Origin of the sequence: Pseudomonas sp. NPDC087803 (genome assembly GCF_044742995.1) — a bacterium.
In the GTDB taxonomy this organism is placed as follows: domain Bacteria; phylum Pseudomonadota; class Gammaproteobacteria; order Pseudomonadales; family Pseudomonadaceae; genus Aquipseudomonas.
On sequence record NZ_JBIUVO010000001.1, the window covers coordinates 1 to 115,343 of the forward strand.

Here is a 115,343-nt window from a genome sequence, read left to right on the forward strand (position 1 = left end):
ATGTCGTAGTCGACAAAATCCCCGGTTACAGTTTGCAGCAGCTCACTTTCCGGCAGGCGCATGCCTCGTTCATGCAGGAACTTGTTGGTCGGTGCGATCTTGCCGCGGGCGATGCCGGTCAGGTCGCTGACCACACATTCAACTTCGGTAATCTTGTGATCTTTCAGCCACGTGAACAGCTGATCGAAAGGGGCATTCATAAAGACCTCGTTATTGGTTTTATAGACGCCGGGGAGGGCGGGTTTCATCTTCCGCCCCTTCCCCTGTGGCGCGTTGACGACTATCTTGGGCGTGCCTTGCAGTTCCATCTATCCACTTTAAGCAGCACCAAAGCGCACCAAAAGAGTGCGCAAGGTCTCCCATGACAACGTGTAATCCGCTACAGGTTCAGGCTTTCAATACCGCTGATGTCAGCGAACAAATTCGCGCCACGCCGGGTTGGGTCCAGCATTACCAGCAGATGTCTCCGGGGCATTTCGCCGGGCAGATCCGCTATCTGGACCTGGAGGGTGTGCAGGTCTACGAAGAGCAGATGAACACCCGCGTCGAGCAGACATTCAGCGCGCCATCGGGTGCCTTGGCGTTCTGTTTCGATCGCAGCGACAACGCGCTGTATCTGCTGAATGAAGACAGCCGCAACATCTGGATCACCCCGGAGAACTACCAGGAAATCGCTGTGGTGTTCGGCCCGCAATTCGTCCGTCAGCACGGTCTGGATGTGGCGAGACTCGAGGGATTGTTCATGGCGCCGCTGAACTGCGGACAGAACGCGTTGTTCAGTCGCTGGTTAAGCTCGACTCTCACGAAGTTGTCGCAAGCTGTTGATCCGTTTGATAAAGATTCACTGACTCAGCAGTTACTTGAAGATTGCCTGTTCATCCTCGACAACGCACACACCCGGCTTGATCGCGGCGGATTACAGCGGCGTAGCGAAGAACGGACGATCATGAAGCGAGTAGGGGAGTGGGCGGCCGATTCGCCGGAAGAGACCGTCAATCTGCTCGAACTCTCGAAGGTCGCAGGGGTGCCATTGCGGCAATTGCAGCAGGCATTCAAGGCCTACACCGGGATGACCCCGAGTCACTGGTTGCGCCTGCGCCGGCTGAACAGTGCACACCGCGAATTGCTCAAGCGCCGGCCCACGGAAACCACCGTGGCCGAGGTGGCGATGCACTGGTCGTTCTGGCATCTGGGGCGATTTTCCAGCAGTTATCGGGCGCTGTTCAAAGAGCTGCCGAGCGAGACGCTGAAACGCTAGAGATTGCCGTAACGGGCAAAAACATCTTTGTGTCCCAAGCGAAGTTAAATAGAATCAGTCTCATTTGAATCTGACTTCGCGCAGGGCCTCTTGAGATGACTGAAGCAGCGACGCCATCGCCGCAGCACCTGCACGAACTGTATCGCGATCACCGCGGCTGGCTGGAAACCTGGCTACGGCGACGTATGGGCAATGCGTGGGATGCGGCGGACCTGAGCCAGGACACGTTCTTGCGTGTGCTGTGCAGCGCTCAACCGATTGCCGACATGCGCGAGCCACGCGCGTATTTGTTGACGGTGGGCAAACGCCTTTTGAGCAACTTCTACACCCGCCGCAGTCTGGAAAAAGCCTATCTCGAAGCCCTCGCGCAACTGCCGCAAGAGTGTGTGCCGTCGCCCGAGCAGCGTTGGCTGCTGCTGGAAACCCTGCAAGCACTGGATGAGTTGCTCGATGGTTTGCCCCGAGCGGTGCGCCGAGCGTTTTTATGGAGTCAGCTTGAAGGCCTCGGGTACCGCGAAATCGCCGAGCGCTTGCAGGTGTCCGAGCGGACCGTCAAACGATACATGGCGCAAGCCTACGAGCATTGTCTGCTGGTGGATCTTTGATGCGCGTTGCCCCCAGTGAAGAAGCCCGCGAAGTCGCCCGCGCCGCCGCGCAATGGCTGGCGTTGATTGAGTCCGGTGAAGCCGGCGCTGACGATCATGCGCAATTGCAGACCTGGCGCAACAGCGATAGCCGGCACGAAAACGCGTGGCAGAAAATCCAGGGCTTGCGCGCACGGTTTTCCGCACTGCCTTCTGCGCTGGCCATGGCTACGCTGGATCGTCCGGACGCTGCGCGTCGGGCGGCGCTGAAACGTGCGCTTGGCATCGCGGCACTGGTGCCGGCGGCCTGGCTGATCAGTCGGCAACTGCCGCTGGATGTCTGGCGCGCCGATTTGCAGACGAGCACTGGTGAACACAAGACATTGCCGCTCGCGGATGGCAGTTCGTTGCAGCTCAATACCGACAGTGCCGTCAATGTGGATCTTGCTGCCGGTCAGCTGACGCTGGTGCGTGGCGAGATGGCACTGGACGTACCAGGCAACTCGGCCCTGATCATCAATGTGCCGTACGGACGAATCATCGTCAGTCACAGTGAGATTTGCGTGCGTCTGAATGAGCGTGACTGCAATGTGTCGGTGGTCAGTGGCTCGGTGCAGTTGCAACCGTCAAGCGGGCCGGCGCTGATGCTCGATCAGGGCCAGCAGATCAGCCTGCAGGCTTCTGGTATGGGTTCTGTCCGGGCGTTCGATGTCTTGATGCCGAGCTGGCGCGACGGTGTACTGATGGCGCAAAACCAGCCGCTGGGGGATTTTCTCCGCGAATTGAGCCGTTATCGCCCAGGCGTCTTGCGCTGGGATCCGCAGCTGGAGTCGTTGCGCATCACCGGCAGTTTTCGCCTGGAGAATACCGATCAAGTGCTCTCACTGTTGGCGGCCAGCCTGCCGATCGACGTGCAGAAACGCACGCGCTTCTGGGTCTCTGTCGTTCCGCGAAAACCCTCCCAGTCAAAAAAAACCGCCTGATACCTGTCCCTTTTTTTCGCCTCGCTGGTCATTCCAGGCAAGTGAACCCAATCGAGAGCTTCTTCCTATGCCTGCAGTATTTCCAGGTCGTGTCCGTCCGTTGTTGCAGTTGAGCCTTCTGCTGAGTCTGAGTGCCAGCCCGGTGTTGATTCCCTGCAGTTGGGCGGAAAGCGTCGAGCGGCGCGGTTATCAGGTCCCGGCCGGCAGTCTGGGTGCTGCACTGACCCGGTTTGCCGGGCTGGCCGGGGTCAATCTGTCGGTAGATCCCGCTTTGGTCAGCGGGCGCAACAGCAAGGGTTTGACTGGCGTGTTTGGCGTGGAGGAGGGCTTCACCCGGTTGTTGCTGGGGTCCGGTCTACAGCTGCAACCGGTGGGCGACCGCGCTTACACGCTCATTCCCGCGCCGGACGGCGGTAGTCTGGAACTGGCACCCACTTCGATTCTTGGATCGACGGGTACCACAGATTCCGAGGTTTTTGCCGGTGGCCAAGTGGCCCGCCGTGGCTCGCAAGGATTGCTGGGTTCCAGGGATTTCATGGAGACCCCGTTCAGCATGACCACTTACACCAGCGAAACGGTGAAAAACCAGCAGGCCCGCACTCTGGGCGATCTGATCGCCAGCGATCCCTCGGTGCGCGCGACCAACCCGGCAGGCGGCCGTTATGAGCAATTCACCATCCGCGGTTTCAGCCTGTTCAACAGTGATGTTTCCTACAACGGGCTCTACGGGGTTCTGCCCACTTATACGATCGACATGGAAATGGCCGAGCGCGTCGACATCCTCAAGGGCCCGAGCCAACTGATCAACGGGATTTCACCGCGGGGCAGTGTAGGAGGGGGGATCAACGTGGTGCCCAAGCGCGCCGGCGATCAGCCGAATACATCGCTGACGGCCAGTTACGCTTCCAACAATCAGCTCGGCGGCGCCGTCGATATCGGTCGTCGTTTTGGTGGGGACAACAAGTTCGGCCTGCGTTTCAACGGCGTCAAGCAATCGGGCGATACGGAATGGGATCACCAGAGCGTCGATCGCGACATGGCCGTGCTGGGCCTGGATTTTCGCGGTGAGCGCCTGCGGCTTTCCACCGATATCGGTAACACCGAGCGCGCTACCGATGCGCCGCAAGAACGGGTGCAGGTCGGTGCAAACGCTAAAGTTCCTGACGCCGATGATGTGCGCGACAACTACGCGCAACCGTGGAGCCAGGCGCGAACCAAAGATACGTTTGCCACACTCAATGGCGAGTTCGATGTCAGTGATTCGGTCATGTTGTATGGCGGCGTCGGCGCCCGTAAAAGTAACCACGATTTCCTTCGGCATGCGGTGTCGGTGACCAACGATGCCGGCGATTTCAGCGTTCAACCGCGGGATTTCACCCGTGACGAGAATGTCCGGACTGCCACGGCGGGTGTGCGCAACTGGTTCCATACCGGCTCGGTCAGTCACGAGCTCAACCTGGCGGCCAGCTACTTCTACATGGATTTCGAAAATGGTGGCGCACGGTATGCGGCAGGGCGCAGCAATCTGTATGACCCGGTGGAAACCGCACACCCGCAAACGCCAACACGCTACGACGCCAAGGTCTACACGGAAAACCGCTTCAGCGGCGTAGCACTGTCCGATACGTTGGGTTTCTTCGATGATCGCCTGTTACTGACTCTTGGCGCCCGTTGGCAAAGGGTTCAAGTCGACGACTGGAGCGATGATGTGAAGGGCGATACGGCCTATGACGAAGAAAAACTCTCACCCTCGGGCGGCATTCTGTTCAAGGCGACGGACAAGCTGTCGCTTTACGCCAACTACATGGAAGGCCTCAGCCAAGGGAAAATTGCGCCATCGACATCAGTCAATGAGGATGAAATCTTCCCGCCCTTTATCAGCCGACAAGTCGAAGTCGGGGCCAAATATGATGCGGGTTCGTACGCTCTGACGGCCTCCGTGTTCCGGATCAGGCAACCTGCGTACGAGACCAACGCCTCGACACGAGTCTTCGGCTCTAACGGCAAACGACAGAACGATGGTGTGGAATTGAGTGTGTTCGGCGAGCCGTTCAAAGGGCTTCGATTGCTCGGCGGCGTGATGTACATCGACAGCGAACTGACCCAGACCACCAATGGAACCTTTGACGGTAACCGCGCGCCGGCGACCCCCAAATACAACGTCAATCTCGGCGCAGAGTGGGATGTACCCAGTGTGCAGGGACTGACCCTGACAGGGCGCGGAATCTATTCGAGTTCGCAGTATCTGGATCAGTCCAACCAGAAGGAAATCGACGCCTGGGAGCGATTCGACGTGGGCACGCGTTATGCCTTTAAACTCGACGACAAGACCATCACCGTACGCGCCAATGTCGAAAACGTATTGGATAAACGCTACTGGAGTTCGGCAGGCGCATCAGATGACAGCGAGCCCGGATTGACGCTTTCGACGCCACGGACTTATCTGTTATCTGCAACGGTGGATTTCTGAATGGCCTGCTTGAATAAGCAGGGTAATATCGTTGATATTCGGCGATCTACTGTTAACTACACTAAATAGCCGTTTAGTAGAGCTATTGGGAAATACGCCGCCGTTCACCGGAGCAGACCATGTCTCAACGCACAGTAAACGCACAAACCTTGATTCGCGCGCTGGGTCTGCAATCTCACGTGGAAGGCGGTTATTTCCGCAGAACCTATCAGGCCGATCATCGAGATATGCTTGATACCGTTGGCGGCCCACGATACCTGATGACCTCGATTTACTACCTGTTGACCGAGCAATCACCGGTGGGCCAATTTCATTTCAATCACTCCGACATTGTGCATTTTTTCCATCTGGGCGATCCCATCGAGTACAGCATGATCCACGCGGACGGCTCGCTGCACACGCTGGTAATGGGTAAAGACGTTCTGGCGGGACAGCATCTGCAGATGCACGTACCAGGCGGAATCTGGAAAGCTTCGCGACTCCTTGAGGGTGAACATGGATTTGGCTTGATCAGTGAAGCCGTGTCGCCGGGATTTGATTTTGCCGACATGGAGATGGGGGATCGGCAAAAACTGACAGCGCAGTTTCCACAACATCGGATGTTGATTGAAAAGCTGACGCGGAATGATGATTGAGAACACGCGAACTCAGGTGAAGCCAAAGCTTGGAAAAACAAAGTCCAAGGACGATGTTCTGGTTTGAAATGCTGTGCGTAACCCGGTTAATCTCGAAACATCTTGTTACGTGTAATGTATATTATGTTAAACCGTGTATTACGCAATGCGCCTCCTGCACCAACGTCTGTCTCCACTCCTGCAATCACCCCAGCACCCTATAGATCTCAGAAACCACCTGCATCGTAGCGTCCTCGATTGTTCCCTCATTACGGCACAGAACCCAACCGTGCTCCTTGACCGCTTGCTCGAACATCTGTGTACACGCCATATGCTCTGCGTGCTTCTGGATCACAGTACCGCCCAATCCTCGCGCTCGCGTCGCAGCCCTTGTCCATGAAATATCCGGATCGGTGACGACGCCGACATGCAGATCCGGCACGCGCACGTCTCGATCCAGATTCAACTGAAGAATCTCGGCAAACGGGACGGTTCGGCGAAACGCTGCATCCGACGGATACCAGCGATCAATCAGAATAATGCTGTCCAGCGGCTGCTCTGTCAGCACGTTGCGGGAAATCCAGCGACGACTATCAGCCAGGCGCTGGCACACAGCCCATTCCAGATCCTGGGATGGATTTCTGGCGAGCGCGTTGATCAGGGCCATTGTTTCACCCCGGAAAGGATCACTTTTTCTCTCGCAAAGCCGGATGACTTTCTTGTCGCCGGCCCTCAGTACTTTCGTAACGGCCTCCAACAGCGTGGTTTTGCCGGTGCCTTTGGGGCCATCCAGAGAAACGAACAGCGGACGATTCATTGTTCACATAACGATGGATTTGCGGTTTTCTGCCTCTGTACATTCGCTGGAACCGCTTGGTGCAAGTGCGCGAAAACAGACATGGACACCCACTCTAACCGCATTTCTGGCATTCCAATGGCTGAATTCTCATTTCCAACGACATGACCCTGCCCTCGCCCGACCACCCCGCTATTTTCACAAGCGCCCCGCTGCCATGAACATCATGTTGCAGGCATCGAGTACAGCCAACACCTGCGCCGTCTGCAATAATGCCGACCACAGCGGCGCGCAGGCATATCGAGTGCTCGTGCCCACATCAGCTATTCGGGCTTGGAGGACTTCATGCAGGACATTATTGACGGCTTTCTGCGCTTTCAGCGCGAGGTTTATCCGCAACGCGTCGAGCTGTTCAAGCAGCTCGCGACGGCACAAAATCCGAAGGCGTTGTTCGTCACCTGCTCGGACAGTCGGGTTGTGCCGGAGCTCCTTACGCAGCGCGAGCCGGGCGAACTGTTCGTGATTCGCAACGCCGGCAACATCGTGCCGTCTTACGGCCCTGAACCGGGCGGCGTGTCGGCTACCGTCGAGTATGCAGTCGCCGTGCTGGGCGTACAGGACATCGTGATCTGCGGTCACTCGGACTGCGGGGCGATGGGCGCGATTTCGCGCTGCACGTGCCTGGATCATCTTCCAGCGGTCGCCAACTGGCTACGTCACTCGGACGCCGCAAAAGCAATTAACGCGGCGCATGAATTCGACACGCCTCGCGCGAAGCTCGATGGTCTTGTGCGTGAAAACGTGATCGCGCAACTGGCGAATCTGCGCACGCATCCATCGGTGGCCCTCGCGCTTGAGCAGGGCCGCTTGAATCTGCACGGCTGGGTCTACGACATCGAAGCGGGATGCATCGATGCACTTGATGGCGCAACGCGGCAATTCGTTTCACTTGCGGATTCGCCGACCACCGTTGCGATCGCTGCGCGTCACGGCAAACAGATGTGATGGCGACGTGACAGGAATACTGCTTTTCCCGCGCGATGAGCGGGCGAAAGTTGAATCCGTAACGTCCATGAACCTGGTTAAAACAAAGGGCCCCGAAGGGCCCTTTGTTTTAATTCAATTTTCCAGTCTTTCAACGTCTGGTGAAAAACTCGGCCATTCAGTCAGCGACGAAAAATCCGGTTTATCAGGATCAGTGCCGCAGCGCCTATCGCGATTGCAGCCATCGGCTTTTCTTTGACGAAAGTCGACACATTATCCAGCGCATCGCCGTAGGATTTAGTCAGCTGTCCAGCTGCTTGATGTCCGGCACCTTCAGCTTCCATCTTCGAATCACCCATCAGTCTCCCGACCGCGCTCTGCGCTTTACCGGCCAATTTTTCTGCTACGCCTTCTACTTGTTCACTCTTCATGATTCATAAACCTTCGTGTAAGTGGGAAGCTGAGTCTCGACAGAAAAATTGACTGGTGGCTGAGAGTGGGAGTTCCACTTTTATTCGCTACCGATCGTCACTGGTGCTCAAAAAGGCTAACCGCCGCGCCTGCATACGCATTTCATTCCATACACAATTTGGGGGTGACACGAATATCTTGTGCGGCTTGCCCCAAGGTGGTCGGTGTCACGTCCCTCTGCGCCTTCAACTCGATGGGGTATGGACCGGTCTGTGCCAGAGCGGCTCGTACCTTGGCGATAAAGGCTTCATCGCTTTGCGTATAGAAGATCCACTCCCGCTGTTGCCCACCGGTGGCCGTGCATATCCACTTCGCCAGCCCGTTTTCCTGCACCGCCGACATGATCAGCACCTGCATTTTCTCCATCTGCAGGGCGTCTCGACGCTCCGGAATGAGACGCGCTGAGGAATATTTCCAGACGATTCGTGCCTTGAACGGCAGCGCTTGCTTTTCAGCCAGCGAAATCGAATCCACTCCCCTGTAGGACAGAGGGATAGGTGTATCCGGGAAATCCGAAGGTTGGTACTTGCTGTCGGGCATTTCGATGACCTGCAAACGCTGCAGATGAGCCGGGTCATCGTCAAGCAGCGCTTCAAGCGCTTCCTTCCTCTGGCGATCTCGCTCAGCCACACAGTGATCGTACCCGACAGTGTTTACCGGGCCGGCGTCGAGGCAAGGGTCGCGCTCGACCGGTCGGGGCAACGTGTGGCTGGAGCAGCCGCTGAGAAGCACGCTGGCCAATGCCAAGATGCAAGCCCTTGGCGTTTGAAAAACAGGAGTGTGCAGGACGCCCATTGACGCCTCCTTGGCGGGTGGGGAGAAATGGTCGTGGGTGTCCTCAGCTTTGCAACAGCCGTTTGGTCATCACCATCGACGTCTGCAACGACTGCCCCGTGCGCTGCAGCTTGTTCAACAAACTGGCGCCCAACCACAGTTGGTAAAGGGTTTCTGCCAGTTGTCGAGCATCGGTGTCCGGCAAACTTTTATCCAACTGCCCTTCTTCCAGGCACGTCGTGATGCGCGCAACGATGCGCTCGGCGCCGTCACGCAAGGTCAGGCGCATCGACTCGGACAAGTCGGCAACTTCCGCGCTCAGCTTCACTACCAGACACTCATCGCCATGGCCTTCCAGGGTGCAGCGGTTCTGCCAGCCCTGCCAGTAATCCATCAGCCGCTCACAAGCACTGAGTCCGGGCAGAGTCAGACGGCGTTCCATGTCTGCGAGGTAGCCGACAAAGTAGTCCTCGAGCAGCGCCTGGCCGTAGAGTTCCTTGGATTTGAAGTAGTGATAGAACGAGCCCTTGGGCACACCGGCGGTCTGCAGGATCTCGCTCAGGCCAACGCTGGTGAAGCCCTTTTCGGCCATCATGCGGTGGCCGGTGTCGAGCAGGTGTTGGCGGGTATCGTCGTAGGTCGGTTTCATGGGGCGCAAAATACCAAACATTAGACCAGTCGTATATTTCTGATGAGCAGCAGTTTGCCACAGTGATCGCGCAGAAACACGGCGGCAAAAAATTACTAGACGACCGGTCTAATATGAATCTATTCTGCGCCCGTCACTCCTTCCGAGGTGTCGCAGACGAACCCGTCGAGGACACCAGACCAATACAGGGCGCTCTATGAAAATCTTGATGGTTCTGACTTCCCACGATCAGCTTGGCAACACCGGCAAGAAAACCGGCTTCTGGCTCGAAGAGTTCGCGGCCCCCTACTACGCCTTCAAGGATGCCGGCGCGCAGATCACCTTGGTGTCGCCGGCCGGCGGCCAGCCACCGCTCGATCCGAAAAGCGATGAGCCCGATGCGCAAACCGCTGAAACCGAGCGTTTCCGCCAGGACCCTGCTGCCCAACAGGCACTGGCCAATACCGGGCGCCTGGCGGACGTCAGCGCTGCGGACTTCGATGCTGTGTTCTATCCCGGTGGCCATGGCCCGCTGTGGGATCTGGCCGAGGACAAGCATTCGATCGCCTTGATCGAAGCCTTCGACCGCAGCAACAAACCTCACGGTTTCGTCTGCCATGCGCCGGGCGTTCTGCGTCACGTGGTGGCTGCCGACGGCAAACCGTTGATTCAAGGCCGCGATGTCACCGGTTTCACCAATGCTGAAGAGGCGGCTGTGGGCCTGACCGATGTCGTGCCGTTCCTGATCGAAGATGAATTCCAGCGTCTCGGCGGCCGCTATTCCAAGGTCGCTGACTGGCAGGTTCACGTGGTGACCGATGGTCAACTGATGACGGGTCAAAACCCTGCCAGCTCGGCAGCCGTCGCTGAAAAACTGCTGGAACTGTTGACCTGAGCCCTCCAGCCCCGCCAGACACCGTGCGCATCACGCACGGTGTTTTTTTTACCGCATTAATAGTCGACTGGTCTAATAAGACCAAAACAGGAATTACATGAAAAACAGCCCTTACTTCACCCCCGTCACCCTGGGCCTGCATACCCTGAAGAACCGCATCGTCCTGCCTCCGCTCACCCGCCAGCGCAGCACACAACCGGGCAATGTCGCCAATGCATTGATGGCCGAGTATTACCAGCAACGTGCCGGCGCCGGTCTGCTGGTCACCGAAGGCACGCAGATCGAACCTCGCGGTCAGGGCTACGCCTGGACTCCCGGCATTCACACCCCTGAACAAATTGCCGGATGGCGCAAAGTCACCGAAGCGGTTCATGCACAGGACGGCGTGATATTCGCCCAGCTTTGGCACGTCGGGCGTGTGTCCCACACCGCGCTGCAACCCGGTGGCGCGGCACCGGTTTCAGCGTCTGCCATCGCCACCGAGCGGGTCAGCGTGTTCATCGAAACCGCGCCGGGCGCCGGGGAGCTGGTGACGCCATCCGCGCCGCGAGCGCTGAGTACCGATGAAGTCCAGGAACTGGTTCAGCTCTATATACAAGCGGCGCGCAATGCGATGGACGCCGGCTTCGACGGGATCGAACTGCACTGTGCCAACGGCTATCTGGTGAACCAGTTCATTTCCGCCCACAGCAATGTGCGCACCGATCAGTACGGTGGCTCGCTGCACAATCGCCTGCGTTTTCTGCGCGAAGTGGTGTCGGGTGTCGCCGAGTGCATCGGCAAAGAGAAAGTCGGCGTGCGGTTCGCGCCGCTGTTCACCACCACCGATGAAGCGCGCACCTATCTGGGCATGGTCGAGGAAGACCCGCACACCACTTATATCGAAGCAATCAAGGTGCTTGAGGATGTGGGCATTGCCTACCTGTCCATTGCCGAAGCCGACTGGGACGATGCGCCGGTGATGCCGCAAACCTTCCGCCGTGCGGTGCGCGATACCTTCAGTGGCGCGATCATTTATGCCGGGCGCTACAACGCAGAATCCGGTGCGCAATTGCTTGAATCGGGACTGGCGGATCTGGTGGCGTTCGGTCGTCCGTTCATGGCCAACCCGGACCTGCCGGCGCGCCTCGCCAATGACTGGCCGCTCAATCCGCTGAATCCTGCGACGGTCTACGGCGGCAATGCCGAAGGCTATGTCGATTACCCGACCTACAGCGAATAATTTCGCGAATTCGCCCAGCGCTCCCACTCCCCGGGAGCGCTTCCTCTTCTGCCCCGCTACCCCCGCAACCTCCGGCGCTGCGCTGTGAGGTGTTCGCATCTGCACAAAAAAGATTGCCGGTTGATTGTCAGCTGGATTCTTTCAGCCTATCTTCAATAAAACCTATACAACATCCTTATCTGCGTACAACTACTCCGCGAGGCCCGGCACATGTGCATGACGATGCGCGGCGTCGAAAAGCAGCATTCGATCATGACCTCCTCGGTGATGCTCGACGCCTTCCGCGAAAGCTCAACGACGCGTCAGGAATTTCTGCAATTAGTCGGGCGGCGAAGTTGATTTCTGATCTCCGACAGGCGCGATAAACCTGTACACGGCAAATTCACTGTACAAGAACGATATTCCCAACTTCACCTCCATACCTGTGCACTCAGGGAGAAAGGCAATGGCCCGACTTGTGCTCTTACTGGCTCTGGTACTCAGCGTTGCGAGCTGCGGCAGCGTAGATGTCAGCCACTATGCCGATCAGCAACCGGCGCTGGATCTGCAGCGTTTTTTCAGCAAACCCGTAAAAGCCTGGGGGATGTTCCAGAAGCGCTCCGGGGAAGTGGTCAAGCGCTTCGAGGTCAACATCGTCAGCCATCGTGAGGGCGACAACCTGATTCTCGATGAGCGGTTCGTGTATAGCGACGGCACGCGCCAACGCCGCGTCTGGACCCTGACGCCGGAGGGCCAGGGGCGCTGGAGCGGTCGCGCGGGTGATGTGGTGGGTGTCGCCACAGGTCAGGTCGCCGGTAATGCGCTGCACTGGCGTTATCGCCTGAATCTGCCGGTCGATGGCTCGACCTATGAAATGAGCATGGACGACTGGATGTATCAAATGGACGAGGACACGCTGATCAACCGCACCAGCATGTCCAAACTCGGTGTTGAAGTCGGCCAGGTGACCTTGTTCTTCCGCCGCCAAGGCGCGGGAGAAAATCAATGAACAGTGCTGAATTGATAGGCAAGGAGTGAAGCATGAATCTGCAAACCCTGACCGAACGTGCGGCCAACAGCGAAATTCGTGAGTTGGAACTGCTGTCGCTCGAAGGTGGATTTTATCTGGCCCGCATCCGCCTCGATCACGGCCAGTTCACCTTGCTCGACGACGCGGCCAAACCGATGCACCTGCGGTCAATCACCCATCTGCGCGACTTGCTGCAGACCGTGCCGGCATTCCCGTGCGTGCTGGTGCAGCAATGCGTGCACGACGAAATGTGCGGGCGCGATACCGGGCCTGTCGAAGAGCTGCGCATTCCTTTTTCGCTGACCACACCGCTATGAACGGATGCTGTGAATGAACCAGAACCGTCGGTTGTGCCTGGTGCTGGGCGATCAGTTGTCCTTCGACCTGGCTTCCTTGCAGACGCTCGATAGCGAGCGCGACACTGTGTTGCTGGTCGAGGTCATGGAAGAAGCCAGCCATGTACCGCACCACCCGCAAAAGATTGCGCTGATCTTCAGTGCCATGCGCCATTTCGCCCAGGCACTGCAAGATCAGGGCGTTCGTGTTGAATACGTGACCCTGGATGATCCGCACAACAGCGGCTCGGTACCGGGAGAATTACAGCGCTGGCAACAGCGGCTGCAGGCCGAGGAAGTGCACGTCACCGAGTGCGGGGACTGGCGCCTGGAGCAATCGATCAAGGATTGTGGTCTGGCCGTTTATTGGCATGCCGATACACGCTTTCTGTGCAGTCGCGCCGAGTTTGCCGCTTGGGCTGCCGGCAAAAAGCAGTTGCGCATGGAGTTTTTCTACCGCGAGATGCGCCGCAAGAGCCGCTTGCTGCTCAATGGCGACGGCACGCCGGTGGGCGGCGCGTGGAATTTCGATGCGGAGAATCGCAAGGCCCTGCCCAAAGGCGTGAAGGCGCCCTACCCGGTTCGTTTCAGCAACGACGCCATGACCCGCGAAGTGCTGGCGCTGGTGACGGCGCGCTTCAGTCATCACTACGGTGCACTCGACGACTTCAACTACCCGGTCACCCATGCCGACGCGCAGGCGCTGTGGGAATATTTTCTGGATTATGGACTGGCAGGCTTCGGGGACTATCAGGACGCCATGGCCAGCGACGAACCGTTCCTGTTTCATGCGCGCATCAGCGCCGCGCTCAACATCGGCCTACTGGATTTGCGTCAGCTGTGCAGCGATGTCGAGTCGGCCTATTGGTCTGGAAGGATTGCGCTGAATGCCGCTGAAGGTTTCATCCGGCAACTGATCGGCTGGCGTGAATATGTGCGCGGCGTGTACTGGCTGCAAATGCCGGACTACGCACAGGGCAATGCATTCGGCAACAGTCGGCCGCTGCCCGAGTTCTACTGGACGGGCGCTACGCAGATGAACTGCATGCGCCAGGCCATCGGCCAGAGTCTGCAGCATGCCTACGCGCACCACATTCAGCGGCTGATGGTGACCGGCAATTTTGCCCTGCTCGCCGGGATCGCGCCGAGTCAGATCTGTGAGTGGTATCTGGCGATCTACATGGACGCCTTCGACTGGGTCGAGTTGCCCAATACCTTGGGCATGGTCATGCATGCCGATGGCGGTTACCTCGGTTCCAAACCCTATTGCGCCAGTGGCCAGTACATCAATCGCATGTCCGACTATTGCCGCGGCTGCGCCTACAAGGTCAGCGAAAGTACCGCGGACAATGCCTGCCCGTTCAATTCGTTGTACTGGCATTTTCTGATGCGCCACGGTGAACAACTGCGCGGCAATCAGCGTATGGCGATGATGTACAAGAACCTCGACCGCATGCCGCCAGCCAAACAAGCGGCGCTGTGGCAACGCGGGCAAGCACTGTTGGCCCGCCTGGATAATGGCGAGTCGATTTGAGGGACAGCCAGCGTCGGGAATGGTCTGGCCCGGGGTGAAACTTAACCACGACGCGTCCTGTCAACGGATGGACAGTGCCCGAGCGCTACCGCCGCTGTTGTGCACGTGTGTTCGATGCAACCCAAGCAGACCGGCTGCGGCCAAGGAGTATTAAATGGTGACTTTTCTGATTTTTCTGATCGCCTGCGGTGCCGCCGCGACCACCGGGGTCATGTTCAAACCGGGGCCTTGGTACGCAGCGCTCAACAAGCCCAGGTTCACCCCGCCCAACTGGGTATTTCCGCTGGCATGGACGACGATCTATCTGCTGCTGGCCTGGGCGGGTTACCGCTTGTCCTTGATTGCCGGCAGTGAACAGGTATTGGCCCTGTGGGCGGCGCAAATTGCGCTAAATACTTTATGGACGCCGGTGTTTTTCGGCGCGCAGCGGATATTCGCGGCGATGGTCATCCTCGTGCTGCTCTGGCTGGTGGTCGCCGCGATGGTGGTCCTCGCGTTGCGCCTGGATGTGATCACCGGGTTAATCCTGTTTCCTTATCTGGTCTGGCTATCTGTGGCCGCCGCGTTGAATTTCTCGATTCTGCGCAATAACCGAGGCTGAGGACGCTAGCTGTCACAAATCACATTTTTTCTGACACAAAAGGTTTTTTGCGTTCCTTTGATATGCCTGCCGGGCCGTTGAGCTGCTGTATTCCCCGTTGAAACCGGTCATTCAGCAGAGAACTACGCTTCATTCTGAATTAGTGATTTAACTAGGTAGTTACCTATCTATATAATGCACGCCTCATTTCAACGGGACATTCAACGTGAAGCAGAGTCAACGCCTCTCGGGCATATCAAAATTCATTCTGGTCGGGTTGGGGGTGATCATCGCCCTGCTCGGCCTGGCACTTGCGGCTGGCGGAGTGAAGCTGGTCAGCCTGGGAGGGTCGTGGTACTTCCTGGTCGGTGGTCTGGTGATGGCCGTTTCCGGTCTGCTGATCGCTCGCTTCAAGACTGCCGGCGCCTGGCTGTTCGCGGCATTTCTGCTCGGAACCGCGATCTGGGCCGTGAGCGATGCCGGGCTGGTGTTCTGGCCGGTGTTCTCGCGTCTGTTCATGTTCAGTGCCGTGGGTCTGGCGGTGACGCTGGTCTACCCGCTGCTCAAACGTGCCAACGGTGGCGTTCCAGGTCGTGGCGCCTACGGCCTCGCGGCGGTGTTGGCCATCGCCCTGGCGGTGGCTGCCGGCAACATGTTCGTTGCACACCCGACCGTCGCGGCAACCGGCACTGGCCCGGGCCTGACCCCGGTTGAGCCAGACAAGGCGCAAAAAGACTGGGCGCACTACGGCAATACCGAAGGCGGCAGCCGCTTTGCTGCGCTGGACCAGATCAACCGCAACAACGTCGACAAACTGAAAGTGGCGTGGACCTACCACACCGGTGACGTCGCCGAGAGCGATGGCAACGGTGCCGAAGACCAGCTCACCCCGCTGCAGATCGGCAACAAGGTGTTCATCTGCACCCCGCACAACAACTTGATCGCGCTGGATGCCGACACCGGCAAAGAGCTGTGGAAGAACGCGATCAACGCCCAGTCGAAAGTCTGGCAGCGTTGCCGTGGCATGGCCTATTTCGATGCGACCAAGAGCATCGCTCAGCCAAGCAATTCGAGCATCATCGAAGCCAAGCCTGCGCCGGCTGCCAATTGCCAGCGCCGTCTGCTGACCAACACCATCGATGCCCGCCTGATCGCGGTCGATGCCGACACTGGCGAGTTCTGCCAGGGTTTCGGCAACAACGGCCAGGTTGATCTGAAGGCCGGTCTCGGCGATGTGCCGGACAGCTACTACCAGCTCTCCTCCGCTCCGTTGATGGCCGGCACCACCGTGGTGGTGGGCGGTCGTGTCGCCGACAACGTACAGACCGACATGCCGGGCGGCGTGATCCGTGGTTTTGACGTGATCACCGGCGCCATGCGTTGGGCCTTCGACCCGGGCAACCCGCAGGACAAACAGGCCCCGGCCGACGGCAGCACCTATGTGCGCAGCACGCCGAACAGCTGGGCGCCGATGTCCTACGATCCGGCGACCAACACCGTGTTCCTGCCGATGGGCAGCTCGTCCACCGACATCTATGGTGTCGAGCGCAGCAAACTCGATCACACCTACGGCGCCTCGATCCTCGCGCTGGACGCCACCACCGGTGATGAACGCTGGGTGTTCCAGACCGTGCACAACGATCTCTGGGACTTCGACCTGCCGATGCAGCCGAGCCTGATCGACTTCACCAAGGACGGCAAAAGCGTTCCGGCGCTGGTCATCGGCACCAAGGCCGGGCAGATCTACGTGCTCGACCGTGCCACCGGCAAGCCGTTGACCGACGTTAAAGAAGTACCGGTCAAAGCCGCCAACATCCCTAACGAACCATATTCGTCAACCCAGCCAAAATCGGTGGGCATGCCGCAGATCGGTGCCCAGCACCTGACTGAATCGGACATGTGGGGCGCTACCCCGTACGACCAGTTGCTGTGCCGGATCGACTTCAAATCCATGCGTTATGACGGCCTGTACACCGCGCCGGGTACCGACAAATCGCTGAGTTTCCCGGGTTCGCTGGGCGGCATGAACTGGGGCAGCATCTCCACTGACCCGGTGCACGGTTTCATCTTCGTCAACGACATGCGCCTGGGTCTGTGGATTCAGATGATCCCGTCGCAGAACAAGGCTCAGGCCTCCTCCGGCGGCGAAGCGTTGAACACCGGCATGGGCGCGGTACCGCTCAAAGGTACGCCGTATGCGGTGAACAAGAACCGCTTCCTGTCGGTAGCCGGCATTCCTTGCCAGGCACCGCCGTTCGGTACGCTGACCGCGATCGACATGAAAACCCAGAAAGTCGCCTGGCAGGTTCCGGTCGGCACCGTTGAAGACACCGGTCCGCTGGGCATCCGCATGCACCTGCCGATCAAGATCGGTTTACCGACCCTCGGCGGCACCCTGTCGACGCAAGGTGGCCTGATCTTCATCGCCGGCACCCAGGACTTCTACCTGCGCGCCTTCAACAGCGCCAACGGCGAGGAAATCTGGAAGGCGCGTCTGCCGGTCGGCAGTCAGGGCGGCCCGATGACCTTCGTTTCGCCGAAGACCGGCAAGCAATACATCGTCATCACCGCCGGTGGTGCACGTCAGTCGACCGATCGCGGCGACTACGTGATGGCTTACGCCTTGCCGTAAGCCGCAGCGCCCGTGTTGAACACGGGCGCTTTCTTTTTGCGCGCGGCACCTGAGGGTGCCGCGCCGCTTTCCGATATTGCTATAGCTTTGAGCAGGAAGATCTCCATGTTTGGTTTTACTCGTAACGGCTGGGTCAACGGCGTGCTGTTGGGCCTGACCTGCACCACCCTGCCCGCCTTCGCCGATACCGATTCGAACCTGTTGACCCGCAATACCCTGACCGGTGATTGGGGCGGTCTGCGGCACCAGATGGACGAAGACGGCATCAAGTTCACCGGCGATTACACCGGGGAAATGGCTTACAACGCCGATGGCGGCCTGCACCGCTCCGGCCGTTACTCGCAGAACATCAAGCTCGGCGCGCAGTTCGACCTGAGCAAGTTGTATGGGGTTGAGAACGCCGGCAAGGTCCAACTGACGATCAACGACCGCCGTGGCAACAGCGCTTCGGAAGATCTGGTTGGCAACCGTCTGCCGATCCAGGAAAACTACGGCGGCCTCTACACCCGCCTGACCGAACTCAGTTACGTGCGCAGCCTGTTCACCCCGGCGCTCAACGTGAAACTGGGTTACATGGCCATGGGCAATGACCTCGGCGGCCTCGACAGCGGCATCCTGTGCAACTTCATGAACGCCGGTTTCTGCGGCCATCCGCTGAACATGTCCGGCGGCAGTGGCTGGACCAACTACCCCAACGCGCACTTGGGCGTGCGGGTGAAGTACGACTTGTCATCCTCGTGGCAATTGCGCGTGGCCGCGTTCAACGTCGATCCCGAAAGTAACGGCAACTCCAGTCGCGCCTGGCATCTGGGCCCGAAACACACCACCGGCACCGTGGTGCCGATCGAGCTGGTGTACAAGCACGCGGGTCAATTGCCCGGCGAATACAAGCTGGGTTACTACTACGACAGCTCCGACGTGAAACGCATCGGCAGCGACAAAGAAGTCTCCGGTCGTGGCGGTCACTATCTGCTGATCGATCAGGCCGTATGGAGTTCGCAATCGTCCGAGGGCCGCAGCCTGCACGCCTTCGGCCAATACTCGGCGGCCAGCGAAGCGGCATCGCCGTTCAGCAAGTGGTACGGCACCGGTCTGGTGCTGTACAAACCGTTCGAAGGTCGCCCGCGTGACACCGTTGCCCTGGGCTACGGCCGCGCTGTGCCTAACCCGCGCAGCCGCGACGTGCAGCAGGACGCCGCCATGGCCAACGGCACGCAGTTCCCGAACCTGAACAGCGGCGAGCAGTTGATCGAACTCGGCTACGGCTATCAGGCCACCCCTTGGCTGACGCTGCGCCCGAACATGCAATACATCATCGAACCGGGCGCGTTTTCCGGTCAGGACATCGACAATGCGTTGGTGTTTGGCTTGCAGGTGAAAGCTTCGCTCTGACTTCTGGCAGAACTGCAGGCAATAAAAAACCCGGCGTAATGACCGGGTTTTTTATTGCCTGACAATTGTCGTAACCAAGATGCGCGGTCGACAGCGAACCTTTCCCCCCGAACCAGCGTCCGAGCTAAGGCGTTCACGCTTACCGCTTGCCACGAGGTTCCCGTTTGAAAGCTGCCATCGTCAAAAAATACCGTCTGATCATCAAGACCATGGGCTATGTGGGCTGGTCGCTGTTCTGGCTGTTGCTCTGGGACATCGCCGTCACCGTCGACTTCATGTTGTTCCTCAACGCCAAGATAAACCTGCCGCTGATGCCACTGACATTGCTCGGTTCGGCGCTGGTGGTGCTGATCAGTTTCCGCAACAGCAGCGCCTACAACCGTTGGTGGGAAGCGCGAACGCTGTGGGGCATGATGATCAACAGCTCCCGCAGCTTCGCCCGCCAGGTGCTGACGCTGCTGGATGACCCCGATAACGAAGTGAATCCGCTGAAAGCGACGCTGTTGCGCCGCCATGTGGCGTATGTAAATTGCCTCGCGGCGCATCTGCGAGGCCAGCCTTGCCCCGAGGAAGTCCGCGCATTTATCCCGGAAGATGAGTTTGCCCGCAGCGCCACCACCAACAACTTTGCCAACGACATCCTCACCGGTTCCGCGTCGTTGCTCGCCCGGGAATACAAGGCCGGGCGGCTGGACAGCATTCGTCTGGCACGGCTGGAAGCGACAATGGTCGATCTGTCCAACAGCCAGGGCGGCATGGAGCGAATCGCCAATACCCCGCTGCCCTACCCTTACGTGTATTTCCCGCGCCTGTTTATCTCGCTGTTCTGCCTGATTGTGCCGGTAGGGCTGGTGGAGTCGCTGGGCTGGTTCACCCCGCTCGCCTCGACGGTAGTGGGCTTCATGCTGCTGGCCATCGAACGCATCGGCACTGATCTGCAAAGCCCGTTTCGCCACAGCGAGCACCAGATCCAGATGGAAGCCCTGTGTGAAACCATCGAGAAAAACCTGCAGTCGATGCAGCGTGATTCGTTGGGGGATTCGCGCAGGGTTGAAGAAACCGCTTGAAGTCGATCTGAAGGACGCCAGGGCGTGAAGCCCTGGCGAGTCGCAAGTATTACTTTTTCTTTTTCGCCGGCTTGTCAGCCTTCTTTGAATCCTTGGCCTTTTCCGGCTTGCTATCAGCTTTCTTTGCCGACTTTTTCGGTTCGGCGTCTTTCTTCTTGTCTTTCTTGTCGGAAGACTTCGAAAGCGCCGAGGCTGCAGCAGATTTCTTTTCCGGCGAGGACTTTTTGTCTTTCAAGTCCTTGCTGGCTTTCGAAGCATCGTCTTTTTTGCTTTTCTTCTCGTCTTTAGCCACGTTGACCACCTCTCGGAATGTGCCGGAATTGGCACTGGGCCTGTGCGATTGAACACAAGCTGATCGTTAGGCGCGCGCGTTCGGACGGGGTTCAGATTATTTGGATGCCTCGACTGGTTGAATCCACACCCGAAAAGCGGTCATTGGGTTTTGCTGGCAGACGGCACCAGGCCCGCAGCAAGTGCCTCTATTAATGCACTGACCAACTACAATGAAACGATGGACATGAGAGCTGCGGGCACGGTTTCAGCTCCAATCCAAGCAAAGACGCTAACTCGCAAGTCCTTGGAATGTGCTGTCCATCGTATGTCGGTCGTAACCCAACAGATATATATGATGCTGACGATACAACTGTGAAAGAAAATCTTTGTTGGGGCCGACTACATCCATGCCTCTGTCGTCGTACGGAAAAACCATGACGTGCTTCTTCAAATTGAAAAGGTATATAGCGCATTCGGGGTTAGGCTGAATTGCGCCGAAGTCACTAGCCAAAGCACACCAAAGAAATGCTTGAAGCAGAGTCGCTGGCGCTTCAAACGCAATGTTGATCCAATACTCCGGCTCACTTTCGCAAAACCATTCCTCGGGGTCTATTTTTTCACTCCAGACTGAGCGTTGCGTGGGTATGTTGATACCGGCAGAACGGAGAGCGAGAATCCGGGATCTATGAGCAAATCGATTGCTACCCGAATGAACGCGCAGACAAGCAACAAGCGTCGCATCATCAAGGAAGATATCGCTGCAGATCTTCGTTGATTTTAGAAGTGCCGTTTGAAATTGCTGAATCACTCCACCCGTTTCAGAGAGCTCAAAACGCAGACCTCCTGGATAGGAATAGAACAGTGGTCTGGCAAATGCGCACCCGCCAAACATCCTGTCAATTTCAAGTTGTAGATTCACTTTATCCCTCATGGCTAACTAAAAGCCCGATTCTCTAGCCATGGGCGCTGCCAAGGTCTCAGCCAAGCCGCAGCGCCCGCGTCGCTTTTAGCCGTTAACGGCCAATCAGCTGTTTAATACCATCGATTTATCGCCTCCCCGGCCGCACACCCTCTTACTCACGCCTGATCCATAGCCTCGATCACGCCCTTGTCCTCCCCCAGGAAGCCGCCGCTCTGATGCGCCCACAGCCGCGCATAAACACCATTCTTCTCCAGCAATTCACTGTGGGTGCCCTGTTCAATGATGCGCCCGTCATCCATCACTATAAGCCGGTCCATCGCCGCAATCGTCGACAGTCGATGAGCAATCGCAATCACGGTCTTGCCCTGCATCATTTCATCGAGGCTTTCCTGAATTGCCACTTCGACTTCCGAGTCCAGCGCACTGGTGGCTTCGTCGAGTAGCAGGATCGGCGCGTTCTTCAGCATCACTCGGGCAATCGCCACGCGTTGACGCTGTCCGCCGGACAGCTTGATTCCGCGTTCACCCACCAAGGTGTCGTAACCGGTGTGGCCTTGCCGATCGCTCAACTGGCTGATGAACTCATCCGCCTGGGCATTGGCGGCCGCGCGGCGGATTTGCGCGTCGGTTGCATCAGGCCGGCCGTAGGCGATGTTATCGCGAATCGAACGGTGCAGCAGCGAAGTGTCCTGGGTGACCATGCCGATCGCACTGCGCAGGCTGTCCTGGGTCACATGCGCAATGTTCTGGCCGTCGATACGGATCTCGCCGCTGTCGACATCATAGAACCGCAGCAACAGGTTGATCAGCGTCGATTTGCCCGCACCGGAGCGGCCCACCAGACCGATTTTTTCGCCGGGACGAATGCTCAGGCTCAGGCCATCGAGCACCTGACGTTCGCCGCCGTAGTTGAACTTCACTTTGTCGAATGTCACCGCGCCGCCAGAAGTGACCAGCACGCCGGCGTCCGGCGCGTCCTGCACCTTGGTGCCCTGGGTCAGCGTGGCCATGCCGTCCTGGACGGTGCCGATGCTTTCGAACAGCGAGGTCATTTGCCACATGATCCAGTTCGACATGCCATTGATCCGCAACGCCATTGCGGTGATCGCCGCCACCGCGCCGGCACCGACATCGCCCTGGTGCCACAGCCACAGGGCGTACCCGCCGGCGGACATGATCAACCCGACCACCAGCGCCTGATTGACGATTTCGAACAGGCTGACCAGACGCATCTGGCGAAAACCGGTCTGCTTGAAATCCTCCATCGCCGCCCGCGCGAAGTGCGCTTCGCGGTTGGAATGGGAGAACAGCTTGACCGTGGTGATGTTGGTGTACGCGTCGGCGATACGCCCGGTCATCATCGACCGCGCATTGGCCTGCTCCTGCCCGACCTTGCCCAAACGCGGCACGAAGTACCACATGGCCAGGCCGAACAGCACGACCCAAGCGAGGAACGGCAGCATCAGCTTCAGCGCAAAGCCGCCGGCCAGGGCGATGATCGCGATGAAATACACACCGATCCCGGGCAAGATTTCGATCATGGTGAACAGCACGTCGCGCACGGCGAGTGCCGTCTGCATCACCTTGGTGGTGACCCGGCCGGAGAACTCATCGGAGAAAAACGAAAGGCTTTGCCGCAGCATCAGCCGATGGAAATCCCAGCGCAGGCGCAGCGGCAGGTTAATCGCCAGAATCTGGTGCTGGACCATGGTGCGCAACGCCACCAGCCCGACACTGAGCACCATGATAATGCCCATGCCCCACAACACGCTGCGTTCCTGCACCGCTGCTTCGCCACCAGCCTGCCAGGTCGAAAGCAGGTCAACGACCTGACCGAGGAAGGAAAACAGCCACGCTTCATAGATCGAAACCGCGGCACTGAGCAGCGCCAGCGCGAGGATGTAGCCGCGAGCCCCCCGCGTGCACGCCCAGAGAAATTTAGCCAGACCGTTGGGTGGCGGTGGCACCTCGTCAGGCGGGAAAGGGTCGAGTCTTCGTTCGAACACACGAAGCATGGTGGTCTCCAAAACATTCAAGTCAGGGAGATTCTGCCACCGATTGGATCCCCAGAGGTCTTTGTGAAAAAGTGTGTGCTCATCGCGACTGGACAAGGACGTGCCGGGTTGATAACGATGCGTCCGCTGCCATCGACCGATGATCCCGCGAAGGGTGATGCCTGATATCCTTGGCTCAAAGGAATTCAGGCCCAGCGCTTTCAAGGACGCTTTAAATGAACTCGCAAAATATCGTGCGCTATTGGCACGCTGTCGAATTGTTGCAACCCCAGGCAGTCCCCAAGCTGAAAAAGCGTGATGGCGACTACCAACCGTTTTTTCAGGACATCCCCACCACGGCGCAAATCCTGCCGTGGATGCCGGCCAACCCACTGAGCCGGCAGCGCCTGCCGAGCAAACGCGTATGGAGCCACACGCTCTACGCACACCTCTACGACAACCTGACGGTCGCTCACCGATTAGCAGAGTTGTACGGGGCAGACCAAGGTTACAAAGAACCACAAAAACGTGTTTCCGCCCTGTACGCGCTGAAGTTCAACGATCAAGGCATGATGCTGGTCGACAGCCTGGTATTGTCCAGCGAGGCATGGTTCCTCGGTTGCGCGATCAATAACAGGGACTGGACACGCGGCTTCGAGGAAACCCAAGACCGTCTGCGTGAACATTCCAGAAGCCTGTTGGGTGGAGTGGTTCAGGCGGTCGATCTGGCTTACCTGACTGACTCCATCCGCAAAACCCTGGGACTTGAAGAGTTTTTCGGCGACGTGCAGCGTTCGCATCGCTTCCGCTCGGCGCCGATCAACCCGAACAAGTCAGAACAGGAAGACGACCCGCTCAACAGCTTCCTGCTCAGCGATCTTGCCGACATGGCCGACGCGCTGTCTCGGGGCGAAACGAGTGTGCCATTGGCCCAGTATCTGCGCCATCACGACTCGACTCAGCGACTGCACCTGGACAAGTGTGAAACTGATCTGGCATTGATCAATCGTCTGGCACCGTCCAACTACTGCGCCGGTTGCTGGCCCGCTGAGAGGCATCTGGGACTGGTGCACTCACAGCAACTGGCCGTCAATAGCCTGCTGCAAACCCTCGGCAATACCCCCGGCATCATGGGCGTCAACGGCCCACCGGGAACCGGCAAGACCACCCTGCTCCGCGACCTGATTGCTGCAGTGGTGACACAACGGGCCGACGTACTGGCTTCACTGAGCAGGGCCTCAGAAGCATTCGTCAAGGACGGCCGTGAATCCGCCAACGACAGCGGACGCGAACGCGTCGCCTATCAGCTCGACCCGCGCCTGTTCGGTTTCGAGATGGTGGTCGCCTCCTCCAACAATGGCGCCGTCGAGAATGTAACCCTTGAGTTACCCCAGAAAGACAAGGTCGACCCGTCCTGGTTGCCCGATGCGGAGTACTTCAGCGAACTGGCCGAGTTGACCAGTGGCAAGCCTGCATGGGCAATGATTTCTGCAGCGTTGGGCAGCAAAGCCAAACGCACTCAATTCGTCGACCGCTTTTTCTACGGCAAGACTCCGCCTAAAGCCGATAAGGCCAAAGATGACGCGGATACTACGGATTCAGAAACGCTCGACATCTGGGGCCTGGATGATGACCCTTGCGACGGCGAACCTTCGGCTGCGCCCCGTGGCATCGACGACACCGAACCGAAGACGCCGCCCAAGGGCATGTACGAATGGCTGGCCGAACAAGCTGCATTGATGAAGGCGTTCACATCCACCGAAAAAGCCAGTCTCTGGCGTGACGCAGTCAAGCGTTACCAAGACGCCAAGGATGCAGAACAAGTTGTGCGGGCCCACGTTAGCGATATTCTGACGCGGATTGAGGCCGTAATCAGCGCCAAGGCCCGGGTCAAACAGATGCAGGAGCATCTTCAGGTCCGCCACGCCCAGCGCAGCGAACTCGATAAGGAACAAATCACGCTGGAAGCCCTGCAGCTAGCGCCAGCGCGCGAGCAGTTGCAACGCGAACTCCAGGCGCTTGAATCACACCTGTTAAAAAAACCTGGCTTTCTCGCCAACCTGTTCAGCTTGTGGGGCGCACATCGTATGTGGGCTGCCCGACAGCGTTTGCTGGAAGGCACGTGCACCTTGGCCAAGGACGCGTTCGACAGCGTCCAGCGCCAGCTGCAGCGCATCATTGGCCGACTCAGCGAGCTCGATCAACAACTGGCCGCAGATGAACTGGAGATCGACGAAGCCCTGCGACATGCCGGCATACAGGTCGATAAGGCACGCGGCGTTGCTCAGGCCGGACAGGCCGAACACCTGTTGTTCTGGCTTGAACATGACCAAATCGGCAGAGGAAGCGAAATCGAACTGGCCGAGCCGTGGATCGTCGAAGGTTGGCGTCAGGCCCGGGCGAAGGTCTTCATCGAAGCACTCAAATTGCACCGCACGTTCTTCCAGATTGAAGCCTCGCGCATGAGCTACAACCTGACTTTCGTCACCAGCACGCTGACCGGCAGTCGTTATGGTGGTGTTTCTCAGTCCATAGTGCGCTCGGCATGGGCTTCGCTTTTCATGGTTGTACCGGTACTCAGCAGTACATTCGCCTCGTTCGCCCGCTCCTTCGGCAGCCTGGGGTGCGGCGAGATTGGCTGGTTATTGGTCGATGAAGCGGGTCAGGCTACGCCACAGGCAGCTGTGGGAGCACTATGGCGCTCGCGCCGCGCCGTATTGGTTGGTGACCCACTGCAACTGGAACCGATCGTCACGGTTTCCGACGCTGTACTCGAACACATGCGCACCCGTTATAAAGTCGATGCTCACTGGCTGCCGAACCGCCAGTCCGCTCAGACACTCGCCGATGAGGCCACTCCCTGGGGGCGCATGGCCGGGCCGAGGGGGAAAAAATGCTGGGTCGGCCTGCCCTTGGTGGTTCATCGTCGCTGCGATAGACCCATGTTCGACCTGGCCAACCGCATCGCGTACGACGGCGCAATGGTCTACGGGACGATCGCCCCCTCACCTGCCAAGGAAACACCGGCCTCATTACTCACCGGGTGGGTGCATGCCAGTGGAAGGTCCTCCGGCAACTGGGTCGATAGTGAAGGTCAGGCACTGGACCGTTTGTTGGTGCAGCTCAAGGCCGATGGCGTACCGCTGGACAGCATTGCCGTCATTACGCCGTTTCAGGATGTGCGCAACCATCTCAAGGATCGCCTTCACGCCAAGATGGTTCGCGGCACGATTCACACGATGCAGGGCAAAGAGGCGGCGGTGATCATTCTTGTACTAGGCGGAAGCAGTGAAAACGAAGGGGCTCGTGAATGGGCAGTGTCTAAACCCAATCTGCTCAATGTCGCTGCCACTCGGGCCAAACGCCGGCTGTATGTGATCGGTGATCGCAATGACTGGAAGCAGCGCAAACTCTTTTGCGATGTCATGGAGTTTTTACCCAACCATTGCGAAATGACCACCTGCAGCACGGTCTGACGAAAAACGTTTTTGCCCCTTTGACCGCTCTTCGCAGTAGCGGTCAGAGGGGCAATGCTCGTCAATCCCTGGCAATCAATCTACTTTACCAAACCGCAATATGCGAATCCGCCCTCGGCTCAGTCCCGCCACACAGCACTCCCGTCACCGGATCACGCAGAATGATCTGCCCTCGTCCGTAATCCGTCGAATCACTGGCGATCTGCACTTCGTGCCCACGGCGAGCCAACGCATTGGCCAGATCCCTCGAAGCGCCCTGCTCGATGCCGACTTTCATCCCACCCAGCCACTGCCAGCGCGGCGCATCCAGTGCCGACTGCGGGTTCAAGCCGAAATCCACCAGGTTCATCACCATCTGCACATGGCCCTGCGGCTGCATGTAGCCGCCCATCACGCCGAACGGCCCCAGCGCCTGGCCGTCCTTGGTGAGGAAGCCGGGAATGATCGTGTGAAATGTCTTTTTGCCGGGAGCCAACGCGTTGGCATGCTCGGGATCAAGGCTGAATTCCTGCCCACGATTTTGCAGGGCGATGCCGCTGTCGGGCAATACCACGCCTGAGCCGAAGCCGTGGTAATTGCTCTGGATGAACGACACCATGTTGCCCTGCCCGTCCGCCGTGGCCAGATACACCGTGCCACTGGCGTGCGGGTCGCCCGGTTTCGGCGGCTGCGCCTGCTCGCCGATCTGAGCGCGGCGGCGAGCGCTGTACGCGTCACTCAACAGATCGGCCACAGCCACACGCATGTGCAGCGGATCGGTGATGTAGTGCAGCCCATCGCTGTAGGCGAGTTTCATCGCCTCCAGTTGCCGATGCCAGGTCTGCTGGCTGTCACGGTGATCGAAGTCGAAACCCTCGAGCATCTTCAGCGCCATCAGCGCCACCAGACCTTGCCCGCTCGGCGGGATTTCCCAGACATCCACGCCACGGTAATTGACGTGAATCGGTTCCACCCATTGCGCGCGATAATGCTCCAGATCGGTGGCGCGCAGATAGCCGCCCGTTGCCCGCGAATGCGCATCCAGGCGTTGCGCCAGTGCGCCGCGATACAGGCTCTCGCAACGCGTGTCAGCCAACTCTTCAAGGGTTCGTGCCTGCGCCGGGTTACGGAACAGCTCCCCGGCCTTGGGCGCGCGGCCGTCAATCAGGAACGTATCGAACCAGGCCTGCAGCACTTCATCGCGATGGGGACTGAACTCATCCAGCGCGATCTGCCACTGGTGGGCAACCACCGGCGACAGCGGAAAACCGTCTCGGGCCAGGCTGATTGCCGGTTGCAGCAAATCGGCGAACGGCAACACGCCAAAGCGCTGCGACAACTCGGCCCAAGCCGATGGACAACCCGGCACCGTCACCGGCGTCCAGCCATACAACGGCATGTGCTCATGGCCGGCCGCTTTGACCGCTTCGATACTTAACGATGCCGGGGCGTGGCCGTTGGCATTGAGCCCATGCAACTGATCCTTGAACCAGACCAGGGCAAACGCGTCACCGCCCAGGCCACAGCCCGTAGGCTCGACCACGGTCAGGGCCGCCGCCGTGGCGATGGCGGCGTCAATCGCGTTACCGCCCTTGTGCAGCATCTCGATGCCGGCCTGCGCGGCCAGAGGTTGGGACGCCGCGACCATGCCGCGACGGGCAAACACGCTTTGGCGTTGCGACGGATAGGGATATTCGTGAGCAGAGAATTTCAACATGGCAAAGGTTCTTCCAATCAGCAATTCATTGGCCGGACTTGATCCGGTTCCATTCGCGGGTGATCAGGCGCTGGATGTTTTCCGGCAGATCGGCGGAGACGAAGGCATGGTTGATCACCTCGTCAGTCGGGTAGATCCCCGGGTTGCCGCTGACTTTGCTATCCATCAGCGCCGTGGCGTCCTTGTTCGGATTGGCGTAGCCGACGTAGTCGCTGACCGGCGCAATCACCTCAGGGCGCAACAGGTAATTGATGAACGCATGGGCGTTGGCGACATTACCGGCATCCTTGGGAATCGCCAGCATGTCGAACCACAGGTTCACGCCTTCCTTGGGAATCAGGTAGCGGATATCGATGTTTTTCCCCGCCTCGCGCGCCCGGGTCTGGGCCTGCATCACGTCACCGGAATAGCCGATCGCCACGCAGATATCACCGTTGGCCAGGTCGGCGGTGTACTTCGACGAGTTGAAGTAGGTCACCGAGGGACGCAACGTCATCAGCAGTTTGGAAGCCTGCTTGTAGTCGTCAGGCTTGACGCTGTTGGGGTCCAGCCCGAGGTAAAGCAGGGCCTGGGGGATGATCTTTACCGGTGCATCAAGGAAGGCCACGCCGCAGCTTTTCAGTTTGGCGAGGTTCTGCGGATCGAACACCATCGACCAGGAATCCAGCGGCGCATCCTTGCCCAGCACGGCGCGGACTTTCTCTTCGTTGTAGCCGATGCCCACGGTGCCCCACATGTACGGCACCGCGTATTGATTGCCGGGGTCGGCAGCCTGCAGACGCTGCATCAAACGCGGATCGAGGTGCTTCCAGTTATCGAGCAATCCGCGTTGCAGCGGCTGATAGGCGCCGGCGCGAATCTGTTTCGAAAGAAACTGGCTGGACGGCACTACCACGTCGTAGCCCGAATGCCCGGAAAGCAACTTGGCTTCAAGCATTTCATTGGTGTCGAAAATGTCGTACTGAACCTTGATCGCGTTGTCTTTCTCGAAATTCTTCAGCGTGTCGGGGCCGATGTAATCGGACCAGTTGTAAACCTTCACCACCGAATCGGCAGCCTGAAGCATGGGCACCACGGCGGCGCAGCACAGTGCGGCGAACAAGCTCGATAAACGCATCGTCGAAATCCTTGTGAAGTTCACAGCACGCGGCTGAGAAAGGCTTGGGTACGGGGATGGGTGGGACGACTGAAAATCTGTTCCGGCGGGCCTTGTTCGATCAGTTCGCCCTGATCGAGCACCACCACCCGGTCGGCCACCTCGCGGGCAAAACCCATTTCATGGGTGACCACGACCATGGTCATGCCCTCCTCGGCCAACTCCTTCATCACTTGCAGAACCTCGCCGACAGTTTCCGGGTCGAGGGCGCTGGTGGGTTCGTCGAACAACATCGCCTGCGGTTTCATCGCCAGTGCTCGGGCGATCGCCACCCGTTGCTGCTGACCGCCGGAAAGCATCGACGGGTAATGACTGGCCTTGTCTGCCAAACCGACTCGCTTGAGCAGCGCGTGGGCTTGTTCCAGCGCAGCCTGGCGTGACACGCCCAACACCTGAATCGGTGCTTCGATGATGTTTTCCAGGGCGGTCATGTGCGGGAACAGGTTGAAGCGCTGGAACACCATACCGATGTCCCGGCGCTGGCGAGCAATGTTGCGTTCCGAGTCGCGCACCAGACTGCCGTCTGCCCGGGTGCGATAACCCATGGGCCGGCCGCTGACGCGGATCTCTCCAGCCTGAATGTCTTCGAGCAGATTGATGCAGCGGATAAACGTGGTCTTGCCCGAGCCTGAGGCGCCGATCAGCACCACCACTTCGCCACGTCGCACTTGCAGCGAGATGCCCTTGAGAATCTGCAGATCACCGAAGGCCTTGTGAATGTTCAGCGCCTCGATGATCAGTTCGTCACTTTGATGCGCCATGATTAACGTCCCCTCAGCAGTTTCAGGGTGCTACGGCCGAACATCCGGCTGGAGGCCGGCGGCGGCGAAGAAGGTCGGTCCGACTGGCCGAAACGGTTCTCCAGCCAGCGCTGAAAGAAACCCCACAGCGTGGTGAGCAACAGGAAATAAATCGCCACCACCAGGTACAACTCGAACACCCGAAAAGTCGCCGAGGTGACCATCTGCGTGCTGAGCAACAGCTCCTGCACGCCGATCACGCTGACCAGCGTGGTGTTTTTCAGCATCACGTTGAATTCGTTGCCCAGCGGCGGCACGATCACCCGAAACGCCTGCGGCAGGACGATACGGCGCATCAATTTGGCGAAGGTCATGCCCAGCGAGCGCCCGGCCTCGTACTGACCCTTGTCCACGGCGCCGATCCCGGCGCGAATGATCTCGGCCATGTACGCGCCTTCGTTGAGGCCCAGAGCGATGATCGCCGCCTGAATGTTGCCGGGGATCACCAGCCCGAACAGCTCGATGTCTTCGAAGCGAAAAATCCCGCCCGCCGCCAGCGCCGTGTAGAGAAAGACGATTTGCACCAGCAACGGCGTGCCACGCATCAGCCACACATAAAAACGCACCGGCAGATGCAGCAAAGGGTTCTTCGACAAGCGCAACAATGCGGCGGCCAGCCCCAACACACAGCCCAGCAACATCGCCAGCACACTGATCAGGCACGTCAGCCAGAGCCCGGTGAGGTACACGCCGCTGGGTTGCAACAGGTACTGCCAGAACACATCCCAATTGAAATTCATCAACGCGTACCTCAATCGAGAGTGTCGCTGGAGACGTGCCACTTGCTCAGAAGCTGGTGGTAGCTGCCATCGCTGCGCATGTCGGTGATGATCTGCTGCACCGCAGCGCTCAGTTGTGGATCGTCCTTGCGAATACCCAGGCCGGTAAGGATCCGGCTGAATGCCGGGACGCCTTCTTCGAACAGGTCCGGGGCCATTGCGGCGTAATAACCGGCGGTTTCCACCGTGGTGCCGTAAGCGTCGACCTGACTGATGCGCAGGGCCTGGAAGGCGTCGGTGTCGGTGTTGTAGACCACCAGTTTCATCGGCGGCTTGCCGGCCTTGGTCAGGCTTTCATTCTCGGTGTCGAGCAGGGTCTTGATGGTCGAACCGTTGAGCACCGCGATCTTGTGACCGCTCAGATCCTGCAGGGTTTTCAGCGCCTTCGGATTGCCCTTGGGCACCACCACCGCCTGACTGGAATACATGTAGTTGACGATGTCGATCACCTCACGGCGCTCGGGCTTGTCGAACAACTGATCAACAATCATGTCGCACTGTTTGGCGAGCAACGCCGGGAGCAATCCGGAGAATGGAATCACTCGCCAGTCGACCTTTTTGTCACCCAGACGCTTGGCGATTTCCAGGCCCAGGTCGACGGTCAGGCCTTTGGGCTTTTGCGCTTCATCGAAGGACACCAGCGGCGGTGAATCCATGCCCGAGCAATAGGTGAGTTTGTCGACCTTGACCAGACGCTCCGGCACCGTGGGTGCGGCAAGCGCCCATTGCGAACAGAGCCCGAAGGAAATTGCAGCCAGTAACAGGCGAGACGTATGCATGACCAGACACTCCAGTTCGGTTAGTAACGGGGGCAGTACTCAAAGTCAAAACATCGGCGGATTCGGGTTCCGCTCTGTGGTTATTTTTCCGATTGCAGAAACTTGATCAGCTCGGGCACCGTGCCTTCGATATGCTCGCGCACCACGGCCTCGGCCTGGTTGGCGTCGCCGGCGCGAATCGCATCGAGGATCATCTGGTGTTCCTGGCGCGCACTCAGGGGCTTTTCGATGTGCTGCAGCCACAGGCGCATCGGTGCTTCGATCAGCGAGTAAAGGGCGCTGATCTGCTTCAACAACCGTGGTCGATCGCTGAGGCTGCACAGGTATTCATGGAACTTGCGATGGCGGCTGACCCACGCCGCACTCTCCTCGCGATAGTCATCCATTTCATCGAGCAGCCGCTCCAGCGCGGTCAACTGACGCTCGCTGATCTTTGGCACCGCGATGCGAATCGCCAGCCCTTCCAGGGCGCTGCGCATCTCGAAGACTTCATGCATCTGCTCAACATCCAGACCGCTGACCACCGCGCCGCGGTTGGGCCTGAGCGTCACCAGACCCTGCGCATCGAGGCGGCGAAAGGCTTCGCGCACCGGCATACGGCTCATGCCGATTTCGCTGGCGATGTCCTCGGCGATCAACCGGTCGCCCTTGCGATAACGACCGCCGCAGATGCCTTCCAACAGAAAGTTGTAGGCCTCCTCCTCGGCGGTCATCGGTTGACGCTGGTCGTAGGCGGGAGCGAATTGCATGGCGGCACCTTTTGTCTTTTTGTATCCAATTATCCACGGATACAAAAAAGGCACGATGCATGCCAGATTTCTCCGCACCGTGCCAAGCGCTTGATTTGAATGATTTAAGCGGAAAACAGCGATCAGCTCCTGGTGCGCGGAACTTGAGACGTGCTACCCAATAGCTCATTGCGAGCCCCGGAAAGGTGCAGATTGGTAGCTGAGTAACACTCAGGCAGCGGCACCCTTCCGGTCAGTCTTTCAGCTGAATCGCATTCACTGCGTCACCACCACCTTGCCGATCATTTGCGGATGCAACACGCAAAAATATTCAAACTCCCCCGGCGTATCGAACACCCAGGAAAAACTGTCATTGGTATCCAGCGCTCCCGAGCGAAACACCTTGTGGGTTTCCGCCACCGTGTGCGGAATCTGATCGTCATTGACCCACGTCACCTTGGTGCCGACGGCCACGGTCAGGTCCTTGGGGCCGAACATGAATTCCTTGATGTCGATCTTCACGTCCGTCGCCCAGACCGGCATCGCCAGCAACAGACCTATCAGCGCCAACAGTCGCGTTTTCATCGGTTCGTCCTCGGTCAAATCAGTGTCGAATCAATCAGTGCCAACGGGTGATCGCCCTGGGTCGCGCGCACGTCGGTGATCCCCAGGTAATTGCGCAATTGATCGGCCGCCACCGTCATCGGCCCCGGCGATGGTGCAGCACCCGGTGCCGGCTGCGGATACGCGGTGCCACGGGCGGTGTGGAAGATGATATTGCCTTCGACTTTCTGGATCACCTGATGGATGTGCCCGTTCAGTACCGTCACCGAACCGTACTTGCGCAGCAGCGCTATTGCTTGATCGCCATCCTCGGTGCCCCAGCCCCACGGCTGATAAATCGTCCACAGCGGGATGTGGGTGAACACGACGATGGGCGTGCTGCTGCTGACCGCGCGCAAGTCATCTGCCAGCCAGGCCAGTTGATCGGCGCCAAGGGTGGCTTCGTGGCCGGCCTGGAAGTTGAAGACGTTGATCAGCCCGATGAAGTGCACGCCGTGATCATCGAAGCTGTACCAGCCATTGCCTTTGGTGCCCTTGCCGTAGCGCTCCAGGTAAAGCTTGCCGCCGCCCTCGTCGAGGGTGTCGTGCTCACCGGGCACGTAATGCACGGTGGATGGCAGGCCCTTGAGCAACTGTGCGGCGGTGTCGAATTCCTCAGGCTTGGACAGGTGGGTGATGTCGCCGGTGTGCAGGATCAGCGCGGGGCGTTTGGGTAGCGCGATGACCTTGTCGATTGCCACTTGCAGGGTCTTGACCGGTTCCGGATTGGCCTCCTTGTTGAAGCCGATGTGCGAGTCGCTGATCTGCACGAAGTGAAAGCTGCTGGCCAGCGCTTTGGGATCGCTGACGTTACCCGCCTCGTCCAGCGCGAAGGCTTTGGGAATCCCGCCGCTCAAGGCCCAGATGACCCCCGCCCCGGCCCACGCCGAGCATTTGAGCAGGGTGCGCCGGTCCGGATTGAGCAAGCCGTCGGTGCGTAGCGGATGTTTTGCTTGAATGTCCATCGGTAGGTCCTCGCGGGCGAACTACAGTGAGGTAGCTGACACGAGGTAAACCTGGCGGCGCACGGATTTATTCCACGTCGCAAAATAAAGTGTTTAGCGGGAATAAAACCCGGTGTAGCACGGTTATAGGGGTGTGACGGTGCGGAACCCACCATGAAGCGATTTGAGGAACTGATTGCGCCGCATCTGGACGCGGCCTACAACCTTGCACGCTGGCTGACCGGCAACGACAGCGCTGCCCGCGACGTGGTGCAGGAAAGCGCCTTGCGCGCCTTCCGGTTTTTGCAGCGTTTTGCCGATGGCAACGCCAAGGCGTGGTTTCTGACCATCGTGCGCAACGAAAGCTACACCTGGCTTAAAGCTTCGGCCGGACGGCATTGGGTCGCATTCGATGACGAGATAGAAGAAACCGAGGGCGCATTGAGCCACAGCCAGACCCCGGAACTGCTGGCGATCCACAGCGAAAATGCCGAGCTGCTGCAACAAGCGCTGGGCGCCCTGCCGCCGGTGTTTCGCGAGGTGATTGTGCTCAAGGAACTCGAAGACCTGCCCTACAAGGACATCGCCCTGGTGGTCGATATACCCATCGGCACCGTGATGTCCAGGCTGGCCCGGGCGCGGGCCATGCTCAAGCTCGAACTACTGAAGTTGCACAATCATGAATGAACTCGACTGCACGGTTTGCCAGACCCGACTGCACGGCTATCTGGATCAGGAACTGGACCCGGCGACGGCTGCGCAGGTGGCAGCGCACCTGAGCACCTGCGCCGAGTGCGCGCGGCTGTACGATCAAGCGAAGTTGCTCAAGGTCAGCGTGAAGCGCCATGCCGCGTACTACCCCGCGCCCGCGTCATTGGCGGCGAGCGTGTTCGGCGCAGACAAACCTGCGTCGGGCTTCACGCAGCGCTGGCAAAAATGGCTGACCCCGGCCTTTTCCGCCGCTGCACTGGCTCTGGCGATGGTGCTGTATGTCGCCACGCCCGGCAGCGAGCAACCGCTGATTGATGAGGCCGTTTCCAGCCACGTGCGCTCGCTGATGGGCGAACACCTGAACGACGTGGTGTCCTCCGACCGCCATACGGTCAAACCGTGGTTCACCGGCAAACTCGACTTCTCGCCCCCGGTGTTCGACTACACGGCGCAAGGCTTTCCCTTGCTCGGCGGGCGTCTGGATTACCTGCAACACCAGACTACCGCCGCCCTGAGCTACGGGCATGCCAAGCACATCATCAACGTGTTCATCCTGCCCACGACCGAGCCCGACCAAGCCGTGCAGAGCCAAAGCCTTCGCGGGTTCAACGTGGTGTCGTGGCAATCCGCTCACATGCACTTCGTGCTGGTATCGGACGTGGAGAAAACTGAGCTGGAGGCACTGGGGCAGTTGCTCAGGAATGGCTCCTGATCCGGGCGGCGTGCCGAATCAACACCACGTTTCAGAGCGCTTCACAGGCCTGCCAATAGGAACAGGCAATCCTCGCAGACAAACCGGCATACCCCTTCCCCTGCGCGCTGCCTACCATGGCCTCTCCCTTATCCGTCGGAGATTGCCATGCACAGCAGCAAAACCCTGTTCATCACCGGTGTCAGCAGCGGCTTCGGCAGCGCCCTCGCGCAGGAAGCGCTCAACGCCGGTCATCGGGTGGTCGGTACCGTGCGCAATGACGCCGACCTGAAGTCGTTCGAGGCGCTGTCAGCGGATCGGGCCCACGGGGTGTTGCTCGACGTCACCGATTTCGATCGCATCGACAGGGTGATCGCCGACGTCGAAGCCTCGCTGGGCCCGGTCGATGTGCTGGTGAACAACGCCGGTTATGGGCATGAGGGCATTTTCGAGGAGTCACCGCTGGCGGAGATGCGGCGTCAGTTCGACGTCAACGTGTTCGGCGCGGCAGCGATGATCAAGGCGTTCGTGCCGTATTTCCGGCAGCGGCGCGCCGGGCACATTCTGAACATCACCTCGATGGGCGGCACCATCACCATGCCCGGCATTGCCTATTACTGTTCGAGCAAGTTTGCCCTCGAAGGGCTCTCCGATACGTTGAGCAAGGAGTTACAGCCGTTCAACATTTTTGTCACGGCGGTGGCGCCCGGTTCGTTTCGTACCGACTGGGCCGGGCGTTCGATGCAGCGCACAGCGCGCAGCATTGCCGACTATGACGCCAGCTTCGACCCCGTGCGCAAGGCCCGCGAAGAGAAAAGCGGCAAGCAATTGGGCGATCCGCGCAAGGCTGCGCAGGCCATGCTGCAACTGATCGCCAGCGCCGCACCACCCGCACACTTGCTATTGGGCAGCGATGCGCTGAATCTGGTGCGCGATAAACTGCAACGCAGCCTCAGCGACATCGAACAATGGGAAACCCTGACCCGCTCCACCGATGGCTGAGTCCCGGTAAGAGATCAATGCCCATGAGTCCATCCGATCCGTACACCGCACGCATGGTGCAGTTGCTCGAACAGCTCGCGCCGCTGGAGGGTTACAACCTCAGTGCGTTGGAAGATGTGCGCTTCCTGCGCTCGAATCGGCCGCTGAGCAACACCCCGGTGCTGTATGACCCGGGCATCGTGATTCTCTGTCAGGGGCGCAAGCGCGGTTATCTGGGTGATGACGTCTACGTCTATGACGCCCAGCATTATCTGGTGGTGTCGGTGCCGGTGCCGTTCACCATGGAAACCGAGGCCAGTGCGGCTGAACCGATGCTCGCGGTGTATATGCGCCTCGACCTGCAATTGGCCGGCGAGTTGATGTTGCAGGTCGACGAGGTGTTCGGCCCCAGCGAGGCTGTGCCCAAAGGCATGTACGCCTCGCCGATGGATGATCCATTGCGCGCCTCGACCCTGCGTTTTCTCGAAGCGATGAGCGATCCGGGCGACGCGCGGATCCTCGGGCCGGCGCTGGTTCGGGAGATCTACTACCGGATCCTGACCGGTGCCCAGGGCGGTTCGATGCGTGCGGCACTCCAGCAGCAAGGACATTTCGGCAAGGTCAGCCGGGCGATCCGGCGGATTCACAGCAGCTATGAGCAACGTCTGGACGTCGAATCCCTCGCTGAGGAAGCCGGCATGAGCGTACCGAGCTTCCATGTGCATTTTCGCAACGTCACCGATTCATCGCCGATGCAATACCTCAAGGCCACGCGCCTGCATCAGGCGCGCTTGCTGATGCTGCATGGTGCAATGCCGGCCGCGACCGCCGCGTTCAACGTCGGTTATGAAAGCCCCTCGCAGTTCAGTCGCGAATTCAAGCGCTTCTTCGGTCGCACACCGCTGGCCGAGGTCGCGTGGATGAAAGCCACGTATGCGCTGCCCCAGTCCACCACGCCCTCCCCGTACGTGTCTTCGCACTGAGCACCCATCGCTCCCGGCCATCGCCTGCCCGCCGCAGTCTCAAGGCAAAATCCCCGCGCATTCACTACGCTTGGGAAATCCGCCTCGGTGCAAACCCGACAAACACATTGAACATTGCACGTGGGCCGCTGTTCCAGATGATTCAGCTACAGATTCAAGGACGAGCATATGGATGTTTTCGCTCCTGCAACGCCGGTTCCACCTCAGCAAAGTGCAATCACTCGCCGTCTGGCCTTCGCGGTCGGCGCGCTGTTTGTCGTTGGGGTGATTGCCACTGTCGGCACCTTGCTCAGCATCGCTACTCGACTGGATCGCGAGGATGTCGAGGAGACGCGGTTCTATACCGCCCGTGCGTTGGAAAATCGCATCAGCGCGTCGAAAAGCTATATCACCAGCTACGCCGACTGGACCACGGCCTACGAACACCTGCACGCCCAAGTCGACACCGACTGGGCCTACACCCAGCAGAACATCGGCAAGACGCTGTTCACCACTGACGGTTATGACGGCGTGTTCGTGCTGGATCGGCAACGCACCAAATACGCTGTGGTGCAAGGCGAGCAAGAAAATGGCGACCTCTCGCGTTGGCTCAAGGTCACCGCCGCCGCGCTGGTGGATCAGGTGCAGAGCCAGGCTGATCTGACCGTGCCCATCAGCACCTATTCGCTGTTCGACGGCTGGCCGGCACTGGTCACGGCGGCGGCTATCCTGCCTAACGATGAGCGTCCGGTGGGCGATCCCAAACAAACGTCGGTACTGGTGTTCGTCGACAAGCTCACGCCCAGCAAACTGCAGGCACTCGGCACGGCCTATGGCCTGAACAACCTGATGCTGACCCAGGATGATCAACTCGCCAAGACGCCACCGCGCGTGCCGCTGGACAGTACCGGTTACAGCCTGACGGCGGATCTGGAACGCCCCGGCCAGCAATTGTTGTGGTCATTGCTACCGTCACTCGGCGCGGTGCTGGTGGTGCTGATGCTGTTGACTGCGTATTTCCTGCGCTACGCCTTGCGCTCGTCCACTTACGTCGACCATAGCTTCAGCACCTTGCAGGCCTCGAATCAGGCGCTGGAGGCGGCCAATCATGCGCTGGAGGCCAGTGAAGAACGTTTTCGCGCCGTGGCCGAAGCGGCGTCGGACTGGATCTGGGAAGTCGATAACGAACTGCGTCTGACCTATCTCTCGGCACGCTTCAGCGAGGTCACCGGTTATGCGCAAAACCAGTGGCTGGGGCAAGGCATCGGGCAACTGGTGTCGTGCGATACCACGCCGCTGGAGCTGTGGCTGAAGAAACTCAGCGAGGACAGCAATGCCAGCGACCTGCGCTGCACCTACCGCGATCACGCCGGACAGCTGCGGCACTGCCGACTGTCGGCGCGGCCGATTATCGAGAAGCACAGCGTGGTCGGTTATCGCGGTACCGCCAGCGACATCACCGACGAAGTCGCCGCCCATGCGCAGATTCAGCACCTGTCGATGCACGACGCCCTGACCGGCCTGCCCAATCGCAACCAGTTGGCGCGTTACCTGGAGGAAGCGCTGCTGCTCAAGGAGCACGCGCCGCCGCTGTCGCTGCTGGTGATTGATCTGGACAACTTCAAGCCGATCAACGACTCCCTCGGCCATCCGGCCGGCGATGCGGTGTTGCAGGAAGTCGCCAGCCGCCTGCGCGAATGCACCCGCGAGCTCGACATCGTCGCCCGCCTGGGGGGCGATGAATTTATCGTGGTACTCAATGGCATGGACACTCGGCATGAGGTCGACCGGTTCTGCACCCGACTGGTCGAGAGCCTGCATCAGCCGATGGTCTTCGAGCATCACCCGCTGCACGTCGGGGCCAGCATCGGCATCGCCGTGAGTCGCCGCCAGGGCTTCGTGCCCAGCGAGTTGATCCGTTGTGCCGACATCGCGCTGTATCAGGCCAAGTCCGAGGGCAAAAACACCTGGTGCTATTTCGAAGCGCACATGAACGACCAGATCCAGACCCGCCGGCAGATGGAAAGCGATCTGCGCGGTGCACTGAAAAACGACGAATTCGTCCTGCACTACCAGCCGCGCTACACGGTCGACGGCAAACACATCGTCTCGGTCGAAGCCCTGGTGCGCTGGCAGCATCCGACCAAGGGCCTGCTCGGGCCCGACGTGTTCATCGGGCTGGCGGAGCAGACCGACCTGATCGTGGCGCTGGGGCGCTGGGTATTGCGCGAAGCCTGTGAAACCGCCCTCACCTGGCCGGCGGATATCCTGCTCTCGGTCAACCTGTCGCCGGCGCAGTTCGCCCTCAGCGATGTCGTCGAAGATGTGCGCGAAGCGCTGGTGCAGACGCGTTTCCCGGCCAGTCGCCTGGAGCTGGAAATCACCGAAAACGTAATGCTGGTCGACACCGACGGTGCGCTGGCCACCATGAATGCGCTCAAGCAACTGGGCGTGCGTCTGAACATGGATGACTTCGGCACCGGTTATTCGTCCCTCGGCTACCTGCGCGCCTATCCGTTCGACGGAATCAAGATCGACAAGCGCTTCATCGCCTCGATCAGCAACGGTGCCAATGATCGCGCGGTGGTACAGGCAATCATCGGCCTGGGCAAAGCCATGGGCCTGACCGTGACCGCCGAAGGTGTCGAGACTGAGGAACAACTGGAGATTCTCGGCAAGGATCAATGCAACGAGGTGCAGGGCTACTTCATGAGCCGGCCGATCGACAAGACCGCGTTTGCACAGTTGCTGAAAAGCGTCAGGACCGAGCCGGCCGATCATCCGTCACCCAAGAAAGGGCGCGTCATTTAGCTGGCCTTACATCACTGTCAATATTCAATCATTGAAATGCACAAAGCCCGTTTCGACACGCTTCGTTAATGCGGTTTTCCTGTTGACATCAATCGGTTCTGTTCAGGGTGTGTTTAGGGCCGTCATGCTTGAATAGTCCTCGCCGCGGACCAGGCTCGACGTTAATTTCGCGCCACACACAAGTTCAATGCAGGCATCACCGGACTGTCAGGATTGCGGTCAAAAGTACAACTTCACTAAAGGGTTAACGATGGATCGATATGATGCCCCGCTTGTTGTAGAGCGCACTTCGCGGGCAGGCATGTTGAAAGGACTGATTACCAGAAATCCATGCCTGAGCATTTTTTCCATGACACTGGCCGTGTTCATGGCGTTGCAGTACAAACCCGCCGTCCTCAACTACACGACACGTTTTGTGGACTTTGCCGAGTACATGTTGCAGCACGGTGTAACGCTGTTCCCGATTGCCGACAATCTCAAGCCTTATCCCGACTACACGGTCCTCAATACGTTGTTGGTCTATCTGGTTTCCTTGCCGTTCGGTCGGGTGTCCATTCTTTCCATGGGGTTTGCGTCCTGCGTGGCCGCGTCGCTGATGCTGGTATTCATTTATCGGCTGGGGGCGCTGCACAGCAAAAAATGGGGTGCGTACGGCGTTCTTTTCAGCCTGCTGACCTGGGCCTTTCTTGACGGCGTCAACTCACTGGCACTGGATATCTATCCGGCGTTGTTAACGGTGATGTGCTTCTATTTTGCCTATTCGGCGGAAATGAAAAAGGACCCGCGGCGCCTGGTGTTTCTGTACCTCGGCCTGGCGCTGGGATTCGCGTTTCGTGGGCCTATTGGCTTGATCGGACCGGCGAGTGTCATTGGCGCTTATTACTTGCTGAGCCGGCAGTGGCGCATGTTGCTACTGTTTTCATTGCTCTCGGGCGTGATTCTGGCTGTGGGGGTTGTGCTGCTGGCATGGGCGGCCTACTTGCAAGGGGGGCAAGCGTTCCTCGAGGAAGTGCTGAACATGCAAGGCATCGGACGCTTTGGTTCCGACCACGCGCCACGCTATTACTTCTACTTCTCCGCTGGCCTGATGACCTACGGCATCACGGTGTTTTACGCCATCCACGTGATTCTCAGGAAGTACAAACTGTTCTTCCACTCGACTCGCGATAAAGATATCGACCTTCTGCTCTATCTAACCGGATGGCTGTTGGTGTTGCTGGTGCTGTTCACTGTTCCCAGTTCCAAGAAAGCGCGCTACATCCTGGCAATCACCCCAGCCATCTCGCTGCTGGCCGCCTACCTCTTCGTCAGCAAGGAAGCCGCCTTCGTCCGCGCCAAAAACGGCCTGCTGAACTTGTGCCTGAAGTTGCCCATGCTGGGGTTGGGGATGCTGGTGGCGGTGCTGGTCTACAACAACTTCGCCAATGTCCCGTTACAACCCAACTACCTCGCCGCAGGCTTGGGGCTGTGCGCGTTGTTGAGCTTCTATCATGTTAAACAGGAGTACTTCGTCGAACATCCCTATCGCGAGTTCTTGACGCTTTCGTTTGGGGTAGCGGCATTTTTGATACTGGATATGTTTTTCTTCAACCCAATCACCTACCACCTGGAACTCATGATCGAACCCACGCCGAAGTTTCTGCCGTATTGGTTTTGGTGAAGCCTCTTCCTGATTCATGAGTCAGCGACACGACTGTCCAGTATCCATATGTTGGTATCTGACAGGGCCATGACGCAATCTGGCTACGGAATCGTCGGAAATGTTCGTCGGTTCAGGGCACGCCATTGCCGCAGCAGGGCCGGCACAAAAAACAGTCGTTTGCAGCAGGAAAAATAAAGGTGTCGCCCGCTTTCGCGAGCGACACCTTCATCCGCTGCCCGCTAATCAGGCCTTGTTGTTCGCCTCTTCCAGCGCTTTTTCAGCGTTGAATCCGTCGAAGTTCTCGAATACGCCCAGAAAGCCCGGCACGGTCATTTCTCGCGCCCAGTCGCGCTGTAATTCGCAGTACATTTGCACCCGGCTGATGAGCTTCGCGCCCGCCTGTTCCATTCTGCGCAACGCTGCCTCGTGCGCGGCGAGCGATGTGCCACCGACCGCATCGATCGGCACATAAACGTCATAACCTTCCTGGATCGCGTCGAGCACCGGGAATGTCAGGCACGCTTCGGTCCAGAGTGCAGTCATGATGAGCTTCTTGCGCCCGAGCGCCTTGACCACCTGCTTGAATTGCGTGTCCTCCCAACTGTTGATCGATGTGCGGTCATAGGTCGGCAGATGGCCGAGCACTTTTTGCAGCTCCTGGATCGGCGGCTTGTTGCGGCCGGTCGCGACATTGACTGTCGAGTGAATGATCGGAAGGTTGTAGTTGACCGCCGCCTTCGCGACGCTGGTTATGTTGAAGACGAGTTCATCACGCGGCATCGAGCGAATCGAAGAAACCTGAACAGGTTGATAATCGATGATGATTAACGCCGAGTTTTCCGGGGTCAGTAGCTGATCGGTATGGGGGTTGCGGAGAGTTTCGCTTGCCATTGGCAAATCCTTTTCATGGGTGACGCACGTTTGTGAATCAGGCCGCAGCCTGTGCGGGTGATGGATTCCGAAACACGTGCGAATGACGCCATGCCCGGAAAATCCATTGTGCTGTTCCCATGTTCGACGCAGTAGTAGCATTGCGCGACGTGCTGTGTCGCGAAAAGAGGAACGCAAGAGTGGATATCGAAGAACTGCATACCTTCGTGGAAGTGGCTGATGCCGGGGGCATTTCGCAGGCAGCCCTACGGCTTGGCGTGTCGAAATCGATCGTCAGCCGCCGCCTGGCTCGGCTTGAAACCGAGTTGGCTGTGCAACTGCTGGCACGCTCCACTCGCGGGGCGGCGCTTACCGAGGCCGGTGCGACGTTCCGGGACTACGCCGCCAGGGTTTGCACCGAGATCGACATCGCCAAGGAAACGATCCTGCCCGCCGGCGCCCTCCGCGGCCGCTTGCGCGTGGCCGTGCCACTGTCGTTCGGCCCGAGTCACTTCGCCCCGATGCTGGCAGAAATGGCGCGCCGGCACCCGCAACTGCACATCCAGACCTGTTACAGCGATCGCTTCGTTGACCTCATTGCCGAGGGGTACGATTGCGCCATCCGGGTGGGCTATATGCAGGACTCCAATCTGATCGCCAGACGGATTGGCCCGGTCTACGGCAAGCTCGTCGCGAGCCCCGCCTACATCAACGTGCACGGCGAGCCCGAGACGCCGGATGAACTGATTGCCCATCAGGCGCTCATGCAGGGCACCGAAGCCTGGCAATTCATGGATGGCGACAAAGTCATCACGGTTCGTCCGCAAGGCCGCTTCAAGGCCGATAACGGCATCGCCCTGGTCGCCGCCGCGACCGCAGGCCTCGGTGTCGCCTACCTGCCCGACTGCCTGACCCATGAACACGTGGCATCCGGCGCACTGGTGCCGATCATGACAAACCATCCTCCCCCTCCGGCCGGCGCCTACATCATCCGCCCGCCGGGTCCGCACCCTGCGCGCAAAATTCGTGTGCTCACTGAACTGCTGATCGAGTTCTTCGGCGAAACACCACACCTGGCAGTGCAGCCGCTGTCACATCAGGATGATGCGCTGGCGTGAGGTTGGGCTAAACGAGAGCGACAGATATTCATCTTTATCCCCCATTCGCGTAGGGCAGCTTGCGGTCAACGCGACTCGATAATTCCCACCCGAGCGTGCATCATCGCGCTCGCCACGATCCCGTCGTGGTTCGGTCGGATTAAAGTCTGTGGACAACAGATGTGCAAAGTGGCGTGTCGGGTGCAAGCGGCCAGAAACAACCATGCAGAATCGTGCATTCGCAGCCATGTCATGGTCAAAATCGAAAATAAGCTACGGAAATAAACATGGACTTGGTTCAGATCGCACCTGCGGCATACCACATAACGGACGACTACTGGCATCTTCTCAAAGCAGAGGATGGCGCTGTTTATATTCTCGTCGAATGTGAAGCGTCTTTCGTGAGTTACGAATGCCTGATCAAGCTGAACGCCGAGGAGTTGCGTGACTACCACGGCCTGGGCTGGCTATCCATTCAGCATCTGGCTAATCGAATTAATTACTTCGTCGGTGATTACAACGACAGAAAAATCACAGGGCCATTGCTTAAAGCAGCCATTCAGGCATCGAAGCTTTAGTCATCTCAAGGCGCTTGGTTGATGCCAGTCCGCACGTATTTAGACGACCACCCAGTTGGAAACGGTCATCAATGAGTGACTGCTTCTAGCCGATAGCTGCCAGCCAAAGTCAACTATTTCCAACTCAGCGCAGACATTGCACGGGATGGCGTTGGATTTTCTCCAGACGTCATTCAAGCCGTTCTTTCGCCATCTTCATGCCCGGTGTTCAAAATACCTCGTGGCTCAATCATTAGTTTAATGATCGATGGAATTCACCGGCGCTGAATTCCATCCGGTCATCGCGGCCCCGGCACCCGGTTCAAGTGGGGGTGCTGAACCAGCAATCACAAATACCAGCGATACTCCCGTGCGCTGATCTCCTGCATGAATGCCAGGTGATCCTGACGTTTGTTCTCGCAATACACGTCGACAAACTCGGCGCCCAGTCCCGCACGCAGTTGCGGCTGATGCTGCAGAGCGCGCACCGCGTCGAGAATTTCCGTCGGGAAAGCGATGCCGCTGTTGCGGTCGTCGTTGAGTGGCGGAATCGGTTCCTTGCCTGATTCCAGACCATGTTCGAGGCCCACCAGAATTGCCGCCAGCACCAGATACGGGTTGGCGTCGGCGCCGGCGAGGCGGTATTCGATGCGCAGGTTTTTCGTGTCCGATTCAGGAATGCGCAAGCAGGCGTCACGATCCTCGTAACCCCAGCTCGCCTGGGTCGCGGTGTTCACCGTGCCGCTCAGGCGGCGCATGGCGTTCTGGTTCGGGGCGAAGATCGGCATGCTGTGCGGCAGCAGGTCCAGGCAGCCGGCCACCGCGTGGCGCAGTGCTTGCTGGTGATTGGCCGCCAGCAGGTTGTTGCCAGCGGCGTCATACAGGCTGACATGCACGTGCATGCCGCTGCCCGGATGTTGCACGTAGGGCTTGGCCATGAAACTGGCGCGGTAGCCGTGCTTGAGCGCAACCCCACGGGTGCTGCGACAGAACAGCGCCGCCCAGTCGGCGGCACGCAAACCGTCGTCCAGATGGCCGAAATTGATCTCGAACTGCCCCGGGCCCAACTCGGCGGTAATCACCGTGGCGTCGATACCCTGAGCCCTTGTCGCCTCAACCATTTCATCAAGCACCGGGGCAAAGCGTGACAGGCGCTCGATGTGCATGTTCGGCTGATCATCGGCGTCGTCGGTCAGCTCATCGCGAGGGAATTGCGGCAGGCCGTCGCGCAGTTTTTTGTCGAACAGATAGAACTCCAGTTCGAAGGCCACCACCGGGTGAATGCCCTTGGACGCCAGTCGATCCAGCACTTTCGCCAGCACTTCGCGGGGTTCGAACTCGATGGGTTTGGCGGTGCCGTCAGAGGTAATCAGCATCTGCCCCAGCGGCTGCGCTTCCCAAGTCACGGGCTTGAGTGTGCCGGGCACCAAACGGCGCACGGCGTCCGGGTCGCCGTCGTTGAAACAGTAATCGCCAATCTTGAACAGACCGCCCTGCACGCCCAGCAGCACACAGTTCTGCGGCAGTTTCAGTGCACTGCCCGCCGCGACTTTTTCGAGCATGTCCACCGGATAGCGCTTGCCGTAGAAGTGCCCCGGAATGTCCAGGGAAATCAGGTCGACATAACGCACCTCGGGGTAGCGTTGGCGAAACGCGCGCACTTCGGCGAGCAGGTCAGAGCAGACAGCGTCCATCGTGTTCATCCTTTGTTGTTATCAGGTGTAGACCCAGAGCACACGGGTGAGCTGCCCGCTGAGGTTGCCGTAGCGGCAATGGGTGTGACTGTCGAATTGAAAACTGTCGCCGGCGCTTAAGGTCACAGGCTCGTCGTCGTTGCCCAGCCACAGGGTCAGCTCGCCTTCGAGCACATAGCCGCCCTGCTCCGAGCTGTCGCTCATGTGCCGGTCGCCACTGCTTGCGCCCGGTTCCAGATGACTTTCGAGCATGGAGAACGATGCGCGCATCTGCGGCGACACCAGAATGTCGGTGATGCCGTTGGCGTAATACAGCGTGCGGCGTTCGTCCGGGCGGGTCACCCACGGCAACTCCTTGGGCTTGGGCAGACTGTAAAAATAAGTGGTCGGCACACCAAGGGTTTCGCTGATCGCGGTGAGGTCGGCCACGGTCGGGCGCGACAGGCCGCGTTCGACTTGCGAGAGAAAACCCACCGAACGGCCGATTTTGTCGGCCAGCTCTTTGAGGGTGTATTTCTTGTGCTTGCGCAGGTCGTGGATCAGGATCGCCAGCGCAGCGATTTCTTCTTGCTTGTTCATGGCCGGGTTTCCAGAAAATTTTTCATCAAATGCTGTCGCGCAGTCGATACCAGGCCTTGCCGACCGCTTCCAGCGGCGCGGCGAGGTATTTGCCGCCGGGGAAGCGGCCATTGCTCAGGCCCTGATACAACGCCAATTCATCCTCCTTGCCGAGAATCGCCTCGGACACGGCGCGGGCGGCGGCCAGCGTCGGTAGCACGCCGTGGCCCGAGTAACCCTGCAACCAATAGCGATCACCCTCACGGCCAACGTCCGGGGTGCGTTTGATTGTCAGGTCGATGTGCCCGCCCCAGGCGAACTCCAGAGCGACCCCTTTGAGTTGCGGAAACACCCGCTCGAGAAACGGCCGAGTCGCCGCCGCAATGTCCTTGGGCATACCGCCCAGGTAAGTGCAGCCGCCACCAAACAGCAAGCGGTTGTCGGGCGTGCGGCGGAAGTAATCGAGGACGAACTGGTTGTCGGTCACGCAGACGTTGCTCGGCAGCAGCGCGGTGGCTTGCTCCGGCGTCAGCGGCGCGGTGGCGACTTGGTAGGTGCCGACCGGCAGGATGCAGCTTGAGAGTTGTGGATCGAGTTGATCGAGATAGGCGTTGCAGGCCAGCACCAGCACATCAGCCTTCACCGAGCCGCGCTCGGTGTTGACCCGAAAACCGTTGCCCTCCTGCTGATAACTCAACGCTTTGCTTTGTTCATGAATGCGCCCGCCGGCACGCTCGATGGCGACAGCCAACCCAAGGGCGAGTTTCAGCGGATTGAGGTGCGCGCCTTCGGCGTCAAAGAGGCCGGCCTGATAGCGTTCACTGGCGACCCATTGCGGCAGGTCTGCGCGGGGAATGAACTGCAGGCCATCGTGGCCCCACTTGTGACTGGCCTCGTGTTGCCATTCAGTCAGCAGGCTGACCCGCCGCGGCATCACCGACGTCCACAAATGGCCCGGGCGGTAGTCGCAATCGAAACCATGACGATCGGGCAGTTCACGCAGTTCCTGCGCGGCCCAACGCATGCCGTTCCACAGACGCCGGGCGCGCTCATATCCAAGCGCTGCCTCCAGTGGCGGCATGTCGCACGACCAACCCAGAATCGCCTGCCCGCCATTACGCCCCGAGGCGGCCCACGCCACGCGACTGGCTTCCAGCACGGTGACGCGCTTGCCAGCCAAGGCCAGGCGCAACGCAGTGTGCAGGCCACTGAAACCGGCGCCGATGACCACCACGTCGGTATCGTGCTCACCTGCCAGCGCCGGCCGAGTGCTGAGGATATCGGCGCAACTGTGGGCGTAATAACTGGCGACATGCTGCGGGGATTGCTGAAACATTCGGCGCCTCATGAAATTATGTTTTTATAATTTCATGAAAATCTATACGAATAATTTCACGACAACAACCCTGACATGAATCTGCGCAGGTTCTATGCCTTCACTTGTAGGTAATGGTGAAGTTCGCCGTGGCCGTCGCGCTGCCCGGCTGTGGGCCTGTGGAATTGCCAGCGGTCTGGATGTAGCGTGCACCAAATTCCAACACGGTGTTGCCATCCTGCACCGGCATCACCGGCACTTCGACGCCCAGCGGCATCGGCGTGCCGTCCTTCTTCAACACTTGCACGGCAACGCCGCTGGCGGTGGCTTCGGAGTTGAGCCCGAGTACGCCTTGGGTGCCATCGACGATCATCGAACCTTTGGCGCCGTCGAGGCGGATGTTGGCGGTGTTGCCGCTGAAATAGTTCCAGGTCGGGTTACCGGTGTAGGTCCCGGCAATGCAGCTTTCCAGGGTGATGTTGAAGCCCTGAGTCTCGGTCACACTGCCGGGCCCGTTGAATACGCGGCGCTCCCAGTTTTTCATCGGCACGTCGATGATGCTGCCCACGCCTTCGGGCATGCTGCACCCGGCCACGGTCACACTGCCGGTCAGGCGGCCGTCGATCCAGTCGAACGGCGTGCCATTGTTGTCGATCGTGACGGTATACACCTGCAAGTTGCCGAAATCGTGGTTGCCCGCTGGAATGGGCCCTGTCTTGATCAGGATCAGACTGTTGTTGGTATTGGAGGCAAAACCACCGCTATTGCAGCCGACAAACGTCAACGGAAAGTACCAACTGCCGGAGGTCAGACAGAGGTAGCTGGGGCGACTCTCGTTGACCATCCCCACCCCGACGCCGGGAATGTTCGTGGCGTAGAGCTGGCTACCTTGTACAGCCCCGATGGCTGCGGTGACCGTGGGCAACTTCGCACCCAACATGTTGGCCTGGATCGAAAACGGCACGGTTGTCGTGCAGTTGATGATCGGGAACCGGGTGTACTTGACCAGACCGATGGTCGATCCCACACGCGCATCCTGGGGAATGTACACATCCCCGATGGGGTGCACGCTCTGGGTCGCGCTGGTTGACCTACAGTCGGCCAACGCCATCTCTGACAGCACAAACGGTACCGCCGCCAACGCGCTCAGCAGCAGGCGCTTTTTCCACGTTTTCATGTGTTTCATGGACGAACTCCTCGACACACGGCATCCATCACCCGGTAACCATCGGTGGCCGGGGTGTTGCCGATATCCAGTTGAATTTCACAGGTTTGTGCGGCTTTCTCGCCCCACTTCATGGTGTAGGTCTTGCCGCTGCCGGCGGACAGCAGCACCTGACCGGCCTGCCCTACCACACCGACGCTGGCGCCCTGCTCGTCATGCACCGTGGTGCCGAACGGCAGCAACTTGCCGTCCTGCAAACGCACGTTGAGCAGGATTTTTTCCGAACGGCTCGCAGCGAACGTCGCCTTGACCACCGCGCCACGGCGCGGCACCACGTTGGTCACGCCTTCGGCGATGTCGACGCTGGTATCCAGCTCGCTGGTGTCGACTGCCACGCGGTTTTTGCGGTACGGCGTGACGTACGGCACCAGCGCGTAGCCCTTGTCGTTGGTCAGGGTGCCCGGCGCGTTGAGCACGCCGACCTTCGGCGTGTCCTTGACCTCGACCAGCGCCACGGTTTCACCGAGGGTCTGGCCAAACTCCAGGCCATCGCTGTGCGCCAGCACCGAACCGGCGGCGCTGACCGACGTCTGCTTGTAGCCCTGGCCGACGCTGACCCCCGCGCCCAACTGGGCAAACGGTGCGCGATAGCCGACCATCGCCGAGCCATTGTTGCCGGTGTTCTCCACGCGGTTGGCGTTGACGCTGTAGTTGAGGTTGCCGTCGCGTCCGCTCAGACCGGCACGCTGATCGAGGCTGCCATCGTTATTGCGGGTCACGCTGAACGTACCGGTGTTGCGCGACTGGCCCAGCGGCATCGAGACGGTGAACACCAACTGGTTGTTGTCACCGAACGAGTCGGTCAGGGTCTTGCTGGCATATACGCCATAGGTCACGCCCTTGTACTGGGTGTTGAAGCCCAGTTGCATCTGCTTGTCTTCGCGCGAGGTGCCCCAGTAGTTCTGTTTGCTCATGTTCAGGTAGAACGAGCCGTAATTGTCCAGCGCCTGGTTGATGCTGGCCTCGACCTTGCTGCGTTTGGAGAACTGGCTGTATTCGTTGGGTTGCTGCAAATCCACGGCCTCGGCGAAATCCCGATAGCCTTCGGTGGAGTAGCGATAACCGGCGAAACGCACCGACGTGCCGGTCTCGAACGCTTTGCCATAGCGCAAGCCGACGCTTTGGCCTTTCTTGCTTTCACCCTTGGCCGAGACCGACGTCGGCACATCGGTCTGCGCTTGGGTCACGTCCACCGATACCGCACCGAGACTGCCCAGGCTTTTGCCGACACCAACGGTGCCGGCGCGATAGAAGTCGGCACCCAGCAAACCACCGTACAACGTCAGGTCGAACGGCAAACCGTACGCCGCCGTGGCCTGGCCGAACATCGGGCGCTCGCCGCCGTTGGCTGCGTTGTACTCACCGGCCGTGACGCTGTAGCGCCAGGTTTTCTCACGCAGCATGTTGGCCAGCGTCGCGTACGGCTGGGTAAAGCGCCGCTCGCGGCCGTCGGCTTCGGTGATGATCACTTCCAGATCACCGCTGCCCGAGGCGGCGTTGAGGTCGTCGATCTCGAAGGCACCCGGCGCCACGTAGGTGGTGTAGAGCGAGTAGCCGTTCTGGCGCACTTCGACCTTGGCCTGAGTTTCGGCAATACCGCGAATGATCGGCGCATAGCCCTGCATCGAATCCGGCAACATGCCCATGTCCGAGGCCAGTTGCACGCCACGAAACGGCACGCTGTCGAACACATCGCCCGGGGTAAAACTTTCGCCGAGGGTCAAGGTGCCCTTGAGCGAGGTGATATCGCGCTGCGCATAGGTGTTGCTGCGCTGCCAGTCACTGCCACCCTCCTTGTCCTGACGGAACGAAGAGCTGGAGCGAAAACGCCAGTCGCCGAGGTTGAAACCACCGTTGGCATAGAGGTTGTACTGGTTGCCGCTACCGCGCGCATCGCTGTGGGTCTGCGCGGCGGAAAACTGGTAATTGAGCATCGCCGCGTTGATCCCGCGATCCCACTCCGAAGGTGCAACATAGCCGGCCGCATCGCGGCGCAAGGCGATTTGCGGCACGCTGATGTCCAGCGCCAGGTGACCGGCATCGAAGCTCACCGACGCACCGTCGATCAGCGCCGCCAGATCCATGCAATCGGGGAGGATTTCACCGGGCACCTGGAAGGCTTCGATCTTCACCCCCAGCTCCTGCAAAAATGCGGGTGACAGGCACGCGCGCACTTCGCCGCTGGCCTCGTCTTTGGCAAACGTCATGTCGCGACGATCAAAGAAGCTCTGGTTCAGGCGAATCACCACCGGGTAGGTGCCCGGGCCGATGCTGCCGCTGTTGCCGATGGCGTCCAGGTCCAGGTTCGGACCGGCACTGGCCCCGCCAAACGACTGCATGAAACCTGCATCGAACTTCGCCGGTTCACCGGCGTGGGCGACGTTGCCCAGGCACGCGGCCACGACGGCCACCCACAACGGCAGCGGCGCAAACGGCACGGTAAAACGGGAGCTGGAGGAGGCTTCGATTCGCATGGCAATACTCACTACTCTGCCGCCGCGCCACAGGTGTGGCACGCCGATTCAATCGCAAGGAAAAAGGGATGAAGCGTCAGCGGGCGCTGCTCAGCGCAACGCTCTTGGGATCGGTGTAGCCGCCGTAATCGTTGATCGCGGAGTACACCACTTCGCCACTGGTGCCCTTGAAGCCCGGCAGCGGATAACGCTGGCTGCTCATCGGTGCGACCATTTTCGGTTCGGCGACTTCAACGCTCTGTGCACCCGACTTGGCTGTCACACCAATGAACGACACGTGGTACGGCGATGGATTGTTGACCACCAGCACGGCCTGGCCCTGCTCCTGCGTCAGGCTCCATTGCAACTGCGACGCGGCATCCAGCGCGGTGCCCTTGAGGCCCGTCGGGCGATAGAACAACTTGACCCGGGTGCGCATGGCGATCTTCAGCGTGTTGGCATTGCCCTCACTGGCCACCGGAATTTCCTGGGCGTTGAAATAAAAGACCGATTCGCGATCCGCCGGCAGATTGCCCGCGACTTTCTGGATACGCACCATCTGTTCTTTACGCGGATCGAGACGGAACAGCGGTGGCGTCGAGACAAACGGCGTCGCCGTGGTCATGTCATCCGCCTCGGTGTTGACCCAGGTCTGCACCATGTACGGTTGCGAGGTGGTGTTGCTGACGGTGATGGACGCATCACGCTTGCTGCCGTCGAACACGATCCGCGTGCCACCGAGCATCACACCGGCCTGACTGACGCTGCTCACCAATGTGCTACCCAACAGCAGCGCGATGGCCGATGCGATTTTGAGGGGGGAAGTCAGTTTTTTCATTTCGATCATCCTCTGGCCGCCCGGCCACTGGCACGAGCGAGGGGATGGCCGCTGCCATCCAGGACAGCAGCGGCGCATCAACAGGGCTTACTCGTAGTCGACGGTGAACGCCGCTTTGGCGTTGGCCGGACCGGAAGTCGCAACACCGGTAGCGATGTAGTTGGCGGTGAAACGCAGTGGCTGGGTCAGGTCCAGGTACGGTGCCGACTCAAGGCCCAACTGCACGTCTTTGCCAGTGGCGTCCTTGATCTGTACGGCGACGTTGGTCGCCGCGCCTGCATCCGGGGTGATGCCGATCCACTGACCGCTGGAACCGGCGTTGCCGCTCAGGGACAGGAACTTCACCGTGGCGCTTTTACCGGTGACGCTGCAGCCTGCGGCGTTGGTGTCGATGGTCAGGGTGAAGGCGCCGCCGCCAGCGACGTCGCCGACGTTGGCCAGTGCGGTTTTCGGTACGTTGCCCAGGCCTACATCGCCAGCGCCGGCCGAGCCGTTCAGGTCAGTCACGACCACCGGGCAGGTGTTATCGGTCACGGTGCCGACGAAATTGATTTCGCCGTCAGCCGCCATGGCAGCTTGAGAACCCGCAGCGAGAACGACAGCAGCAACCAGACTTTTGAGCGCAAACTTGTTCATAACATTTATCCAGATAATGAGGAGGCTTGTGAAACCCGCTCGGGCTTCATCCACTGGTGAATGGCTCACCGGGTTGCGGTTGGCCTTTCAACGAGGTTCATTATCGGGATGCGACAGGACAAACCCTGTAGGAACATGCCCGTCGCCTTGTAGGAAATTTCCTTGCGTGAGCGCGGGTATCACGCACAAAAAACCCGCTGACCGACAGGCGGAAAGCGGGCGTTTCAGCGGCTGAATCCAGCCTTAGTTGCGAGTGCCGACGACGGCGGCGCTGTTCGACACGATCACCTCGACCCGACGGTTCAACTGGCGGCCATGGCTGCTGTTGTTATCGGCAATCGGATACTGCTTGCCGTAACCGGCGGTGATGATGCGGTGGCTGTCGACGCCCAATTGCGCCAGGGCCGAAGCCACCGAGGCAGCACGGCGCTCGGACAGACGCAGGTTCAGTTCGTCGCTGCCGACGGTGTCAGTGAAGCCTTCGACGCGCACCTTGCGCTCCGGGTTGGCCGCGAGAAAATCTGCCAACTGCTGGAAGTTGCGCTGACTGCCGTATTTCAGATCGGCCTTGCCGGTATCGAACAGCACATCGCCGAAGGTGATGACCTGGCCACGTTCGGTGGGCTTCGCCTTCAGCGCCTGCAACGCCTTGAGTTGCTGGGTGCGCACATCCAGTTGCACCTGAGTGCGCTCGGCGGCGATGTTCTTCAGGCTCGCTTCGGCTTCGCGACCGAGAATGGTCTGCTCGGCCAGCGCGATTTTCTGACTGGCCAGGTACGCCAACTGATCGACGGCCGGGTCGCGGCGATCATTGTTCGACGCCGCGTCCGCCTTGTTCAGGGCGATGAACGCGTCTTTGGTTTCCAGTGCGGCCAACGTGTTCGATTGCGGCTTGGCTTGCAGCGCGCTGAACTGCGCGTGAGCCTGTTGCAGATGACTGTTGAGCGGCGGTGCGGCGCAACCGGCCATCAGGACTGCGAAAAGCGAAACGGCAGGAATACGTACTGAGTGTCGCATGAGTTTTTCCTTATTCGCCGGCGTTGGCCGATGGGGTGAAACCGGTGTCCGGGGCCTGCAGCATTTCCTGTTTGAGCACCTGAATACCGGCGCGGGACTGCTGCAACTGTTGCTGCCACTTCACCGCGCGCGCCTGGCGTTCAGCGAGGTTGGCGTCGACCTCGATCTGCTCGGCCAGAGTCCGCGCCTGTGCGAAATCGCGCTCGCCCATGGCCCGCTCCATGAGGAACAGCTTGTCCTGAGCGGCTTTCATTTGCAGCGGCGCGTACTGCGTGGCGTCTGCCGAAACGGCACGATTGACGGCGTTTTTCGCCAGAACAATCTGGTCGTCCGGTGCCGGCGCGCTGGCGCAGGCACTCAGCGCAGCGACCAGTGCCAACAGCGCTCCCCAGATACCTACCCGTTGTGTATTCGTCATCTACTGCTCCAGCCTGAAAAGTAATCCCGGGGAAACCACTCCCCCTGCGGATTGATGCTTGTGGTACTGCCTGTGCACAGTCAGTGCCGACAAACTATCCGAAGGCTGCAAGGCGCTCTGTAGGACGTTTCCCAAGCAACGCTTTGAAAAACAAAAAAAGCACGCAGGTTTGCGCCACTCCGGCCTCAGGCATGAGGCCGGTGTTTTTTGCGGGAAAGTGTCGGGAATACAGAGGGCGGGCGACGGGCAAACATCCGTCACCCTCAGGGTTTGGACGGATCAGGCGAGATAGTCGTCGAGGTGTTCGGCCAAGTGATCCATGTGTTGATGCAGGGCATCCACCGCCTCGGTCACCTGCGCCGAGTCCGCGCCGTTGCAGGCCGTTTCCAGCACCTCGCAACTGTGGATCAGCGCGTGGGCCTTGATGATCCGCGCCCCGCCCTTAACCCGGTGGGCGAGGTCCGCCAGGCCCGGCAAGTCATGCTTGCTGAACAACTGCATCAGTCGCGCCATGTCCTCGGTGTTGCTCGCAGCCAGGTCACCGAGCAGACTCTTGATCGACGCCACGTCACCACGGGTCAGTTGCTCCAGGCTTGCAAGATCCATCACCTCGGTGGATTCGGACACCGGCTCGTCACTGACGAGCACGCTCGGCTCGTCGCCCATCACCTGGCTCAGGCGTGCGGTCAGGCTCTTGAGGCTGATGGGCTTGAACAGACAATCATCCATCCCCGCCTCCCGACAACGATCCTTTTCTTCCGGCTGGGCGTTGGCGGTGAAACCGAGGATCAGTTTCGGCGTCAACCCGCGCGCGGCTTCATCGTCACGGATGGCCCGGGCCAGGTCGTAGCCATTCATGATCGGCATGTTGCAATCGGTGATCACCACGTCGAAATTGCCGTTGCGCCACGCCCGCAAACCATGAGCACCGTCTTCGGCGTCGACCACCCGGTGCCCCAGATAACTCAACTGCTGGGACAGCAACAGACGGTTGGCCGGGTAATCATCGATCACCAGAATATTCAGACGCTGGCCGCCGGCGCGGCTCTCTGGTTCTGCCGGCGGCAATTGCGCCAGCGGTTCGAGGGTGGTCAGGTCCAGCGTGACTTCGATTTGCGTGCCCTTGTGCAGCGCGCTGGTCAGGGTCAACTGGCCGCCCATCATTTCGCACAACGTGCGGCTGATCATCAGCCCCAGGCCCGAGCCGCTGCGCGCGGACTGGTTGTGGTTGGCGGCCTGGGTGAACGGGCTGAACAGGCGTTTCTGATCCTCTTCACTGATCCCGTGCCCAGTATCTTCGACCCGGATGACCACACTCAGGTGCTGATCATCGGCCTGTGGCTCGACCCGCACGCTCAGACGCACCTGCCCTTCGGCGGTGAACTTGATGGCGTTGCCCAACAGGTTGGAAATAACCTGCTTGAAGCGCAGCGGATCGACCAGCACCTCACGGTTGGCCCGCGCATCCAGATCCAGCTGCAACTGCAAATGTTTCTGTCGCGCCAGCCCTTCGAAAATACGCACCACCGATTCCAGCAACTCGCGCAAGTTGGCGCGCTCCGGCGCCAGCGACAATCGCCCCGACTCGATGCGGGCTATGTCGAGGATATCGCCGATCAGATCCAGCAAACCGCGAGCAGCGCCGGAAGCGACTTCGATGGCAAAGCGATCCATCACGCCTTGATCGGCTTTTTTCAGCGCCAGTTCCAGCATGCCGATCACCGCATTCATCGGCGTGCGGATCTCATGGCTCATGGTGGCCAGGAACGTAGTCTTGGCGCGGTTGGCGTCGTCGGCGCCCTCCTTGGCTTCGCGCAGCTCGGCGAGCAGGCGCTGGCGCTCGCTGACGTCGATCCAGCCGGCAATCATCCCGCTGACGTCGCCATTGCTGCTGCGATACGGCAGCATCCAGTGGTAAATCGTCAGCACCTGACCGTCAGCCATACTCAGGCTGCGATCCTGAATCTGTGGCAGGCCGTCCTGCATGACCTGCTGGTAATCACGGTGATAGGTCGCCGCTTCCTCCGGATTGCCCAGCACGCCTTCAAGTACCGTCTTGCCGATCACCTGCTCGCGCTCGACACCGAACACCTGCAGATAACCGGTGTTGCAGATCAACAAGCGTCCGTCACGGTCACGTACATAGATCGGATGCGGCGTGCCGTCGATCAGTACGCGCATGAATTCCACCTGATCGTTCAACGCCTGCTCAGCCTGTCTGCGCTTGCGCATCAGCATCCGCAGGTAGGCGATCCAGCCCAGTGCAATCAACAGCAATACGGCGGCTACGACGAAGCCCTGAATGATCGCTGTGCGATTTCGCAGCCAATAGCTGTCGCCCACCACCACTTCACTGCGCCAGCGGTTGGTCAATTCGTCCATTTCTTCCGGGGCGATACTCAGCAAGGCCTTATCCAGAATCGAATACAGCTCCAGCGAGCCACGGGCGGTGGCAAATGCGATCCGGGCATTCATCACCCCCACCGTGCTGGTAATGCGCAGGCGATCACGGTACTGACGGGAAATCATGTAACGCGCGGTAATCAGCGAATTGACGGCCGCGTCGGCCTCGCCGTTGACCACCATGGCCATGGCGTCCTGGGCATTATCGGCATCGACCAGGTGGATGTTCGGGTATTGCTCGGTAAGCATGTCGCGCGTGGCATTGCCGGTGATCACCGCCAGGCGTTTGCCTGCCATGTCGTCCAGCGTGCTCGGGCTGCCGGCGGTCGTGCGGCTGACCAGGACAAAGGGCGTGGCGAGGTACGGCCGGGTGAAGCGCAGGACATTTTCGCGCTCGGCGCTGGGCGTCAGGGTGATCAGCAGGTCAGCCTTGTTGCTGACGATCGATTCGATCATTTCGCCAACCGAGCCCACCCGCTGCACATCGAACTTCAACCCGGTGCGCAATGAAACCTTGGACAGCACGTCGGCGCTGATCCCGCGAAACTCGCCTTCCTCGCTATAAAACGACAACGGCAGGAAGCTGTCATCGACGACCACGCGCAACCGCGGATGCTTGTCCAGCCAGCGCTGCTCGCTGACGCTGAAATGCAACTGATGCTGGCCCGGCATGCTCGCGCCGCCGGCGCTCCAGCGGCGCAGGATGGTCATGCGCTCAGTGACCGGGATTTCCAGCAACGCGGCGTTGATGATACGCAACAGACGCGGGTTGTTGCGGCTCAGGGCGAAAGAGAAGTTGCTGACTTCCATGCGCGAAAAGTCGGCCAGTTGCACGTTGTTCAAGTAGTTTTTGTTGATCAGATAATTGGCACTGATCGCATCGCCGAGGTACACATCGGCCTGCCCGAATGCCACCGCGCCAAGTGCACTGAGGGTTGACGGGTACAGTTGCAGCTTCGCTTTTGGATAGAAGTGTTCGACGGCCTCCGGCGGCAAGTAGTGATAAAGCATGGCGACACGTTTGTCGGCCAGCTCCGGATCAAGGTTCTGGCTGTCGCCCACGCGACTGACCAGCGTTGGCTGATCTTCGGCATAGGCTTCGGACAACACCAGCTCGGGGTCGGCGGCTTCAAACTCGTTGGCGTTGCCCAACAGGTCGATGTCACCGGCCTTGAGCGCCGCCAGCACCTCGGCCCGCGAGGGGTAGCGCTGGACTCGGACCTTGACGTGCAACAGCTCGCCGAGCAGGTGGGCATAGTCGGCCGTCACACCTTCGTAATCCCGGCCATTGCTGGTGATACTGAACGGCAAGTAATCCGGCGCGGCAGACCCCAGCACCAACGTGCCTTTGCTGCGCAGCCAGCTCCAGTCGGCCTCATCCAGGCCGACGCTGTAATCGGCCACGCTGGAGCGCCCGAGCAGGTGCAGGGTTTGCGGCGCGGCGGCCCACGCCAGGCCGCTGGCCAGCGAGCAGAGCAAGGCAGCACCTGCCAGGCAATGTTTCAGAAGTCTGTTCATTCAGATGAGGTTGTTACGCTTGGCAAAGTCAGCCAGGTACACCACCGACTTGACGTTGAGCTTCTCGATCAGACGGGTTTTGTAGGTGCTCACAGTCTTGTTGCTGATCAGCATCGCGTCACCGATTTCCTTGTTGGTCAGCCCCATGGAAAGTTGCTGCAGGATCACCAGCTCGCGGTCGGACAGGCTTTGGATCAACTCCAGATCGGTGGCTTCGACATCGCTGCGCCGCACCGAACTGTTGGCCAGATTGGGGAAGAACGTGTAGCCGTCCATCACGGTCTTGATCGCCTTGACCAACTCATCCAGCTCATTGGTCTTGGAAATGAAGCCGGCAGCGCCAGCCTTCATGCAGCGCATCGAGTAGAACAGCGCCGATTGCGAGGTCAGCACCAGGATCTTGCTGGGCAGGCGCAACGCGGCGATACGCCCGAGCACTTCAAGCCCGTCAAGCCGCGGGATGGCGATGTCCAGAATGATCAGGTCCGGCAAATGCTCACGAGCCAGCTGCACGGCGTCGGCACCGTTGTCAGCCTCGGCGACCACTTCGAACTGCTCGTGCTCCAACAGCATCTTGACCGAAGAGCGAATGAACGGATGGTCATCCACAATCAAAGCTTTATACATGTAAACCCCTGTAAGACACGCCGGATGACTCCGGTGACAAGACGTCCATGGTGCAACGATGAACCAGCCGGCCAGTCGATAGCTCAACAAAAGTACACGAACACGACTGAATTGTAGGAAATTTCTGGAGAGTATCTGCCTAATCTGTCGGCACGTTCTGCGCCTCGAAGGCGGCTTGGTGCAACCATTGCAGCAGGTCGTGGCCGGACATCGGCCTGGCCAGGTAAAAACCCTGGCCGATCTGGCAGCCCATGGCGACCAGTGCATCGCGAATCTGCCGGCTGCTGACACCCTCGATCACCAGGGTCATGTCCAGCGAGCGGGCCAGTGCCAGCGTGCTGGCGACCATGGCGCGATTTCTCGGCTCGCTCAGGTTCTGCACGAACTGGCCATCGAGCTTGATCTGGTTGAAGGGCAATTGGCACAGCAGCTTGAGCGAGGAAAAACCTGAACCGAAATCGTCGATCGACAGACCACAGCCGAGCATGCGCATGTGCAACAGGTTTTCCTGTACTTGCGGATGCAGGTCCAGCAGACCGTTCTCCGCCAGCTCGAATATCAGCACCGAGCCGCAAATGCCATGGCGCTGCAACGCGCGCTGAATGTGCTCGATCAGACGCTGGCTGGACAGTTGCGAAGCGTGCAGATTGAACGCCAACTCCAGGGCGATTCCCTGCCGGCGCAGAATGCCGAGGATATTCAGACCCTGCTCGAAGACCTGCTTGAACATCTCGTCAATCAGATCGTACGCCAACACCGCGGCGAGAAAATCCTTGGGTAACAGCAAACCCTTGTGCGGATGTTCCCAGCGCACCAGAGCCTCGGCCCCGGCCAGGCGGCCATTGTTCATCGCGCGTTTGGGCTGGAACCAGCCACGGAATTCGCCCATCGCCAGACCCCGGCGCACCTCCTCCTCACTGGGCAACTCGGTGACCGCCAAGGCCTGCAACACAGGCGGCGGCGGGCAGCGGTAGCCTTTGAGCAGGCGATTCAGCGCACCCAGTTGCAACGGCACATCCAGTACACCGAGCAATTGCAGCCCGGAGAGGCTTGCCATCTGCCCCACGGCACGACGCAATTCCGGCTGGTGTTCGCTGAACAGGGCCACGGCCTTGACCAGTCCGATCGGACTTGCATAACGCAACAGTTCCAGGCAGTCGAGCCCCTTGCCCCCGAGATCACACAGGACAATATCGACGCCGCCGCTGCGTTGCATGGCGGTCATTGCCTGCTCGGCGTCTTCGGCTTGCAGCACCTCATGGATGCCGAGCTGGCGCAGCATCCTGGCCAGAATGTTGCGCTCGAACCCATGTTTTTCCATCACCAGAACACGTGGGGTGGTCATCGTCACCCTCCATTTTTGTTACAAAACCGAGGGCACAATGTTGGCGGCAACGGCAGCCTGTCGATGAAGGAATTATCCTTATGCGTTGTAGGAAATTTCCCAAGAAGACGACCGTCGACCTGCCAGACCAAGCCCCCATCAAACTCAGTGATAGACCACCTGCACCACCACGATGGCATTGAACGGCCCGACCTGTGGGTCACCCAGCGACACCATGGATGCGCTCAACGGCACGTCGATATGGCTCACGTCTGCGGCAAAACTGGCCAGATCGAACGGCTCGTTGATCGGCAGCAGGTTGTTTTTCGCATCGCGGATCTGAATGGCGAACTGGCTGTCGGCCGCCGGCAGAATGTTGTACTCGCCCTGCTGGTTGGCGGTGACTAACGTCGCGCCGATGTTGACCGGCGTACTGCAGTGCTTGTCCAGCGCCAGGCTGAACGGCCTCGTTGGGTTGGGCGGCGAAAAACCGGTAGCGGTTTTCTGCACCACGCCGAAATCGACGATGCCTGGCTCCGGCGTCACCGTGACATCCACGGTGCAGGCGGTGCCAACGATGTTTTGCAAACCGCTGAGCTGATAACGGAAGTTGCCGAACGGGTTGGACGGCCCGCCGTTCAGACCGTAGAGGCCGTCGAACTGGAATACGTCGTAGGTATCCTGCGTCGGACGCTGCAACGGTAGTAGTCCGCGTTTGCGGATTACCACCTGAAACGCGATGTTGGGGTAGACCATCGAACAGGCTTTAACTTCATCGGCGGTGCCTGCCGTCGGACATCCCGGAGAGACGAACCCGGTGTTGACGCCCATGGCCGGATTGGAACTCCAGTCGCCATCCCACGCCGTGACGCCTCGGTACACCAGACCGAACTCGATGCCCCATGGCGTGGCGTCCAGGCGTGCCGGGTTGCCGTAGAAATAGATCGGATCATTTTCGGCAAAGTGTATATCGTACGGCTTCCAGCACTGGGCCGGCACCACCTGGGTTCTTGAGCGCCAGATGATCGTACCGTCGGGCACACTGTCCGGCACCGATACCGGGCCGATGTACTCGCTCAGGTAGTCGCCATTGGTCATCGACTTGCAGAACAGCGCCATCGACGCCTGGGAAAACCCCAGCAGCAACGACGCGACGCACACTTGCAGCGCCTTGCGTCGATGCCGGCGCAACCAGCCCGTCATTTCTGCACGCCCTTGCACACGTTGGCGGCGCACTGGAACAGCGAATCAGTCTGACCACCGAAGTCGTTCATGTTCAGCACCCGCAAGGTGTTGAACCCGGTTTGGCTCAACGCAAAACGGGTATTGCTCATCGGTTTGAGCATCACCGTGTCGATCGGCATCGCGGTCTTCTCGGGTCCGGCCTGCAAACCGACGATGGTGATATGAAACGGCGTCGGGTTATCCACCAGCAACGCCTTGGCGGTCGGGTCGATCCTGATGTTCAGCCCCAACGCCAGATCAGCGCCCCGCTCTCTTTTCACTCCGCTCGGACGGTAGAACAGCTTGATTTTCGATTGCAGCGCAATCTGCATCGCGTTGACCGCCTGAGTCTTGGGCGGGATCTCGCGGATGTTCAGGTAGAACACCGATTCGCGATCCTTGGGCAACTCTGTATCGGGCAGTTTGACGATGCGCAGAATGGTGCTTTCCTTGGCTTCGATCCGCTGCAACGGCGGCAGCACCATGAACGGCGAGCTGATTTTCTTGCCGCTTTCGTCCTCGATCCACGACTGAATGACAAAAGGCAGTTCCGGGCTGCGATTGCCGACGGTGACACTCACCGACGGTGCGCCTTCTTCGAAAATCACTCGGGTACGATCCGGCACCACGGCGGCGTTGGCCAGCAGCGGCAGGCTCAGGGTCAGCGTCAGGAGCAGCGATTTGCAGCGCTGCAAGTTGGTTTTGCAATTCATAGGAAATCTCCGGAAAAGTCAGGGTGCCGCCCTACAGGCAGCGCAAGGGATGCGAGACATTGGTCACGACGTCTTCGACGGGCAGTTCGGCCAGGGAACAGCTTTTGCTGTCGTCCCAGCGCGCCACGAGGCGGGCATCGATTTTCACGCCCAAGAGGTACGTCACTCCGTCCTCGCCGACGATGCCCACTTCCTTGTTGGTATTGCTGTCCTGAATCGAGGCCCCGAACGGCACCGCACTGCCATCTGCCAACAGCAGCGTGACGAACGCGTTGTGCCCCTGCCCCGCGGGGAAATTCACGTAACCGATCGCGCCTTCGGTCAGCGCCAGACGTTGAATCGGGTTGCTGACTTCGGTGTTGAGCGGCAACTTTTCCATGTTGACCCGGGCCTCATAGGCCTGGAACGACGGCAAACCATCCATGACCGCGTAACCGTCCTGATTGGTTCGGGCGCGACCGGCAAACGCCACGTCCGGCACGCCGTCGGTGGACACCAGCAAGCGGGTGTCACCGTTCGAGCCGTTGCCGTGGGCCGCCACGCCATAGCGGGTCACCACCAGCGAGCTGTCGATCTCGCCGGTGGCCGAACTGTAGGTGCTGCCATCGGTGGTGACCGAGGCATTGGCGCGATAAGTCGAAGTCCGTTTGCCAACGTAGGCATTGACGTAGCGGTTGTCGCCGACGCCGCCGTACACCTGATAGTTCACGCCCTCACCGGTATCGTGGCTGTAACCGACGTTGCCGGCGTAACCACCCGAGCCGCTGTGCTGGATGTTGCTCGACATCGTCGAATTGCCGCCCAGCGGGATGGTCACTCCGAGGTAGATCTGCGAGTCGTTCTGCAAGGCATTGCGCGTCTGGTACGCCGACAGGTTGACGTTGATGTTCTTGACGTTGCCCAGGGAAAAACTGCGCGCCAGCGACACGCCGACCCGATCGGCATCCGGCGCATCCCAATAGGTGGAATGGTCGAAGGACAGGCTGGTGGACAGCCACGGAAAACTCTTGGCGAGGATCACCGAATAGCGCTGCTTGCCGGCGTTCATCGAGTAGGAATCAGGGTCGCCGATGAACTGCGAGAAGTTGGTGAAGGTCTTGTCGGAAAAGCGATAACCGAGGAAACGCAGGTCGGTGCCAATGCCATCGAAATGCTTGGAATAGTTGATGCGGTAAGAGTTACCGGTGACCTGCTCACCACTCCAGCGCAGCTTGGCGCGGGAGGTGGTGACGTCGGCCGACAAGGCGCCGAACGCGCCCAGATCCTTGCCCAGCCCGACGGCGTGAGCCAGATAACCCGAGGAAGCCAGCACGCCGCCATACGCCGTCCAGTCCTGGGACAAGCCGTACGCCAGTTCCGAAGCGACAAAACCCGGTTCGATCCCGCGCGCGCCGTCCAGCCGTGGCTGACCACCGGACAGTTTGTAGCGCAACTCGCCTTCGCGGGCGAGAAACGGCACCGCTGCGGTGGATACGGTGAATTTCTGCTCGGTACCGTCCTCTTCGCGCACGGTGACGTCCAGCGTGCCCTGGGCGCTGCTGTTCAGGTCCTGAATGCTGAATGCGCCCGGAGTCACGGTGGTGGAATACAGCACGCGCCCCTGCTGGGAAACCGTGACCGTCGCATTGGTACGTGCCAGGCCACTGATCAACGGCGCATAGCCGCGCAGATTGGGCGGCAACATACGGTCGTCACTGCTCAGGGTCGCGCCGCGCAGGGCGAAGGTATCGAACACGTCCGAGTTCAGGTAATCCTCGCCCACCGACAGTTTCGAGCGGATCGAGGGCAACGCGCGATAGGCGTACAAGCGGTTCAGTTGGAAAGCCTTGTCGCGGATGTCGTCGCCCTGACTGTCGTTGCGCAACTGAGCCTGATAGTCGGCGCGCACCCGCCACGTATCGAAGTTGAGGCCAGCCGTGCCGTAGCTCTGCACCGAGTTCGAACGAGTGGAATTGCCAGACGCCGAGGACTGGCGCGAGTTGGCGATCACCCGGTAATCGAGCAACGCGCCATTCAAGCCATTGCTCCACGCCGCCGGCGGAATGTAGTTGGGATCGTCGTACTCGAACGATGCCTGGGGAATGCTGATCGCCAGGCGTGCGAGATTCTTCAGGTATTTGATGCTAACGCCGGGCACGCTGGCCAGATCCACGCACTGCGCGTCCGCCGTACGCGGCAGGCTTGCCAGCAACTGCGGCTTGAGACCGAAGGTCTGCACCAGATCCAGACTCAGGCAGGCATAACTTTGCTGTGGGTCGGCGCCGGGTTTGAATTCAATCGAGCGCGTGCCGAAGTACCGTTGATTGACAGCGATATCCAGCAAGTAAGTGCCGGGCACGGTGTAGTCGGCATGCACAAACTGCCCGAGGCTGACATTCTTGTCGTTATCAATATTCAGAAAGTCCGAATTGAACTCGACAGCCTGAGCCTGGCTGATTGCCAACCAAAGAGAGGACAGAATGAAAGTGCGACGGTACAAGGGAGAAACCCTATCGAATAATTCAAGCGCAATAAAAAAAGGGGTTTGCACCCCTTTCTCTTACCTCACTGATACGGGCGTATCAGTTGTAAGCCACGGTGAAGTTGGCAACGCTGTCGGCTTCACCGGTAGTGACGGTGGCCGCAGTGGCTTCGTACATGGCGGCAAACGAAACGGTGTTGTTGCCGTTCTGCAGAACTACCGGAGCCACTTGCTCTTTACCGTTGTCGAGCATTTCGCCGGCGCTGGCCTGCAGACGGATACCGACGTTCTGCGCCAGACCGGTGGTGGCGAACAGCTCTGGAACGGTTGGATCCTGCACACCGGTGAAGGTGAAACGGGCGTTTTTCTGGGTCGAGGTGTCGCACTCGGTGAGGACGATGTCGAACTTCTCAGGGCTCGAACGATCACCGATGGCCTTGAAGGTGTTGGCAGGTACCTGACCCAGTGGAACGGTCTGGTCCAGGGAGTTGGCATCGATACCGCACGCGCCGGAAACGATCTCACCGGTGAAGCGAATAGTGCCCGGGTTGCCAGTAGGCGGAGTGGCGGCGTTCGCCAGGGAAGCCAGACCCATTACAACGGTAGCGGCAGTAACAACGACAATCTTTTTCATGACTGAATCTCGATGGGATAGTTATTTTTGAAACAACTACTCGCCCTTCTGAATTCACACCTGAAAATGCATTGAAAACACACCGTTGATTGTTTGACTTGTAACGGTCGGTGCTGACAGCGAATCTTTCAGGGCGACGAAATGACGAGTACTTCGTTCCGCTGAAAATGATCGCTGACAGCCACTGGCGAACATGTAGGACTCGTCACTGCGAGCTGTAGGAAATTTCCCGCTTAACCTGCCCGGGCCGGTGCACATCCGGGTATGCGTCTATAGTCAAACCCGTGGCAACGCCTCTTCAGGCGTTTCTGAATCCTGTTGAAAAAAACATCAATCAAAACAGGTGTGGCAGTTCTTCTCCCTGAGAAAAAAATGAACAATAAAACGCCCATCGAGAAGCCTGCGGTTGTCAGCCACGGTTCATGGGTAAAAAAACTCGGGCCCGGGCTTATCACGGGGGCCGCGGATGATGATCCCAGCGGGATTGCCACCTATTCGCAAGCCGGCGCACAGTTTGGCCTGAATACCCTCTGGACCCTGTTTTTGACGTTTCCGTTGATGGTCGGCATTCAGATCATCAGTGCCAGGATCGGTCGCGTCAGCGGGCATGGGCTGGCGACCAATATTCGAAGGCATTACCCTCGCCCGTTGTTATTCGGGATCGTCGCGCTGTTGATGTTTGCCAATACCATCAATATTGCAGCGGACATTGCCGCCATGGGCGCGGCATTGAAGCTGTTGATCGGTGGATCGCCGCACTTCTATGCCGTTGGCTTCGGCATCGTGTCCCTGCTGCTGCAGGTGTTCATTCCCTATAAGCGTTACGTGCGCGTACTCAAGTGGCTGACCCTGGTGCTGCTGGCCTATGTGGGGATCGTGTTTGCCGTGCACATTCCCTGGGGCCAGGTGGTTGAGCACACTGCCTGGCCTCAGCTGTCGTGGAAACCGGCGTACATCACCATCGTGGTAGCCATTTTTGGCACGACCATCAGCCCTTATCTGTTTTTCTGGCAGGCATCCCAGGAAGTCGAGGAATTGGAGGCCGATCCGCAGGCCCAATCACTGATCGATGCGCCAAACCAGGCAAAAGCCAACTTCACCCGCATCAACACCGACACGCTGATCGGCATGGGGATCTCGAATATCGTCGCGTTTTTCATCATGCTGACCACCGCTGTCACCCTGCACCTGCATGGCCTCACGGACATCCAGACGTCCGAGCAGGCCGCGAGTGCCTTGCGACCGATTGCCGGTGAGTTCGCCTTCTGGTTGTTCAGCGCCGGCATCATTGGCACAGGACTACTGGCGGTTCCCGTCCTGGCAGGTTCTGCGGCGTACGCCGTCGCCGGAACATTTCACTGGCGCAACAGCCTGTCGGCCAAACCCCTGGCCAACAAAGCGTTTTACAGCATCATCGCGGCGTCGACCTTATTGGGTGTGTTGATCTGCTTTGCGCCGATTGACCCGATCAAGGCGTTGCTGTGGAGCGCTGTCGTCAATGGTGTGATTGCAGTGCCGATCATGTTCATCATGATGTTGATGGCATCGCACCCGAAGATCATGGGCTCCTTCGTCATTGCGCCCGGGCTTAAAGTTCTGGGCTGGAGTTGCACGGCGGCGATGGCGGTCGTGGTCATCGGCATGTTCTGGGGCATGTTTGCAGCTTAGCGCCTGGGTATCCGCGTTATTCGCACTGGGGATGGCGAAGCTGATCGGCATTGATGCGCATCCATTGCGCCAGCGAATCCAGCGTCCCTTGCAGGGTTCTACCCAGTGCGGTGATCCGGTACTCCACGCGCGGCGGCACCTGCGCATAGACCGTGCGCGTCACCAGCCCGCGTTGTTCAAACAGGCGCAACTGGCGCGTCAGTTCCTTCTGGGTGATCGGTGCCACCGCGCGCTGCAGATCACTGAAACGCACCGGGCAGTCCAGCACGATCAGCCGGTACAGGATCGGAATGGCCCACTTGCCGGAAATCAGATTGACGAAATCAACCATGGGGCAGCCCGAGGGCGGTTTCAGCGGCAAATCGGTGGCGCCTGGCAGCGGTTGTTCAGTGTTCATGAGGATCAACTCCGTCCCTTGGTATGCAAAAGGTGCCTACTGGTCAAAGGATACTAATGCTCTGAGAATGGCTATCCAACCCGTTGCAGAGGCGCAAGACATGTCGAGGCTGAAGAACAAATTCGCATTGATCACTGGCGGCACCTCGGGCATCGGCCTGGAAACCGCCCGTCAGTTTGTCCTCGAAGGCGCGACAGTCGCGGTCACTGGACGCAGCGCAAGTGCCTTGCAGGCGGTCAGGCACGAACTGGGCGGTGCTGTGTTGGCGATCCAGAGCGATGCTGGCGACAGTGTTGGCCAACAGGCGTTGGCACGCCAACTGGCCGGAGTCTGGCCGCGGCTGGACGTGCTGTTCGTGAACGCCGGCGACGTCACTCACCACTCTATCGAGGATTGGGACGAAGCGGCTTGGGATCAGCTCATGCAGATCAACCTCAAGGGCCCGTTCTTCCTGATCCAGGCGCTGCTGCCGCTGCTGGCCAATCCATCCTCGGTGATCCTCTGTGGTTCCGTCAGCGCCAGGATCGGTCTTGCACAAAGCAGCGCGTACGCCGCGAGCAAGGCCGGGCTGCTGTCACTGGCGCGCACCCTGTCCGGCGAATTTGTCGGGCGAGGCATTCGCGTCAATGGACTCAGTCCCGGCCCCACTGAAACGGCAGCGCTGGACAAACTCGGCTTGCCTGCCGCCGAGCAGCAGGCGTTGCGCGAGCGGATTCGCCAACTGGTGCCGATCGGCCGTATGGGAACACCGTGGGAATTGGCCAAAGCCGCCGTTTACCTGGCCTCTGATGAATCGGCTTACGTGGTCGGGACCGAGTTGCTGGTGGACGGTGGCGTTGGCAATTTGTGATCGAAACCAACGCCCGCAATCGTCATTCAGAAATCATAACGCGCGGTCATTCCCAGGGTTCGCGGCGTGCCGAGCACGCCGGTATAGGCACCGTTGGGTGAGTTCCACAGCGTCGTGTAGTACGTCTTGTCGAAGGCGTTTTTCAGCCACAGCGAGACGTCCCACTGCCCCCTGCCCCAGTCGCCACGCACACCGGTGGCGACATTCACCAGGCCGTATCCCGGCAACTGACCTTGCGCAGAGTCATCCACCGTGCCGACTGCATGAGAACGCCACGCGTAGCTGCCGCTGACGTAGGGCTGCAAGCCGTCGTCCAGATTCCACTGGTAAGCGGCGTTGCTGTTGAAGATCCATTTCGACGCGCCCACCACGGCATGCCCGCTCAGATCGCAGGCCGCCGGCGCCCCCGGACGCAAGGCGATCTCGGCCGGGCATGGGGCATCCTCGTAAGACAGATAACGCACATCGTTCCACGATCCATTGAGATTGATCGTCAGGCCCCGCAGCGGGCGCCAACTGCTGTCGAGTTCCAGCCCGCGACTGCGTACCGAGCCGGCGTTGGTCAGATAGCTGGTCAGATTGACGTCGTCATAGGCATTGGTCTGATAGCCATGCACCACCGTCCAGAACAGGTTGGCGTTGAGCAACAGGCGTTGATCGAGCAACGTGGTTTTGATGCCCAGCTCGGCGTCGTTGGCCCTTTCGCTGCCGATCAACAATGAGTCGGCACCCGCGACCGGGGCACTGGCGACGCTGAGGTTCACACCGCCCGACTTCTCGCCGTGGGACAGCGACGCATAGCCCAGCACCTGATCGTTCACATGCCAGGCGAGGCTTGCCAGTGCCGATGGGCTGAAACTGTACAGGCTCAAGTCACCGGAATCGTAAGCGCCGACCCTCCCGGCCCGGGCGCCCGCTGCGGCGCCGCTGACCGGACTGCCGCCCAAGGGCGCGTTGCGGGTGACCTCTGCCAGCTTGCGCTCATAGGTGCCGCGCAGGCCCAAAGTGAAATCCAGCCGAGGGGTCAAATGCCAGGTGCCCTGAGCAAATGTGGCGAAGCTGTCGGTATCGACATCGCCATGCCCTACGCTGGTGACGTTGTTCAAGGCGCCTTGCGGGGTGCCGTTCCAGGTATCGGCCAACGGACCATAGTCGGTGAAAACGCTGTTGTTCATTTCCTGGCGGAAGTAGTAAGCACCGAGCACATAGTCGAAATGTTCACCCACCGGGGAGGCCAGTCGCAGCTCCTGCGAGTACTGTTTATCGCGCGCGGACTGCCCGACGTTGTGCATCACATCGACGTTGAGTTCGTCATCATTGCGCGGGGTGAAATCCCACCACCGATAAGCACTGATCGACGTCAGCGTGTAGCCATCAGGCAGATTCCAGTTCGCCTCCAGCGAAGTCCCGCCCTGAAACACCTTGACGCTCTGATCGGCGTCCAGGTTGACCCGGCGACCGCTGACCAGCGTGGCGCCGACCGCCGCCGCGCGCTGTTGGTAGCGGTTGACGCCATTGATGGTCGGCCCGGTGCTGAACAACGAGCGGGTGCCGGCGCTGGAGTCTTCTTCGTGATAATCAGCCAGCCAGCGCAGATTGAAATCCTCGTTGGGTTGGAACAGCAACTGCCCGCGCACGCCCTGACGAACACCGCCGCCGAGCGTGTGCCCGTCGTACTCGTTGTTCACGTAGCCGTTTTCATGCGTGCGATACACCGCAAGGCGCCCTGCCAGCGTGTCATTGAGCGGTCCGGAAAAACTCGCCTGATTTTGCGTGTAGCCATCCTCGCCTACCGAGGTGGAGAGGCTACCTTGCGGGGTAAACGACGGGCGGCGTGTGGTGATGTTCAGCACCCCGGCCGTAGTGTTCTTGCCGAACAAAGTGCCTTGCGGGCCACGCAGCAATTCGATCTGCTCGACATCAAGCAAATCGAACACCGCCATGCCGGGACGGCCGAGATAGACGTTGTCCAGGTAGATGCCGGCGCTGCCTTCCAGACCGTCACTGGCCGGGTTGTTGCCCAAGCCGCGAATCGACAGGCTCGATTGCCGCGCGTGCATGAACGCGACGTTGACGCTGGGCATAGCCTGCTGCAAATCCTGCAAGCGATACAGGCGCTGTTCCTCGAGGGTTTGTGCGCCGAGCACGCTCATCGCCGTTGGCACTTGCTGGGCGTCTTCGCTGCGGCGGCGGGCCTCAACCGTGACCGTCTGCAGCGTATCGGAATTGGCCGGCAGCTCATTGGCCGTTGCCGGCAAAAACGGCATCAGCGAACACAGGCTCAGTGCGCCAGCGTTAAAGGTGCGCGAATAAAGAAGATTCATCGGTGGTTCCTGGAGCGGCCTCAAGCCGCTCTTCGAGATGAGTCGATACTTCGCTGCGCGTGGCTTGCGTGAGCGTGATCGTTGCGGTGGGTTAAGTGAGTGGGTGTTCAGTCACGCAGCCATGGAAGGTCCTGACGCTGATACCGGTGCGCCCGGAAAATCGCGTTGTTCTCGCCCGGCAAATAGCGCCGCGACGGCGCGTCGGGGTAGCTGGCGAAATGCGGATTGACGTATTCCCACACCACTTCGCCAGCCTGAGTGACTTCGAACAAGCGACCGAAGTTGGCCTCGGTCACCAGCGTATTGCCGTTGTGCAGACGTTGCGCGCCGCCCATGAACGGGGTGAAGAACGCGTAGCCCGGCGTATCGGCGTATTGCCATTCGATGCGTTGGGTGGCCGGGTTGATTTCGACGATGCGCGAGTGCGGCATGCTGACGTGGGGGCGGAAGATGCCGTTGTCGAACACCAGCACATTGCCGTTTTCCAGTTCACTCGGGCAATGCTGCTGCGCGACCAGATCATGTCCCAGACGCCACAGCACTTCGCCGCTGCCACGTTGCACGGCAATCACTGAGGAAACGCTGCGCAGGCTGAGAATCACCTTGCCGTCGCGGCCCGGAGTCACGGCGTTGGTCATCGGCCAGTGATGGCGCTCGAAGCATTCGTGCAGCGGATAATCTTCAGGGCGCAGGTGCTCCCAACTGCGCCACTCCCAGACCACGTTGCCCTGACGATCGACCTCCTTGACCACATCGGCATAAATCACCCCGCCCGGCGCCTCGCTGCCGGGAATGCCGCCAACCACGCGCCGGGCCAGCTCCGCACTCAAGGGCTCGGCGGTGGTGTACAGCAAGTGGCCGTTGTCCAGCCATTGCGCGTCGTGGTGATGCAACAGGTCAGTGTGCGCCCAGACCACCTCGCCTTCGGGAGTGACTTCGCTGAACGCGCCGCCATGCCACACCGACCAGCCCGGAAACAGGTCTGGCGAATCGGGATGGTTGCCGTTGTAACCAAGGTTGCCGTTGCGCAGGATCACTGCGTCGCGCCCCGGGCGCTGAGGCAGTTTCCAGCGATGGACGATCTCGCCGTCAAGGTCGATCAAAAACACTTGGCCGTCCGCGGTTTGCGGGGCGAACAAGGTGTAGCCGCCGGCGCTGCGGGCGTGATCGACAGCGATCAGACCGGTTTTCTGGCGTTTCAGCGTAGTGGTTTGCACAGCAGGCATAGCTTTTCTCCAGACATGTAAACCCCGGCCGCCAGCGTCGCAGCACGGTGAACGGGGCGTGAAAAAGGCGGGTTAAGGCGTAGGCAGCACGCGGTTGAAACGGTCGTCGAACATCTGCTCGACTTGCAGCGGATGCGGGATCAGACGCTCGGCGGCAAACATGTCCGCCAGACGCTGCTGTGAAGCAATCACCGCAGGCTCAATCGGCACGTAACGCAGGCTCTGATGCGCGAGCATTTCGTGCACCAGTTCGACGGGAAGCCGCGTGGTTTGCGCGAACACCCGGGCCCAGTCTGCGGGATGCGCGGTGGCCCAGTTCTGAGCGCGGGCCAGTCTGGCCAGAAGATCACTCACCTGCCCCGCTCGCTCGGGATCATCCAGTGCCGGCTGACTGGCGACGGTGAAGTTCAGACCGGTTTCCGGCCAAGCGCTGCCATCGAGCAGAATTCGTGCTCCCCGCGAAGTCGCCTGACCGACGAAGGGATACCACACCGACCACGCATCGAGTTTGCCGCCGGCAAAAGCGTTCTGCGCGTCCACCGGGCTGACGTAGGCGATGTTCACTTCACGCGGCGACAGGCCGGCCTGATGCAGCGCGGCCAACAACAGATAATGGCCGCTGGTGCCTTTGGCGACTGCGATTCGTTTGCCTCGGAGATCAGCCACGCTGCCCACCTCGGAGCCTTCGGGCACCAGCAGCGCGTTGTTGTTTTGCGCACCGTTGGCCACGCCGATGATCCGCACCGCGTAGCCGCCGGCCTGGGCAAACACTGGCGGCGCGTTGCCCACCACACCGACGTCGATCGCCCCGGCGCTCAGTGCTTCGAGCAGCGTGGTCCCGGCCAGAAACGGATGCCACGACAACCCGTAGGGCAGATCCTGATCCTCGCCCGCCGCGTGCAGCAATGCCTGAATCAAACCGCTCTGGTCGCCCATCTTCAACGGCCCGGCGATGGCAGAAACTGCCGGGGTCAGCAACAACGCGGCGCAGCACAGCAGCGCTTTCAGGCGCGCGGTAAGCGGATGCTTGGCAGCAGCAGTTTTTATCGGCATTGTCGCGCTCTCACTTGTGCATTGATTTCAGTATGTCGAGGCCCGCCGTGCCGCTCCATGCCAAACACCCCTCCTTTGCTGCCATGTCGGACATTCCGCGCACCGTGGTGGTATTGGCGTTCGATGATTTGCTGTTGCTCAATGCGGCCGGGCCGCTTGAGGTGTTTGCCGCGATACCGCGAGTGCTGGCCGGAGACTTCACGGAAAATCCGCCCTATCGGTTGCTGGTCGCTTCACCGCAGGGTGGCCAGGTCATGTCGATCTCGGGCATTACCGTGACCACCTGCTCACTTGAGCAGATCGACCAGATGGCAGCGCTGATCGACACGTTGATCATCGCGGGCGGCCCGGGCATGGCCGCGCTGGAAGCCGATCAGCAAGCCTGCGACTGGCTGCGCCGCCGCGCGCCCGACATTCGCCGACTCTGCTCGATCGGTACCGGTAGCTTTGCCTTGGCCGCTGCGGGACTGCTGGATGGGCGCAAGGTGGTGACTCACTGGAAGTTCGCTGATGAGTTACAGGCGCGTTATCCGTCGGTGCAATGCCAGACCGATGCGCTTTACCTGCATGACGGCAATCTCTGGACCTGCGGCGGGGCCACGGCGGGTATCGACCTGGCGCTCGGTCTGGTCGAACAGGATCTGGGCGCCCACGCGGCACTGGCGCTGGCACGTTACTTCACGGTGTTTTTGTGGCGCAGCGCCGAGCAACCACAACTCAGTGCGTCACTCAACGCCCAAGCCAAAGCGCTGCGCACCGACCCGGATGTGCGACTGGCTCGTTTACATGGCTGGATTGCGGCGAATTTGAACGGTGATCTGCGCGTGGAACGCCTGGCCGAGCAGTTCGGCATGAGCCCACGGCACTTTGCTCGCGCCTATGTCGCCGCGACCGGCGAAACACCGGCGCAAGCCGTGGAAAACCTGCGCCTGGAAGCGGCGACATGGTTACTCAAGACCACCCGCGAGCCGATCAAGCGAATCGCCGAAACCGTTGGTTTTGGCCGGGAAGAACGCATGCGCCGGGCGTTTCAAAAGCATCTGGGCAGCAGCCCGCACGCTTATCGCAGTCAGACCAATGCCCCACTGGTCGGGCCGCGCCAGACCAGCTCCGTGACTATCGCCCTTGAGGGACTGGCCCGCTAAGCTCGATCAATGCTCCAGCGCATAACGCCGGCAATGTTCCAGATAACCTTTCTCATGTTTGCCCACCAACTGCACGACACTGGTCCACAGCCACGACGGCGCATCCAGTGTCTTCGAGCGACAGGCTTGCAGCTCGCGCATCCACGCCGCCCGGGTGCTCATGTCCATCTGCCGGGCATGCGCCAACCCCACGACGCGGGCCAGATAACCGGCGGCGAGCATCGCGTCGGTCTGGCTCAATTGATCCAGTTCCAGTTTCATGTCCTGAGGCAGCAGTTCGCGGATGAAGAAGCCGTGATCGAGCACGCGGGTGGCGATCATCCGGTTGCCCAGGCCCGGCGAGAGAAACCGCGCACCTTCGACCACGCGTTTGCCGTTGTCGCGCGGCATCGCGGCGCGGGTCACCCGGGGTGCGGCGGCGGCAATCGCTTCCTTGATATCCAGCAGGCAATATTCCTGATCGTCGCCCTCGCCCACACCGAGTAGCACCGCATAACGCTTGAGCCCCAGCGAGCTGCAGCCTTTGACCCAATAGGCCGAATCGAGCATTTTCACCCGGTCGTCCTTGTTGCGGCCCTTCAATGAGGTCACCAATGTGTGCAGGTCTGGCGTGGCGCAAAGGGTCTTCAACGCGCTGCGTTCTTCACGTGACAGCGACCAGAAATGCTTGCCCAGCGGAATGGTCGGTTTGGTGCTCTCAATGCGTTCCTGGGCCAGATGCTTCCAGGTGCGCTGCACCGCGCTGCGCATCCCGGCCTTCACTTGCGCCGGTCTTGGCGGTTCTTTGTCGACGTCGTCTTCGAAGGCCTGCTCGTAACCGCGCATCATCTCTTCGAGCATGCGTGCGGTGGCCACGCCGGGCAGATCCGAGCCACGGGCGGCCGTGGCCAGTGACAGCGCCAGACGGACCAGATCATGCGCTGGGTTGCCGATAACCGTTTGATCGAGGTCGCGGATGTGAATGTCGATGCGCCCTTTCAGGTCGCCGGTCGGCCCGAGATTGCCTGCATGACAATCGCCGCAGATCCATACCGCCGGCCCCTTCGGCAGGTTGCGGCCCGGCTGGCTGTGCAGCCACTCATAAAACTGCACCGTACTGCCGCGCACATAGGCATGCGCGGAACGGGCCATTTTCAGATTGCGCAGTTGTGACAGTGGTTCGAGACGTTCGGAGGGCCGTGGGGTTTTCATGGACGCTTCTTGCAGAGAATGTGTCCTGTTGACCGCCCGTGACAGGCAAATGTTTCAAAGTATTACAAAGGCAGCTCAACCCGCGCCAGCAAGCCACCGCTGCTGCGATTGCTCAACGTCAACTCGCCGCCTTGCTCGCGCACGATCGCCCGTGCCGCCGACAGCCCGAGCCCGACGCCACCGGTTTCCCGGTTGCGCGAGGTTTCCAGACGGAAAAACGGCTCGAACACCCGCTGCAACAATGCTTCGGGAATCCCCGGCCCGCTATCGCTGACGTCGATGCAGACACTGTAGCCATCACTGCTCAGCACAATCGCCGGGTTCTGCGCGTACTTTTCGGCGTTTTCCAGCAGGTTGACGATCACCCGTTTGATCCCCAGCGGGCGGCCCTCGTAGACCAGATGCGCCGGGCCGCTGAAGTCAATGTCGATGTTCTGGTCGCGGTAGTCGTCGATGATCGTCTGCAGCAACTCCGAGAGGTCGAACGCGGTGCTTTGCTCCGGCTGAGTGTCTTCACGAAAGAACGCCAGTGCCGCGTTGATCATCGACTGCATTTCTTCGATGTCGCGAATCAGTTTGCCCTGATGATCAAAGTCCTCCATGAACTCGCTGCGCAGGCGCATGCGGGTCAGCGGTGCGCGCAAGTCGTGGGAAATTGACGCGAGCATGTGCGTGCGTTCGCTGATGTAGTGCTGAATCTGCGCCTGCATGGTGTTGAAGGCGATGATCGCCTGGCGGATTTCGTCCGGGCCTTCGATCTTGATCGGCGGCGCGCGCAGATCACCGCCAAAGCGGCGGGCGGCGCTGGCAAAGCGTTGCAACGGCTTGGCCAGTTGCTGCGTGGCAAGCCAGGCCACCAGCACGGTGGCCACCAGGCCCAAAGCGATGATGATCGCGATGCGCGTGCCGATGTCCAGCCCCCATGAACGCTCAAGCGAGGAGAACAACAACCAACTGGCATCCGGCAACTGGATCAACGCCGCATAGCGGGCGCGCGGACTGCCGCTCGGCCAGTCAGCGGGATTGAACACCCGAATGTTTCGCTCTTCGCCCAACAACTGATGCAGCACCGACGTCTTGTCGGCCACGAGCGGCGTTCCCCCCGGTGGTAATCCGAGATCAGCGCGTTGCGCCTCCCACGTCACCTGCTGTTTCGGGCCGCTTGCCGCTTGCGCCAGTTGCGCGCGCAAAGGCGCCGGTGCGGCCTCGATCACTTTGACGGTCGCGGCAATCTGCTCCAGCAACCCGGTGCGTTCAATGGGCGGGCGCGCCCAGGTCCCGGCAACTTCGACGAACAGGAAATTGAGCGCCAGCGAAGCGAGCATGGCGGCGACGATGGTCAGGGCGATCCGCCGACTCAGCGGGTCGCGCCGCAACAGTCGACGGATCATGAACGGCTGACCTTGGCGGTGAACATATAGCCGCCGTTGCGCACGGTGCGAATCAGATCCGGGCGCTTGCTGTCCGGTTCGATCTTGCGCCGCAGGCGGCTGACCTGCACGTCGATGCTGCGATCAAAGGCGTCGTGACCCTGACCGCGCGACAGGTCGATCAGTTGTTCGCGAGTGAGGATGCGTTGCGGATGCTCAAGAAACACCACCAGCAGATCGAACTCGCCACCGGACAGCGGAATCATCACGTTTTCCGGGGAGCGCAGCTCGCGACAGGTGATATCAAGATGCCAACCGGCGAAGGCGATCACCGGCCGCGAAGGTTCACTCGCCGGGCTGACCTGCTCGCCGGCGCGACGCTGCACGGCGCGCAGGCGGGCCAGCAATTCACGCGGGGCGAACGGTTTGGTGACGTAGTCATCGGCACCCAGTTCGAGGCCGACAATCCGGTCACTCAACTCGCCCATGGCGGTCAGCATGATGATCGGAATGCCCATCTGCGCCCGCACTTTCTGGCACAGGCTCAAGCCCCCTTCACCGGGCAGCATCAAATCGAGAATGATCGTGTCCGGGCGCTGCTGCGCAATCGCCGCCCACATCGCTACGCCGTCGGCGGCGACATCGACCTCGTAGGCGTGCTGGACGAAGAACTTCTTCAGCAGGGCGAGAATTTCCACGTCGTCGTCGACGATCAGCAGTCTGCTCACGGGCACAGGATCCTCAGGCCAAAAAAGAACGCATCTAAAACTATTCTGGCCGGCGGGTCATATATTTCAATCGAGCAACATTCCGTCGCCACGGACATCAAGCGGACATTCTGCGGCAAAGCCACTCATGCATCCTGCACGCCATCGACTACCGGGGGCATTCAATGAGCGCATTGCACAACCGTTATACCGCCGAGGGCCACGACGCCCGCTATCCGTTGATTCTCAGCCAGCGCACCACCGCGCCTGATCAGAATGCGCCGCTGCTGTTTCAGGAATTCTGCCTGGGGCTGGCCAACGATCAGAGCCGGATCGTCCTGCGCCGCTATTTCGAACAGTACGGCCCCACCGATTCGCAATGGGTGGAGTACGTGCATTCGATTCCGACCGCCGAGCTGATCCAGTGGATCATGAGCCACGGCCAGTTGCACATCGAGTGCTCGGACAACACCCCGTCGGCCGGGCAAGGATTGGTCCGATGAAGTGATCTTGGTCAGTCCTGAACATCCAGGTGGCTTTTTGTGGCGAGGGAGCTTGCTCCCGCTGGACTGCACAGCAGTCCTCCTCAACAGCGGGGCCGCTTCGCGCCCCAGCGGGAGCAAGCTCCCTCGCCACAGTTCATGCGTTGGGTTGGGAGTATTTTTCAGTTGTTTGCAATCGTTGAATCCACTCATGCTCTGGGTGCAACTGAGCCAGATGTTGCATCAGCGCTCATGCGCCCTGCTCCTTGTTCTTCGCCAGTCGGCCTCGGCATTTTAATCAGCTAGCCTTCGTTTCTGTCACTGAAGGAATTCAGCAAGGAGCTGCCATGTTCAAGTTCATCAAAACCACCGTGCTTGGCGGATTGCTGTTCATTCTGCCCTTGGTGCTGATTTTCGTCCTGTTGGAAAAAGCCATTCACCTGTTGCGTAGTCCCGTGGAAAAGCTGCTGCCGATGTTTGCCGGGCATGACATTGCCGGCGTGACCCTGATCACGCTGGCCACGTTGCTCGGTTTGATTGTGCTGTGTTTTCTCGCCGGGCTGCTGGCCCGTTCTTCGACGGCGGCCCGAGCGATTGAAGCCACCGGCGACAAGGTGCTGAGTAACCTGCCGGGCTACCAGTTGCTCAAGGACACCACTGCGCGGTTCGCCGGGATGGAGACTCCCGACGGTGCGAAGGTCGGCATGATTGCCGAGGAACAAGGCTGGCGACTGTGCCTGGTGGTGGAAAGCGTCGGCGACTGGCTGACGGTGTACATGCCGGATGGCGGAACGGCCGGTGGCACGGCGGGCGAAGTGCGCTTGCTGCACGCCTCTGAGGTGATCATGACCGAACTGTCGTGGCTGACCCTGGCGGCCGGACTGCGTCGTGGCGGGCGTGGATTGCTGCAGCAGATGCAACCGTGGTTGCCGAAAGGCCCGTAGAACCCTCCGTCCATTGCGCAACGGAGGGTTCAGCTCAGACCGCTGTGCTTATTGCGGCAGCTTGTCTACCGGACCGCAGCCACCAATGATTTTCGAGACCGAAACCGATGGGTGGAACAGGTAATCGTAGGTGCAATTCTTCGGTTGGTTGTAGACCTGGCCGGTGCAGCCCGACAGCAGCGCGACGCCGGTGACAACAGTGATGGCGATCGTTGCCTTGAAAATGCTTTTCATACTGGATTCCTATAATTGTCGATGCGCCGCCTTCATGGCGGCTCAATTACTGACGCCCATCTGCAAGCCGCAAATGGGTGTCACTGCTGCCCCACTCGGTCTGGCCAAGTGAGTCGCAGCAGAGGAATGTTGAGGGGCGCGCGGGTTTAGCGTCTGTAGGCCTTTTCCCAAGATGCGATCACTGCGCGAGCATGCCGTGGCACAGCAAGCTCAGAACACCGCGCATGTGTTCGGCATGTGCAGCCCTGTCCGGCTCAGGCTCGGTCGCCAAGCGAATGAACGCCATATTCGCGTACTGGTTGAACAACGTCGCCGCCACGTCGAGATCAACTGAGGCACGCACCTTGCCCTGCGTCTGAAAATGCCCGAGCAGCGCCTTGGTTTCTTCAATCACCGCCGCATTCCACGGACTCAACGCCTGAGCCAGTTCGCCGGTGAGCAGAAACGGCGCCAACTCACGCCACAGCGAAGCCGGCATCGCTTGCAGTTGATAGTCGGTCATCAAGCCTTCGAACTCGCACAACGCCTCCAGCGGATCACTGTCGTCGTCGAGATTGGCCCGGGCGTCGCGCATGGCCTGCTCGTCCGGTTGCTTGAGCAACGCCAGCAGAATCTCCTGCTTGCCGCCGAAGTAATTGACCACGGTCGGCGCCGAGACCCCGGCCTGATTGGCGATCTGCTCCAGCGTGGTCGCGCCGAAGCCGTTGCTGATGAACAGCTCCAGCGCTGCCTGCGCGATGACTTCTCTGCGCTGTTCCTTTTGCCGTTCTCTGAGCCCGCTCATGGTGCTGATGTCCTGTGGTGCCAATGGGAAGCAGCCTACGGATTTCTTTTTTCACCGACAAATATTTTCTTTACAAAAATATTTTTAAGTGACAAATATTAACCGTGCACCGCTGGAATGAACGCGCACCCACTTGCCCCGTTTCTCTGGAGAACCGCCATGTCCGCCGAATTCGATCCGACCCGCAGCACCCGCGATTACCAGGCCGCCGACGCCGCCCACCACATTCACGCGTTCGTCGATCAGAAGGCCCTCAACGAGGAAGGCCCGCGGGTGATGGTCAGCGGTGATCGCCTGGCGCTGTGGGACAACGACGGCAATCGCTACCTGGACGGCATGTCCGGCCTGTGGTGCACCAACCTCGGTTATGGGCGCAAGGATCTGGCCGCCGCCGCCACCGCGCAGTTGCAACAACTGCCCTACTACAACATGTTCTTCCACACCACTCACCCGCAGGTGATCGAGCTCTCCGAATTGTTGTTCAGCCTGCTGCCCCAGCACTATAGCCACGCGATCTATACCAACTCCGGTTCCGAAGCCAACGAAGTGCTGATCCGCACCGTGCGCAAGTTCTGGCAGGTGATGGGCCAGCCCGAGAAGAAAATCATGATCGGCCGCTGGAACGGCTACCACGGCTCGACCCTTGCCGCGACGGCGCTGGGCGGCATGAAATTCATGCATGAAATGGGCGGCACCATTCCCGACGTCGCACACATCGACGAACCGTACTGGTTCGCTCACGAAGGCAACCTCAGCCCGGAAGAATTCGGCCTGCAAGCGGCGCGGCAACTGGAAGACAAGATCCTCGAACTGGGCGCCGACAAGGTTGCTGCATTCGTCGCCGAACCGTTCCAGGGCGCCGGCGGCATGATCATTCCGCCCGCCACTTACTGGCCGGAAATCCAGCGTATCTGTCGTAAATATGACGTGTTGCTGTGCGCCGACGAAGTCATCGGCGGCTTCGGCCGCACCGGCGAATGGTTCGCGCATCAGGCTTTTGGCTTTGAACCGGACACCCTGTCCATCGCCAAAGGCCTGACCTCCGGCTACATCCCCATGGGCGGGTTGATCCTGTCGCGACGCATGGCCGAGGCGCTGGTGGAAAAAGGCGGCGTGTTCGCCCACGGCCTGACCTACTCCGGACACCCGGTGGCGGCTGCGGTGGCCATCGCCAACCTCAAGGCCTTGCGCGATGAAGGCGTGGTCACTCAGGTGAAATCCGACACCGGCCCGTACCTGCAAAACTGCCTGCGCGAGGTGTTCGGCAACCATCCGCTAGTGGGTGAGCTTCAGGGTGTCGGGCTGGTGGCGGCGTTGCAGTTCGCCGAAGACAAAGCCACCCGCAAGCGTTTCGCCAACGAAAACGACATCGCCTGGCGCTGCCGCACGATTGGATTTGAGGAAGGCTTGATCATTCGTTCGACGCTGGGCCGGATGATCATGGCCCCGGCGCTGATCGCCACACGGGCCGAGCTGGATGAACTGGTCGACAAGACGCGCATCGCGGTGGATCGCACAGCGCGCGAGTATGGCGTGCTGTAACGCATCCCCCCTGTAGGAGTGAGCCTGCTCGCGATAGCGGTGTGTCATTCATTTCAATTTAGACTGATCGACCGCTATCGCGAGCAGGCTCACTCCTACAAGGAACCGAGGTAAATCTGGAATCAAGAGGCGCGGTTTGATCTGTCGTTTGGTGTTCCTGTCATTCAAATTTGAAACCCAATCCCAGTGGGAGCGGGCTTGCTCGCGAAAGCGATATGTCATTCAGCATTGATATCAACTGATAGATCGCTTTCGCGAGCAAGCTCGTTCCCACAGGGGGGATTGGGTGAGATTTGGAATATTGCGTGATTGGCGGAAGGCAGCCGGAGTCGAACCTGCCCGGGAACGGATGCCGTCCCCAACCGGGTTTGAAGCCCGGCCGCGCCACCGGGCGCGATTGCCTTCCTTTGAACTCAGGGTGCGTCGGCACTGGCCAGCGCGTTGTCGTGGCGGATCACGCGGGATTCGCCGATGCGTCGGGTCAGGCCGAGGCGGTCGAAGTATTCCAGGTATTGAATACAGCGTTTGCGTCCCAAGCCTAGCGCATCGCGGAAGCTTGTCACCTGGATCGACGGATTTTCCTGCTCCAGTTGCAACAGAATGTCGGCCATGCGCCGCAGTTGCACGTCAGTCAGAAACAGGTCGCGCACCACCTGATGCATCAAACCCAGTCGCGCCAGTTTGCGCAGCAGCAGGCGCACCACGGCATCTTCCGCTGCCAGCACATTGGCAACGTCGCGCACCCACGGTGGATCAAACCCGGCCTGCTCGAACAGCGGCTGCATGCGCTGCCACAGCGTTTCGTCCTCGGCATTCAAGCGCACTTGGTGATCAGGCAGATGCAACCACGGCCCGCTGGCGTTGATCGAGCCGGCTGCACGCAGTTCTTCCAGCAGGCTGATAAAGGTCGAGCGCTCCAGCGCCAGACCACTGAAGCGACGCAGGCGATCACGGTCCGGCCCCATCTGGTCCGGTTCCAGCTCGTGCAATTTGGCCAACTGCTGCAACAGGGTGAACTTCAACTGCGCCCAGCGCTGGACGTTGAACAGCACCGGGCCTTGGCGGGTGTCGATCAGCCGCACGTTGGCCGGAAGCGACCAGCCTTCACGCTGGCGATTGAACTGGCGCTCCAGCCGTTGCGGATCGAGGCCGCCAGCGCTGTGGTCGAGCAGCAGTGGCAGCGCCTGTTCAAAACTGTCGCTGCTGGCCAGCGCTTGCAGCTGCGCCAGCCGTTCCGGGCTGCGGCGTTGCCGGGCCGGAGCGAACGGGTCGAGCACCTGGCCGCCGCCGAGGGTGCGTTGCGCGCTCTGGTCACGCAGGATCACGCGATCACCCTGCACCGCGTGCACCGGGGCGTTGATCAGCAGTTGCGCGAACATCCGCTCGCCGGGGTTCAAACGCGGGCCTTCGAGCAACGCCACGCGGGCGATGACGTCTTGCGTACCGAGGTGTGCGTGCACCGGGTGAAAGTGTTCGAAGGTGCGCTCACCGGGCAGCAGTTGAAATTCGATATCGACCCGTTGCGTCGGCGCGTGCAGCCATTCGGCCAACAGCCATTGGCCGCGATGAATCTGTTCCAGCGCCAGTCGATCACCACTGATATTCAGCGCCACCCGTTGCCCGGCGAAGGCCTGCTCGGCGGGCTGATTTTGCGCGTGCAGGCCTCGCACCCGCACCGATTTGCCGGACGGCCCAAGGGCCAGTTTGTCCCCCACCGTAACCGTCCCCGACAACGCCGTGCCAGTCACCACGATCCCGGCGCCCGCCACGCTGAACGCGCGGTCGATGGCCAGGCGAAAACCACCTTCGCGACTGCGCTCATGTATTTCGCGTTGGAACTGCAGCAAGCTCTGGCGCAGTTCATCGACACCCTGCCCGCTCACGCTCGATACGGCGAGGATCGGCGCATCGGCATAGGGCCCGGCCTCGAGCAGGTCGACAATCTGCCGCTGAACCTGCGCCACCCTGCCCGCTTCAACCCGGTCGCACTTGGTAATCGCTACCAGTGCCCGGGGAATGCCCAGCAACTGGACAATCGCCAGATGCTCGCGGGTCTGCGGCATCACCCCGTCGTCCGCTGCCACCACCAGCAACACCAGATCGATGCCCTGCGCCCCGGCGAGCATGTTGTGGGTGAATTTCTCGTGGCCCGGCACATCGATGAACCCGGTCAGGCCGACACCGGGTTCCAGCTCGGCATACAAGTAACCAAGGTCGATGGTCATCCCGCGCTCGCGCTCCTGCGGGCGCCGGTCGCCGGTTTGCCCGGTCAGGGCTTGCAGCAACGAGGTCTTGCCGTGGTCGATGTGCCCGGCGGTGCCGACGATCACGACTCCACCTGCAACTGCGGCAACTGCGCCAGCCACGCCGCTTCGTCGTCGAGTTGGCGTAGATCAAGCCACAGCGCATCATCGTCAATGCGCCCGAGTACCGGGATCGGCAACTGGCGCAGCGTCGCTTCCAGATTCAGCAGACAACGCCCGCGCAAGCGTTTCGACACCTGCGGGCGCAGGCACAGCGCCGCACTCGGCAAGCGCGCCACCGGTTGGCTGCCGCTGCCGATCATGCCCAAGGCCTGCACGGCGCTGACCTGCCAGGTTGTGCCCAAGACCTCAGCCAGCGCCGGTTGCAAACGGCACGCCTGGGCGAGGATCTCGGCTTGCGGGCGAGTCAACAGCCGCAAACTCGGCAGACGTTCGGCGAGGCGATCCGGATCGCGATACAGGCCGAGCACCGCTTCCAGCGCGGCCAAGGTCAACTTGTCGACCCGCAAGGCGCGCTTCAACGGATTTTTCTTGATCTTCGCGATCAAGTCTTTGCGCCCGACGATCAACCCGGCCTGCGGCCCACCCAGCAATTTGTCGCCGCTGAAGGTGACGATGTCCGCGCCATCGAGCAACGCCTGACGCACCGTCGGTTCTGCCGGCAGGCCCCAGCGGGTCAGGTCCAGCAGACTGCCACTGCCCAGATCTTCCAGCAGCGGCAAGCCGTGCAGATGGGCCAGCTCGGCCAGTTCGGCGGTGGGCACCCGGGCGGTAAAGCCTTCGATGCTGTAGTTGCTTGCATGCACGCGCATGATCAAGCCGCTGCGCGGGCTGATTGCGGCTTCGTAGTCGCGGGCGTGGGTGCGGTTGGTGGTGCCGACTTCGTGCAGGCGCACGCCAGCGCGGGCCATGATGTCGGGGATGCGAAACGCGCCACCGATCTCGATCAGTTCGCCGCGCGAGATAATGCCTTCCTTGCGCGCCCCGAGGCTGTTCAGCGTCAGGAGCACCGCAGCGGCGTTGTTGTTGACCACGGTGACGGCTTCGGCACCGGTCAGCTCGCGGATCAGGCCTTCGATCAGGTCGTCGCGATCACCGCGCTTGCCGCTGGCCAGATCGAATTCGAGATTGAGCGGATAACGGGCGGCCATCTGCACCGCGTCGATGGCTTCCTCCGGCAACAGCGCCCGGCCAAGATTGGTGTGCAGCACCGTGCCGGTGAGGTTGAACACCCGGCGCACGTTGCTGCGCTGTTGCTGGGCCAGGCGCTCACCGACGCGGCCGGCGAGCACTTCGGGACTGATTTCAATGGCCGACAATTGCCCTTTCAACACGTCTGAGCGCAATTCATCCAGCAACTGCCGCAAACCGCTCAGCAACGCCTCACGACCATAACGCTCAAGCAGTGGCACACAGGCCGGGTGACGCAACAAACCATCAATGGAAGGCAACCGCAGGGCAACACTCGAAGACATCAGCCACTCCCGAAAACAAGACTCTCCGGCATGACCAGACGCAACGCGTCTAAATACAGCACACCGGCCCCCAATTGTGGGAGCGGGCTTGCTCGCGAATGCGGTGAGTCAGCCACAAATAATCTGACTGAAACGGCCCCTTCGGGAGCAAGCCCCCTCCCACAAGTTTTTCAGGAGTGTAGACGCTCTGCTCATTCGTCTCCCGGTGCCAGCATCAGATTCGGTGCCAGACGCTGAAAACCGTCCTGCGCCAGGCGCATGTCGAGCAGCAGGCTGCTGAGGTCCGCCGACAACGCTTCGCTTTCGGCATCGTTCTCCAGGTACACCAGTTTCAGGTAACTGTTGCAGCTTGGGCAGACCTCCGCCCGAATCGGCGCCTGATTGGCGGCGTGGCGATCGTCTTCGAGGCTCAGGTAATCCAGGCCTTTGCTCGACTCGCAATACACACACTTGACCCGCACCACGTGCCATTCGCAAGCGCACAGCGAACACACCAGATAGCGCAGACCGTTGTGTTTGCCGCGATGGCGGATCACCCCGGCCATCGCCGGCGAACCACAGCCCGGGCATTGGCTGAGGCTGTCGCCGGGTTTCAGTTGCAGGTTCGGTGCGCTGAGCAGCCAGTGGCTCCACGCCGCTTGCAACCCGGCGCCGAGAAACGGCACCAACTGCGCTGGCACCATCGAGTACTGGCCGCTGACCAGCGCCACCGCCCATGATCGCAACTGCCCGGCACTGGCGCCGCGCACGGTGGCGAGCGCGTCGACCACGGCGGGTTGATCGGGCGGCACATAGCGTTGCAGCAAGGCATCGAGATAAACCTGCCATCCCTCCTCGCGCACCAGCGTATCGGCAGCAAACGGCGGCAAACCATGTATCTGACAAGCTTCGATCCTTTGCTGATCGAACGGCGCCGTCAGCGGTGGATCGTCGAAAACCTGCTGCTGAGCCCGGCACAATCCGGCGATCAGGTGCAGGTAATCGGCCAGCGGATGCCCTTGAGCCAATTGCTCCAGACGCTGGGCGCGCAAAGTGAACAGATCGTGCGGTGGCAGGTGCAGAAACGGCGGCGAACTGGCCGCCGCTTCGATTTCTCCGGGTTCAAGAATGGTTGCCAAAGGTCAGCCCTTTTTGGTGATCGGTCGCTCCGGCACGTCCGGATTGCGTTCGTCGCGGGTGATGTCGCGATACCACAGTTCGTGGTGTTTCCTTGCCCAGGCGCGGCTGACCCAGCCATGCAGCATCGCGTCCACCGAGCCCTTGATCCACAGGCCGGCGTAGATGTGCACGATGATGCTGAGGATCAGCACAAACCCGGCCAGCGCATGCAGGAGCATGGCCCAGCGGATCACGGTGATGCCGAAGTACGCGCTGAAATACGCGCGCCAGATCACCAGCCCGGTAAACAGCAACCCGAGCATGCACAGCAGTAAAGTCCAGAACAGCAGCTTCTGCCCGGCGTTGTACTTGCCCACTGGCGGTACGCTTTCCTCATCGTTGACCAACACCCGATCAATGCGGCGCAACCACTTCCAATCGTTGTCGATGAAGAAATTCGCGCGCCAGAAGCGGAACACCAGGCCGAGGAACAACACGAACATCAGCACGCCCATGAACGGGTGCAGAATCCGTGTCCACGGCCCGCCACCGAACAGGTTGGTGAGCCAGAACATCGACGGATGAAACAACGCCAGCCCCGACAGCCCGGCCATGAAGAACAGAATCGCCACCAGCCAGTGATTGGTGCGCTGGTTGGCGGTGTAGCGCAGGATCGTCTTGTTGCTCATGGCCGGTCCTCCCCGCGTGGATCGAAGGTGTGCACCGCCGGATCAACGACATGCACCGAGGTATCGGGTGGCGCCGGATGTTCATCTTCCTCGACGCGATTCGGCCCGATACGCACGTAATGGAAGAACCCGGCCAGCACCGCCGCGCCCATTGCCAGCAGACCCAGCGGTTTGCTGATGCCTTTCCACAGGCCCACCAGCGGACTGATGGCTGGTGCATCCGGCAACCCGGCGTAGATCTTCGGCGTGTCGGCGTGGTGCAGCACGTACATCACATGAGTGCCGCCGACGCCTTCCGGGTCGTACAGCCCGGCGTTGTCGAAGCCACGGCTTTTCAGGTCGACGATGCGTTCGGCGGCGTGTTCCTTCATGTCTTCCTTGCTGCCGAACACAATGGCGCCGGTCGGGCAGGTTTTCACGCAGGCCGGTTCCAGCCCTACCGCGACGCGGTCGGAACACAAGGTGCACTTGTAGGCCTTGTGATCCTTCTGCGAAATCCGCGGAATGTTGAACGGGCAACCGGTGATGCAATAACCGCAACCGATGCAGTGGTCCTGATCGAAATCGACGATGCCGTTGGCGTGCTTGATGATCGCCCCGGGACTTGGGCATGCCGCAAGGCAACCCGGCTCGGCGCAATGCATGCAGCCATCCTTGCGGATCAGCCACTCGAGGTTACCGGCGTCGGTCTCGTGTTCGGTGAAGCGCATCAGGGTCCAGGTTTCTGCGCTCAGGTCCTGCGGGTTGTCGTAGGTGCCATGGTTGTGGCCGACCTCGTCGCGCAGCTCGTTCCATTCCGAGCAGGCGACCTGGCAGGCCTTGCAGCCGATGCATTTGGTGGTGTCGATCAGCTTGGCGACTTCCTGCTGATTCCTCACCGAGGGCGGCACCGTGGTGGTGGCCGAGCGGGCAATGATGTCTTGGCTGGCCATTTACAGTTTCTCCACGTTGACCAGGAATGACTTGGATTCCGGGGTCTGTGTGTTGCCATCGCCGAGGAACGGCACCAGGGTGTTGGTCAGGTAACCGTGGCGCGTCTGACCGGTGAACCCCCAGTGCAGCGGGATGCCGATCTGATGCACCACCTGGCCGTTGACCTGCAGCGGCCGGATGCGTTTGGTCACCACCGCCACCGCCTCGATGAACCCGCGCTTGCAGCTGACCCGCACCCGATCTCCAGCGGCGATGCCTTTCTCCTTCGCCAGCACTTCGCCGATTTCGACGAACTGCTCCGGCTGGGCAATCGCATTCAACTTGCAATGCTTGCTCCAGAAGTGGAAGTGCTCGGTCAGCCGGTAGCTGGTGCCGGCGTACGGGAAGTCCTTGGCTTCGCCGAGGCTTTCCCAGACCGAATCGAAGATCCGCGCCGCCGGGTTGCTGGTGGCTTTCTTGTTTTGCGGGTGCAGCGGGTTGATGCCGATCGGCGTTTCGAACGGCTCGTAATGCTCGGGGAATGGTCCCTCGTTCATTTTGTCGACGGCGAAGAACCGCGCCACGCCTTCGGGGTTCATGATGAACGGGTTCATCCCGGCTTCAGGCGGCACATCGGCCTTGTAGTCCGGCACATCGGTGCCGCCCCAAGCCTTGCCGTTCCACCAGACCAAGCGTTTTTTCGGATCCCACGGTTTGCCCGAGACATCCGCCGAAGCGCGGTTGTAGAGAATCCGCCGGTTGGCCGGCCACGCCCACGCCCAGCCCAGATGCTGGTGCATGCCATACGGGTCGGCGTTGTCGCGCCGGGCCATCTGGTTACCGGCCTCGGTCCAGCTGCCGGCGAAGATCCAGCAGCCGGATGCGGTGCTGCCGTCATCCTTGAGCAGGCCGAACCCGGCCAGTTGCGTACCGGCCTTGACCGCCACGCCGCTGGCGTCGGTGAAGTCGGCCATGGCGCTGCCGTTGATCTCTTTGGCCAGCTCCTCCGGCGAGGGTTCGAAGGGGATCTTGTACGGCCACGACAGGTTCAGCAGCGGATCGGCGAACTTGCCGCCCTCGGCCTGATAACGCTTGCGCAGGCGCAGGAACAGTTCGCTCATGATGCGAATGTCGGTCTGCGCTTCGCCGGGGCCGTCGGCGCCTTTCCAGTGCCATTGCAGCCAACGGCTGCTGTTGACCAGCGAACCGTCCTCCTCGGCAAAGCAGGTGGTCGGCAGGCGAATCACTTCGGTCTGGATCTCCGCACTTTTCACGTCGTTGTATGGCCCGACGTTGTGCCAGAATTCCGAGGTTTCGGTGGCCAGCGGATCCATCACTACCAGCCATTTGAGCTTGGCCAGCGCGCCCATCACCCGGTTCTTGTCGGGCAGCGCGGCGATCGGGTTGAAGCCCTGGCACATGTAGCCGTTGACCTTGCCCTGGCTCATCAGGTCGAACATCTTCAGGACGTCGTAGTTGGGGATATCGAGTTTCGGCAGGTAGTCGTAATTCCAGTTGTTCTCCAGCGTGGCGTTGGCGCCGTACCACGACTTCATCAGGCTGACGTGGAATTTGCTGTAGTTCTGCCAGTAGGACAATTGCCCCGGACGCAGCGGCACTTGTGTGCGCTTTTTGATGAAGGCGTTGTAGTCCTGCTCGCCATCGCTGCCCAGGGTCAGATAGCCCGGCAGCGAGTTGGACAGCAACCCGAGGTCGGTCAGGCCCTGAATATTCGAGTGCCCGCGTAACGCGTTAACGCCGCCGCCGGGCATGCCGACGTTGCCCAACAGCAGTTGCACCATCGCCGCGCTGCGGATGATCTGTGCGCCAATCGAGTGTTGCGTCCAGCCGAGCGCATACAGGATGGTCATGGTCTTGCCGGGCGTGGAGCACGTGGCAATCTCATCCCAGATTTTCTGCATCGCATCGACCGGCATCCCACAGATCTGGCTCGCCAGATCAATGTTGTAGCGGCTGTAATGCTGCTTCATCAATTGATAGACGCATTGCGGATCCTGCAGGGTCGGGTCGACCTTGACGAAGCCGTCCTCGCCCAGCTCGTAACCCCAGCCGGATTTATCGGTGTAGCTGCGTTTGGCCGCGTCGTAGCCGCTGAAGATGCCGTCTTCAAAGCCATAGCCGGCTTTGACGATGAACGAGACGTCGGTGTAATTGCGTACGTATTCGTGCTGGATCTTGTCCTGAGTCAGCAGGTAATTGATCAACCCGCCCATGAAGGCGATGTCGGTGCCGGTGCGGATCGGCGCGTAATAGTCGGCCACCGAAGCGGTCCGGGTAAAACGCGGGTCGACCACGATCAGCCGGGCAGCGTTATGCGCCTTGGCTTCGGTCACCCATTTGAAGCCGCACGGATGCGCTTCTGCTGCGTTGCCACCCATCACCAGGATCAGATTCGCGTTGGCGATATCGGTCCAGGTATTGGTCATGGCTCCACGGCCGTACGTCGGGGCAAGACTTGCCACCGTCGGGCCGTGTCAGACACGCGCCTGGTTATCGAACCCCAGCATGCCGAGACTGCGAATCACCTTCTGGGTGATGTAACCGGCTTCGTTGGACGCGGCCGACGCGGCGAGAAACCCGGTGGTCAGCCAGCGATTCACCGTTTGCCCGGTGGCGTTCTTCTCGATGAAATTGGCGTCGCGGTCGGCCTTCATCAGATCGGCGATGCGATCCAACGCTTCATCCCAACTGATCCGGGTCCATTCGCTGCTGCCGGGCTTGCGCGTTTGCGGATACAGCAAGCGGCCCGGGCTGTGAATGAAGTCCAGCAGGCCCGCGCCTTTTGGGCACAGGGTGCCGCGGTTGACCGGGTGGTCGGCGTCGCCCTCGATGTGAATGATATTTTGCGCGACGTTCTTCGCGGCATCGCCCTGGCTGTACATGATCAACCCGCAACCGACCGAGCAATACGGGCAGGTGTTGCGGGTTTCATGGGTGTGGGCAAGCTTGAAGTGACGCACCTGCTCGGCGAAGGCCTGCGTCGGGGCCATGCCCAACGCGCCCAGGCTAGAGCCTGCAAGGCCGATACCGGCGACCTTGAAGAATTGACGACGGCTGAGATCCATCGTGCACTCCTGATCAGGTGGAACCCGGTACTTGAGCCGGGCTTTTTCTGGACAAACACGGTTACGGCAGAATGACTGCCGGTTTTTTCACTGTAGACAATGACCACACACTCTGTGTGAAAACCGACCGTCGGCCGTTTGTCGGTACATCCGCCAACGAACACAAAACCCTGTGGGAGCTGGCTTGCCAGCGAAAGCGGTGGATCAGTTAACACTAATAGCGACAGTGACGACGCCATCGCTGGCAAGCCAGCTCCCACATGGGTCGGGTTGGGCTTAGAATGGCGCCCAGGACCAATCCCGCCTTCACGAGACCGCGCATGACTTTCGATTTTGATCAGGTATTCGACCGCCACAACACCGGCAGCACCAAGTGGAGCCGCTATCCGGCCGACGTGTTGCCGATGTGGGTCGCTGATATGGATTTCGCCGCGCCACCCGTGGTCATCGAGGCCTTGCAGCAGCGTCTGCTGCACCCGCTGGTGGGTTACAGCGTGGCCCAGGACAATCTGCGTGAAGCCATCGTCGCCGACCTGTGGAACAAGTTCGCCTGGAAGGTCAAACCGCAGGAGCTGATCTTCCTGCCGGGCGTCGAATCCGGTTTCAACATGGCCCTCAAGGCGCTGGTCAAACCGCAGCAGAACGTCGTAGTGCAGGTGCCGAACTACCCGCCACTGCGCCAGGCGCCGGGCCATTGGGGGCTGAACAAGGTTGAACTGCCGTTCGATGCTCTGGCGGATGGCACCTACGCCACTGATCTGGACAGCCTGCGCGAAGCATTGCACGGCGGCGGCGCCCTGCTCCTGAGCAACCCGCACAACCCGATCGGTAAAGTCTTTGGCCGCGAAGAGCTGCAAGCCGTGGCCGATATCTGTGTGGCCCAAGACGCCTGGATCATCTCCGACGAGATCCACGCCGAGCTGTGTTTCGACGGCCGCTCGCACATTCCGACCGCGTCCCTCAGTCCGGAAATTGCCAAGCGCACCATCACCCTGATGTCCGCCAGCAAGGCTTACAACATCGCTGGCCTCAAGACCTCGTTCATGATCATCCAGGACGCCGCCCTGCGCGAACGCGTCAACCACGCCCGTTGCGGCATGGTCGACAGCGTCAACCCGCTGGGCATGGAAGCCACCCGCGTCGCCTACAGCGAAGGCGCGCCGTGGCTGGCCGAACTGAAAACCTACCTGCAGGCCAATCGCGACTGGCTGGTGGATGCGGTGCGCAGCCGCTTGCCGGGCGTGACCATCAACGTGCCGCAAGGGACGTATCTGGCGTGGCTCGATTGCTCGGCGCTGGAACTGGGCAATCCGCAGCAGTTCTTCCTCGAACAGGCCAAGGTCGCTCTCAGCGCCGGGGTGGATTTCGGTGATCAACACCAACAGTTCGTGCGCCTGAACTTCGGCTGCCCAAGGTCGTTGCTTGAAGAAGGCATCAGCCGCATGGAGCGCGCCCTGGCACACCGCAACACCTGAAAACACAGATGATCCCTTGTAGGAGCTGCCGCAGGCTGCGATCTTTTGCTTTTGATTGTTAAAAACAAGAGCAAAAGATCGCAGCCTTCGGCAGCTCCTACAGAGGCTTTGTGTTTGCAGCGGGTGTGCAGCGCAAATCCGATCGAACTCACGGCAAACCGTCCGGGTCAACCACCCATACCTGCCCTGAGACCTCGGAGATTTGTGATGACCGATTACCCAAAACCGCCCTTCCCCAAACAGGCCCAAACCGTCCCGGGCGCGCAAAGCAAAATGCAGCCCTACCCCGATTGCGGCGAACAGAGCTACGTCGGTTCCGGGCGGCTGGCCGGCAAGATTGCGCTGATCACCGGCGCCGACAGCGGCATCGGCCGCGCAGTGGCGATCGCCTTCGCCCGTGAAGGCGCTGACGTGGTCGTGGCCTATCTGAATGAACATGACGACGCCAAAGAGACCGCGCGCTGGGTCGAACAGGCGGGCCGCCAATGCCTGCTGCTGTCCGGCGACCTCGCGCAGAAGGCCCATTGTCAGGAACTGGTGGACAAGACCGTCGAACGCTTCGGGCGCATCGACATTCTGGTCAACAACGCCGCGTTCCAGATGACCCACGAGACCTTCGAAGAAATCCCCGACGAAGAATGGGTGATGACCTTCGACGTCAACATCACGGCGATTTTCCGCCTGTGTCAGGCGGCGCTCAAACACATGCGCCCCGGTTCGTCGATCATCAACACCAGTTCGGTCAACTCGGACATGCCCAAACCGACCCTGCTCGCTTACGCCACCACCAAAGGCGCGATTGCCAACTTCACCGGCGGTCTGGCACAGATACTCGGGCCGAAAGAAATCCGCGTGAACTGCGTGGCCCCCGGGCCGATCTGGACGCCGTTGATCGTCTCGACCATGCCCGATGAAGAAGTGCAGAACTTCGGCAGCGAAACCCCGCTCGGTCGCCCCGGACAACCGGTGGAAGTGGCGCCGATCTATGTGCTGCTGGCCTCGGATGAAGCCAGTTACATCACCGGCCAGCGCTACGGCGTTACCGGCGGCAAGCCGATGTTGTAAGCCCCGATGAGCTTTGTCATCTGGGTCGCGGTACTGGGCGCCGTGTTGCTGACCCTCGCGCTGACTTCGTCGTACCTGCGCTGGATGCCGGTCACCACCTCGGCCGTGTGCCTGTTGCTGGGGGTCGGCATCGGCCCGAGCGGTCTGGATTTGCTGAAGCTGCCACTGGAAAACGCCTCGGTGTGGATGGAACACCTCACGGAAGTCGCAGTGTTGTTTTCGCTGTTTGTCTGCGGGCTCAAGCTGCGTCTGCCATTGCGCGACAAGCGCTGGCGGATTGCTTTCGGGCTGGCCGGCCCGGTGATGGTCTTGACCATCGCCGGGGTCAGCATATTGCTGCACTGGGGCCTGCAACTGTCGTGGGGCCCTTCGCTGCTGATCGGGGCGATGCTCGCACCGACTGATCCGGTGCTGGCCGCGCTGGTGCAGGTCAACGATGCGCGGGATGTCGACAGCGTGCGCTTTGGCCTGTCCGGTGAAGCCGGGCTCAACGACGGCATCGCTTTTCCGTTCGTGATTCTCGGCTTGCTGCTGTTGCAGGCCGACGCGCAACCCGGCGCTTTGACTGATTGGGTGCTGCACGGTTTGCTCTGGGCAGTGCCGGTCGGTCTGCTGACCGGTTACTGGATGGGGCGCGGCATTGGTCGGATCACCCTGTCGCTGCGCATCCGTAATGACGACAGCACCCTGAGCCCGAATGATTACCTGGCGCTGTCGCTGATTGCCCTGGCCTACGTCGGCGCAGATGCGATTGGCGGCTATGGATTTCTGTCGGTATTCGCCGCTGGCCTTGGTTTGCGCCAGGAAGAAGTCAAATCCACTGGCGCCAGTCAGCCGCCCGCCGAACATCTGGTGCAACCTGTGGTGGGCCACCAGAACGTCGAACCACAGCACGCGGTGCACGGTGATACCGAACGACTGGAAAGCAGTCAGGTCGCCGCCGGGATCATGATGGGCGACATGCTCTCGTTCGGCAGCCTGGTGGAACGGGCCATGGAAGTGTTTCTGGTGACCCTGCTCGGCGTGGTGCTGGTGCCGCATTGGGACTGGCGGGCGTTAGTCATTGGTGCGGTGCTGTTCTGCGTGGTGCGTCCGCTCTGCGTGGCGCTGATGCCATGGGGCACCTTGCTCGACGGTGGTCAGCGCCTGTTGATCGGCTGGTTCGGGATTCGCGGGATCGGCAGCCTGTTCTACCTGTTTTATGCCTTGAACCATGGCCTGAGCCCTTCGGTCGCGACGCTGTGCACCAACATCACCCTGTCGGTGGTGGCGTTGAGCATTTTGCTGCACGGCATCAGCACCCAGCCATTGCTGGCGCGCTACGAACAACGGCAAAAACGAAAAAACTGATTTTTTCCGCAAGTTTCCCTCGGTCGATCCATCGAACTTTTTTCTGAAAATAAATGGATCCCTCGACCAAAGCCGACAGTCACAACCATAACCCCTCGCTGGATGCACTCGGCGGGGTCCGGCAGGTTCGGTTCCCCTGCGGCTTGCAGCCCTGAAACGGAATCTTTGGATAACAAGGTCACGGTCATGAAAGAATGCTCGACTCCTGCACAAATCAAGGCTTGCAGGGCTTTGGCCCTGGAACGCAATCGTCAACTGTTCGAAGATGCCCACGTCCTCAACCGAGCCGCTTATGAGCTGCTGGAAGCGGACAATCTGGACCTCGAGCAGTTTGAGCACTATCGAGCACTGCGCCGCAAAGCCGATGCGAAGTTCGAGGAAGCCATCGATCACTTGTGCGTCCTCAACGAAGACTTCCCGCCGATTCCGATGTCACCGCATCACTCGCAGGAGTTGCGTCGACAGCTTGAAACCGTCGAATAAAGCGCCCAAGAAAAAGCCCGGCAGCGATGTCCGGGCTTTTTCTTTGGGCGGTGCTCAGCCTCCGGGGTTGGTCACCTGAATGAACACCGCGTAAGCACCGAGCAATATCCAGAACGTGGCGAAGATCCATGGGGTGCGCACCGAAAACAACAGCGATTTGCGATAGCCCTTGTGGCTCGACTCCATTTCACTGAACAGCGGCGACTCGTCGTAAGCCATGCCCATGATCGGCTCGCTGCGCAACAACTCGCTCTGCTTGTAGTGCCAGTGATCAATGATGTCGTACGCCGCACGAATCCCCGGCCAGGCGTTGAGTGAACTGAGCAGCCCGAGCAGTGCGAGAAACGGCGGCACCACCAGCGTGAACAGCTTGCCCCACTCGGGGTTGAGGTTGGCCATGCACGAGGCAAAGGCAATCACCAGAAATGACTGCGCTGCCAGATAGGCATCGGTACGGTTGGCGAGGATGCTGGTTTCGTACTGGATTTCCTTGCGGTAGAAATCCAGGCGTTCCTTGGGTGAACCGAACATTTTGGCGTCGTGTTCGGTCAAGTGCTCTTCAGCGGTGGGCTGGGTCAGTATGCGAGGCAAGGGACGCGCACTCCGTGGCGGGGAAACCTGTTAGAAGGCCCTCGCCACGGACAAGTTCAGGCGGATTCATTTCATCGACTGGGCGATGATTTCCACCAGGTTGAGCTGGGTGAACGGCTTGGGCAGACGCGGCAGTTGCGCAGCGAAGCCTTCGAGGCGTTCGGCGTAGCCGGTGGCCAGAATGATCGGCAGCTCCGGCTTGAGCAGGCGCACGCTGTGAGCCAATTGCGCGCCGCTCATCTGCGGCATGGCCATGTCGGTGATCATCAGGTCGATGACTTTACCCTGATCGAACAGCGCCAGCGCCGCGTCGCCGGATGTCGCGCTGATGACACGATGCCCGAGGTCTTCGAGCAGCAGCGTGGTGCTGGTCAACACCAAGGAGTCGTCGTCCACCACCAGCACACTGAGGCGCGGGACCAGAACCGGCTCGACCGCCGGGTAAAAGGTCTTGGCCGTCACACCGGCCACGGCCACCGGTATCCACAGTTCAGCGGTGGTGCCATGGCCCTTTTCACTCTTGAGAATGAAACGGCCGCCCAATTGCTCGATAAAGCCATGCACCATCGACAGGCCCAGTCCGGTGCCCTTGCCCACGCCTTTGGTGGTGAAAAACGGATCCCTGGCCGAACCCAGCGTGGTTTCGTCCATGCCTTCGCCGGTATCGATCACGCTCAGGCACACATAGTGCCCCGCCGCCATTGAGGAATGGCTTTGCTCAAGCACGACTTCCGGCTGCGCGGTAATGGTCAGGCTGCCACCTTCCGCCATCGCATCACGGGCGTTGGTCGCCAGATTAAGCAACGCCAGCTCCAGTTGGTTACTGTCCGCGAGCACCGGTTGCAGGTTTTCGGGAAACCGCGTGTCGATGCGAATCCCCGGCCCTATCGAACTGCGTAACAGCCCGGTGATCCCTTGCACCAGTTGCGGGATATCGACCGACTCGGTCTTCAGTTCCTGACGGCGGGCGAAGGCCAGCATGCGCTGGGTCAGCGATACGCCACGCAACGCCCCCTGAGTGGCGTTCTCCAGCAGTCGACCGTTTTTCGGATCTTCGCCGATGCGCTTCTGCAGAATCTCGAGATTGCCGAGAATCACCGTCAGCAAATTGTTGAAGTCATGGGCGATGCCGCCGCTGAGTTGACCGATGGCCTGCATCTTCTGCGCCTGGAACAGCGCTTCACGGGTCTTTTCCAGGGCCACTTGCGACTCATGGGCCTGCGTCACATCGCGGGTAATTTTCGCAAAACCCAGCAACGTCCCGGTTTCACCACGAATGGCGTCGACCACCACGTGGGCGAGAAACCGGCTGCCATCCTTGCGTACCCGCCAGCTGCGGTTTTCGAACCGTCCCTCGCGGACCGCAGTCTCCAGCGCCCGTTGTGGCTCACCGTGCTCGCGGTCCTCGGGGGTATAGAAGATCGAAAAGTGCTGACCGATGATTTCTTCCGGCAAATAGCCCTTGATTCGCTGGGCACCCTGATTCCAGTTGGACACCCGACCTTCCGGGCTGAGCATGTAGATCGCGTAGTCGGTAACCCCCTGCACCAGCAAGCGGAACTGCTGCTCGCTTTGCTTGAGGGTTTCTTCGGCCATCTTGCGGTCGGTCAGGTCGCGGGTGATCTTGGCGAAGCCCAGCAGCGTGCCGTCCGGGTCGATGATCGGATCGATCACCACGTGCGACCAGAAATGCGTACCGTCCTTGCGCACCCGCCAGCCCTCGCCTTCGAAACGTCCTTCGCGGATCGCGGTGTCCAGCGCCCGTTGCGGCAAGCCGGCGGCGCGATCCTGCTCGGTGTAGAAGCGCGAGAAATGCTCGCCGAGAATCTCTTCCTTCTCGTAGCCCTTGAAGCGTTTGGCACCAGAGTTCCAGCTGGTGATGATGCCGTCCGGATCGATCATGTAAATCGCATAATCGACTACCGCATCGATCAGCAGACGGAAACGCATCTCCTCGATCGCGGCGGTTTTGCTCGGGTTATCACTCATCAGGGTCACCGCTGGTTTTCATTACCTTAAGTATGCGGCAATCCGGCGCCTTGGGAAGGTGCAAACGCGCTTCTATTCTCGCTTTGATCGGCGCACGCCTCTGCGCCGAGCGCCCACCAGCGGGGCAACAGCTGCTGGATTCGCGGCTCGGCAAACCGGTCGTCAATCAGCATCACCACGCCGCGATCCTCGCGGGTGCGGATCACCCGACCGGCGGCCTGCACCACTTTCTGCACGCCAGGGTACAGATAGGTGTAGTCGTAACCGGCGCCGAAGATCGCCGCCATGCGCCGCTTCAACTGCTCGTTGACCGGGTTGAGCTGGGCCAGCCCCAGAGTGGCGATGAACGCGCCGATCAGCCTTGCCCCGGGCAGGTCGATGCCCTCGCCAAATGCACCGCCCAACACGGCGAAGCCGATGCCCTGGCTGTCGGCGCTGAACTGATCGAGAAAGGCCTGACGCTGCCCTTCAGCCATACCCCGGGACTGCTGCCACAGATTGATCTGCGGATGGCGTTCGGCGAGCAGCGTCAGCACCTGTTGCAGGTAATCGAAGCTGCTGAAGAAAGCCAGGTAATTGCCCGGACGCTCGCTGAACTGGCGGGCGATCAGCTCGACGATCGGCTCCAGCGACGCCTGGCGATGATTGAAGCGCGTGGAAATCCGGCTGACGATCTGCACCTGCAACTGATCGGCGCTGAACGGTGATTCGACGTCGATCCATACCGTGTCGGCGGGCGTACCGAGCAGGTCGGCGTAATAGCGCCGCGGGCTCAGCGTCGCCGAGAACAGCACGCTGCTGCGCGCCGCTTTCAGGCGCGGGCCGATGAACGCCGCCGGCACCACGTTGCGCAGGCACAACTGCGACAGCGGCCGTTTGCGCTCGAGGTCGCGCTTGCTGATGTCGAACAGGTAATGCTCGTCGAACAGTTCCGCCACGCGGCCAAACTGCAGCATGTCGAAATAGAAGGTTTGCAGCGCGCTGTCGAGCCCCTGCGGATGGTCATTGAGGTAATCGCCAATGGCCGCGCTGCACAGGGACACCGCTTGCAGCAGTTTCTCCGGGGCTTTGTCGTAGGCCTGATACGGCGCCAGTTGCAGCTGATGCAGCGCGTTCCACTCACGATTGACCCGTTGCAGGGATTTTTTCAGCACCTCGGGGGCCGTCTTGCGCACACTGGCCAGCGCGGCCTGATCGAGACTGGCGCTGTACATCGAACGCCCGCGCTCGACCAGGTTGTGCGCTTCATCCGCCAGCACCGCGACTTTCCACTGATTGAGCTGGGCCAGACCGAACAGCAGCGCACTGAAATCGAAGTAATAGTTGTAGTCCGCCACCACCACATCGGCCCAACGGGCCATTTCCTGGCTCAAGTAATACGGGCACACCGTGTGCTGCCGGGCCACTTCGCGCATCGCCGCCTGATCGAGCAGATTGATCCGGCTGGCCGCTTGCCGGGCGGCGGGCAGGCGATCATAAAAGCCTTGGGCCAACGGGCAGGACTCGCCGTGACAGGCTTTGTCCGGGTGTTCGCAGGCCTTGTCGCGGGCGACCATCTCCAGCACCCGCAACGGCAAGTCTGGCGACTGTTCGAACAACACCTGACTGGCATCCAGCGCCAGTTTGCGCCCCGGGGTCTTGGCGGTCAGGAAGAACACCTTGTCCAGTTGCTGCGGCGCCAAAGCCTTGAGCATCGGGAATAGTGTACCGAGGGTTTTACCGATTCCGGTCGGTGCCTGGGCCATCAGGCAGCGGCCGGTGCTGACCGCTTTGAACACCGATTCGGCCAGATGCCGCTGGCCGGGGCGAAAGTCGGCGTGGGGAAAGCTCAACTGCTGCGCGGCCCGATTGCGTGCCTCGCGATGGGCCATTTCCTGCTCGGCCCAGTTCAGGAACAACCGGCATTGCTGTTCGAAAAACGCCTGCAAGGCTGACGCACTGAAGGCCTCGACCAGACAGGTTTCCTTTTCGCTGACGATGTCGAAATACACCAGCGCCAGATTGATCTGCTCAAGCGCAAGCTTGCGGCACATCAGCCAGCCGTAGACTTTCGCCTGCGCCCAATGCAGCTGGCGGTGGTTGGCCGGCTGCTTGCTGAGGTCGCCGCGATAGGTTTTGACTTCTTCCAGACAGTTCTGCGCCGGGTCGTAGCCGTCCGCCCTGCCCCTGACCTTCAATTGCAGAAACTCGCCTTCCAGCGCCACTTCGCTCTGGTATTTGTCGCTGCGCCGCGAGGCCACGGTGCGATGCCCGAGCATGCCTTCGAGGGCTGTCGGCGAAGGGGTAAAACGCAGGTCGAGGTCGCCGGTCTTGGCGGTGAACTCGCATAGGGCACGGACGGCAATGCTGTAGCTCAAGCGCTCTGCTCCGCCCATTGCACGTAGCACACGGCGACCGGCATCTGGTGTTGGTGGCAGAACTCCAGCCAGCGCAGTTGGTTGTCCTGCAAGCGGTCACCGGGACCTTTGACTTCGATCATCCGGTAGGTCTTGTGCTGCGGCCAGAACTGGATCAGGTCGGGCATGCCGGCGCGGTTGGCCTTGATGTCGAGCAGCAGGCGATTGAACCAGTGCTTGAGGTGTTCGGCCGGCAAGCACGCCAGCGCCTGCTCCAGCAGTTGCTCATTCAACGCACCCCAGAATACGAACGGCGACTGCACGCCCCATTTGGCAACGAAGCGCTCACGGATGGTCGCGGCGTAACGGCCATCATCGAGCTGGTCGAGGCAGGCCTGGAACAGCTCGGCGCGGCGTTGCTGGAAATCTTCGTTGAGCAGATCCACCGGCCCGCGTTGAAACGGATGAAAGAACGCTCCCGGCAGCGGCGCAAAAATCGCCGGCCAGCACAACAGGCCGAACAGCGAGTTGATCAGGCTGTTCTCGACGTAATGCACCGGGCCGCTGTCTTCGTGCAGATGCGCCTGCACATAGAACTCCACCGACAGCGACGGATCGGTGCGCGGCAGTTGCAGATCGAGGCGCTCGACCGGGCGTGGCGCTGTTCGTTTGAGCGGCGGCCCGCCGAGTTTGCGTCGCAGCCGTGGCAGCATCCGCTGCAGGCTCTGCTGTTCGGCGGCGCTTTCCGGCGCCTGTTCGGCGAACGTCGCGAGCTCCAGCGCCAGTGCGTATTCGCCGCAGCGCTCCAGCACCCGGATCATTCGCTGACGAGCGCCGGGGTAGGCGCAATCGCGGTAAATGCTCAGCGCCAGGGCGAACTCAGTGATGCGCTCGCAATACTGGCCGATCTGGAACAGCACCTTGCCGCGTCGACGTTGCAGCCACGGGTTGTCGAACTGCAATGCGCTGACCTGCTCGACAATCGGCTCCAACGGTTCACCGGCTTCGAAACGCAATTGGCACTGATGCAGGAACAGGCAGGCGTCAACGTCCTCTCGGCTGCGCAGGCCACGGGAGTCGGCGCAGAACTCGACTTTTTCGTAAGTAAAGATGCCGAGGTCGGCGAGGACGAATTCCGACCAGTCCTGATACAGGTTGCCGAAGAACATCAGGCGCAGGCGGTCGCACAGGTCCATGATGGTCAGGCTGAGCAAGCGTTCGGCCAACGTCGGCGCCCAGTCGTAGAGGCTGCGCGATTCGCTGAACTGCTCGGCGAGCGCCGGCAGCCAGTCGTCCTTGCGGCCCTTGGGCTGTTCGATAAACCTGCCGAACGCTTGCAGGAGTTCGGCCTTGAGCAACACGTCGAACACTTCGGCCACGTTCAACAGAGCCTGATCGTCGAGCCAGCCATGACTCAACAACGGCTGCGCGGCGTCGCTGATGTCCCCGATTTCCGGGTAGTTGAGTTTGCCGAGGCGGAAATGCACGCCCTTGCGCATTACCATGCGCACCAGCAGACCCTGGGAGGCGCGTGGCAAAGCCTTGAAGTCGCGGATAAAGCCGTGCTCGGCTTCGCTCATCACATCGGCATAGCGAAGCTCAAGCCAATCAAGCACTTGCCGGAAGTTGTTAAGGTAATAGAACGGATCGTCGAGCGGGTTGGCAGTCACGGGAATTCAGGGCCATGGCGAGCAAATACTGGTTATGCGTACAGATACCAGCTCTGCCCGGTCGCGTGCAAACGGAAAAAGATCAATGGCAGTGGCAATCGGGATTTTTTCAGGCTGTCATCGAACTTTTCCCGGTTCGATGGCACCAACCGCGTTAGAGACCGACGTCGGTCAATTGATATGGAATGAGGTATTTGAGGTGGGTATGAAGATCAAGACTCTGGGCATTCCCCTGGCGGTAGCGGCCTTGCTGGCATTGGCCGGCTGCTCGACGCCGACCGTGGTGACCTTGCAGAACGGCACCCAGTATTTGACCAAGGACATGCCGAAAACCAAGAACAAGGACGGGTTCTATGAGTTCGAGGATATTTCCGGGACCAAGGTGAGAGTCCGCGGCGACGAAGTGGCGACGGTGCGCAAAGAAGACTGACACCCCGCTGTACGTGTAGGAGCTGCCGCAGGCTGCGATCTTTTGACTTTGTTTTTAAGATCAAGAGATCGCAGCCTTCGGCAGCTCCTACAGGAAAGTGTTATCCGCATGGGTTATTCGAAAGCAGGCAAACCCACAATGCTGTTGTCACAGCTGAAATACTGCTCGCCCCGCCGCGCCAGCTCGGCTTGCAGACGCCGGCAGCGCTCCAGGTCCTGCTGGGTCATGCGGTCAATGCTCAGGTTACCGGTGGCTTGTGCCTGTTTGTCGTCACCGCGCCGGAACGTCACGAAAGGTTGTTCGGGCTGGATCTGAAACACGCTTTTCGCTTCGACCGGCTCGAGCGCTTCGGTCTTTTGCGGTTTCGGCAGTTGATCGCTACTGATCCCGTAACGGCTCAGAATCGAGGTTGGCGGCAGATCGGCCCAGGCATTGGCCGATAACAGCGCCAGTCCGACAATCCCGACATACCCCTGGAACCTTCTCACGTGTGCATCTCCTGTACTCAATGACGGCTAGCTATAGAACGTGTGTGCACGTGCTGGCTTTAGGCCGCTTCTGCGGTTTGCAGAGCTTTTGAGTCAGGGTGTGGCTGTCGAGTCACTTTTGATACCGAGTTGTGGCGAGGGAGCTTGCTCCCGCTTGAGCGCGTAGCGCTCACAAAGTCTTCAGGGCCGCTTCGCGACCCAGCGGGAGCAAGCTCCCTCGCCACAGGTTACGGATGCATCAGGCGATCACAATGCCATCGGCACTGAGGCTATTCAGCGCCACCCCAACCAGCGTCACCGAGTCACCGCCAAACTTCAGCACCGTGTCCTGTCCCACCATCGAGGCATGAGCGCGGAAGTCGTCGTTGGGCAACACGCCCTGCACGCCAAGGAACACCAGTTTGTCGTTGGCCGTAAAACCCACCACCCGATCCTGACCGAACGCGCCGTTGAACAGGAACGTATCCGCCCCGCCCCCGGACTCCATCAGGTCATTACCGGCGCCACCGACAAACACGTCGTTGCCGGCGCCACCAATCAAGTGATCGTTGCCGTCCAGGCCAAACAACCAGTCACCGCTCGCGTGGGCCTTGAGCGTGTCGGCGCCAGTGGTGCCTTTGACGCTGGACTCGTACTGCGTGACGTTGTTGCCGACCTTCAAACCACTGGCGGTGACGCTGTGGGTCACGTCGTCCTTGAACAGGCCCCAGAGGAAGCCCGGCTCCTTGGTGACGATGCTGCCGATGTCGCGGGTGATGCTGATCCCGCCGTTGGCGTCGCGGATGTACAGGTTGCCGGCGCCGTCGTTGGCGAAGTCGAAGGTGTTCACTGATTTCTGCAAGTCGAGGGTGTTGTTGCCGGCGCCACCGAGAATCACGTTGTAGCCGCCAGCGTCACGGAAGGTGTCGTTGCCGGCGCGACCTTCGAGGTAGTCGTTGCCGCTGCCGCCCTGGATCAGATCGTTGCTGTCGCTGCCGATGATGAAGGTGCTGCCCTTGTGAGTTTCGGCGTTGCGGTTGAGGTCCTGCACCCAGGTGCTGGCCCGCGCCGGGTCCGACAGGTTGGCGACGATGATCGTCGAGTCCTTGCTGGTCAGGTCGTAGAACTTCGACTCGATGATCCGGTTCATGCCGTCGCCGTAAGCGGTCGGCAGGTGCGAGATCCAGGTCGGAATATTGAGGATGGAGAAAGGCAGCAGATTCCACGCGGTCGAGGCGTAGTGATCGTTGAAGCTGACGATGTTGTCGGTGGCCGATTCCTTGGGCGCGTCGTGCACGCCGACCGAGGCGCCGGTGAAGGCCGAGCCGTCGAGGGCACGGAACACCGGATCGTTTTCGTAACCGACGTTGAGCACCTTGTCGGTGCTGCTCTGGGTCGGCGAGGCGTAGGCGATGTAGTTGGAATCGGCGAAGAACCCGCCCCACTTGCCGCCACTCAGATCGGCCATGCTGTTGACCGCCAGCCCGCCGAGGCTGTGGCCGCTGACCAGCACGTCCTTGCCGGTCAGGCCGTTGGCCTTGGCGAACGCCACCACGTCATTGAGCAGATTGCCGAACGCTTCGCCGACGTAATTCTTGGCGTAATCCTTGGGACCGAAGGCTGCCAGCAGATCGTTGATCACGTCGCCGATCGAATCGAGGATCAGGTTTTCCCGCGGGCCGCTGGTGCCGCGAAAGGCGATGCCGATTTCCGTAAGATGGCCCTGGGCGTCGTACTTGCCGAGGATTTCCACCTGGGCGGTGGTGTAACCGGCCTTCTCGCCGAAGAAGGTTCCGCGCGCGTCGGTCTTGCCGTCGTAGCCCAGTTGCGAGGCGGTGATCGGTGTCCAGCCGGCCTTTTTCACCGCGTCGAGGGCGAGTTTTTCCGAGTCGGGGTTCCACGGAATACCGGGAATCACCCCTTGCGAATCAGTACCGCCGAGCAGCGCGGTCACTAACGTGGCGGGCAGGCCGATACCAAAACCGTTGTGCTGATAACCGGCGGCAAAGCCGTTATCGAGGTTGTGATAGGAATACAGCGTGATCGCCATGGCATCGCTGAACAATGCCTTGGAATCGGCTGTGCCGAAGTTTTTGTAGTCATACACACCCATTGCTATTGCCTCTCTTTTGTTGGAATTGTCAGAGATAGCTCACAGCCAGAGCGCCCCTCGCGGGCACGCCCCGGAGCATTTCAGTACTACTTGCATTGCTTTTAACTGTAGGAGTGAGCCTGCTCGCGATGAGACCGTGTCAGGCAACATGGATGGAGACTGACTCACCGCGATCGCGAGCAGGCTCACTCCTACAGGGTTTGTCTTAACAAGGAGCTAGGCGAACACGAACGCCGAATCCGACAGGTTAGCCACTCCCACCCCGATCAGGGTCACGGCATACTCGCCAATCTTCAGCACGGTGTCCGCGCCCGACTGCGCAGCATGCTGCTTGTAGTCGTAGCCCTGCCCCGCGCCTTCGACGCCCATGAACACCAGTTTGTCGCTGCCCTGGTAGCCATTGATCGCGTCGAAACCGAATGCGCCGCTGAACAGGAAGGTGTTGTTGCCACCCACCGCCGTCATCACGTCATTGCCAGCGCCGCCGACGAAGGTCACATGGCCTTTGTCGCTGATCATCTGGTCATCGCCACCCAACCCGAACAGCCAGTCACCGTCGGCGCTGGCGTGCAGTGCATTGCCGTACGCATCGCCATTGAGCGAATGGGTGTACTGGGTCAATTCGCTGCCATTGGTCAAACCCTTGGCCGTGACACCCCAGGTGATCTCTTTGCTACCCCACCACGACCCCGACTCCTTGCTCACCAGCGCGCCGATGTCGCGGGTCATGCTGATGCCGCCGTAGGCGTCGCGCACGTACAGCGTGCCGTCACCGTCGTTGGCGAAGCTGAAATTCTGCAGCGGTTTCTGCAGCTCGAAAGTGTTATGACCCTGGCCCCCGAGAAGGATGTTGAAACCACCGTCATCGCGGAACCGGTCATCACCGCCCAGGCCTTCGAGGAAGTCGTTACCCGCCCCGCCCTTGAGCCAGTCGTTGCTCTGCGTACCAATGATGAAGGTGCTGCCGGTGTGCGGCTCGCCGCTGCGCCCCAGATCCTCGACCCAGGTCTTGCCCCGGGACGATTCCTCAAGGTTGGAGACGATGATGGTCGAGTCCTTGTGCGTGAGGCTGTAGAACTTCGAGTCGATCACCCGGTTCAAGCCATCGGCATACCCGAGCGAACTGTGGGCCGACCAGTTCAGCGGATTGACGATGCTGAAAGGCACCAGGTTCTGCGCGGTAGACGCGTAGTTGTCGGTGAAGTTGACGATGTTGTCGGTGGTCGACTCATGCGGCCCGTCGTGCTTGCCCAGCGAACCGCTGCTGAACGTGGTGCCGTCCAGCGCACGAAACACCGGATCGTTTTCATAACCGATGTTCAGCACGTTGTTGCCGGTGCTGCTCTGGGTTGGCGAAGCGAACGCAATGTAGTTGGCGTCCTTGAAGAACCCGCCCCAATTACCACCGCTCAACTCGGCCACGCTGTTGACCCCGAGGCCACCGAGGCTGTGGCCGCTGAACAGCACGTCCTTGGCGGCAATGCCGTTGGCCATGGCGAACGCGGCGACAGCTTTTAGCAAGTTGTCGAAGGCGTTCTTCGCGTAGTTGCTCGCGTAATCCGATGGCCCGATGGCGGCCAGCAGGTTGTTCTTCATGTCGCCGAAGGTATCGCTGTAACCCAGCCCGCCGGTGCCGCGAAAGGCCACGCCGATGCCGATCAACTTGCCACCGGCATCGTACTTGCCAAGCACTTCGGCCTCGGCGCTGGTGAAGCCGTCCTTCTCACCGAAGAACGTGCCCTGCGCGCCGACCTTGCCCTGATAACCCAGCGCCGTCGCGCTGAGCGGTTTCCAGGCGGTGGCCGGCAACGGCTGGCCAGTCGGCGTGTAGGCATACAGCGTCAGCGCGATGGCATCGCTGTACAACGCTTTGCCATCGGCATTTTTATAATCGAACAATCCCATGTTGTGCTCTCTCTTCCTTCAAGTCAGGACTGGCAGCCTCCGAAAAGACTGCCAGTACTCCTTCAGAACTGCCAGTCGAGAGTCAGACCCACACCGTGGTCCTTCTCGTTGTTACCGATCAGTCCGTTGTAGTCCAGGTTGACCCGGACATCGCGATTGAGCGCCAGCCCGGCGCGTACGCCGACCACGGCCGCATCACGATCCATCGACACACTCTGCACGGTGAACGCGCTGTTGCCATTGGCAAATGCCAGATGACTGTCAGCATCGACACTGCTCAGGTTGTGCTGCCAGCCGAGGGTCGCGCCCAGTTCCAGCTGATGTTTGTCCGACAGCGCGAAGCTGCGCTTGGCGCGTACGCCAAGGGTCGACAGCACTACGTCGCGGTTGTCTTCCGCGCTCTTGAGCGCCGCGGCATCACCCTTCTCGGTGAAGCTGTCGGTGTTCAAATGCACGTACGACAGGTTGGCGAACGGCTCCAGATTCATCGGTTGCAGGCGCAGATCATAAGCCGCTTCGGTGAACACCTGGGTGGTCGCCGCATCGTGCTTGGTTTTCTGTTTACCGCTGACGTCACCGAATTGCAGGTCACGTTTCACATCCACGCGATGCCAGCTATAGGCCGCACCGGCGGTCAGACGCAGCGCATCAATCTGATGCCCGAGGTACGCACCCAAGTGGTAGCTGTCGACTGAAGCCGACGAATGCGTATCGCCGCCCATGTTCAACGAGCTGTCGCTATAACCAGTAACGAAACCCAGACGCGTATCTTCAGCAATCAAACCGTCGACACCGGCCAGCAGGCCACCGATGGAGCTGTTGGAGTCGGCGTTTTCGTGGCCGCCATCACTTTTGCCCCACGAGCCCAGGACCTTGACCCAGGCGTTGCTGCGGTCGTCGGTCGGCGCGTTGGCATTGAACAGATCACGCTCACGCAGACGCTCGCCTACCGCTTCCCGCAGGTAGCGGCTATCGTTGATCAGCATCGTGCCGATGGCCGGATGGATCTCGCCGGACAATTGCTGGAAGGCCTGTTGCGCCGAGGCTGCGTTCGGCGACAACAGCAGGGTTTCGAACAGCGCATTGCCCGCACCCAGACGTTCGGCAGCCGCGCCGACCGCACGCTGGTTCGGCGTCAGACCGACACTGGCGAACGACGCGCCATTGCGCCCGACGTCCAGTTGCACACCGCTCGCCGAGTACGCCAGGGTGCCGCCGAGGAACGCGTAGTTCGGCAGCACTTGCCCGAACTGCCCCTGAATGCCACCGGCCGCTTGCAGGATATTGAACTGAGTGCCGAGCAGGCTCTTCACTTCGGTCGTCGTCAGCAGGGTCGGGCTGTTTTCCAGCGACAGACTGACCGTGGCGCCATCGATCACCGCTTTGCCACCGGCAACGATCTTGTCGCTGCTGGTCGGCGACACTTCTACCGCGTAGGTCGAGCCCGGCTCGAAGGTCACGTCACCGGCAATGTTCAGGGTGCCGATCGAGTTGCCCGGCGCGACGGTACCGCCGCTTTTCGCAGTCAGTGCGCCGATGCGGCCGTTACCGCCGAGGATGCCGCTGTCGTTGACCGTGACCGCCGAAGCCAGCGAGCCGTTGATCGCCAGACGCCCCTGATTGACCAGGGTCGGGCCGCTGTAGGTGTTGTTGCCGGTCATCACCAGTGTGCCGATACCCTGCTTGGTCAGGCCGCCGTGACCGGAAATGTCGTTGCGCCAGGTGTCGAGGCCGCAGGTGATGTCGGTGCACAGGCGCTCGGTCGGTTTGCCCTTGTCGATGATCGCGCCGATGCCCGGCAAGTCCGCGACAAACTGCCCGGAACCGTAGGCACCCTGGATGCGGAATTCTTCCGGGATGTCTTTTTCGGTGACGAACATTGCCGGGCCGTCGATGCCCTTGCGCAGGTTGATCATGCCCCAGCCGTACAAAGCGTCGATGCCCGGTGCGCCGAGGTCGGTGGCGGTGGTACGCAGTACCGTGGCGACCTGATCGCCAGTCATGTACGGGAAGCGCTCCATCAGCACCGCCATCGAGCCGGCCACGTGTGGCGCGGCCATCGAGGTGCCGTTGTAGTTTTTGTAGCCGGTGGTCAGGTTGTCGGCGTTGGTGCCGCTGATGATCGAGCTGTAGATTTGCGTGCCCGGCGCCGAGACGCAGAAGCTCGCGGTGTAGCCGCAACGCGAAGAGAACGTGCTCATGATGTACGGATTGGCGCTGGCCAGATCCGGGTTCTTCTGCAACGCGGCGACGGTGATCCAGTTCGGCGCGATGTCCGGCACGAAGTAACCGAGGCCGGCGATGGCGTCCGGGTTGTTCAGGTTGTAATCGTTACCGGCGGCGAAAATCGTCACGATACCGCTGCGGGCGGCGGCGATGGCGCCGTCGTAGGCACCGCCGGGCTTGGTCCCGAGCAGCGTGCGGATTTCATTGAACTGCAATTGCGCGTCGTTGACGGTGAAGTGCGGATACGCCGGGTTACGGCCGCCGAGGTCGAAACGGTCAGTGATGCCGATGCCCCAGCTGTTGTTGATGATCCGCGCGCCACTGGCGATCAGCGCGTCCCAACCGGCCTTGTACACCGCGCCGTCGTTGCCACGGACGATGCCGTCCTCCGGGCCCGGGTCGCCGTTGTCGGCACTGATGATCTGCGCACCGAACGCCACCCCGTGCATCGGCCCGCCATCGCGGCTGCCGGCAGCAATGCCACCGACGTGGGTACCGTGAGCACCGAGCTTGCCGTCGGAACCGACCGAGGGCGAACCGTCATAGCGAAACGCATCCCCGGCTTTGACCGGGATGTACGGGTCGGTGTATTCGCGGATCCCGCTGGTGACCAGGGTCACGACTTTGTTGGGACCGGAGAACTCCGGGTGCGCGGCGTACACCGGCTGGTCGAAGATCCCCAGCTTCACGCCTTTACCGGTGTAACCGGCGGCGTAGGCGTAATCCGCGCCGATGGCGCCCAGGCCCCAGTCAGCCTTGAATTCGGCACTGCGCCAACTGGCGGGATCGCCGCTGCGACCGCTTTCCACATAAGGCGCCGCGTGCGCGCTGCCCCAAGTGGTCAGCGCACAGAGTACGGCGCAATTGAGGGTTTTCATGGCGAAGCGACCGCCCGTTTGCGCGGGGGTATTGTTGTTATTCATCCAGCGACCTTCCTTAGTGTTGTTGCGAAAAATCCGTGTATTTCAATCTCATGAATACTGCTTTTTGTGGCGAGGGAGCTTGCTCCCGCTGGGGCGCGAAGCGGCCCTCTGCATTCTTCCAGTCGAACCCGGCCTGGCGAATTTGCGACTGCTGCGCAGCCGAGCGGGAGCAAGCTCCCTCGCCACAGGTGTGTGCTCACTGAATCTGTAGGAGCTGCCGCAGGCTGCGATCTTTTAACTTTGATTTTTTAATAACAAGATCAAAAGATCGCAGCCTTCGGCAGCTCCTACAGGGTTACGCGTACGCCCCGTCAGAACTGCCAGTTCAGGCTCAACCCCACCCCATGGCTCTTCTCGCGATTGGCCAGTTGGCCGTTGTAATCGAGGTTGACCCGCACGTCCTTGCTCAACGCCAGGCTGGCTTGCACGCCGACCAGTGCCGCGTCACGCACCAATGCCGAACTCTCGACCGCGTACGGCGTGCTGCCGCTGGCAAAACGCAGATGTTGTTCAGATTCGATGTCGCTGAGGCTGTGCTGCCAGCCGAGATGCCCGCTCAGGTCCAGCGCTTGCTGATTCGACAGGTTGAAGCGCTTGACCGCGCGCACACCGAGGGTACTGAGCACCGCATCACGCTGCTCGCCGGAGCTTTTCAGTGCCGCCGCGTCGCCCTTTTCGCTGAAGCCGTCAGTGTCCAGATGCACGTAAGCGAGGTTGGCGAACGGCTCCAGCGCCAGCGGTTGCAGGTTCAGCCGGTAAGCCGCTTCGCCGAAGACCTGCGTGGTCGCCGCATCGACCTTGGCTTTCTGTTTGGCGCTGACGTCGCCGTATTGCAGATCGCGCTTCACATCGGCGCGATGCCAGCTGTAGGCCGCACCGGTGCTCAGGCGCCAGGCGCCGATGTCATGACCGGCGTAAGCGCCGAGGTGATAGCTGTCGACCTTGGCCGACGAGTGCGTGTCCGCGCCCATATTCAGCGAGCTGTCGCTGTAACCGGTGACCAGACCGATGCGGGTCTGCTCGTCCAGCGCGCCGTCGACACCGGCGAGCAAACCGCCGATCGAGGTGCTGTAGCGCGCCGTGTCGTTGCCGGAATCGGTCGAACCCCAGGCGCCGAGGGCCTTGATCCAGCCATTGCTTTGTGAGGCGCTGGCATCCTGCAGACGCTCGCCCACCGCGTCGCGCAACTGGCGGCTGTCATTGATCAGCATCGAGCCGAGCGCCGGATAGATCTCGCCGCTCAGTTGCTGGAACGCTTGCTGCGCCGATGCAGCAGACGCGGACAGCAGCAGGCTTTCGTACACCGAATTGCCGGCGCCCAACCCCTCGACGGCCGTCGCTACGGCACGCTGATTCGGGGTTTGCCCGACGCTGGCGAACGAGGTTGCGTTGCGCTGGATGTCGAGCTGAATGGCGTTGGCCGCGTAGTCGAGATTGCCGCCGATGAACAGGTAGTCCGGCAGCACCGCACCGAACCGGCCCTGGATGCCGCCAGCCGCTTGCAGAATGTCGTACGAATGACCGAGCAGGCTGCGCGCTTCAGTGGTGCTGAGCAAAGTCGGACTGTTTTCCAGCGACAGACTGACCGTAGCGCCGCTGATGTTCGCCGTACCACCGGCAACGATGCGGTCGCTGCTGGTCGGCGACAGCTCGACCGCGTAGGTCGAACCCGGGGCGAAGGTCACGTCACCGGCCACGTTCAAGGTGCCGATGGAATTGCCGGGCGCTACGCGGCTGCCACTGTTGGCGATCAGCGAGGCGATCCGCCCGGAACCGCCCAGGGTGCCGCTGTCATTGACGGTCACCGCCGAGGCCAGCGAACCGTTGACGCTGAGCAAGCCGCCATTGACCGTGGTCGGGCCACGGAAGGTGTTGTCGCCGGTCAGCAGCAAGCGCCCTGTTCCGGACTTGATCAGGCTGCCCTGATAGACCCGCGTCGCCGCTGCGGCATCACGCGCCATACCGACTGCGTAGTCGGTCTGATCCTGCTGACTGGCGCCGGCCGGGACGCCGTTCTGCCAGCCCTTGTCCTGCAAAGTCTGCTGCCAGGCGCGGTGTTCGGCGAGGTCTTCGCGCTGGCGCTGAATCAGCGCCTTGTCGGAGATGTCATTGCTCCACACATCGCTTTGCCCGGCGGCCAGGTTGGCATCGAACGCGCCGAGCAATTGCCCCGGCCCGCGCATCGCCCGGTTCAGGTTGGCCACGCCCCAGCCGACCCGCTCGGTGGGTGCATCGGTGACCGAACCGTCGAGTTGCGTGGCGGTGGTCAGCAGCACTTCGAGCGCCTGCTGATTGTTCATGTACGGATAGCGTTCCATCACCAGCGCGAGGGCCCCGGTGGCATGCGGCGCGGCCATCGAGGTGCCGGACTTGATCGCGTAACCACCGCCCGGAATGGTGCTGTCGATCTTCGCCCCCGGCGTGGTGATGCACCAGTATTTGGCGATGCCGCACTGGTTGTACTTCTGCTGATTGCTTTGATCCAGCCCGGAAACCGCCAGCCAGTGGCCTTCGAGATCCGGCTGAAAATACGGCAACGCCGAGCGCACGCTGGCGTTCGGGTAGCCGCTGTTGCCGGCGCTGAACACGTTGATCACGCCACGGCGCGAGACGTCCGCCGCCGCGTCGAGCCAGGTGCCCTGATTCCAGTGCTGGGCGTAAGCGGCGTGCAGATCGGCCAAGGTGCGATAGCTGACATCCGGCGGCTGGCTGCCCCAACTGTTGTTGATCGCGCGCACGCCGGCGGCGGCCAGAGCGTCGTAGGCCGCTTTGAAATAGCGCGGATCGGGTTTGGGGCCGAAGAGGAAGCTGTCGTTGTTGTTGGTGTTGCCGACGTAGATTTGTGCGTTGTACGCCACGCCGTGCATGCCGCTGCCGTCACGGCTCGCGCCCATGGTGCCGACCACGTGAGTGCCATGCGAATCGTTGTTGGGGTTGAGGGTGCCATTGACGCTGAACAGCGAGCCGTCGACGTAACTGCCGGACGCCAGCACCGGGTGATAGCGCTCGCTGGCGAATTCGGGGTGGGCGGCATCGAAGCCGGAATCAAGGGCGCCAATCTTCACGCCTTTGCCGGTGATACCGGCAGCGTAGGCCTGATCCGCCTGCATCCGCGCCAGGCCCCAGTCGCGCTGGAATTCGGCGCTGCGCCAACTGGCGGGATCGCCGGGCTTGCCGGTTTCAAGGTACTGCGCGTTGGCTTGCGCGATGGAAACTGCGAGCAACAGCGTGCCGACCGCTGCCGGCTTGATGCGTACGTCCATGTTCACCACTCACTTTTCTTATGTTTTTTATTACCCGTTTCACCGGGCGAGCATTGCTTGAAATATCGAGCGAATCCCCATTTGTGGCGAGGGAGCTTGCTCCCGCTGGCTGCGCAGCAGCCCCAAATCTGGTGAGCGCTGCGCACTCAAGCGGGAGCAAGCTCCCTCGCCACAAGTTCAGTGCCTGCCATTAACGCGATTGGGTTTTCGGGCCTTGTCCGAAGGCCTCATCCACCCGCGCCAGGTCCTGTTCGTTCAAGGTCCCCGCGTAGTAATGCAACTTGGTCCAGGCCATCAAGTAGTCGTAGCGTGCCTGAGCCAGATCGCGGCGGGTGGTAAACAGTTGTTGTTCGGCGTTCAGCGCGTCGAGGTTGGTCCGCTCACCGCCGAGAATGCTTTGCTTGGTCGACACCACCAACGCCTCCGCCGAGGCCAAGGCCTTTTGGTAAGCGCGCAGTTTGTTCACCCCGGACAGACAGGCGCTGAACTGGCGGCGCAGTTCGATCAAGGTCTCGCGGGTCTTGCCATCGAGTTCGTATTCCGCCTGCTCCATGGTGCGACTGGCCTGACGGGTCGAGGCCGACACCCCGCCACCGGCATACAGCGGCACGTTGACCTCAAAGCCGATGGTATTGGTGTCGTAACGCTGGTTATAGGTGTTGCCGCTGTCCGATTCGGTCTGGCGCAGCGAAGCATAGGCACTGACTTTCGGCAGGTGCCCGGCGCGGTTGCGCTCCACTTCGTACTTGGCCACTTCAACCGCCTGACGCTGCGACGCCAGGTTCGGGTTGTTACTGATCGCCAGCTCGTGCCAGGTGTCGTAGTTGGCCGGCATCAGGGCGAAGGTCTGGAAGTTCTGATCCAGTGGTGCCAGCTCGCTGATGTCCACCGTCGGCACACCGACCAGCGCCCCCAGCTCACGCAGCGCCGCGTCCTGTTCGTTGCGCGCCTCGATCTCTTCGGCGGTCGCCAGTTCATAGCGCGACTCGGCTTCCAGAATGTCGGTGCGCGTGCCCTCACCCTGTTTGAACATGTGCTCGTTCTGCTGGAACTGTTGCTCGTAGGCCTTCTTTTTGGCCTGGGCGATGTCGATCTGATCCTGAGCGAACAAGGCCTTGGTGTAGTTGTCCAGCACGCGCACCAGCAGCTCCTGGCTCTTGCCGCGAAATGCCTCATCGGCAAACAGCGACTGCGCCACGCCTTTGCGATACGCCGCGTAGGCTTCGTAATCGAGCAACGGTTGCTGCAAAGTCAGGGTCGAGCCGTAGCTGTTGTAGTTACGGTCTTCGGTGAGGTTGCCGCGATTGGTCAACTGCGTGGCCTTGGAGGTGTTGTGGCCACGGTTGTAGTTGTAACCCAGTTTCGGCAACAGCCCGGCGCGGCCAATGGCACGGTTCTCCAGGCCCGCGTCGCGCTCCTTGATCGCGCCGAGGAACACCGGGTCGTTGCGCAATGCCTGCTCGTAAACCTCGAATGGCCCCATGGCCGCCAGCGCGCTGTTTCCTGCGAGCAGCGCGAACGCTGCTCCCAACATCGAAAGCTTATTCATACAGCCGAACATCCTTATTCTTCGGTCAACGCGGAGCCGGCCCGATCGAGCAGCGGTTTGAACAGGTAGTTGAGCAGTGAGCGTTCGCCAGTGCGCACGAACATTTCCGCCGGCATACCGGGCTTGATCACCAGGCCATGGAGTTTTTCCATCGCCTGGTCACTGACGCTGCTGCGCAACACGTAGTACGGCACGCCGGTTTTCTCGTCGACCATCTGGTCGGCAGAAATCAGGCTGACCTCACCCGGTACACGCGGGGTCTTGCTCTGGTTGAACGCGGTGAACAGGATATCGACCGGCAGATGCGTG

The 115,343-nt window shown here is 60.4% G+C and carries 93 protein-coding genes, 1 tRNA gene and 3 pseudogenes (1 of these 97 running past the window's edge); 36 read left to right on the plus strand and 61 right to left on the minus strand.

Annotation, left to right across the window (positions count from 1 at the left end; genetic code table 11):
• Nucleotides 1-248, minus strand: a pseudogene (locus tag ACIOUG_RS00005) (glutamine synthetase); the annotation flags it as partial.
• A 113-nt stretch (nt 249-361) separates the two neighbouring features.
• Here ACIOUG_RS00005 and ACIOUG_RS00010 point away from each other — a divergent pair.
• From ACIOUG_RS00010 to ACIOUG_RS00030, 5 genes are all read left to right on the plus strand, one after another.
• Nucleotides 362-1,258: a helix-turn-helix domain-containing protein gene (locus ACIOUG_RS00010; RefSeq protein WP_401061511.1), complete on the plus strand. Its 897-nt coding sequence runs from the start codon at nt 362-364 to the stop codon at nt 1,256-1,258.
• Between the two features lie 95 nt (nt 1,259-1,353).
• Nucleotides 1,354-1,863 (plus strand): sigma-70 family RNA polymerase sigma factor, encoded by a 510-nt coding sequence (locus ACIOUG_RS00015; RefSeq protein WP_401061513.1) that lies wholly within the window; start codon nt 1,354-1,356, stop codon nt 1,861-1,863.
• Entirely contained in the window at nt 1,863-2,825 is a 963-nt protein-coding gene (locus ACIOUG_RS00020) for a FecR domain-containing protein (protein ID WP_401061515.1), read from the plus strand. Before ACIOUG_RS00015 ends, ACIOUG_RS00020 begins: the two co-directional genes overlap by 1 nt.
• A gap of 67 nt (nt 2,826-2,892) precedes the next feature.
• Complete coding sequence (locus ACIOUG_RS00025) at nt 2,893-5,295, plus strand: TonB-dependent receptor (protein WP_401061517.1); 2,403 nt, start codon at nt 2,893-2,895, stop codon at nt 5,293-5,295.
• A 119-nt stretch (nt 5,296-5,414) separates the two neighbouring features.
• Nucleotides 5,415-5,930: a cupin domain-containing protein gene (locus ACIOUG_RS00030; RefSeq protein ID WP_401061519.1), complete on the plus strand. Its 516-nt coding sequence runs from the start codon at nt 5,415-5,417 to the stop codon at nt 5,928-5,930.
• 184 nt (nt 5,931-6,114) lie between these two features.
• Here ACIOUG_RS00030 and ACIOUG_RS00035 read toward each other — a convergent pair whose 3' ends face one another.
• Nucleotides 6,115-6,726: a dTMP kinase gene (locus ACIOUG_RS00035; RefSeq protein WP_401061521.1), complete on the minus strand. Its 612-nt coding sequence runs from the start codon at nt 6,724-6,726 to the stop codon at nt 6,115-6,117.
• A gap of 324 nt (nt 6,727-7,050) precedes the next feature.
• Here ACIOUG_RS00035 and ACIOUG_RS00040 point away from each other — a divergent pair, with 324 nt between their 5' ends.
• Nucleotides 7,051-7,710: a carbonic anhydrase gene (locus ACIOUG_RS00040; RefSeq protein ID WP_401061523.1), complete on the plus strand. Its 660-nt coding sequence runs from the start codon at nt 7,051-7,053 to the stop codon at nt 7,708-7,710.
• A 161-nt stretch (nt 7,711-7,871) separates the two neighbouring features.
• Here ACIOUG_RS00040 and ACIOUG_RS00045 read toward each other — a convergent pair whose 3' ends face one another.
• The 3 genes from ACIOUG_RS00045 to ACIOUG_RS00055 all read right to left on the minus strand — a co-directional run bounded on the left by ACIOUG_RS00045 (nt 7,872) and on the right by ACIOUG_RS00055 (nt 9,583).
• Nucleotides 7,872-8,120: a CsbD family protein gene (locus ACIOUG_RS00045; protein ID WP_401061525.1), complete on the minus strand. Its 249-nt coding sequence runs from the start codon at nt 8,118-8,120 to the stop codon at nt 7,872-7,874.
• Between the two features lie 142 nt (nt 8,121-8,262).
• Nucleotides 8,263-8,955: a DUF695 domain-containing protein gene (locus ACIOUG_RS00050; protein WP_401061527.1), complete on the minus strand. Its 693-nt coding sequence runs from the start codon at nt 8,953-8,955 to the stop codon at nt 8,263-8,265.
• A gap of 43 nt (nt 8,956-8,998) precedes the next feature.
• Nucleotides 8,999-9,583 (minus strand): TetR/AcrR family transcriptional regulator, encoded by a 585-nt coding sequence (locus ACIOUG_RS00055; RefSeq protein ID WP_401061528.1) that lies wholly within the window; start codon nt 9,581-9,583, stop codon nt 8,999-9,001.
• 196 nt (nt 9,584-9,779) lie between these two features.
• On the opposite strand from ACIOUG_RS00055, the gene ACIOUG_RS00060 reads away from it, so the two are divergent.
• The 10 genes and pseudogenes from ACIOUG_RS00060 to ACIOUG_RS00105 all read left to right on the plus strand — a co-directional run bounded on the left by ACIOUG_RS00060 (nt 9,780) and on the right by ACIOUG_RS00105 (nt 20,228).
• The gene (locus ACIOUG_RS00060; protein ID WP_401061530.1) at nt 9,780-10,457 is read left to right on the plus strand and encodes a type 1 glutamine amidotransferase domain-containing protein; all 678 of its coding nucleotides are present in this window, start codon (nt 9,780-9,782) and stop codon (nt 10,455-10,457) included.
• 97 nt (nt 10,458-10,554) lie between these two features.
• Nucleotides 10,555-11,679, plus strand: coding sequence for an alkene reductase (locus tag ACIOUG_RS00065; protein WP_401061532.1), 1,125 nt, complete (start codon nt 10,555-10,557; stop codon nt 11,677-11,679).
• 183 nt (nt 11,680-11,862) lie between these two features.
• Nucleotides 11,863-12,018, plus strand: a pseudogene (locus tag ACIOUG_RS00070) (GTP cyclohydrolase I); the annotation flags it as partial.
• Between the two features lie 106 nt (nt 12,019-12,124).
• On the plus strand, nt 12,125-12,667 hold the full coding sequence (locus ACIOUG_RS00075; protein ID WP_401061534.1) for a DUF3833 domain-containing protein: 543 nt from the start codon (nt 12,125-12,127) through the stop codon (nt 12,665-12,667).
• Between the two features lie 32 nt (nt 12,668-12,699).
• Nucleotides 12,700-13,005, plus strand: a complete 306-nt coding sequence (locus tag ACIOUG_RS00080; RefSeq protein ID WP_064587549.1) for a DUF6482 family protein — start codon at nt 12,700-12,702, stop codon at nt 13,003-13,005.
• 13 nt (nt 13,006-13,018) lie between these two features.
• Entirely contained in the window at nt 13,019-14,557 is a 1,539-nt protein-coding gene (locus ACIOUG_RS00085) for a cryptochrome/photolyase family protein (RefSeq protein ID WP_401061536.1), read from the plus strand.
• Nucleotides 14,558-14,714: 157 nt separating this feature from the next.
• Nucleotides 14,715-15,158, plus strand: coding sequence for a TspO/MBR family protein (locus tag ACIOUG_RS00090; RefSeq protein WP_401062419.1), 444 nt, complete (start codon nt 14,715-14,717; stop codon nt 15,156-15,158).
• Nucleotides 15,159-15,363: 205 nt separating this feature from the next.
• Nucleotides 15,364-17,769 carry a glucose/quinate/shikimate family membrane-bound PQQ-dependent dehydrogenase gene (locus ACIOUG_RS00095; RefSeq protein WP_401061538.1) on the plus strand — a complete coding sequence of 802 codons (2,406 nt, stop codon included), beginning with the start codon at nt 15,364-15,366 and terminating at the stop codon, nt 17,767-17,769.
• 105 nt (nt 17,770-17,874) lie between these two features.
• Nucleotides 17,875-19,161 carry a carbohydrate porin gene (locus ACIOUG_RS00100; RefSeq protein ID WP_401061540.1) on the plus strand — a complete coding sequence of 429 codons (1,287 nt, stop codon included), beginning with the start codon at nt 17,875-17,877 and terminating at the stop codon, nt 19,159-19,161.
• 164 nt (nt 19,162-19,325) lie between these two features.
• Nucleotides 19,326-20,228 carry a bestrophin family protein gene (locus tag ACIOUG_RS00105; RefSeq protein WP_401061541.1) on the plus strand — a complete coding sequence of 301 codons (903 nt, stop codon included), beginning with the start codon at nt 19,326-19,328 and terminating at the stop codon, nt 20,226-20,228.
• 49 nt (nt 20,229-20,277) lie between these two features.
• Here the strand turns inward: ACIOUG_RS00105 and ACIOUG_RS00110 are convergent, their stop codons facing one another.
• The 3 genes from ACIOUG_RS00110 to ACIOUG_RS00120 form a co-directional block, all read right to left on the minus strand.
• A complete protein-coding gene (locus ACIOUG_RS00110; RefSeq protein ID WP_007967139.1) occupies nt 20,278-20,520 on the minus strand; it encodes a hypothetical protein in 243 nt (80 codons plus the stop codon).
• A gap of 270 nt (nt 20,521-20,790) precedes the next feature.
• Nucleotides 20,791-21,420, minus strand: coding sequence for a DUF3885 domain-containing protein (locus tag ACIOUG_RS00115; protein ID WP_401061543.1), 630 nt, complete (start codon nt 21,418-21,420; stop codon nt 20,791-20,793).
• A gap of 158 nt (nt 21,421-21,578) precedes the next feature.
• The gene (locus tag ACIOUG_RS00120) at nt 21,579-23,438 is read right to left on the minus strand and encodes an ABC transporter ATP-binding protein (RefSeq protein ID WP_401061544.1); all 1,860 of its coding nucleotides are present in this window, start codon (nt 23,436-23,438) and stop codon (nt 21,579-21,581) included.
• Between the two features lie 215 nt (nt 23,439-23,653).
• Between ACIOUG_RS00120 and ACIOUG_RS00125 the strand changes: the two genes are divergently transcribed.
• Complete coding sequence (locus tag ACIOUG_RS00125; protein WP_401061546.1) at nt 23,654-26,893, plus strand: AAA domain-containing protein; 3,240 nt, start codon at nt 23,654-23,656, stop codon at nt 26,891-26,893.
• Nucleotides 26,894-26,978: 85 nt separating this feature from the next.
• Here the strand turns inward: ACIOUG_RS00125 and ACIOUG_RS00130 are convergent, their stop codons facing one another.
• From ACIOUG_RS00130 to ACIOUG_RS00165, 8 genes are all read right to left on the minus strand, one after another.
• A complete protein-coding gene (locus ACIOUG_RS00130) occupies nt 26,979-28,589 on the minus strand; it encodes a gamma-glutamyltransferase family protein (RefSeq protein WP_401061548.1) in 1,611 nt (536 codons plus the stop codon).
• Between the two features lie 25 nt (nt 28,590-28,614).
• Nucleotides 28,615-29,706, minus strand: a complete 1,092-nt coding sequence (locus ACIOUG_RS00135) for a polyamine ABC transporter substrate-binding protein (protein ID WP_401061550.1) — start codon at nt 29,704-29,706, stop codon at nt 28,615-28,617.
• Nucleotides 29,707-29,726: 20 nt separating this feature from the next.
• Nucleotides 29,727-30,506 carry an amino acid ABC transporter ATP-binding protein gene (locus ACIOUG_RS00140; RefSeq protein WP_401061552.1) on the minus strand — a complete coding sequence of 260 codons (780 nt, stop codon included), beginning with the start codon at nt 30,504-30,506 and terminating at the stop codon, nt 29,727-29,729.
• A gap of 2 nt (nt 30,507-30,508) precedes the next feature.
• Nucleotides 30,509-31,285 (minus strand): amino acid ABC transporter permease, encoded by a 777-nt coding sequence (locus tag ACIOUG_RS00145; RefSeq protein WP_103520703.1) that lies wholly within the window; start codon nt 31,283-31,285, stop codon nt 30,509-30,511.
• A gap of 11 nt (nt 31,286-31,296) precedes the next feature.
• Complete coding sequence (locus ACIOUG_RS00150; protein WP_401061554.1) at nt 31,297-32,103, minus strand: ABC transporter substrate-binding protein; 807 nt, start codon at nt 32,101-32,103, stop codon at nt 31,297-31,299.
• An 80-nt stretch (nt 32,104-32,183) separates the two neighbouring features.
• On the minus strand, nt 32,184-32,852 hold the full coding sequence (locus tag ACIOUG_RS00155; RefSeq protein ID WP_401061556.1) for a GntR family transcriptional regulator: 669 nt from the start codon (nt 32,850-32,852) through the stop codon (nt 32,184-32,186).
• Nucleotides 32,853-33,107: 255 nt separating this feature from the next.
• Nucleotides 33,108-33,416 carry a plastocyanin/azurin family copper-binding protein gene (locus ACIOUG_RS00160; RefSeq protein ID WP_401061557.1) on the minus strand — a complete coding sequence of 103 codons (309 nt, stop codon included), beginning with the start codon at nt 33,414-33,416 and terminating at the stop codon, nt 33,108-33,110.
• A 14-nt stretch (nt 33,417-33,430) separates the two neighbouring features.
• Nucleotides 33,431-34,399: a metallophosphoesterase family protein gene (locus tag ACIOUG_RS00165; RefSeq protein ID WP_401061559.1), complete on the minus strand. Its 969-nt coding sequence runs from the start codon at nt 34,397-34,399 to the stop codon at nt 33,431-33,433.
• Between the two features lie 153 nt (nt 34,400-34,552).
• Between ACIOUG_RS00165 and ACIOUG_RS00170 the strand changes: the two genes are divergently transcribed.
• From ACIOUG_RS00170 to ACIOUG_RS00195, 6 genes are all read left to right on the plus strand, one after another.
• Complete coding sequence (locus ACIOUG_RS00170) at nt 34,553-35,065, plus strand: sigma-70 family RNA polymerase sigma factor (RefSeq protein WP_401061560.1); 513 nt, start codon at nt 34,553-34,555, stop codon at nt 35,063-35,065.
• Complete coding sequence (locus tag ACIOUG_RS00175) at nt 35,058-35,801, plus strand: anti-sigma factor family protein (RefSeq protein ID WP_401061562.1); 744 nt, start codon at nt 35,058-35,060, stop codon at nt 35,799-35,801. The genes ACIOUG_RS00170 and ACIOUG_RS00175 overlap by 8 nt, the downstream gene beginning before the upstream one ends.
• Before the next feature lie 147 nt (nt 35,802-35,948).
• Entirely contained in the window at nt 35,949-36,782 is an 834-nt protein-coding gene (locus ACIOUG_RS00180; RefSeq protein WP_401061564.1) for an oxidoreductase, read from the plus strand.
• Between the two features lie 23 nt (nt 36,783-36,805).
• Nucleotides 36,806-37,744 (plus strand): AraC family transcriptional regulator N-terminal domain-containing protein, encoded by a 939-nt coding sequence (locus tag ACIOUG_RS00185; protein ID WP_401061566.1) that lies wholly within the window; start codon nt 36,806-36,808, stop codon nt 37,742-37,744.
• A 168-nt stretch (nt 37,745-37,912) separates the two neighbouring features.
• Entirely contained in the window at nt 37,913-40,534 is a 2,622-nt protein-coding gene (locus tag ACIOUG_RS00190; RefSeq protein WP_401061567.1) for an EAL domain-containing protein, read from the plus strand.
• Nucleotides 40,535-40,883: 349 nt separating this feature from the next.
• On the plus strand, nt 40,884-42,194 hold the full coding sequence (locus ACIOUG_RS00195; RefSeq protein ID WP_401061569.1) for an ArnT family glycosyltransferase: 1,311 nt from the start codon (nt 40,884-40,886) through the stop codon (nt 42,192-42,194).
• 225 nt (nt 42,195-42,419) lie between these two features.
• Here ACIOUG_RS00195 and ACIOUG_RS00200 read toward each other — a convergent pair whose 3' ends face one another.
• Nucleotides 42,420-43,067 carry a hydrolase gene (locus tag ACIOUG_RS00200; protein WP_401061571.1) on the minus strand — a complete coding sequence of 216 codons (648 nt, stop codon included), beginning with the start codon at nt 43,065-43,067 and terminating at the stop codon, nt 42,420-42,422.
• A gap of 179 nt (nt 43,068-43,246) precedes the next feature.
• On the opposite strand from ACIOUG_RS00200, the gene ACIOUG_RS00205 reads away from it, so the two are divergent.
• Together ACIOUG_RS00205 and ACIOUG_RS00210 are read left to right on the plus strand one after the other, a co-directional pair.
• Nucleotides 43,247-44,164 carry a LysR family transcriptional regulator gene (locus tag ACIOUG_RS00205; protein ID WP_401061573.1) on the plus strand — a complete coding sequence of 306 codons (918 nt, stop codon included), beginning with the start codon at nt 43,247-43,249 and terminating at the stop codon, nt 44,162-44,164.
• A 266-nt stretch (nt 44,165-44,430) separates the two neighbouring features.
• Nucleotides 44,431-44,721: a hypothetical protein gene (locus ACIOUG_RS00210; RefSeq protein WP_401061574.1), complete on the plus strand. Its 291-nt coding sequence runs from the start codon at nt 44,431-44,433 to the stop codon at nt 44,719-44,721.
• A gap of 162 nt (nt 44,722-44,883) precedes the next feature.
• Here ACIOUG_RS00210 and ACIOUG_RS00215 read toward each other — a convergent pair.
• The 17 genes and pseudogenes from ACIOUG_RS00215 to ACIOUG_RS00295 all read right to left on the minus strand — a co-directional run.
• A pseudogene (locus tag ACIOUG_RS00215) lies at nt 44,884-44,957 on the minus strand (cupin domain-containing protein); the annotation flags it as partial.
• A 90-nt stretch (nt 44,958-45,047) separates the two neighbouring features.
• Complete coding sequence (locus ACIOUG_RS00220; protein ID WP_401061576.1) at nt 45,048-46,394, minus strand: glutamine synthetase family protein; 1,347 nt, start codon at nt 46,392-46,394, stop codon at nt 45,048-45,050.
• A 21-nt stretch (nt 46,395-46,415) separates the two neighbouring features.
• Nucleotides 46,416-46,973, minus strand: coding sequence for a helix-turn-helix domain-containing protein (locus tag ACIOUG_RS00225; protein ID WP_401061577.1), 558 nt, complete (start codon nt 46,971-46,973; stop codon nt 46,416-46,418).
• A 25-nt stretch (nt 46,974-46,998) separates the two neighbouring features.
• On the minus strand, nt 46,999-48,288 hold the full coding sequence (locus ACIOUG_RS00230; protein WP_401061579.1) for an NAD(P)/FAD-dependent oxidoreductase: 1,290 nt from the start codon (nt 48,286-48,288) through the stop codon (nt 46,999-47,001).
• 100 nt (nt 48,289-48,388) lie between these two features.
• On the minus strand, nt 48,389-49,453 hold the full coding sequence (locus tag ACIOUG_RS00235) for a fimbrial protein (protein ID WP_201137660.1): 1,065 nt from the start codon (nt 49,451-49,453) through the stop codon (nt 48,389-48,391).
• Complete coding sequence (locus ACIOUG_RS00240) at nt 49,450-51,966, minus strand: fimbria/pilus outer membrane usher protein (protein ID WP_401061581.1); 2,517 nt, start codon at nt 51,964-51,966, stop codon at nt 49,450-49,452. Before ACIOUG_RS00240 ends, ACIOUG_RS00235 begins: the two co-directional genes overlap by 4 nt.
• 76 nt (nt 51,967-52,042) lie before the next feature.
• On the minus strand, nt 52,043-52,783 hold the full coding sequence (locus tag ACIOUG_RS00245) for a molecular chaperone (RefSeq protein ID WP_401061583.1): 741 nt from the start codon (nt 52,781-52,783) through the stop codon (nt 52,043-52,045).
• Between the two features lie 87 nt (nt 52,784-52,870).
• Nucleotides 52,871-53,419: a fimbrial protein gene (locus tag ACIOUG_RS00250; RefSeq protein ID WP_401061584.1), complete on the minus strand. Its 549-nt coding sequence runs from the start codon at nt 53,417-53,419 to the stop codon at nt 52,871-52,873.
• 243 nt (nt 53,420-53,662) lie between these two features.
• Nucleotides 53,663-54,436, minus strand: a complete 774-nt coding sequence (locus ACIOUG_RS00255; protein ID WP_401061586.1) for an OmpA family protein — start codon at nt 54,434-54,436, stop codon at nt 53,663-53,665.
• Between the two features lie 10 nt (nt 54,437-54,446).
• Nucleotides 54,447-54,854 carry a DUF4398 domain-containing protein gene (locus ACIOUG_RS00260; RefSeq protein ID WP_401061587.1) on the minus strand — a complete coding sequence of 136 codons (408 nt, stop codon included), beginning with the start codon at nt 54,852-54,854 and terminating at the stop codon, nt 54,447-54,449.
• A gap of 279 nt (nt 54,855-55,133) precedes the next feature.
• Nucleotides 55,134-58,775, minus strand: a complete 3,642-nt coding sequence (locus tag ACIOUG_RS00265; RefSeq protein ID WP_401061588.1) for a transporter substrate-binding domain-containing protein — start codon at nt 58,773-58,775, stop codon at nt 55,134-55,136.
• Entirely contained in the window at nt 58,776-59,402 is a 627-nt protein-coding gene (locus ACIOUG_RS00270) for a response regulator (protein WP_401061590.1), read from the minus strand. It abuts the gene before it with no gap.
• A gap of 139 nt (nt 59,403-59,541) precedes the next feature.
• On the minus strand, nt 59,542-60,747 hold the full coding sequence (locus tag ACIOUG_RS00275) for an EAL domain-containing protein (RefSeq protein ID WP_401061592.1): 1,206 nt from the start codon (nt 60,745-60,747) through the stop codon (nt 59,542-59,544).
• Nucleotides 60,748-60,891: 144 nt separating this feature from the next.
• Nucleotides 60,892-61,929: a fimbrial protein gene (locus ACIOUG_RS00280; protein WP_401061593.1), complete on the minus strand. Its 1,038-nt coding sequence runs from the start codon at nt 61,927-61,929 to the stop codon at nt 60,892-60,894.
• Nucleotides 61,926-62,663: a molecular chaperone gene (locus ACIOUG_RS00285; protein ID WP_401061595.1), complete on the minus strand. Its 738-nt coding sequence runs from the start codon at nt 62,661-62,663 to the stop codon at nt 61,926-61,928. Before ACIOUG_RS00285 ends, ACIOUG_RS00280 begins: the two co-directional genes overlap by 4 nt.
• A 31-nt stretch (nt 62,664-62,694) precedes the next feature.
• A complete protein-coding gene (locus tag ACIOUG_RS00290) occupies nt 62,695-65,142 on the minus strand; it encodes a fimbria/pilus outer membrane usher protein (protein ID WP_401061597.1) in 2,448 nt (815 codons plus the stop codon).
• Between the two features lie 82 nt (nt 65,143-65,224).
• A complete protein-coding gene (locus ACIOUG_RS00295) occupies nt 65,225-65,758 on the minus strand; it encodes a fimbrial protein (protein ID WP_103483453.1) in 534 nt (177 codons plus the stop codon).
• A 372-nt stretch (nt 65,759-66,130) separates the two neighbouring features.
• Between ACIOUG_RS00295 and ACIOUG_RS00300 the strand changes: the two genes are divergently transcribed.
• Nucleotides 66,131-67,426 carry an NRAMP family divalent metal transporter gene (locus ACIOUG_RS00300; RefSeq protein ID WP_401061599.1) on the plus strand — a complete coding sequence of 432 codons (1,296 nt, stop codon included), beginning with the start codon at nt 66,131-66,133 and terminating at the stop codon, nt 67,424-67,426.
• Nucleotides 67,427-67,442: 16 nt separating this feature from the next.
• Here the strand turns inward: ACIOUG_RS00300 and ACIOUG_RS00305 are convergent, their stop codons facing one another.
• On the minus strand, nt 67,443-67,823 hold the full coding sequence (locus tag ACIOUG_RS00305; protein ID WP_401061601.1) for a winged helix-turn-helix transcriptional regulator: 381 nt from the start codon (nt 67,821-67,823) through the stop codon (nt 67,443-67,445).
• Nucleotides 67,824-67,923: 100 nt separating this feature from the next.
• Between ACIOUG_RS00305 and ACIOUG_RS00310 the strand changes: the two genes are divergently transcribed.
• Nucleotides 67,924-68,673 carry an SDR family oxidoreductase gene (locus tag ACIOUG_RS00310; protein ID WP_401061603.1) on the plus strand — a complete coding sequence of 250 codons (750 nt, stop codon included), beginning with the start codon at nt 67,924-67,926 and terminating at the stop codon, nt 68,671-68,673.
• Between the two features lie 26 nt (nt 68,674-68,699).
• Here ACIOUG_RS00310 and ACIOUG_RS00315 read toward each other — a convergent pair whose 3' ends face one another.
• From ACIOUG_RS00315 to ACIOUG_RS00325, 3 genes are all read right to left on the minus strand, one after another.
• Nucleotides 68,700-70,940 (minus strand): TonB-dependent receptor, encoded by a 2,241-nt coding sequence (locus ACIOUG_RS00315; RefSeq protein WP_401062421.1) that lies wholly within the window; start codon nt 70,938-70,940, stop codon nt 68,700-68,702.
• Nucleotides 70,941-71,104: 164 nt separating this feature from the next.
• Complete coding sequence (locus ACIOUG_RS00320; protein WP_401061605.1) at nt 71,105-72,223, minus strand: aryl-sulfate sulfotransferase; 1,119 nt, start codon at nt 72,221-72,223, stop codon at nt 71,105-71,107.
• A gap of 72 nt (nt 72,224-72,295) precedes the next feature.
• The gene (locus ACIOUG_RS00325) at nt 72,296-73,276 is read right to left on the minus strand and encodes an ABC transporter substrate-binding protein (RefSeq protein ID WP_401061606.1); all 981 of its coding nucleotides are present in this window, start codon (nt 73,274-73,276) and stop codon (nt 72,296-72,298) included.
• A gap of 32 nt (nt 73,277-73,308) precedes the next feature.
• Here ACIOUG_RS00325 and ACIOUG_RS00330 point away from each other — a divergent pair, with 32 nt between their 5' ends.
• On the plus strand, nt 73,309-74,421 hold the full coding sequence (locus tag ACIOUG_RS00330) for a GlxA family transcriptional regulator (RefSeq protein ID WP_401061608.1): 1,113 nt from the start codon (nt 73,309-73,311) through the stop codon (nt 74,419-74,421).
• A 6-nt stretch (nt 74,422-74,427) separates the two neighbouring features.
• On the opposite strand, the gene ACIOUG_RS00335 is transcribed toward ACIOUG_RS00330, so the two are convergent.
• The 3 genes from ACIOUG_RS00335 to ACIOUG_RS00345 form a co-directional block, all read right to left on the minus strand.
• Nucleotides 74,428-75,612 (minus strand): DUF2252 domain-containing protein, encoded by a 1,185-nt coding sequence (locus ACIOUG_RS00335; protein WP_401061610.1) that lies wholly within the window; start codon nt 75,610-75,612, stop codon nt 74,428-74,430.
• A gap of 62 nt (nt 75,613-75,674) precedes the next feature.
• The gene (locus tag ACIOUG_RS00340; RefSeq protein ID WP_401061611.1) at nt 75,675-77,003 is read right to left on the minus strand and encodes an ATP-binding protein; all 1,329 of its coding nucleotides are present in this window, start codon (nt 77,001-77,003) and stop codon (nt 75,675-75,677) included.
• The gene (locus ACIOUG_RS00345; protein ID WP_401061613.1) at nt 77,000-77,710 is read right to left on the minus strand and encodes a response regulator; all 711 of its coding nucleotides are present in this window, start codon (nt 77,708-77,710) and stop codon (nt 77,000-77,002) included. Before ACIOUG_RS00345 ends, ACIOUG_RS00340 begins: the two co-directional genes overlap by 4 nt.
• Nucleotides 77,711-77,874: 164 nt before the next feature.
• On the opposite strand from ACIOUG_RS00345, the gene ACIOUG_RS00350 reads away from it, so the two are divergent.
• Nucleotides 77,875-78,192, plus strand: coding sequence for a hypothetical protein (locus tag ACIOUG_RS00350; RefSeq protein WP_401061614.1), 318 nt, complete (start codon nt 77,875-77,877; stop codon nt 78,190-78,192).
• Nucleotides 78,193-78,518: 326 nt separating this feature from the next.
• A complete protein-coding gene (locus tag ACIOUG_RS00355; RefSeq protein WP_401061616.1) occupies nt 78,519-79,115 on the plus strand; it encodes a hypothetical protein in 597 nt (198 codons plus the stop codon).
• Nucleotides 79,116-79,163: 48 nt separating this feature from the next.
• On the opposite strand, the gene ACIOUG_RS00360 is transcribed toward ACIOUG_RS00355, so the two are convergent.
• Together ACIOUG_RS00360 and ACIOUG_RS00365 are read right to left on the minus strand one after the other, a co-directional pair.
• Entirely contained in the window at nt 79,164-79,349 is a 186-nt protein-coding gene (locus tag ACIOUG_RS00360; protein ID WP_003224965.1) for a YhfL family protein, read from the minus strand.
• Between the two features lie 178 nt (nt 79,350-79,527).
• Nucleotides 79,528-80,133 (minus strand): TetR/AcrR family transcriptional regulator, encoded by a 606-nt coding sequence (locus tag ACIOUG_RS00365; RefSeq protein WP_401061618.1) that lies wholly within the window; start codon nt 80,131-80,133, stop codon nt 79,528-79,530.
• 159 nt (nt 80,134-80,292) lie between these two features.
• On the opposite strand from ACIOUG_RS00365, the gene ACIOUG_RS00370 reads away from it, so the two are divergent.
• Complete coding sequence (locus ACIOUG_RS00370; RefSeq protein ID WP_401061620.1) at nt 80,293-81,675, plus strand: aspartate aminotransferase family protein; 1,383 nt, start codon at nt 80,293-80,295, stop codon at nt 81,673-81,675.
• Nucleotides 81,676-81,985: 310 nt separating this feature from the next.
• On the opposite strand, the gene ACIOUG_RS00375 is transcribed toward ACIOUG_RS00370, so the two are convergent.
• The 7 genes from ACIOUG_RS00375 to fdnG all read right to left on the minus strand — a co-directional run bounded on the left by ACIOUG_RS00375 (nt 81,986) and on the right by fdnG (nt 91,199).
• Nucleotides 81,986-82,081, minus strand: a tRNA-Sec gene (locus ACIOUG_RS00375).
• A 7-nt stretch (nt 82,082-82,088) separates the two neighbouring features.
• Nucleotides 82,089-84,005: a selenocysteine-specific translation elongation factor gene (selB, locus tag ACIOUG_RS00380; RefSeq protein ID WP_401061621.1), complete on the minus strand. Its 1,917-nt coding sequence runs from the start codon at nt 84,003-84,005 to the stop codon at nt 82,089-82,091.
• On the minus strand, nt 84,002-85,414 hold the full coding sequence (gene selA / locus ACIOUG_RS00385; protein ID WP_401061623.1) for an L-seryl-tRNA(Sec) selenium transferase: 1,413 nt from the start codon (nt 85,412-85,414) through the stop codon (nt 84,002-84,004). The genes selB and selA overlap by 4 nt, the downstream gene beginning before the upstream one ends.
• Before the next feature lie 191 nt (nt 85,415-85,605).
• Complete coding sequence (gene fdhE / locus ACIOUG_RS00390) at nt 85,606-86,532, minus strand: formate dehydrogenase accessory protein FdhE (protein ID WP_401061625.1); 927 nt, start codon at nt 86,530-86,532, stop codon at nt 85,606-85,608.
• A gap of 3 nt (nt 86,533-86,535) precedes the next feature.
• A complete protein-coding gene (locus ACIOUG_RS00395; RefSeq protein ID WP_401061627.1) occupies nt 86,536-87,201 on the minus strand; it encodes a formate dehydrogenase subunit gamma in 666 nt (221 codons plus the stop codon).
• Nucleotides 87,198-88,133 (minus strand): formate dehydrogenase subunit beta, encoded by a 936-nt coding sequence (gene fdxH / locus ACIOUG_RS00400; RefSeq protein WP_108589932.1) that lies wholly within the window; start codon nt 88,131-88,133, stop codon nt 87,198-87,200. Before fdxH ends, ACIOUG_RS00395 begins: the two co-directional genes overlap by 4 nt.
• Nucleotides 88,134-91,199, minus strand: coding sequence for a formate dehydrogenase-N subunit alpha (gene fdnG / locus ACIOUG_RS00405; protein WP_401061629.1), 3,066 nt, complete (start codon nt 91,197-91,199; stop codon nt 88,134-88,136).
• A gap of 320 nt (nt 91,200-91,519) precedes the next feature.
• Here fdnG and ACIOUG_RS00410 point away from each other — a divergent pair, with 320 nt between their 5' ends.
• The 4 genes from ACIOUG_RS00410 (at nt 91,520) to ACIOUG_RS00425 (ending at nt 95,572) form a co-directional block, all read left to right on the plus strand.
• The gene (locus tag ACIOUG_RS00410) at nt 91,520-92,674 is read left to right on the plus strand and encodes a MalY/PatB family protein (RefSeq protein ID WP_401061631.1); all 1,155 of its coding nucleotides are present in this window, start codon (nt 91,520-91,522) and stop codon (nt 92,672-92,674) included.
• 207 nt (nt 92,675-92,881) lie between these two features.
• Nucleotides 92,882-93,739, plus strand: coding sequence for a glucose 1-dehydrogenase (locus ACIOUG_RS00415; protein WP_401061633.1), 858 nt, complete (start codon nt 92,882-92,884; stop codon nt 93,737-93,739).
• A gap of 6 nt (nt 93,740-93,745) precedes the next feature.
• A complete protein-coding gene (locus ACIOUG_RS00420; RefSeq protein ID WP_401061635.1) occupies nt 93,746-95,089 on the plus strand; it encodes a cation:proton antiporter in 1,344 nt (447 codons plus the stop codon).
• A 186-nt stretch (nt 95,090-95,275) separates the two neighbouring features.
• The gene (locus tag ACIOUG_RS00425; protein ID WP_401061637.1) at nt 95,276-95,572 is read left to right on the plus strand and encodes a hypothetical protein; all 297 of its coding nucleotides are present in this window, start codon (nt 95,276-95,278) and stop codon (nt 95,570-95,572) included.
• A 54-nt stretch (nt 95,573-95,626) separates the two neighbouring features.
• On the opposite strand, the gene ACIOUG_RS00430 is transcribed toward ACIOUG_RS00425, so the two are convergent.
• From ACIOUG_RS00430 to ACIOUG_RS00445, 4 genes are all read right to left on the minus strand, one after another.
• Nucleotides 95,627-96,163 (minus strand): hypothetical protein, encoded by a 537-nt coding sequence (locus tag ACIOUG_RS00430; protein WP_003224989.1) that lies wholly within the window; start codon nt 96,161-96,163, stop codon nt 95,627-95,629.
• Nucleotides 96,164-96,229: 66 nt separating this feature from the next.
• Entirely contained in the window at nt 96,230-98,152 is a 1,923-nt protein-coding gene (locus tag ACIOUG_RS00435) for a PAS domain S-box protein (RefSeq protein ID WP_401061639.1), read from the minus strand.
• 26 nt (nt 98,153-98,178) lie between these two features.
• The gene (locus tag ACIOUG_RS00440) at nt 98,179-100,509 is read right to left on the minus strand and encodes an ATP-dependent DNA helicase (protein ID WP_401061641.1); all 2,331 of its coding nucleotides are present in this window, start codon (nt 100,507-100,509) and stop codon (nt 98,179-98,181) included.
• Nucleotides 100,506-102,158, minus strand: coding sequence for a VRR-NUC domain-containing protein (locus ACIOUG_RS00445; RefSeq protein WP_401061643.1), 1,653 nt, complete (start codon nt 102,156-102,158; stop codon nt 100,506-100,508). The genes ACIOUG_RS00440 and ACIOUG_RS00445 overlap by 4 nt, the downstream gene beginning before the upstream one ends.
• A 205-nt stretch (nt 102,159-102,363) precedes the next feature.
• On the opposite strand from ACIOUG_RS00445, the gene ACIOUG_RS00450 reads away from it, so the two are divergent.
• Nucleotides 102,364-102,588, plus strand: a complete 225-nt coding sequence (locus ACIOUG_RS00450; protein WP_401061645.1) for a YgdI/YgdR family lipoprotein — start codon at nt 102,364-102,366, stop codon at nt 102,586-102,588.
• 113 nt (nt 102,589-102,701) lie between these two features.
• On the opposite strand, the gene ACIOUG_RS00455 is transcribed toward ACIOUG_RS00450, so the two are convergent.
• The 7 genes from ACIOUG_RS00455 to ACIOUG_RS00485 all read right to left on the minus strand — a co-directional run.
• Entirely contained in the window at nt 102,702-103,076 is a 375-nt protein-coding gene (locus tag ACIOUG_RS00455; protein WP_401061647.1) for a hypothetical protein, read from the minus strand.
• A gap of 238 nt (nt 103,077-103,314) precedes the next feature.
• Nucleotides 103,315-105,168: a polyurethanase gene (locus tag ACIOUG_RS00460; RefSeq protein WP_401061649.1), complete on the minus strand. Its 1,854-nt coding sequence runs from the start codon at nt 105,166-105,168 to the stop codon at nt 103,315-103,317.
• Nucleotides 105,169-105,384: 216 nt separating this feature from the next.
• Nucleotides 105,385-107,073: a polyurethanase gene (locus ACIOUG_RS00465; protein ID WP_401061651.1), complete on the minus strand. Its 1,689-nt coding sequence runs from the start codon at nt 107,071-107,073 to the stop codon at nt 105,385-105,387.
• A 62-nt stretch (nt 107,074-107,135) separates the two neighbouring features.
• Nucleotides 107,136-110,222, minus strand: coding sequence for an autotransporter domain-containing protein (locus tag ACIOUG_RS00470; RefSeq protein ID WP_401061653.1), 3,087 nt, complete (start codon nt 110,220-110,222; stop codon nt 107,136-107,138).
• Nucleotides 110,223-110,533: 311 nt separating this feature from the next.
• Nucleotides 110,534-113,485, minus strand: a complete 2,952-nt coding sequence (locus tag ACIOUG_RS00475; protein WP_401061655.1) for an autotransporter domain-containing protein — start codon at nt 113,483-113,485, stop codon at nt 110,534-110,536.
• A gap of 190 nt (nt 113,486-113,675) precedes the next feature.
• Complete coding sequence (locus ACIOUG_RS00480) at nt 113,676-115,046, minus strand: TolC family outer membrane protein (protein ID WP_401061657.1); 1,371 nt, start codon at nt 115,044-115,046, stop codon at nt 113,676-113,678.
• A 2-nt stretch (nt 115,047-115,048) separates the two neighbouring features.
• Nucleotides 115,049-115,343 carry the 3' end of an HlyD family type I secretion periplasmic adaptor subunit gene (locus ACIOUG_RS00485; RefSeq protein WP_007963525.1) on the minus strand. The gene runs 1,055 nt beyond the window's last position, so the window shows 295 of its 1,350 coding nt (coding positions 1,056-1,350); its start codon lies off the right edge, out of view; it ends in the stop codon at nt 115,049-115,051.

What these genes read in the sequence shown, in the direction of transcription:
- ACIOUG_RS00010 (WP_401061511.1), top strand. Translation starts at nt 362, where the DNA reads ATGACAACGTGTAATCCGCTACAGGTTCAGGCTTTCAATACCGCTGAT.
- ACIOUG_RS00015 (WP_401061513.1), top strand. Translation starts at nt 1,354, where the DNA reads ATGACTGAAGCAGCGACGCCATCGCCGCAGCACCTGCACGAACTGTAT.
- ACIOUG_RS00020 (WP_401061515.1), top strand. Translation starts at nt 1,863, where the DNA reads ATGCGCGTTGCCCCCAGTGAAGAAGCCCGCGAAGTCGCCCGCGCCGCC.
- ACIOUG_RS00025 (WP_401061517.1), top strand. Translation starts at nt 2,893, where the DNA reads ATGCCTGCAGTATTTCCAGGTCGTGTCCGTCCGTTGTTGCAGTTGAGC.
- ACIOUG_RS00030 (WP_401061519.1), top strand. Translation starts at nt 5,415, where the DNA reads ATGTCTCAACGCACAGTAAACGCACAAACCTTGATTCGCGCGCTGGGT.
- ACIOUG_RS00035 (WP_401061521.1), bottom strand. Translation starts at nt 6,726, where the DNA reads ATGAATCGTCCGCTGTTCGTTTCTCTGGATGGCCCCAAAGGCACCGGC.
- ACIOUG_RS00040 (WP_401061523.1), top strand. Translation starts at nt 7,051, where the DNA reads ATGCAGGACATTATTGACGGCTTTCTGCGCTTTCAGCGCGAGGTTTAT.
- ACIOUG_RS00045 (WP_401061525.1), bottom strand. Translation starts at nt 8,120, where the DNA reads ATGAAGAGTGAACAAGTAGAAGGCGTAGCAGAAAAATTGGCCGGTAAA.
- ACIOUG_RS00050 (WP_401061527.1), bottom strand. Translation starts at nt 8,955, where the DNA reads ATGGGCGTCCTGCACACTCCTGTTTTTCAAACGCCAAGGGCTTGCATC.
- ACIOUG_RS00055 (WP_401061528.1), bottom strand. Translation starts at nt 9,583, where the DNA reads ATGAAACCGACCTACGACGATACCCGCCAACACCTGCTCGACACCGGC.
- ACIOUG_RS00060 (WP_401061530.1), top strand. Translation starts at nt 9,780, where the DNA reads ATGAAAATCTTGATGGTTCTGACTTCCCACGATCAGCTTGGCAACACC.
- ACIOUG_RS00065 (WP_401061532.1), top strand. Translation starts at nt 10,555, where the DNA reads ATGAAAAACAGCCCTTACTTCACCCCCGTCACCCTGGGCCTGCATACC.
- ACIOUG_RS00075 (WP_401061534.1), top strand. Translation starts at nt 12,125, where the DNA reads ATGGCCCGACTTGTGCTCTTACTGGCTCTGGTACTCAGCGTTGCGAGC.
- ACIOUG_RS00080 (WP_064587549.1), top strand. Translation starts at nt 12,700, where the DNA reads ATGAATCTGCAAACCCTGACCGAACGTGCGGCCAACAGCGAAATTCGT.
- ACIOUG_RS00085 (WP_401061536.1), top strand. Translation starts at nt 13,019, where the DNA reads ATGAACCAGAACCGTCGGTTGTGCCTGGTGCTGGGCGATCAGTTGTCC.
- ACIOUG_RS00100 (WP_401061540.1), top strand. Translation starts at nt 17,875, where the DNA reads ATGTTTGGTTTTACTCGTAACGGCTGGGTCAACGGCGTGCTGTTGGGC.
- ACIOUG_RS00120 (WP_401061544.1), bottom strand. Translation starts at nt 23,438, where the DNA reads ATGCTTCGTGTGTTCGAACGAAGACTCGACCCTTTCCCGCCTGACGAG.
- ACIOUG_RS00125 (WP_401061546.1), top strand. Translation starts at nt 23,654, where the DNA reads ATGAACTCGCAAAATATCGTGCGCTATTGGCACGCTGTCGAATTGTTG.
- ACIOUG_RS00130 (WP_401061548.1), bottom strand. Translation starts at nt 28,589, where the DNA reads ATGTTGAAATTCTCTGCTCACGAATATCCCTATCCGTCGCAACGCCAA.
- ACIOUG_RS00135 (WP_401061550.1), bottom strand. Translation starts at nt 29,706, where the DNA reads ATGCGTTTATCGAGCTTGTTCGCCGCACTGTGCTGCGCCGCCGTGGTG.
- ACIOUG_RS00140 (WP_401061552.1), bottom strand. Translation starts at nt 30,506, where the DNA reads ATGGCGCATCAAAGTGACGAACTGATCATCGAGGCGCTGAACATTCAC.
- ACIOUG_RS00145 (WP_103520703.1), bottom strand. Translation starts at nt 31,285, where the DNA reads ATGAATTTCAATTGGGATGTGTTCTGGCAGTACCTGTTGCAACCCAGC.
- ACIOUG_RS00150 (WP_401061554.1), bottom strand. Translation starts at nt 32,103, where the DNA reads ATGCATACGTCTCGCCTGTTACTGGCTGCAATTTCCTTCGGGCTCTGT.
- ACIOUG_RS00155 (WP_401061556.1), bottom strand. Translation starts at nt 32,852, where the DNA reads ATGCAATTCGCTCCCGCCTACGACCAGCGTCAACCGATGACCGCCGAG.
- ACIOUG_RS00160 (WP_401061557.1), bottom strand. Translation starts at nt 33,416, where the DNA reads ATGAAAACGCGACTGTTGGCGCTGATAGGTCTGTTGCTGGCGATGCCG.
- ACIOUG_RS00165 (WP_401061559.1), bottom strand. Translation starts at nt 34,399, where the DNA reads ATGGACATTCAAGCAAAACATCCGCTACGCACCGACGGCTTGCTCAAT.
- ACIOUG_RS00170 (WP_401061560.1), top strand. Translation starts at nt 34,553, where the DNA reads ATGAAGCGATTTGAGGAACTGATTGCGCCGCATCTGGACGCGGCCTAC.
- ACIOUG_RS00175 (WP_401061562.1), top strand. Translation starts at nt 35,058, where the DNA reads ATGAATGAACTCGACTGCACGGTTTGCCAGACCCGACTGCACGGCTAT.
- ACIOUG_RS00180 (WP_401061564.1), top strand. Translation starts at nt 35,949, where the DNA reads ATGCACAGCAGCAAAACCCTGTTCATCACCGGTGTCAGCAGCGGCTTC.
- ACIOUG_RS00185 (WP_401061566.1), top strand. Translation starts at nt 36,806, where the DNA reads ATGAGTCCATCCGATCCGTACACCGCACGCATGGTGCAGTTGCTCGAA.
- ACIOUG_RS00190 (WP_401061567.1), top strand. Translation starts at nt 37,913, where the DNA reads ATGGATGTTTTCGCTCCTGCAACGCCGGTTCCACCTCAGCAAAGTGCA.
- ACIOUG_RS00195 (WP_401061569.1), top strand. Translation starts at nt 40,884, where the DNA reads ATGACACTGGCCGTGTTCATGGCGTTGCAGTACAAACCCGCCGTCCTC.
- ACIOUG_RS00200 (WP_401061571.1), bottom strand. Translation starts at nt 43,067, where the DNA reads ATGGCAAGCGAAACTCTCCGCAACCCCCATACCGATCAGCTACTGACC.
- ACIOUG_RS00210 (WP_401061574.1), top strand. Translation starts at nt 44,431, where the DNA reads ATGGACTTGGTTCAGATCGCACCTGCGGCATACCACATAACGGACGAC.
- ACIOUG_RS00220 (WP_401061576.1), bottom strand. Translation starts at nt 46,394, where the DNA reads ATGGACGCTGTCTGCTCTGACCTGCTCGCCGAAGTGCGCGCGTTTCGC.
- ACIOUG_RS00225 (WP_401061577.1), bottom strand. Translation starts at nt 46,973, where the DNA reads ATGAACAAGCAAGAAGAAATCGCTGCGCTGGCGATCCTGATCCACGAC.
- ACIOUG_RS00230 (WP_401061579.1), bottom strand. Translation starts at nt 48,288, where the DNA reads ATGTTTCAGCAATCCCCGCAGCATGTCGCCAGTTATTACGCCCACAGT.
- ACIOUG_RS00235 (WP_201137660.1), bottom strand. Translation starts at nt 49,453, where the DNA reads ATGAAACACATGAAAACGTGGAAAAAGCGCCTGCTGCTGAGCGCGTTG.
- ACIOUG_RS00240 (WP_401061581.1), bottom strand. Translation starts at nt 51,966, where the DNA reads ATGCGAATCGAAGCCTCCTCCAGCTCCCGTTTTACCGTGCCGTTTGCG.
- ACIOUG_RS00245 (WP_401061583.1), bottom strand. Translation starts at nt 52,783, where the DNA reads ATGAAAAAACTGACTTCCCCCCTCAAAATCGCATCGGCCATCGCGCTG.
- ACIOUG_RS00250 (WP_401061584.1), bottom strand. Translation starts at nt 53,419, where the DNA reads ATGAACAAGTTTGCGCTCAAAAGTCTGGTTGCTGCTGTCGTTCTCGCT.
- ACIOUG_RS00255 (WP_401061586.1), bottom strand. Translation starts at nt 54,436, where the DNA reads ATGCGACACTCAGTACGTATTCCTGCCGTTTCGCTTTTCGCAGTCCTG.
- ACIOUG_RS00260 (WP_401061587.1), bottom strand. Translation starts at nt 54,854, where the DNA reads ATGACGAATACACAACGGGTAGGTATCTGGGGAGCGCTGTTGGCACTG.
- ACIOUG_RS00265 (WP_401061588.1), bottom strand. Translation starts at nt 58,775, where the DNA reads ATGAACAGACTTCTGAAACATTGCCTGGCAGGTGCTGCCTTGCTCTGC.
- ACIOUG_RS00270 (WP_401061590.1), bottom strand. Translation starts at nt 59,402, where the DNA reads ATGTATAAAGCTTTGATTGTGGATGACCATCCGTTCATTCGCTCTTCG.
- ACIOUG_RS00275 (WP_401061592.1), bottom strand. Translation starts at nt 60,747, where the DNA reads ATGACCACCCCACGTGTTCTGGTGATGGAAAAACATGGGTTCGAGCGC.
- ACIOUG_RS00280 (WP_401061593.1), bottom strand. Translation starts at nt 61,929, where the DNA reads ATGACGGGCTGGTTGCGCCGGCATCGACGCAAGGCGCTGCAAGTGTGC.
- ACIOUG_RS00285 (WP_401061595.1), bottom strand. Translation starts at nt 62,663, where the DNA reads ATGAATTGCAAAACCAACTTGCAGCGCTGCAAATCGCTGCTCCTGACG.
- ACIOUG_RS00295 (WP_103483453.1), bottom strand. Translation starts at nt 65,758, where the DNA reads ATGAAAAAGATTGTCGTTGTTACTGCCGCTACCGTTGTAATGGGTCTG.
- ACIOUG_RS00300 (WP_401061599.1), top strand. Translation starts at nt 66,131, where the DNA reads ATGAACAATAAAACGCCCATCGAGAAGCCTGCGGTTGTCAGCCACGGT.
- ACIOUG_RS00305 (WP_401061601.1), bottom strand. Translation starts at nt 67,823, where the DNA reads ATGAACACTGAACAACCGCTGCCAGGCGCCACCGATTTGCCGCTGAAA.
- ACIOUG_RS00310 (WP_401061603.1), top strand. Translation starts at nt 67,924, where the DNA reads ATGTCGAGGCTGAAGAACAAATTCGCATTGATCACTGGCGGCACCTCG.
- ACIOUG_RS00315 (WP_401062421.1), bottom strand. Translation starts at nt 70,940, where the DNA reads ATGCCGTTTTTGCCGGCAACGGCCAATGAGCTGCCGGCCAATTCCGAT.
- ACIOUG_RS00320 (WP_401061605.1), bottom strand. Translation starts at nt 72,223, where the DNA reads ATGCCTGCTGTGCAAACCACTACGCTGAAACGCCAGAAAACCGGTCTG.
- ACIOUG_RS00325 (WP_401061606.1), bottom strand. Translation starts at nt 73,276, where the DNA reads ATGCCGATAAAAACTGCTGCTGCCAAGCATCCGCTTACCGCGCGCCTG.
- ACIOUG_RS00330 (WP_401061608.1), top strand. Translation starts at nt 73,309, where the DNA reads ATGTCGAGGCCCGCCGTGCCGCTCCATGCCAAACACCCCTCCTTTGCT.
- ACIOUG_RS00335 (WP_401061610.1), bottom strand. Translation starts at nt 75,612, where the DNA reads ATGAAAACCCCACGGCCCTCCGAACGTCTCGAACCACTGTCACAACTG.
- ACIOUG_RS00340 (WP_401061611.1), bottom strand. Translation starts at nt 77,003, where the DNA reads ATGATCCGTCGACTGTTGCGGCGCGACCCGCTGAGTCGGCGGATCGCC.
- ACIOUG_RS00350 (WP_401061614.1), top strand. Translation starts at nt 77,875, where the DNA reads ATGAGCGCATTGCACAACCGTTATACCGCCGAGGGCCACGACGCCCGC.
- ACIOUG_RS00355 (WP_401061616.1), top strand. Translation starts at nt 78,519, where the DNA reads ATGTTCAAGTTCATCAAAACCACCGTGCTTGGCGGATTGCTGTTCATT.
- ACIOUG_RS00360 (WP_003224965.1), bottom strand. Translation starts at nt 79,349, where the DNA reads ATGAAAAGCATTTTCAAGGCAACGATCGCCATCACTGTTGTCACCGGC.
- ACIOUG_RS00365 (WP_401061618.1), bottom strand. Translation starts at nt 80,133, where the DNA reads ATGAGCGGGCTCAGAGAACGGCAAAAGGAACAGCGCAGAGAAGTCATC.
- ACIOUG_RS00370 (WP_401061620.1), top strand. Translation starts at nt 80,293, where the DNA reads ATGTCCGCCGAATTCGATCCGACCCGCAGCACCCGCGATTACCAGGCC.
- selA (WP_401061623.1), bottom strand. Translation starts at nt 85,414, where the DNA reads ATGTCTTCGAGTGTTGCCCTGCGGTTGCCTTCCATTGATGGTTTGTTG.
- ACIOUG_RS00395 (WP_401061627.1), bottom strand. Translation starts at nt 87,201, where the DNA reads ATGAGCAACAAGACGATCCTGCGCTACACCGCCAACCAGCGCACCAAT.
- fdxH (WP_108589932.1), bottom strand. Translation starts at nt 88,133, where the DNA reads ATGGCCAGCCAAGACATCATTGCCCGCTCGGCCACCACCACGGTGCCG.
- ACIOUG_RS00410 (WP_401061631.1), top strand. Translation starts at nt 91,520, where the DNA reads ATGACTTTCGATTTTGATCAGGTATTCGACCGCCACAACACCGGCAGC.
- ACIOUG_RS00415 (WP_401061633.1), top strand. Translation starts at nt 92,882, where the DNA reads ATGACCGATTACCCAAAACCGCCCTTCCCCAAACAGGCCCAAACCGTC.
- ACIOUG_RS00420 (WP_401061635.1), top strand. Translation starts at nt 93,746, where the DNA reads ATGAGCTTTGTCATCTGGGTCGCGGTACTGGGCGCCGTGTTGCTGACC.
- ACIOUG_RS00425 (WP_401061637.1), top strand. Translation starts at nt 95,276, where the DNA reads ATGAAAGAATGCTCGACTCCTGCACAAATCAAGGCTTGCAGGGCTTTG.
- ACIOUG_RS00435 (WP_401061639.1), bottom strand. Translation starts at nt 98,152, where the DNA reads ATGAGTGATAACCCGAGCAAAACCGCCGCGATCGAGGAGATGCGTTTC.
- ACIOUG_RS00450 (WP_401061645.1), top strand. Translation starts at nt 102,364, where the DNA reads ATGAAGATCAAGACTCTGGGCATTCCCCTGGCGGTAGCGGCCTTGCTG.
- ACIOUG_RS00460 (WP_401061649.1), bottom strand. Translation starts at nt 105,168, where the DNA reads ATGGGTGTGTATGACTACAAAAACTTCGGCACAGCCGATTCCAAGGCA.
- ACIOUG_RS00465 (WP_401061651.1), bottom strand. Translation starts at nt 107,073, where the DNA reads ATGGGATTGTTCGATTATAAAAATGCCGATGGCAAAGCGTTGTACAGC.
- ACIOUG_RS00470 (WP_401061653.1), bottom strand. Translation starts at nt 110,222, where the DNA reads ATGAATAACAACAATACCCCCGCGCAAACGGGCGGTCGCTTCGCCATG.
- ACIOUG_RS00475 (WP_401061655.1), bottom strand. Translation starts at nt 113,485, where the DNA reads ATGGACGTACGCATCAAGCCGGCAGCGGTCGGCACGCTGTTGCTCGCA.
- ACIOUG_RS00480 (WP_401061657.1), bottom strand. Translation starts at nt 115,046, where the DNA reads ATGTTCGGCTGTATGAATAAGCTTTCGATGTTGGGAGCAGCGTTCGCG.